This window comes from Marinobacterium iners, assembly GCF_017310015.1.
In the GTDB taxonomy this organism is placed as follows: Bacteria; Pseudomonadota; Gammaproteobacteria; order Pseudomonadales; family Balneatricaceae; genus Marinobacterium; species Marinobacterium iners.
This window is the reverse complement of record NZ_CP022297.1, coordinates 3,385,671-3,501,013: the sequence shown is the minus strand read 5'-3', so window position 1 is coordinate 3,501,013 and position 115,343 is coordinate 3,385,671. Positions and strand designations below refer to the sequence as shown.

Here is a 115,343-nt window from a genome sequence, read left to right as displayed (position 1 = left end):
GAGCGCTGGGGTATCGCTTTGAGCGCCAGGCCAGCCGGCCTGGAAGTGTCGAATGGGCAAGTAGCAGGGCGCGTATTCACAGTCGAGGTTTCAATTTTCCTGATGGGGCTGAGCCATCGCATAACATGCTGCTGAGTTTCTCCGGTGATCGGCTTGCATCCATCCGGGCTCAGGGTGGACAGCAACTGCCGCTGGTGCGGCTGGAGCCGATTCTGATCGGTGGTATTTACCCTCGCTCCAATGAAGATCGTGACCTGATCAAGCTGGAGCAGGCCCCCCCTCATCTTGCGCAAGCCCTGGTCACGGTCGAAGACCGGGCGTTCTATGAACACCACGGCGTTTCGCTCAAGGGAATCGCCCGTGCAATGTGGGTCAATATCCGTGCCGGTCGTTTTGCCCAGGGCGGCAGTACGTTGACCCAGCAGCTGATAAAGAACTTCTACCTAACCTCGGACCGTACCCTGAGTCGCAAGCTGCTGGAGCTGCCGATGGCGGTACTGCTGGAACTGCACTATTCCAAGGAAGAAATTCTTGAAGCCTATCTGAATGAAGTGTATCTGGGGCAGTCCGGTAGTCGCGCGATTCACGGCTTTGGGCTGGCCAGTCAGTACTTCTTTGCTCGACCGATTACCGAGCTGGAGTTGCATCAGGTGGCATTGTTGGTTGGGATGGTGAAAGGCCCATCCTGGTATGATCCGCGTCGCCATCCAGAACGCGCGCTTGAGCGCCGCAACCTGGTGCTGAAAATGCTGTTTGAACAGCGCCACATCAGCCGGGCGGAATATGATGAAGCCCAAGGCCGGACGCTGGGCGTGGTACAGCAACGCAGCCTACACAAGGGGATGTATCCCGCTTATCTTGATCTCGTCAAGCGCAAGTTGAGGGAAGAGTATCGCGATGATGATCTGGCAACGGAAGGGCTGCGCATCTTCACGACCCTTGACCCGCTGGTACAAACCCGTGCCGAGGCGGCGCTGGAACAGAGCCTGAAGCAGCTTGAGCAGCGCTATGGCAATAAGGCTGCCGGACTTGAGGCCAGCATGGTGGTAACGGATCCTCAGACAGGTGAAGTGCTGGCGCTGATTGGTGGGCGTGAAACACGCTACGAAGGCTTCAACCGTGCGCTGGATGCGCTGCGTCCAATCGGCTCTTTGGTAAAGCCTGCGGTATATCTGGCGGCGCTGGAGCAGGGCTATACACTGGCAACGCCGCTGCAAGACGAGCCTTTTGAGCTGAAGCAGCCAGATGGATCTCTGTGGCAGCCGCAGAATTTTGATCGCCGCAGTCACGGGGTGGTGCCGTTGCACCGTTCACTGGCGCTTTCCTATAATCAGTCCACCGCTCGTTTGGGTATGGAGGTTGGGCTGGGGCGCGTGATTGACATGCTGGAGCGTCTTGGTGCCGAGCGCGAACTCAAGTCTTTTCCCTCTCTGCTCCTGGGTGCGCAGGCGCTCTCGCCACTGGAACTGGCCAGTATCTATCAGACTATCGCGGCGAATGGCTTCAAAATGCCTTTGCGAGTGATACGCCGGGTGACCGATGCCGAAGGCAAAGAGTTGTCACGTTATCCGTTTACATTGAAACAGCAGGTCAAGCCGGAAATTGTACATCTGATGCAGTATGCCTTGCAGGAGGTTGCGCGCGAAGGTACGGCACGCAGCGTATACAATACTCTGCCGGCGAATCTGAACGTGGCCGGCAAGACCGGTACCTCGAACGACCAGCGCGACAGTTGGTTTGCTGGTTTTACGGGTGATCGGCTTGCAGTGGTCTGGCTGGGGCGTGATGATAATACGTCACTGCCGTTTACCGGATCGAGTGGAGCCCTGCGGGTCTGGACCGAGCTGATGCGACGCGAACGTCCGGAACCGTTTATCGCAACTCGCCCTGCCGGTGTTGAGTATGTCTGGATCGATGAGGCTACAGGTCTACGCTCGGATGAGCGCTGTGAGGGGTCTCGTCAGCTGCCGTTCCTGAAGGGCACAGCACCAGAACAAAGCGTCGATTGCGGTCAGCATAATCCGATTAACCGCTCACTTGACTGGTTCCGCAACTGGTTTAACTGATCACTGATCAAAGAAGGACAGGATGAAAAAGATCTGTTTGATGGCAGCATTTGCTGCTCTGCTTGCCGGCTGTGCAGGCCCCAATCCCTATCGTGCGCCTGTAGAGGATAGGGGCGCGCGCGCTCCCGCTGCAGAGCCGCCTGGCAGTGTGGTTCCGGTTGAGGAAACCCCGGGGGTGCAGGTGATTCCGGTGGGTGAAGCGCCGGTGATACGTGCCCAGCGTGAAGCACCGCAGCCCATGTCTGGTCAGGCTATCACTGAAACGCTGCCGGTACAGCCACAGAGCCCAGCGGTTGTTGCCTTGCTGGAAAATGCCCGCAGCGATACCGGCAGTGGCGATTTGCGCACGGCCCAGAGTCGATTGGAGCGAGCCCTGCGTATCGCCCCGCGTGACCCTGAGGTCTATATCCAGCTGGCAGATGTGCAGCGTCGACAGGGGCAGTTTTTGCAAGCGGAACAGGTTGCTTTGAAGGGAATCAGCATCGCTTCCGGGCAGGACAGCGCCCTGCGCCGTTTATGGACGCTGGTTGCCGAAATTCGCAATGAAGGAGGTAACAGTGCAGGTGCGGCTGAAGCGCGCCAGCGAGCCGCCGCCTATTGAGGCGACGGCTGTTTAACCTGGCTCAACAGGGCAAAGGCAAACAGAGGCAGGGCCGCTGCCAGTGCTGAGCTGAGCACAAAGGCTGGTAACGGGGGCACCGGCAGAAGCGGACTGCACACGGCAACCGCCAGCAGCAGCCCACTGCCGGCTGAGGCCAGTCGTGCAAAGGTGCCGTGCAGGCGCAGGGCGGCACCCAGCAGCACAAAGCTGATGGCGATGCCGATCGCCAGTGTGTAGGCCTCGCCAAGCCCCATGCGTCGGCACAGTTCAAACAGAGCAAACAGTCCCAGCAGCCACCTTCCCCAGCCCGCTCTGGACCAGTGCCATTGCATCGCCTGCCCTGCCATGACGGTGGCCAGCAGGGGCAGGGCGGCATACAGTGCCAGGTTGTCCAGCATGCGCTGCAGCGTTTCGATATCCTGCCCGCTGTCAGTGAGTGTCAGGCGGCCCAGTGCGGCCAGAGCCACAAACACCAGTGCGAGGCAGCTCACTTTCAACAACAGACTCTGCTCTTCAGACGTGTCTTCCGTCTGGCGGAACATCAGTACCGCACTGAACAGGGCGGCTGCCAGCAGTACAATATCGCCCGCCATGTGTTATCCCGCCAGCTTGGCAAATACGCTGTCAGCCGCTTCCAGAGTCGCATCCAGTTCGGCTTCTGTATGTGCATTGGAAACAAAGCCGGCTTCAAACGCAGAGGGCGCCAGATAGATACCTGCGTCCAGCATGCCGTGGAAGAATTCACCAAAACGTTTCGCGTCGCAGTGCATCACATCAGCAAAGCTGCTGATTGTCTCCTGCTCGGTGAAGAAAAGGCCGAACATGCCGCCAATGGCGCTGGTGGTGAACGCAACACCGTGCCGTTTGGCCATTGCTTCCAGCCCTTGGGTCAGATATTCGGTTTTGGCAGAAAGCTGCTCATGAATGCCCGGCTCACGCAGTGCCTGTAGCATGGTCAGACCTGCCGCCATCGCCAGCGGGTTACCTGACAGAGTGCCGGCCTGATACACCGGACCCAGCGGGGCGATATGCTGCATAATCTCACGCTTACCCCCGAAGGCTCCGACCGGAAGGCCGCCACCGATGATCTTGCCCAGTGTGGTCAGGTCCGGTTTGATGTTGAAATATTCCTGAGCACCGCCCAGCGCCACACGGAATCCGGTCATCACCTCGTCGAAAATCAGTACACTGCCGTGTTCGTCACAGACTTCGCGCAGACACTCCAGAAAGCCCGGTTCGGGCAGAATACAGTTCATGTTGCCGGCAACGGGTTCAACAATAATGCAGGCAACCTGATCGCCGATCTCGGCAAAGGCCTGGCGGACATTGTCAATATCGTTATAAGTCAGCGTAATCGTGTGCTCGGCCAGTGAGGCCGGCACTCCGGGTGAGTTGGGCTCACCCAGCGTCAATGCGCCGGAGCCGGCCTTGACGAGCAGGGAGTCGGAGTGACCATGGTAGCAGCCCTCGAACTTCACGATCTTGTCACGACCGGTGTAACCGCGGGCCAAACGGATGGCGCTCATGGTGGCCTCGGTACCGGAGCTGACCATGCGGACCATCTCCATGGAGGGCACCAGTTCGCAGACCAGATCAGCCATTTCGGTTTCAATGCCGGTGGGGGCACCAAACCCGAGGCCGTTATCCAGTGCAGCGCGCACCGCTTCAATCACGGGAGGGAATGAGTGCCCAAGCAACATGGGGCCCCACGAACCTACATAGTCGATGTAGCGGCGGTCGTCTTCGTCATACAGGAAAGGACCCTCACCTCGCTTGAAGAAAACCGGGGTGCCGCCAACACCCTTGAATGCGCGAACCGGGGAATTGACGCCACCGGGGATGTGAGTCTGAGCGGCCTTGAACAGGGATTCTGAACGGGACATGTGTCGCTTCCTTTAATGGTCTTGTGCCTGAATACGGAACAGCCGGCTGAACTGTTCAGCCCGAGTGCGAATATCCTGCGCGGCGAACAGGGCGTGCACGACTGCGGTCATGTCGGCGCCAGCTGTAATCACTTGTGTCGCATTATCCACGCTGAGGCCGCCTATCGCTACCATGGGTACACTCAGTTGCGCTCGTGCCGTGGAGAGCAGTGACAAAGGAGCCGGGCTGGCGCCTGGTTTGGTGTTGGAGGGGAAAAAAGCGCCGAAGGCAACATAGTTGGCACCTTCGGCCTGGGCCCTGATTGCAAGCTCAAGCCGGTCATGGCAGGTCTGTCCGATGATGGCGGTTTTGCCCAGTCGCTGTCGTGCCTCCGTGAGGCTGCCATCCTTCTGCCCCAGATGGACGCCGTCAGCCTTGCAGGACAGTGCCAGCTCCACATCATCGTTGATCAGGAAGATACAATTATGGCTTTGGCACAATGCACGCAAGGCGCTGGCCTGATCGAGGCGATGCGCTGAATTGTTTGACTTGTCCCGATACTGCAGGACTTTCATGCCGCCAGCGATGGCCGCTTCACAGGCGTTCAGCATGGTCTGGGTATCGGGCATGAGGGTGGCATCGGTAATGCCGTAAAGACCTGATAAAGAGAATGTAGGCATCAGAGGCTCTGCTTGTGGTTGTAGTAGGACTCGATCTGTTCTTTGCTGATCAGCCCCAGTGGGGACTCCTGGTTGCTTACGACAAGCAGGTAATCAAGCTGATGTTGCAGCATCAGATCAAGCGCTTCCTTCAGCGTGGAGCGATAGAGCAGGGGCATTACATCCCGTCGCTGTGCCGGTATTTCCAGCAGGTTTATCGACAGCTCGGGGTCGGTTTTGTCTGCCGCTTCATTTTCAAGCCAGACTTTCAGGTCCGCCGGCGGCAGCAAAAAGCTGTTATCACCCTTTTGCACCAGCAGCCACTGAGGTGCTGCGGTCAGCAGGTCACGTGCAGACGACAGGCTGATGATACTCTCAGTCTCCGCAAAGTTTCGTTGCATCAGGCTGCCAACGGCTGCTCGAGACAGCACCTGAGTCAAGGGTGCCTGGCGTAGATCCATCCCCTGTGCCTGCAAAGAGGCATGAAATATCGAAGGCAGGCCGAAACCGTAACGGGTGGTGAGGTTGGCGGTGACGATTGCCAGCATGCCGGGCAGGATGATCGCGGTGTTGTGGGTCAGCTCCAGCATCGCCAGCAGGGCTGCCAGCGGGGCGTTGAGCAGAGCCGCCATCATCGCACCCATGCCAAGCATGGCGTAAAGTGCAGTGTCGGCCGTCAGCCCCAGGCTGTTGCCTGTCGCACCAAGTAAAGCGCCTGCCGAGGCACCGATAAACAGAGAGGGTGCAATGAGCCCGGCCGGAATGCCCAGTGCGATGATCACTGGAGTCAGAAGCCATTTGGCCAGCAACAACCCCAGCAGCCAGATTGCCGCAGGCTGGGTGTGGAACAGGGCCTCGATTGTATCGTAGCCACTGCCCATGACTTCTGGCCAATGCATAGCTACCAGTCCGGTGAGAGTGCCAGCGAGAAGGAAGCGAGTGGGTATGCTCCACTGGCAGATGCGAAAGGTGTGGCGATACAGAAAATGAAAGCCGACCGCGAGAAGCCCGGTCATCAGCCCCAGTAGCATTACCAGCGGCAGTTCGGACAGCTTGTGGATCTGAAGGGCCGGGGCATTGAATACAATGGCTTCGCCTACAGTCAGGCGCACAACAACATCCCCGACCACGGCTGCTACCATAATGGGCAAAAAACCGACCAGAGTGTACTCAAGCAGAATCACTTCCATGGCAAAAATGACACCTGCCAGCGGTGTGTTGAAAGCGGCTGAGATGCCGGCAGCGGCACCGCAGCCAACCAGCAGGCGCAGCGTGTTGTTGGGCAGATTGAGGCGTTGGCCAAGCCAGCTGCTGGAGGCGGCGCCCATATGGACGGCCGGGCCCTCACGGCCAACCGAATGGCCGCTGGCCAGTGCAATGAGTGCGGCCAGCAGCTGGACCAGCATGTTGCTGCCGGGCATGCGACCCTGATGGTTGTTGAGGCGTTCCAGCAGGTGGACGATACCCACGCTGCGAGCATGGGCGGGGATCGAAAGGTAGAGCAGAATCAGCAACAGGCTGCCGACCACGGGAAACAGCAGGCGACTGATTTCGGGAAGGCTTTCAAAGTTTTCGGTGCCACCGGAAAGCAGCCAGTGCTGCAACAGGTTGTAAGCGCCTCGGAACAGGCTCATGAGTCCGCCGGCCACGAGCCCCGACAATACGCCAAGCACCACCAGCTGGGGCAAGGCATCAACATGAGCCAGCCGGGTGCGGAAGTGTTCCAGTGACAGCAGTCGGTGTGGCATGATGGGTTCTCGGGTGCTCGGTGGTCATCTGCAGAACGGCTGAGTATTATACCCTAACAGTTTTCGCATACTGATGAGAGGTGCATGTGGTCAAGGTAGGTATCGTCGGCGGAACCGGTTATACCGGTGTTGAATTGTTGCGGCTTCTGGCTAATCACCCGCAAGCGCGGGTTGAGGTCATTACATCCCGATCCGAGGAGGGTATTCCGGTTGCCGACATGTATCCCAACCTGCGTGGCCACCATGATATTACCTTTACGGTTCCGGATGTGGATCGGTTGGCGGCCTGTGATGTGGTGTTCTTTGCCACCCCTCACGGGGTTGCCATGAGCATGGCGCCAGAGCTGGTCGAGCGCGGTGTGCGTGTAATCGATTTGGGCGCTGATTTCCGTATCAAGGATATCGAGCTGTGGGAAAAATGGTACAACCTTAAGCACACATGCCCTGATTTGGTGGCCAAGGCTGTGTATGGCCTGCCTGAACTGAACCGTGATCAGATCAAGGGTGCTGAGTTGATTGGTTGTGCTGGCTGCTATCCTACTGCCGTGCAGTTGGGTTATCTGCCACTGCTGGAAAGCAAGCTGGTTGATCACCGTCGCCTGATTGCGGACTGCAAGTCAGGTGCCAGCGGTGCGGGACGTGGTGCCAGCGTGGGTACTCTGCTGTGTGAAGCCAGCGAAAGCGTCAAGGCCTACGGTGTGCCCGGTCATCGCCATCTGCCGGAGATTCGTCAGGGTCTGTCCGGTATCGCTGAACGCCCGGTGGGACTAACCTTCTCGCCACACCTGATGCCGATGATTCGTGGTATTCATGCAACCCTGTACTCTGTGCTGAAGGATCCAGTGGGGCCTGATTTGCAGGCGCTGTTTGAAGAGCGCTATCGCAATGAGCCATTTGTTGATGTGATGCCGGCCGGCAGCCACCCTGAAACACGCAGTGTGAAAGGCTCCAATATGTGCCGCATCAGTGTGCACCAGCCGCAGGGGGAAGATGTCGTTGTTGTGCTGTCGGTTATCGACAATCTGGTCAAAGGGGCATCCGGTCAGGCAGTGCAGATCATGAACCTGATGTTTGATCTGCCGGAGCGTTCAGGCCTCGAACAGGTCGCACTGATGCCGTAATACTTGACTAATTTGGTTGGTTTAGTCAAAATGCGCGGCATTGAAAAGGTTTGGTGTGACTATGAGTGAAACTGCACAGGATGCTCCGCTTGCGTTTACCGAGGCGGCAGCTCGAAAAGTTAGACGTTTGCTTGATGAAGAGCAAAATGACAATCTGAAGCTGCGGGTTTATATCACCGGAGGGGGGTGTGCCGGTTTTTCCTATGGTTTCACCTTCGATGAAAATACGGCTGATGACGATACAGTCGTAGAGCGTGATGGTGTGCTGTTGGTCGTTGACCCGATGAGCTTCCAGTATCTGGCTGGCGCTGAGGTAGATTATAAGGAAGGGCTGCAGGGTTCGCAGTTTGTAATCAACAACCCCAACGCCGCTACAACCTGTGGGTGTGGTTCTTCCTTTTCGATTTGATCTCTCTGTACCGATCAGTCAGTCAAAACGCCAGCCGCTGAGCTGGCGTTTTGCATTTCGGAATTCAGGCCGGACAGATAGTGCCCAGTATGCGAGGGCCTTTGGCACCTGTCACCTCTGGCAGGCTTGAGGTTTGCTGTTGAAGGGTCCGCATGGCAAACCATGCAAAAGCGGTTGCTTCAACCCAATCAGGGTCAAGCCCAAGTGCAGTTGTGCTGTCAACTCGGCAATCTGAGAGTCGGGCGCGAATGCGTTCCACCAAGCGACTGTTATGGCTGCCTCCGCCACACAGATACACTTCAGGTTGGATTAGCAGCTGGCTGCGGATGGCGTCACACAGGGTGATGGCTGTCAGTTCCAACAGTGTCGCCTGTATGTTTTCAGGGGCCTGCTCATGGTTGAATTGAGCAAGCATGATGTTGAGCCAGTTCGGGTTGAAGTCTTCGCGTCCGGTGCTTTTCGGTGGCGCAGCGTGAAAAAAAGGGTGTGCAAGCAAGGCATTCAGCAGTTTGGTGTCGACTGTACCCGTTGCAGCCCAAGCGCCGTCCCTGTCGTAACAGCCGAGTTGGTTGTGCTCGATCCATCCATCCATCAGCACATTGGCCGGCCCAGTGTCGTAGCCCAGCACCGGACTCATCGGGTCAGCCGGCAATAAGGTAATATTGGCCATGCCGCCAAGGTTGGCGATCATCCGGTCGGCAATCGGACTGCGGAATAACGCCTCATGAAAGGCGGGTACCAGTGGGGCGCCTTGACCACCAGCGGCCAAGTCCCGGCGACGGAAATCAGCTACGGTAGTAATACCGGTGCGCTCTGTAATCGTGTTTGGATCGCCAATCTGAAGGCTGAAGCCAGCCCCCGGCCGGTGGCGAACGGTCTGGCCATGGGAGCCTATCGCCTTGATTGCGTCAGTCGATACTCCGGCCTGTTGCAACAAACACAGAGTTGCGTCTGCAAAGATTTCACCGAGCGCTATATCCAGTCGCCCCAGTTGTTCAATCTCATCATTGCCGGGCTGCGTCAGCTGGGTGATCTGCTGGCGCAGCTCACTGGGCAGGGGGTGGCTGTAAGCCGAGCAGAGTTCGAACGACGGTGTGAATCGAACCAGTACCGCGTCTATGCTGTCCAGGCTTGTTCCGGACATCAGTCCGATATAAAACTCCGGGTCTGTCATTGTTCAGGCTCATTCAGGGCAAGGCGGGTGTCGGTTCGCTGATTCAGCTCGGCCATGATGCTGCCTGTCTGGGAGTTGAAAGCATTCATCTCGTTTGCCGGAACCGATTCAGCCTGAGGCAAGGCTACAGTGAGCGGGTTCTTATGAGTGCCATTAATGCGGAATTCATAGTGCAGGTGTGGGCCGGTGGCGAGGCCTGATGCGCCGACATAACCGATGATCTGGCCCTGTTTGACGCGACTGCCGTTGTTGACGCCCTTTTGGTAGCGACTCATGTGCGCATACAGCGTTGTAATATTGCCACCGTGCTGGATGATGATGGTACGGCCATATCCGCCCTTGGTGCCTCGCCAAATGACTTTGCCATCACCGGCAGCCTTGATTGGTGTGCCGGTGGCGGCGGCGTAATCAACCCCTCGGTGGGGGCGTCTCTTGCCCAATACTGGATGGAAGCGTTCCGGTTTGAAGTGCGAGCTGATACGCCGGAAGTCGACGGGGGATCGCAAGAATGCCTTGCGCATGCTGCGACCATCAGGGGTGAAATAGTTGGTCTCGCCTTTGCTGTCCGTATAACGGACGGCTTCGTAGCTCTGCCCCTGGTTAACGAAGCGAGCTGCGAGAATTTTGCCGTCCCCGATTTTTTCACCTTCCAGAAACTCTTCCTCAAACAGCACCTGGAAGCTGTCACCGCGCCGAATGTCGAGCGCAAAGTCGACATCCCAACCAAAGATCGAGGCCAACTCCATTATGACTTTATCAGAAAGACCTGCACGGGCGGCATCAAGGAACAGCGAATTTTCTATCTGGCCCTGAGCGTGCGCAGTGCGCTTTTCTGGTGTGCGCTCTTCCTCCACAACTTCATAGCCTTTTTCTGTTTGCACGAGCAGGGTGCTGCTCAAGCGACTGCGAACATGGCGCAGCTTTGTCAATTGGCCATCTTCGACAAGAAGAGAGATATGTTCGCCGGGGCGCAGTTGCTTGAGAGCATTGCTTCCGCTTACGGCACTGGACACTCGATACACATCACGCGGACCGAGGCCTGCTCGTTTGAACAGAGAGGTCAGGTTGTCCCCGGACTGGATCCGGTATTCGACCCAGTTTTCGGCCGGACTTGCTGCTTCGGCTGGATGGATGCTGGCCTCGGATTCGGTGGGTATGGGGAGTGCCACTGAGGTTGGTGAAGTATTATTTTGTGTATCGGGTTCCACAAGTTGTGATGTGTCGTCAACAGTGAATGAGGCAGGGGGCTCCTGATGTGAAATGGGCCGGTTAATCGCTTCGGCCTCTTCAGTTGGCATCAAAATGAAAATCAGGCTGATCACCGCAATACAAATCATGGCAGCGGCAATGTGTATCGGAGGAAGCTGGCGCAAAGTACGGAGAAAAGAGGTCACGAACACACCCATGTCATTTTGAAAATTCGCTGACGTTGACACCGGAGTATAACGGAAATTCAACATTTTTATATTTGTCGGGTGTCAGTGGAACGTTGGTAATGGATAGAGTTTGTTCACATTCCTGTGAGCGTTTAGAATGCGCCATCGGCTTACACTCAACCCATATAGAGGGATTCAGGCGGTATGAACGCAAACAGTTTGATTGAGGATCTCAAGGCCCGGGGTCTGGTTGCCCAGACGACCAATGAAGAAGAGCTGGTCGAGCATCTGTCTCAGGGGCCGGTGACGCTTTATTGCGGCTTTGACCCCACGGCAGACAGTTTGCACTTGGGCCACCTGGTGCCTCTGTTAATGCTCAAACGTTTTCAGCAGGCAGGTCATCGTCCTATCGCTCTGGTCGGTGGGGCGACTGGCCTCATTGGTGATCCGAGTTTCAAGGATCAAGAGCGCCAGCTGAACTCAGCTGAAATCGTTCAGCAATGGAGTGAATGCCTCAAATCCCAGATCAGCCGGTTCATTGATTTTGACGGTGAAGATGGGGCCATATTGGCCAATAATTACGATTGGACAGCCAGTGTTGATGTACTCAGCTTCCTGCGTGACATCGGCAAGCACTTTACTGTCAATAAAATGATTGCAAAAGAGTCGGTCAAGCAGCGTATAGAGCGTGAAGGCTCAGGTTTGTCATTCACCGAATTCACCTATCAGATTCTGCAGTCCTATGACTATCAGCAGCTGAATCAGAAGTATGACTGTACGCTCCAAATCGGTGGGTCCGACCAATGGGGAAATATTGTTGGCGGTATTGAGCTGACACGCAGAGTGAATGGCGCTGCCACTCATGCGTTGACCTTACCTCTGATTACAAAGTCTGATGGCACCAAGTTTGGCAAGACTGAAAGCGGTGCGGTGTGGCTGGATGCGAAAAAGACATCTCCTTACGCATTCTATCAGTTCTGGCTACAGACGCCTGATGCAGATGTTTACCGTTTCATGAAGTTCTTTACCTTCCTGTCCGTCGCCGAGATCGACACGATAGAGGCAGAAGACCGTGCCCGTGAAGGTCGGCCCGAGGCTCAGCGTGTTTTGGCAGAGCAGATGACCGAGATGGTCCATGGGAAAGAAGCCCTCGAGGCGGCTCGTCGCATCACTGAAGCTTTGTTTTCGGGTGATCTATCTCAATTGAGTGCTGCGGATTATGCCCAGCTGGAGCAGGATGGGCTGCCGGCAACACAGGTGCCAGCTGAGTTGACTGACCTGCCGCTGACAACTCTATTGGTTGAGGCTGGCTTGGCCGCTTCAGGCAAGCAGGTAAAGGATGCGCTGCAACGCAACGCGGTCGTGATCAATGATCAAGAATGCGGTATGGATCAGAATATGGCGGCAGATAAGTTGTTTTCACGCGATGCGGCTCGGTTCGGTAAGTACTTTCTAGTCAAGTTGGGCAAGAAAAAGCATCACCTGTTCTACCTGCACTGACTGCGTGGCTGAATAGCAAGTGTATCTATAAATAACGGACGCCTCGGCGTCCGTTATTTTTTGGGGGGTTAGGCGTTGCTACTGGCTGCTTTCATCTTTCTGAAACTTTTTTACACGCAGGTGTTGACTCCCTCAGTGGTGTCTGTAGAATTCGCCTCCTCGCTTGAGACGCCCCACCGGAAACGGTTCAGGGCAGATCGATTGAGCAAGTGGTAAAATGTTGAATTAAGTGGTTTTTTGGTTCATCATTGCGCTTCTTGAGTGACTGCCGAATCGTTGTTTGAGTGCTCAGCACTGAAACAGAAAACGAAAAAAACGGTTGACACTGAAACGGGTTGCGGTAGAATACGCGCCTCGCTTGAGACAACAGGTTGCACCGAACGGTGCGGTTGGCCAAGCCCGCTCTTTAACAAATTGATCAGGTAATATGTGTGGGCGCTTGTCAGGATTGAGCACACAAAGCTTAATCAAGGCAAGCAACCTAACTGAATATTCATTTAGCGTTGTGTAATACCTTGAGCCGAATGAAAAGCTGCTTGCAGCTTTGAGTTCACAAGATTTTAAACTGAAGAGTTTGATCATGGCTCAGATTGAACGCTGGCGGCAGGCCTAACACATGCAAGTCGAGCGGTAGCACAGAGAAGCTTGCTTCTTGGGTGACGAGCGGCGGACGGGTGAGTAACGCGTGGGAATCTACCTGGTAGTGGGGGACAACAGTCGGAAACGACTGCTAATACCGCATACGCCCTTCGGGGGAAAGTGGGGGATCTTCGGACCTCACGCTATCAGATGAGCCCGCGTCGGATTAGCTTGTTGGTGAGGTAAAGGCTCACCAAGGCGATGATCCGTAGCTGGTCTGAGAGGATGACCAGCCACACTGGGACTGAGACACGGCCCAGACTCCTACGGGAGGCAGCAGTGGGGAATATTGGACAATGGGGGCAACCCTGATCCAGCCATGCCGCGTGTGTGAAGAAGGCCTTCGGGTTGTAAAGCACTTTCAGCTGTGAGGAAAGGCGAGTGGTTAATACCCGCTTGCTGTGACGTTAACAGCAGAAGAAGGACCGGCTAACTCCGTGCCAGCAGCCGCGGTAATACGGAGGGTCCGAGCGTTAATCGGAATTACTGGGCGTAAAGCGCGCGTAGGTGGTTCAGTCAGTCAGATGTGAAAGCCCCGGGCTCAACCTGGGAACTGCACCTGATACTGCTGAGCTAGAGTACGGTAGAGGGTAGTGGAATTTCCGGTGTAGCGGTGAAATGCGTAGAGATCGGAAGGAACACCAGTGGCGAAGGCGACTACCTGGACCGATACTGACACTGAGGTGCGAAAGCGTGGGTAGCAAACAGGATTAGATACCCTGGTAGTCCACGCCGTAAACGATGTCAACTAGCCGTTGGGGGACTTGATCCTTTAGTGGCGAAGCTAACGCGATAAGTTGACCGCCTGGGGAGTACGGCCGCAAGGTTAAAACTCAAATGAATTGACGGGGGCCCGCACAAGCGGTGGAGCATGTGGTTTAATTCGAAGCAACGCGAAGAACCTTACCTACTCTTGACATCCAGAGAACTTTCCAGAGATGGATTGGTGCCTTCGGGAACTCTGAGACAGGTGCTGCATGGCTGTCGTCAGCTCGTGTTGTGAAATGTTGGGTTAAGTCCCGTAACGAGCGCAACCCTTATCCTTATTTGCCAGCGAGTAATGTCGGGAACTCTAAGGAGACTGCCGGTGACAAACCGGAGGAAGGTGGGGATGACGTCAAGTCATCATGGCCCTTACGAGTAGGGCTACACACGTGCTACAATGGCCGGTACAGAGGGCTGCAAACTCGCGAGAGTAAGCTAATCTCACAAAACCGGTCGTAGTCCGGATCGCAGTCTGCAACTCGACTGCGTGAAGTCGGAATCGCTAGTAATCGTGAATCAGAATGTCACGGTGAATACGTTCCCGGGCCTTGTACACACCGCCCGTCACACCATGGGAGTGGGTTGCACCAGAAGTAGCTAGTCTAACCTTCGGGAGGACGGTTACCACGGTGTGATTCATGACTGGGGTGAAGTCGTAACAAGGTAGCCCTAGGGGAACCTGGGGCTGGATCACCTCCTTAAACGATTGTGAAATTCTGGCAAGCGTTCACACATATTACCTGATCATAACGTTAGAGAGAGCGTAGAGTTGTCGATCTGAATCGATAGCTCGCACAGTAGGCTTGTAGCTCAGTTGGTTAGAGCGCACCCCTGATAAGGGTGAGGTCGGTGGTTCAAATCCACTCAGGCCTACCAATTTTCCATTCGGTTATGGCTGTTTGGAATATCTCGTTGGGGCTATAGCTCAGCTGGGAGAGCGCCTGCTTTGCACGCAGGAGGTCTGCGGTTCGATCCCGCATAGCTCCACCATTCCTTGCCTGGAATGGTGATTGAATGAGTTTTAAAACATACGCTCAGGTATCCGTCACTGGACAGTCTGTCCCTTGCATCAATGCCGAGTCTATCTTTTAAAGCATCATGCTTTAAACGCTCTTTAACAAATTGGATCTGAAAGATTGTCTTGTATTGTTTGATACAAGCGCCAATCGGCGATAATCGTTACGAACCATTCATTTGAACAGACGCCTTCGGGTTATATGGTCAAGTGAATAAGCGTGCACGGTGGATGCCTTGGCAGTCAGAGGCGATGAAGGACGTAGTAACCTGCGATAAGCCTCGGGGAGTCGGTAAACAGACTTTGATCCGAGGATTTCCGAATGGGGAAACCCACCCGCTTGCGGGTATCTCTTAGCTGAATACATAGGCTTTGAGAGGCGAACCCGGGGAACTGAAACATCTAAGTACCCGGAGGAAAAGAAATCAACCGAGATTCCCTTAGTAGCGGCGAGCGAACGGGGACCAGCCCTTAAGCTGTGTTGTGGTTAGCAGAACGCTCTGGAAAGTGCGGCCATAGTGGGTGATAGCCCCGTATGCGAAAACCTATATGCAGTGAAATCGAGTAGGACGGGACACGTGTTATCCTGTCTGAATATGGGGGGACCATCCTCCAAGGCTAAATACTCCTGACTGACCGATAGTGAACCAGTACCGTGAGGGAAAGGCGAAAAGAACCCCTGTGAGGGGAGTGAAATAGACCCTGAAACCGTGTACGTACAAGCAGTGGGAGCCGTTTTCGGACGGTGACTGCGTACCTTTTGTATAATGGGTCAGCGACTTACTTTCAGTGGCAAGCTTAACCGTTTAGGGGAGGCGTAGGGAAACCGAGTCTTAATAGGGCGATCAGTCGCTGGGAGTAGACCCGAAACCGGGCGATCTATCCATGGGCAGGTTGAAGGTTGAGTAACATCAACTGGAGGACCGAACCGACTACCGTTGAAAAGTTAGCGGATGACCTGTGGATCGGAGTGAAAGGCTAATCAAGCCCGGAGATAGCTGGTTCTCCTCGAAAGCTATTTAGGTAGCGCCTCATGTCTCACCTTGGGGGGTAGAGCACTGTTTCGGCTAGGGGGTCATCCCGACTTACCAACCCGATGCAAACTCCGAATACCCAAGAGTGCAATCATGGGAGACACACGGCGGGTGCTAACGTCCGTCGTGGAAAGGGAAACAACCCAGACCGCCAGCTAAGGTCCCAAAGTTCTGGTTAAGTGGGAAACGATGTGGGAAGGCTCAGACAGCTAGGAGGTTGGCTTAGAAGCAGCCACCCTTTAAAGAAAGCGTAATAGCTCACTAGTCGAGTCGGCCTGCGCGGAAGATATAACGGGGCTCAAACCAGACACCGAAGCTGCGGATGCCTTAGGGCATGGTAGAGGAGCGTTCTGTAAGCCGTTGAAGCCAAAGGTGTAAACCATGGTGGAGGTATCAGAAGTGCGAATGCTGACATAAGTAACGATAAAGGGGGTGAAAAACCCCCTCGCCGGAAGACCAAGGTTTCCTATCCAATGCTAATCAGGGTAGGGTGAGTCGGCCCCTAAGGCGAGGCAGAAATGCGTAGTCGATGGGAAACAGGTTAATATTCCTGTACCGGCTGTAACTGCGATGAAGGGACGGAGAAGGCTAGGCCAGCGCGGCGATGGTTGTCCGCGTTTAAGGGTGTAGGCTGGGAGAGTAGGCAAATCCGCTCTCCCTTAAGGCTGAGACCTGATGACGAGTCTCCATGTGAGACGAAGTGGTTGATGCCATGCTTCCAGGAAAAGCTTCTAAGCTTCAGGTTACAGACGACCGTACCCCAAACCGACACAGGTGGTCAGGTTGAGAATACCAAGGCGCTTGAGAGAACTCGGGTGAAGGAACTAGGCAAAATGGTGCCGTAACTTCGGGAGAAGGCACGCCGGTGTCGGTGACGAGATTTACTCTCTGAGCTGAGGCCGGTCGAAGATACCAGGTGGCTGCGACTGTTTATTAAAAACACAGCACTCTGCAAACACGAAAGTGGACGTATAGGGTGTGACGCCTGCCCGGTGCCGGAAGGTTAATTGATGGGGTTAGCTCACGCGAAGCTCTTGATCGAAGCCCCGGTAAACGGCGGCCGTAACTATAACGGTCCTAAGGTAGCGAAATTCCTTGTCGGGTAAGTTCCGACCTGCACGAATGGCGTAACGATGGCCACACTGTCTCCACCCGAGACTCAGTGAAATTGAACTCGCTGTGAAGATGCAGCGTCCCCGCGGCTAGACGGAAAGACCCCGTGAACCTTTACTATAGCTTCACAGTGGACTTTGACATTACTTGTGTAGGATAGCTGGGAGGCTTTGAAACCGGGACGCCAGTTCCGGTGGAGCCGACCTTGAAATACCAGCCTGGTACTGTTGAGGTTCTAACTCAGATCCGTTACCCGGATCGAGGACATTGTGTGGTGGGTAGTTTGACTGGGGCGGTCTCCTCCCAAAGCGTAACGGAGGAGCACGAAGGTACCCTCAGGCTGGTCGGAAATCAGCCAATGAGCGCAAGAGTAGAAGGGTGCTTGACTGCGAGACAGACACGTCGAGCAGGTGCGAAAGCAGGTTCTAGTGATCCGGTGGTTCTGTATGGAAGGGCCATCGCTCAACGGATAAAAGGTACTCCGGGGATAACAGGCTGATACCGCCCAAGAGTTCACATCGACGGCGGTGTTTGGCACCTCGATGTCGGCTCATCACATCCTGGGGCTGAAGCCGGTCCCAAGGGTATGGCTGTTCGCCATTTAAAGTGGTACGCGAGCTGGGTTTAGAACGTCGTGAGACAGTTCGGTCCCTATCTGCCGTGGGCGTTTGAGATTTGAGAAGAGTTGCTCCTAGTACGAGAGGACCGGAGTGAACGAACCTCTGGTGTTCCGGTTGTCACGCCAGTGGCATTGCCGGGTAGCTACGTTCGGACGGGATAACCGCTGAAAGCATCTAAGCGGGAAGCCCCCTTCAAGATGAGATCTCACCGGGGCCTTGAGCCCCCTGAAGAGCCGTCCGAGACCAGGACGTTGATAGGCAGGGTGTGTAAGCGTTGTAAGGCGTTGAGCTAACCTGTACTAATGGCTCGTGAGGCTTGACCATATAACGCCCAAGGCGTTTGAAATGAATGGTTCGACTGGAAACAGTCAAAACACGATTATCGGCTCGCAAGAGCACCGATTGAACGCTTGTAGCAACAACACAGACAATCAGAGCAACGTGACATACAGGCACGAGGCTCAATCAGATCCGGTTTGTACCAGTTTCGCCTGGCGACCATAGAGACGTGGAACCACCTGATCCCATACCGAACTCAGCAGTGAAACGCGTCATCGCCGATGGTAGTGTGGGGCTTCCCCATGTGAGAGTAGGTCATCGCCAGGCACTTAATACCAGAAACCCCGGTCTCGTTGAGGCCGGGGTTTTTGCATTGGGGCTAAACACGCGCAGACGGCAGGCAAAAGGTATCCGTCCGGTGAACCCATCTTGAGCTCAACAGGCTGACCATCCGATAGTGTCCACTTATTTTTAAGTGGACACTATCAATGACCCCATCAAGCGCACCCCAAGGCCCACGCAAACGCCGTCATTTTTCACCCGTGTTCAAGGCCGAGATCGTGGCGCAATGCCGCCAGCCGAACGTATCCGTTTCACGGATTGCACTGGATAATGGCCTTAACGCCAACATGGTACGGCGCTGGATGCGAGAAGCCGAACGCGCCAATACACCGCTCCCGATGCCAGCCTTCGTCCCCGTTCAACTCCCTGCACCACATCGGCCAGCTCAGATCGATCACTCTGTTATTCGCATCGAGTGTACAAGACCTTCGGGAACAGTCGTGGTTGAGTGGCCAGTTGATCAAGCCCAGCCGTGCCTTGCCCTGTTGCGCGACCTGTTGTCATGATCCGCATCGATGAGATCTGGTTGGCCACCGAGCCCATGGACATGCGGGCGGGGCCTGATACGGCGCTGGCACGGGTGGTTAAGGTGTTCGGCGAGGCGCGACCGCATGCGGCTTATCTGTTTGCCAACAAGCGCGGTAACCGCATGAAGGTGCTGATCCATGATGGCCTGGGTATCTGGCTCTGTTCGCGCCGACTGCATCAGGGCCGCTTCAGTTGGACCGAGACATGGCGCGGCGACCGTATCGCCTTAACACCCGAGCAACTGCAGGCGCTGGTACAAGGCCTGCCCTGGCAGCGTATGGGTGACGCAGGTGTCATCACCGTCGTCTGAGAGCGGTGCCGAGTCGAACACAGACTCGCCCGATGAGCCATTAGCCGATCCGGGCATCCCCATGACCATTTAATGTGGGCATACTGTCCCGCATGACCACGACACCCGACCTCACCCAGCTCACACCCGAACAGCTCCGTCAGTTGGCCGAGCAGCTGATCAGCCGTGTTGAACAGCAGGAACAGGCGATACAGGAACGTGATCAGGGTATCCAACAGCGTGATCTGAAAATCGGACAGCTGACGCATGAGGTCGCCTTGTTGCGGCGGCACAAATACGGCCAACGCAGTGAACACCTCAACGTGCTGCAGATCAGCCTGCTGGACGAGGTCGTCGATGCAGACATCGCGGCGATCGAGACCGAGCTTGAACGGCTGAAAGCCCCGGCAACCACGCCTTCCGAAAAGCGTCAGCCCAAGCGCTCGCCGTTGCCACCGGAACTGCCGCGTACCGAGATCCATCATGAGCCGGACCACACGGCCTGCCACTGTGGTTGCCAGTTGACCCGCATCGGCGAGGAGGTCAGCGAGAAGCTCGACTATACGCCCGGCGTGTTCACGGTCGAGCGCCACATCCGGGGCAAATGGGTCTGCAACACCTGCGAGACATTGATACAAGCTCCCATGCCACCTCATGTGCTCGACAAGGGGATCCCGACCACGGGGCTGCTGGCTCAGGTGCTGATCGCCAAATATGCCGATCACCTGCCCCTGTACCGGCAGGAACAGATCTTTACCCGTGCGGGCGTTGCGCTGCCACGCTCAACGCTGGCGGAGTGGATCGGTGTCTGCGGTGTGCAGTTGCAACCGCTGGTGGATGCACTGCGGGATACCTTGCTGCAGGAGCCGGTCTTACACGCGGATGAAACGCCTGTCCCCATGCTCACACCGGGCAAGAAGAAAACACACAAGGCCTACATCTGGGCCTATGCCAGTACTGCGTTCTCGCGTCTGCAGGGCGTGATCTATGACTTCACACCGGGACGCGGTGGCCAGCATGCGCGGGATGTTCTCGGGCCCTGGCAGGGCCAGCTGGTCTGCGATGACTACAGCGGCTACAAGGCCAGCTTCGGCACAGGCGTCACCGAGATCGGCTGTATGGCCCATGCTCGTCGCAAGTTCGTTGAGCTGGAGGTGACGGGCAAAAGCCAGATCGCGGCTCAGGCGGTTGAGTACATCGGCCAGCTGTATGGCATCGAGCAGGATGGCCGGGAGATGACAGCGGAGGCACGTTATCAGCTACGACAGACACGGGCCAAACCCATCGCCGAAGCGCTGCATGCATGGATGCAGACTCAGCGTCTAAAAGTACTGGATGGCTCAGCCACGGCCAAAGCGTTGGACTACAGCCTGAAACGCTGGGTCGCGCTGACGCGGTACTTGCAGGATGGTGCCGTCCCCATCGATAACAACCGTGTGGAAAACCTGATCCGTCCCTGGGCTCTGGGTCGCAAGAACTGGTTGTTCGCGGGCTCGTTACGCAGTGGTCGCCGTGCGGCCACCATCATGAGCCTGATCCAGTCAGCGAAGCTTAACGGACATGAACCCTATGCGTATCTGAAAGATGTGCTGGCCCGGCTGCCTACGCAGAAAACCAGTGCGATCCATGAGTTGTTGCCTCACAACTGGAAACCGGTAGATGACGCCTGACAAGGTGTGATCACCGGACGGATACCGAACTCCTGTCGTCTTGGTCACACCTTGTGAACCTCAGGGCGCATAATAGGCGTGTTGTCTTTCCGGGTATATAGGAAAACTCTTATATTGCGTTTTCATGCCATAAGATGATGACCTGCATCAACATAGATGCGGTTGCCTGTGAGGGCTGATGAGTGTTCACTGATCAAAAATGCAGCAAGTTTTCCCACATCGGAAGGTGACCCCAACCGGTGCAGTGGAGATCGTTCAATGGCATCCCCCATCAGTTCATCAAAGGAATCAATACCGCCGGCAGCACGCGTTGGCATGGGTCCTGGGGATAGAGAGTGAACCCTGATCTGCTCTGGTCCCAACTCTGCTGCAAGATAGCGTACGGAGCTTTCAAGGGCGGCCTTGATGGGTCCCATCAGGTTATAGTGATCCACGACACGCTCAGCACCATGATAACTCATGGTGAGCAGTGAACCACCTTGAGGCATCAATTCACGTGCGTGCCGCGCCATTCGTATAAAAGAGTGGCACGAGATATCCATCGCTTTGCAGAAACCTTCTGAAGATGAGTCCACCAGTTTGCCGTGCAGTTCATCCAGGGGTGACCAGGCAATTGAATGGATAACAAAGTCGATCTGTCCCCACTCCTGCTTCAGACGTTCAAAAATCTGCTCAAGCTCGCCTTCAGTGGCAACATCGCAGGGCAGTACCAAAGTGGCACCCAACTGATCTGCCAAAGGGGCGACATATGGACGTGCCTTGTCATTCAGGTAGGTAATGCAAAGCTCCGCACCAAGGCCGCTGAGGACTTCTGCACAGCCGTAGGCGATGCTTTTGTTGTTAGCGATGCCGAATATAACACCACGTTTTCCGGTCAAATCTATCATTTCAGCTTCCATGGGGGTCTGATTGAATCGTGCGATGCCATTATCTCATCAGGTTTCGGTGACTGTATGGTTAAAACGCTGAATGTTTGTATCTGTGAGTAATGTGAGCTTTTATATCCATGTTTTCTGTCTGGTTGAACAGGTATGATCGAACTAAAAATAAAACAAAGCTGAAGAAAGGACCCTCTTATGCTGAACCATCTCAGTATCCGAATGCGTGTTATAGGTGGTTTTTGTCTCTTGCTCCTGCTGGTTGCGTTATTGGTACTGCCAGCTGTCATGCGAGACTTCAATAATCTTATCCATGCAGCAGAAGAGCGGGAGCTGAAAGTTCAGTTTGATAAGGTACTTGAACGGATAGAGTCTGAACGTCGTTTGGCAACAGCTATGGCGACCCTGGTTGCTAGCCAGCCAAGTGTTCAGGCCGCCCTGTCGGACGGGGCGCGTGACCGGTTACTGGCAGAACTTGAGGGTGCCTTTGCTCGACTGCAATCAGATTTTGGCTTGCGCCAATTGCAGTTTCACACACCACCAGCGGTGTCCTGGTTGCGTGTACATCGACCGGAAAAGTATGGAGACGACCTCTCCGGGTTCCGCCAGACTGTTGTGGAAACCAATCAGAAACGAGTAGCGGTCAGTGGCGTTGAGCAGGGAGTGGCTGGCCTTGGCATCCGTGGCATGGTGCCTTTGGAAGTGGCCGGGCATCACTGGGGATCGGTAGAGTTTGGCTTCTCTCTGGGACAATCGTTTTTTGATCAAGTCAAACAGGAAACCGGGCTGGATGTCGCATTAATTCTGAATAATGCGGGTCAACAAACATTGTTCGCGTCCACGTGGGGCGATCAGGCGCTGCTCGATCCCGATGTATTCAAGCTTGCGCTTCGGGGCGAGGGGCAGATGGGGACAGGAGAACTGGAGGGCTCTCCTGTCGCGATCTACTCCAACCAGTTACAGGATTTTTCAGGCCAGTCGATTGGTGTTTTGTCATTGGCAATGGACCGCAGCAGCTACATTGATGCATATGAACAAGCTTTTTATGAGTTGCTGGCCATCATTGGTGCATTTTTGGTGCTGGGAGTTTTGATTGCTCTTTATATCAGTCGCAGTGTGGCAAAACCACTATTGCAAATCACGCATGCGATGAAAAACATATCAAGTGGTGACGGTGACCTGACACAACGATTACCGGTTAATGGCAAGAATGAACTGACAGACATCGCAAGTGAGTTCAATCATTTCATTAGCCGTATTGAAGCGTTGATTCAGGAACTGATGCGTGCAGTCGCGTCAGTTTCCAGCTCCGGCTCACACCTGTTTGATGTCAGTGACCATACGCTGGAACTTGCGAACCGCCAACGTCGCGAAACTACCGAGATCGCTACAGCCATGAACGAGATGACTGCGACGGCCCAAGAGGTAGCGCGCAGTGCAGCCAGCTCTGCAGAGGTGACGCAAAAAGCTGATGAAGAGGCACAGATTGGTCATCGGGTTGTAGAGGATGCCATTGACGCCATTAATGCATTGGCAGCAGATGTTGCTTCCATGCGTGATGTGATACGGGATGTAGAAACCCGCAGTGAAAAAATAAATACCATCCTTGATGTTATCCGTGATATCGCCGACCAGACCAATCTGCTGGCGTTGAATGCCGCAATAGAGGCTGCCCGTGCAGGTGAGCAGGGGCGCGGCTTCTCGGTAGTGGCGGATGAAGTGAGAGCACTTGCACACAGGACTCAAAACTCTACAGCCGAGATCAACGACATGATCAGTGCACTCAAGGAAGGGACCGGGCATACGGTTCGGGTTATTGAGCAGAGTCAGAGCCAGTCTGAACAGACGGTATCCACTGCCGCACGTGCAGGGGAAGCGCTGCAGGCAATTACGCGGGGGATGGATGAGATACGTGACATGACCGCGCAGATCGCCTCTGCTGCCGAGGAGCAGACACAGGTCAGTGAAACCATTAACCAGTCGGTTGAGCGCGTTGGTACCGGTGCTGAAGAAACCTCGGTCGGCGCGTCGGATATCCTTGTGTCAGCTGCCGGCATAGGCTCTGAGCTCTCGCAGTTGATGCGGGTGATTCGAAAGTTCAGAGTGACGCAGGACGATGTAATTGAGCTGGAAGTGGCGAAAGCTGCACATCAGGCCTGGAAGATGAGGCTACGAGCATTTCTTGATGGGCACGCGGATATTCCGCATGAGCAGGCGGTATCATCACACGAATGCGATTTCGGCCGCTGGTACTACACTACCGGCAAGGAACGCTACGGTAACTCATCGGTTTTACAGGCCATCGAGAAACCACATGACCGTCTGCATCAATTGATTGGCGAGATTATCGAGGCCAAGCATCATGGCAAAGAACCTGAGGCTGAACGCAAGTATCAGGAGGTTGCTCAACTGTCTGGTGAAATCGTCAGCGCCATTGATCGGTTAATTCAGGAAGCTCGTTGAACCGAAAAAATGCCGGGCTTATTCAAGGCCCGGCATTTCACGCGCGGGTCGGCCAATGTGGTAACCCTGGGCGTAGTCGATGCCGACGTCTCGCACCATCTGCAACACTTCCTCGGTTTCCACGAATTCGGCCACGGTTTTAAGGTTCAGCTTCTTGGCCAGTTCGGTAATACTGACCACAAAGGCCAGGTCTCGAGGATCATTGCCCATGTTGGCGATGAACTCGCCTTCTATCTTAACGAAATCGATTGGCAGGTACTTCAGGTAATGGAACGATGAAAAGCCGGAGCCAAAATCATCGATGGCCATCATGTAGCCCGAATCCTTCAGGCTGCGGACAAAGTTCTCCAGCAGCCCCATGTTCTTGACAGTGTCGCGCTCGGTTATTTCAAACACAATCCGGGATGGGGTCAGTCGGTATCGCTGAGTCAGCTCGTGAAGCGTTTGCAGGAAGTCGCGCACCAGTATCGAACGGGGTGACAGATTGATGAACAGCAGGCCCTGATAATCGGTTTCCTGAACCTTGGCGAACGCCTTTTCCATTACGATGTAGTCCAGCAGATGTACCTTGCCCATGGACTCTGCAATCTCAATGAATTCGCCGGCTGACATCAGCTTGTCACCCGGCAGCTGCAGACGACTGAGTACTTCTACAGCAGGCGTATCCTCATCCAGTGGTTGAATGGGCTGAAAAACCGGCACCACGCTGCGATTCTCGATGGCATCATTGACCAGCAGCATCTTCTGGTTAAGGTCGTTGAAAATATCCGCTACATCTTCTTTATGTGGCAGGCTGATACGGTTCTTGCCCTGAGTTTTGGCCCGGTACATCAGGTTATCGACGAACATGAACAGGTCTTTGCGGTTATCCGCATGGTCAGGGAAGATGCCTGCCCCGATCGAGCCGGTGACGCGTACCAGACCGCCTTTCTCGGTCTCAAGGCTGAAGGATTGCAGGCAATGTAGCAGGCGTTCACAGACTTCGCTGGTCTGTTCCAGCGTTGTTTCAGGCAGCACCACTACAAATTCATCGCCACCGTAGCGGGCCAGAATATCGCCGGTACGCAACACCTCCTGCATGGCCAGAGCAAGCTGCCGCAGCAATTTGTCTCCCATGGCATGACCATAGCCGTCATTGACCGCCTTGAAGTTGTCCAGATCGATCATCAAAAGGGCGACCTGATAATCGTGACGATGGCAGCGATCCAGTTCGTAGTCCAACAGCTCCCAGAACATGCGCTGGTTATACAGGTTGGTCAGCGGATCACGTGTTGCATAGTATTCAAGGTCACGGGTGTACTTGTAGATCGCTTTAACCGAGCCGACCACATTGAGCAGGGTGGACAAAATGCTCTCCAGTACCAGTACCTTGGTACTGTCCTTGACGATATCGGCATGCACACCGATACCGACAATGCCACCGATCTTGGGTGTTTCGACCAACAGAGACTTGGTCTGTAACTCAATTTCGGTCGTGTTCAGCACCATCTCGGGACCCTCAAGCTGTACCGAGTTGTGGTGAATAATAATCTCGCCGGGTATCGAAAAGTGATCGTTGCCCTGCAGGCGATTGAGCACCGCCTGCTCCATCATCTTCTTGGTTTCCTTGGCGGGGGGGCGCAGCCAGAAAATTTCCAGATCAAACATCTCATCGTCCACCTTGAAGATGGAAAACATGGTGTAGATCGGAATGACCTGGTTGATATCCAGCATCAACAGATTAACGTATTCGCGCCAGTCCCGTACCACTTCCGACGTGATGACAAATTTCTCCAGCAGACGGATTTCGAACTCCAGCAGGTCTTTGTCCACCGCGATGGTGCGTAATTTTTCAGCAAGCGCTTCGACCTGCCCGAATATGTGATTCAGCTCCCTGAAACCAAGATCCTTTTTGTCTTTTGACAGCTGACTGAGATCCTCAAGCGAATCGACTCGTGAAATCCTGTTGCTCAGCTCTTCTACAGACTGATTGATACGCAGTGTCACGGTCCGCACCGCCCAGAAACCAAACAGGAAGGGCAAAGGGGAAAGCAGCAACAGGTAATACAGCAGGTTTCGGTTTGCAACGCTCATCTGACGGCTGAGGTCCTGACGTACCTCGATCAGTCCCAGGTTGTCACCAACGCGGGCATTGGTATGGCAACCCGTACAGTTTTCGCGGGCCTGAAGCGGATACAGATAGCGTTGATGAGTACCGTCATTCTCCTCAATGATCTCACCGCTTTGCATGGCCTCGCGCATCAAAGCATCCAGATCGGGCTGCTCGATGGAGCCGAATCGCTCGGTTACTTTGGTGCCACGGAAAACACTCACTTTAAGGCTGGAAGCGGGGTGCTCGGTGTTGGACAGCTGGCGCATGAATTGCTCCAGCTGCAGCCGGGTCCAGCCCTGGCTCATGACAAGATACATTGAGTTGAAGGTGCTTTCGGCGACCGAGCGGGCAATTTCCTGAGCGCTGTCACGTACACTGGCCTGATAGGCTTGGCGGCAGACCAGCAGCAACACCAGAAATCCGATGGCAGAAAAAAGAAATGTGCGGTTGAGCAGGTAACGCCGGATGGATGGCGAGTGACGTGACATATGAACCACTGCTGTTTTATTTATAGTCGGACGATTGTACGCGCAGAGTGTGAACTGATCTGCAGGCAATTGGTAGAGGGTTGATATCTGTCAAGTATTGGAGACAGGAGAGGACGTCGATCTCAGTCCTGTCGTGCCTTCGAGTGCCGGTGTATCCTAGTCCGTTCGGAACGCTGTATGACAGGGAGCCAGGCAGATGGCACATGACTCAACTACCCCCGTATCCTCGGGACTGGCGATTATCCACAGCAATCGGCTTGAGGCACTGCGCACGTTGCTGGTGCAGTGGATGCAAATTAACCCGCTTGGGGTGCTGGAAAACGAAGTCGTACTGGTGCAAAGCAATGGTATTGCCCAGTGGCTGCAGCTGGCGTTGGCGCGTTCGGCGGATGACCCGGAGCAGCCTGGCTGTGGCATCGCCGCTGCGCTGGATATTCAGCTGCCTTCGGCCTTCCTGTGGCAGGCATACCGGGCTGTCCTCGGTCCCGATGAAGTCCCTAAAGCATCACCCTATGACAAGTCTCGCCTGACCTGGCGGCTGTTGCGACTATTGCCCGACCTGCTCAAGCAGCCTGATTTTGAATCGCTGTCGCATTTTCTGAAAGACGATGAAAGTGCACGCAAGGAATACCAGCTGGCCGAACGGCTGGCGGATCTGTTTGACCAGTATCAGGTCTACCGTGCCGACTGGTTAAAGGCGTGGGCCGATGGTCGGGATATCCTGATTGATGCCCATGGCCAGCCGCAGCCGTTGCCGGATGATCAGCGCTGGCAGGCACTGCTCTGGCGTGCCATTCGTGTGGATCTCGATGACCACCAGAAAATGTTGAGTCGTGCCGATCTGCAGCAGCGCTTCCTTGATGGCTGCAAGTCGCTGCATCAGCGCCCGGCGGGTCTGCCGCGCCGGCTGGTGGTGTTTGGCATCTCGGCACTGCCGCAGCAGTTCATTGAGGCGTTGGCTGCGCTGTCATGCCACACACAGGTTTTACTGTGCGTACATAATCCTTGCCGACACTATTGGGCCGATATTATCGATGGCAAGGAGCTGCTGCGCAGCGAAAAGCGTCGTCAGGCCCGCAAGGATGGGATGCCGGAGGTGTTGAGTGATGCGCAGCTGCATCTGCATGCACAGCCTCTGCTGGCAGCCTGGGGCAAGCAGGGGCGCGACTATATCCGCTTGCTTGATCAGTTTGATGAACCCGGGCGTTACCAGGACTGGTTTGAGCGCATTGATCTGTTTGATGAAGCCGAACGCGATATTGAATCTTTGCCACTGCTGAACCAGATTCAGCAGGATATTCTGGAGCTGGAGCCAACATCTCATGTTCCCCGGATCTGGGTTGAAGGTGATTACTCACTGACTTTTCAGATAGCACACAGTCGTCAGCGTGAGGTCGAAATACTGCACGACCAGCTGTTGCACTGGTTTCAACAGGATCCATCACTGCGGCCCCGCGATATCATCGTGATGGTGCCCGACGTCAACCAGTATGCACCGCATATTCGTGCCGTGTTTGGCCGTCTGCAGCGACAGGACCCGCGTTTCATCCCCTTCACCCTCAATGACCAGCAGAACCGTGGTCAGGCGCCACTGTTGATTGCACTGGAGCTCTTGCTGCAGCTGCCGCAGGAGCGTTTTGGCGTCAGTCAGTTGTTTGACCTGTTGGAGGTGCCGGCGTTGCGTGAACGTTTTGGCATGGCCGAGACAGACCTGCCTCGACTGCAGCACTGGGTTCGTGAATCCGGTATTCGCTGGGGGCTGGACAGTGCCCAACGCGCAGGCTTGGAGCTGCCCGAAGGGCTGGAGCAGAACACCTGGCTGTTCGGCCTGCGTCGCATGTTACTGGGTTATGCGATGGGCGAAGAACAGACATTCGCCGATATTGAGACCTATGGCGAAGTCGGGGGGCTGGAGGCGGCACAAGTGGGGCCATTGGCTGAGCTGATCGCCGCTCTGCTGCAGTGGCGTGAGCACTTGCTAACCCCAAAGTCACATATTGATTGGGGTTTAATCCTTACTGATCTGCTGGAGCGTTTTTTGCTGCCCGTCAGCGATCAGGATCTGATACTGCTGGAGCGGCTCGGACTGAAGCTGCAGCAATGGCAGGAGGCTTGTGCCGAAGCCGGGTTGAATCGTCCGCTGCCGCTGGAAGTGGTGCGCGAAAGCTGGCTTGATGGCATCGATGAACAAAGCCTGTCACAACGCTTCCTGGCTGGGGCCGTCAACATCTCGACCCTGATGCCGATGCGTGCCATCCCCTTTCGTCGGGTTTGCCTGTTGGGAATGAACGATGGCGACTATCCACGCGTACAGCCGCCAATGGATTTCGACCTGATGGTGGGGCGCTACCGCCCTGGTGACCGGTCAAGGCGTGAAGATGACCGCTACCTGTTCCTGGAAGCACTGCTGTCGGCGCGAGATGCGCTCTATATCAGCTGGGTGGGTCGCAGTGTACGTGATAATGCCGAACAACCGCCCTCAGTATTGGTGGCTCAATTGCGTGACCACATACAACAGGGGTGGGCAACGGCGGCAGAGGACGGCAGGGCAGTGTTACATGCTTTGACCACCGAGCATCCGTTGCAACCGTTCAGTTCACGCTACTTTGAGCATAACCCACGCCTGTTCACCTACGCCCGCGAGTGGCGTGACGTGCATGAGGCAGTGGACAGGGTAGAGGCCGGAGAGTTGCCTCCGGTGGAGTTGCCTCAAAGTCTCAGTCTGAAACCACTGCAGCGTTTCCTGCGCAACCCGGTGCAAATCTTCTTCAACCAGCGCCTCAATGTCTGGTTCGATACGCTGGAAGAAGTGCCACAGGAGCATGAGCCCTTCCGTTTTAACCGGCTTGACCAGTATCGGCTGGGTTCTGACCTGATCGATGCCGGGCTTAAAGCCGACACACCGGAGCTGGGCATCCAGGCGCAGCTGGCACGCTGGCAGCGAGCGGGGGAGTTGCCGCTGGGTGCCTACGGCGAACGTTCGCTGCGAGAAATCGTCAGCCCGGCCGCTTCAACGCTGCGTCATCTACAGCCGTTATTCGCCGACTGGCAACTCTTGCCTGATGCGCTGGAGTTGCAGCTGTGTCTGCAAGTGGATGGAGGGCAGGTGATGCTGGAAGACTGGCTCAGTGGGCTTTACCGACACCGTTCGGGGCCGGAACTGGCTCTGATACTGCATTCGCCTCAGGCCATCAGCGACAAGGGAGCACCACGCTGGCACCGGCTGGTCCGGGCATGGCTGGATCACCTTGCCGTCAGTGCAAGCGGGTACTCACTGACCACCTTTCTGGTCGGGCCGGATACCAGTGCCCGGATCAGGCCGATCACGGCCTCACAGGCACAAGCGCAGCTCAATACACTGCTGTCCCATTACCTGCAGGCGCTTGAAAAGCCGGCGCCGCTGGCCTGTCGAACTGGCCTTGCTCTGCTGACGGCTGCTGATGGGAAAGATCCAATTACACAGGCCTACCACGCCTACAACGGCGATAGTCGTTTCCCGGGGGAGGGCATACGGGACCGTTACCTGCAGCGGGCGTGGCCAAACTTTGACCGCCTGCTGGAGGAGGGGCTGGAAGATTGGGCGTATGCACTGTATCAACCCCTGATCGACCAGGCGGAATTGCTGCAGTGGGAGAGCGTATGACTACACCGCACACTCAGCCACAGACACTGAATCCGCTGGCTTTTCCACTGCATGGGCATCGCCTGATCGAGGCCAGTGCCGGTACCGGCAAGACCTTCACTATCGCCGCGCTCTATGTGCGTCTGGTACTGGGCCATGGCAATACTGATACTCGCTTTCAACGTGACCTGTTACCGCCTGAGATTCTGGTGGTGACCTTCACCAATGCAGCCACCCGTGAATTGCGTGACCGAATCCGCACTCGCCTGGCCGAGGCCGCGCGCGTATTTCGTGGTCAGTCCGCGCCTGATCCGTTCCTGCAGCAGCTGCTCGCCGAGCCCGAGTTTGCCATGGAAGAGGCACGAGCGCTGGCCGCCCGCAAACTGGAGCAGGCCGCTGAGTGGATGGATGAAGCCGCGGTATACACCATCCACAGCTGGTGCCAGCGCATGCTCACCCAGCACGCTTTTGATACCGGCAGCCTGTTCCGCCAGCAGCTGGAGCAGGATGACAGCGAATTGCTGGCCGAGATGGCACGTGACTACTGGCGCAGCTGGTGCTACGCACTGTCGCCGATCGTGGCCGAAGCACTGAGTGAACTGGCCGCTGATCCCGATGCTCTGCTGCAGGCGGTCAAACCCCTGCTGCAGCCGGGTGATCAACAGGTACGATATCAGGGCAGCAGTATCAGCGAGGCTCAGTCCCCTGCAGAATATGCCCGGAAGTTGAACGACTGGCTGCCACAGAAGCAGCAGCTGGAGCAGCGGGCACGCACCCTCTGGCTGGCTGAGCACGACGAAATTGAAACGCTGCTAATCAGTGCCGCCCAAAAGAAGATTCTGAATAACACCAGCTACAAGCCGGAAACCCTGCCTGAAAAGCTGGCTGACATGGTGGTCTGGGCTGAAGGGGGCATGCTGTCGAGTGACAGGTTGGCCCACTTTGCGCGTGCAAAGCTGACCGATAAAACAGCCAAAAAGATGCAGGACCAGACGCCGGAGCATCCGGTATTCGACCTGTTACAGGAGCTGGTGGATTACCTGCAGCTGCAGCCTCCGCTGCAACCGGTACAGCTGCATGCGGCGCAATGGATTCAGCAGCGTTTTGATCGATCCCGCGAGCGCGCAGCGGCGCTCGGCTTCAATGACATGCTGGTGCGGCTGGATCACGCACTGCAGGGCGAAGGGGGTGATCGCCTTGCCGCAACCATTCGTCGTCAGTACCCGGTCGCACTGATCGACGAGTTTCAGGATACCGATCCACTGCAGTACCGTATTTTTAGCCGCATCTATCGCGGCACGAACCTGCCGGATGCCGACCCTTCAGAATGCGCACTGTTGATGATAGGTGACCCCAAACAGGCGATCTACGCCTTTCGTGGTGCCGATATTCATACCTATCTGCAGGCACGACGTGATACCAGAGGGTGCCACTATACCCTCGGCCGCAATTTCCGTTCATCAAAAGCCTTGGTGGAGGCGGTCAACCGGCTGTTTGAGCATGCTGAAGCCAGCCAGGCCAGTGGTGCCTTCCGTTTTGCCCGTGAGGGTGATAACCCGTTGCCGTTTATTCCGGTGGATGCCAACGGCCGCAAAACGGTATTTGAGGTTGAAGGCGTACGGCCATCAGCCCTGACGCACTGGCTGTTGGATGAGGACGCGGCTGATGGGATAGCCGTCGGTGATTACCGCAGGCTGATGGCCGAGCACAGTGCCAGCCAGATTCGTCACCTGCTTTCACTGTCGCAACAGCAACGGGCTGGCTTTCGCTCCGAGAATGGCCAGCTGAACCCGATCAGGCCAAGTGATATCGCCATTCTCGTGCGCAACGGCAGCGAGGCCCGGCTGGTTCGTGATGCCCTGCAGCAACGCAACGTTCGCAGTGTGTACCTTTCCGATCAGGCTTCGGTCTATGCCAGTGCCGAAGCTGAGGACCTCTGGCGCTGGCTGCGCGCCTGTGCCGAACCGGAGCAGCCGGGCCTGCTGCAGGGTGCGTTGGCCAGTCGAACGCTGGATCTGGGCTACGTTCACCTGGAACAGATAACCCGTGATGAGCAGCTGTGGGAACAGGCAGTGGAGCGGTTCCGCCATTTGCGTGACATTTGGCAGCGGCAGGGTGTTCTGCCAATGGTACGTCACCTTCTGGACAGTTTTGAGCTTCCTGCCCGTCTGCTACAGGATGCGGGTGGTGAGCGGGTGCTGACTAACTTGCTGCATCTTGCCGAACTTCTGCAGGCGGCCAGTAGCCAGCTGGAAGGTGAGCAGGCCCTGATTCGCTACCTGCAGGAACAGATCATGGACAGCGGCCAGGGGGGTGATGAACACATCATGCGGCTGGAAAGTGATGCCGACCTGGTGCAGGTGGTGACCATTCACAAGTCCAAGGGGCTGGAATATCCGCTGGTGTTTCTGCCCTTCATCTGTGCCTACCGTGAAGTGACTGCCAGTGACGGCAGCTACCGCTATCAGTCGGAGCAGGGCAGTGTACTGGAACTGGACAGCAAGGATGAAAGCGCCAAGCGGGCTGCAGAAGCCGAGCGGCTTCAGGAAGATCTGCGCCTGCTCTATGTGGCACTGACCCGCCCCGTGTTCGCGTGTTGGCTGGGGGTGGCTGCAATCAAATACAACCGTTCGCTCAGTCTGCACAAAAGCGCTTTCGGCCAATTGTTGGGTTGCGAATCGAAAACCGACAGCGCGACGCTCAAGGCCCGGCTGCAACCGCTGGTCAGTGCCGGTGTGATCGAAGTGGAGCCTCCGCCGACAATCGATGCCGAGTTGCTGCCGGACACTGCCACTGTAACAGCACTGGCACCGGCACGCCTCTGCGATAGACCGGTTGCAGCTGAACGCTGGTGGATCGCCAGTTACAGTGCGATCAGCCAGCTGCAGGGGCGGGCCGAGCAGGAGCAGCCCGCCGAGGCTGAGCCGGCTGAAAGTGCCCGTGAAGAAACCGCTCGGGAAAATCTGGATGAGCCGTCAACGCGTGCCGTTGTGGTTGAGTTTGCCTATGATCCGCATCATTTCTGGAAAGGCCCTCAGGCGGGTACCTTTTTGCACGGTGTACTGGAATGGGCAGCGGAAGAGGGCTTTGAGCGAGTGGCACGGGAGGCGCCACTGCGACACCAGTTTCTGGCACCGCGCTGCCAGCGGCGGGAATGGCAACCCTGGTTGCCGGTGCTGGACGATTGGTTGCAGAAGCTGCTGACTATCCCCCTGCCACTGGTTGGGCAAAGTGTACCGCTGGCGCAATTGCAACAGTATCAGGCCGAGATGGAGTTCTGGCTGGAGGTTGCTGAGGTGCCGGTAAGTCGACTGGACCGCCTGATCACGCAGCAGGTGTTACCGGGCCTGCCGCGTCCTGCACTGGCACCGCAGCAGCTGGGCGGCATGCTCAAGGGATTTATCGATCTGGTGTTCGAGCATCAGGGGCGCTACTGGGTGGCCGATTACAAGTCCAACTGGTTGGGGCCGGACAACAGTCACTACAGCGCTGCGGCGATGCAAAAGGCGGTGCTGGATAAGCGCTACGACGTGCAGTATGTGCTTTATCTGCTGGCGTTGCACCGGCTGCTCAAGGCCCGGTTGCCGGGTTATGCCGATGACCCCATCCGGGGCTACGAACAGCATGTAGGCGGTGCTCTTTATCTGTTTCTGCGTGGCATTACAGAACCGGAGCAGCATGGCTGCTGCATTGATCGTCCGTCAGCGCAGTTGATTGAAACACTGGATGCACTGCTGGCCAACAGGGAGAGTGCTCATGTCTGAACAGGTCGATCTTTTCGCAACCGAAGCCTCTTTGCATCCAGCGCTGGCCGACTGGACTGTGCTGGAATCGCTGCTGCAGCGCTGGCAGGAACGGGGCTGGATACGGTCGCTGGATCTGGCACTGGGTCGCTTCCTGCATGACCTTGATCCCAATGCCTCGCCGCTGGTGATGCTGGCGGCTGTGCTGGTCAGCCACCAGTTGGGCCGAGGACATATCTGCGTTGATCTGGATAGTCTGCTCTCGGCGCCGGACAGTGCTCTATCACTACCACCAGACGGAGAATTTGGCGAAGCTCTGCCAGATCGACCGGTTGAATTGTTGCAGGGGCTTGGGCGTGGTCAGTGGCTGCAGGTGCTGGCGGAAACGGTGCTGGTCAGTGCAGGTGATCCGCCCGCACCGCTGGTGCTGGAACCGGGCACTACCCGTCTTTATCTCTACCGCCAGTGGCGTTACGAAGTGGAGGTCGCTGAACGGATAGCCGATCGCCTGCAACCGGTTGAGGTGGATGACGTTCGCCTGCGGCAACGCCTGTCAGAGCTGTTTCATCTGCAAGAGGGGCACCTGGACTGGCAACAGCTGGCCTGTGCGTTGGTGGCGGGCAGTCGCTTCGGCATCATTACCGGTGGCCCCGGTACGGGCAAAACCACCACGGTCGTTCGTTTGCTGGCACTGCTGCAAAGTCTCGCCCGTGATGAAGGTCGCACCTTGCGTATTCGGCTGGCGGCGCCCACAGGAAAGGCTGCGGCGCGGTTGACCGAATCAATCAGCGGCGCAATTGGACACCTGCCTGCAGAGATGCAGCAGGGTGTCCCGCAGGAGGTAACAACTTTGCACCGGCTGTTGGGAGCTCGGCCCAACACACGCCGTTTTATCCACAATGTGGATAACCCGCTGCATGCCGATCTGGTCGTCGTGGATGAGGCTTCCATGATTGACCTGGAAATGATGCACCAGTTGTTGGCTGCGATGCCGGCCAGGGCACGGCTGATTCTGTTGGGCGACAAGGATCAGCTGGCCTCAGTGGAAGCCGGCTCGGTACTGGGGGATTTGTGCGAAGGTGCCGAACGAGGCGGTTACAGCCGTGAAACCCTGCTGCAACTGCAGCGGCGTACCGGGCAGGATGTGGCGCACTGGCAGTCTGAAGCCGGGAGTCCTTCTGAGCAGCCGCTGGCGCAAGCCATTGCGATGCTCAGACACAGCCACCGCTTTGGTACCGACAGTGGGATAGGAGCATTGGCGCGAGCCGTCAACAGTGGCCAGCCACAGGCGGTAAATACCGTGCTGGCGGCGGGTTATGTCGATCTTGGCTGGATTCACCTCAAGGGTGATGCGGACAGGGCACTGGAGCGACTGATACTGGATGGCGGCCCCCAGCCGGCCACGGCTGAAGGAATTCAGCCTCGCGGCTATCGCGAGTATCTTGAGCAGCTGAGTACACACAGACCCGAAAGCTATGATGAGCAGACACAAGACGTTTGGGCCAGACAAGTACTGGACACCTTTGGTGAGTTTCAACTGCTTTGTGCGCTGCGCCGCGGCCCTTGGGGAGTCGAGGGGCTGAATGCACGTATTGCCGCTGTGCTGCAGCGTGCCGGGTTGATATTACGCAGTGAAGGTTGGTATGAAGGCAGGCCTGTACTGGTCACCCGTAACGATTACAGTCTGGGACTGATGAACGGTGATATCGGTATTACCCTTATGCGCCAGGAGACGGATGGATCCACTGGGCTGCGTGTGGTCTTCCCGCTCGCGGACGGCAGTCTCAAATGGGTCCTGCCCAGTCGGCTGCAGGCGATCGAAACCGTGTACGCGATGACTGTGCACAAGTCGCAGGGCTCGGAATTTGCACACACGGCTCTGCTGCTGCCACCCGCGGTCAACCCGGTGCTGACGCGGGAGCTGGTTTACACTGGTATTACACGCGCCAGTCGCTGGTTCACCCTGTTGCTGAGCCACCCGGGCCGACTGGATGATGCCGTACGTGCGCGAGTGCGCCGGGCCAGTGGGTTAGGCAAAAGGCTTATACGCTTGTCTTGAACAGGTGAAATCCTTCTTCTCAGACCAAAGAGAGGTGCCCTTTCATGATTTATGTCATTTTTTGGCATAAACTAATGCCGGTTAAGCCTATTCTAAATTAGACATGAGCAATGGGGAGAGTGCCATGTTCAAATCAGGATTGCGCCTCATGTTGGCCGGTGTTGTGCTGGCCAGCGGTACTGCGCAGGCAGCGGGTGTGGCCGCTGACGGACAGAAAATCGTCATGCAGGGGGATGGCAGTGGTGCGCCCTGTCTGGCGTGTCACGGCATGGACGGTGCCGGTAATGATGCAGGTGGTTTTCCGCGCTTGGCTGGACTGAGTGCCGAATACCTGGCCAAGCAGATGCAGGACTACAACGCGGGTACCCGGGTCAGCCCGATCATGCAGCCGAATGTGGATAACCTCAGCGAGCAACAGATTCTGGACGTTGCCGCCTATTACGCGTCGCAACCAGTGCCTGCCGTGAAAGCGTCCAGCGCCAGTGAAGAGGTACTGGCCCTGGGTGAAAAGCTGGCTCTGCGCGGCGACTGGAGCAAGCATGTGCCTTCCTGCAACAGTTGTCACGGTCCCGGTAATGCGGGTGTTGGTTCTGCATTTCCAGGCATTGCCGGCCAACATCCGACCTATATTCGCCAGCAACTCAAGGCCTGGCAGAGTGGCAGCCGTCACAACGATCCAGTGCAGCTGATGACCGGCGTTGCCGAGCGTTTGACTGATGCTGAGATTGAAGCGGTCGCGACGTATCTGGCGGCTCAGCCTGTCACTGTTGTCGAAGGAGGTCAGTAATGAACCATTTCAATGCGCTGGCAGTGGCGGTGTCTGCTGCCGTACTGACATCGGCCACACATGCGGCGGAGCCGAAAGTTCCGGTTAACCTGCCGGCTCACAAGGAAGGTGCCTATGTACACCAGGCACCCACACTGGAAGATCTATACGCCGATCAAAGCATCCATCCCGAACTGCGGGAAGTGATCCTCAAGGGGCGTGATCTGTTCAACAATACCCAGCAACTGCGTGGCAAATATGTGTTCAACGACAACAGCTGTCGCAACTGCCATATGGGTGAAGGCGGACAGAACTGGTCCGGCCCGGTCTGGCCTGCGGTTACCACACTGCCTGATTTCCGTGGCAAAAACGGCCATGTGAACTCGCTGGAAGAGCGCATCGCCGGCTGTTTTGCCTACTCAATGAATGGTAAGCCGCCGGCCTATGGCAGTGATGAAATGGTAGCCCTCAGCGCCTACCACCAGTGGCTGGCAACCGGCGCGAAGGTGTATGAGCGCAACATCAGTGGGCGCGGCTTCAGCAGTCTGGGCAAGCAGATTCCGGCTGATATCAGCTATGAAGCTGGCCAGAAAGTATACCAGGAAAACTGCGCAATCTGTCATGGTGATGACGGCAATGGCCAGCGAGTCAACGGCAAGGTTGTATTTCCTGCGGTATGGGGTGACAACTCTTACAACTGGGGGGCCGGTATCAGCCGTATCTATACGGCGGCCTCGTTTATCCACATGAACATGCCGTTGGGCAAGCCGGGTTCACTGAGCGAGCAGGATGCCTGGAATGTGGCCTGGTACATTAACAGTCAGGAGCGCCCGCAGGACCCGCGCTTTACCGGTGATGCTGCCGAGACTCGTGAAAAGCACCTGAACTTTCACAAGCATACGCGCTACGGTACCGAGTTCAACGGCAAGGTCTTGGGCCAGCATGACAACACCGGCGACAAGCCGTTCCTCAAGCCGGACAACCTGAAGCCTCGCAGCTTTACGTTCGAGTAAAGGTTTCCAGGAGGGGTCGCTAAGACCTCTCCTGCTCAGTTACCTCATCCAGCATGATACCGCTGCGGCTAAAGCAGCCTTGGCCCCGCGCCAGCTCACGGCTGCGTTCGTCATACACGCTGGCTTCGGCAATCAGCTGCTGGCGCCCGGCACTGATCAAGCGGCCAACCGCATGAAGAGCTCCCACTTTTGCCGGTCGCATGAACAACGTATGAAAGCTGGCCGTTACCAAAAACTGATCCTGTACTCGGCTGGCCGCAGCAAAATAGGCGGCATCATCCAGTAACTTGAACAATACTGAACCGTGCAGGGTTCCTGCCGCGTGGCAGAGGCCAGGGTCCGGCGCCAACTCAATGCGGGCGTGCCCCTTATCCAGTGTAAGCTGGGACGGGTACAGGCGGTTGATGGGGGCCTGTTGATACATTCTGATCAAACGCTCGTAATGTTGATCGCTCGACATGACAACTCCGTAATGAGTCAGAAGAGGCCGTATTTGGCATAATAGGTTGCAAACGGCATCCATCTGTCCTTGAGGTTTAGCATGAACAATACACTGATCTATGGCCTGATTGCAGCCGGACTGGTTGCGATCACCGTATTGGCAGCGATCATTTTTCGCCAGCTGCAGCAGGAAAAATCGCGCAAGACCCAGCAGGCGGCTCAGGAAACCGAATGGCTGAAGCAGTTTGAGGCACGGCAGGAATATCTGAGTGAAAGTATCCGGCTGGTTGCACATGCCATTTTGCATGATGAGAAAATGACAGCAACCGAGGGCTGTATTCGTCTTAAAGTACTGCTGGAGAATTTTCGTCCCCAGCTGCTGCAGGAAGAGACATTTCAAGTGATCACCGAAGTGCATGACAAAACCAGTCACATCCCGATCAAGGATGAATGGAAGGCCCTGCCGACAAAGCTCAAGCTGGAGTATCAGCGTGAGATGGAGCAGCTTGAACAGGGGCACCTGAACGCAATACAGGGAGCGGCCAAGGCATTAAGCCGAGGCCAGTATCTGAGCTGATCAGGGATGGAGTTTCTGCTCACGTTTTTGATCTCACTGTTGCTGGTCGTTGGGCTGGTGGTCGCTCTGACCTATGGGCGGGCACCCACCTGGCGACCTGAGCGACGCGCGGTATTGCAACTCATGCAACGGTTGCAGGATGGCACCGCCCGGCGCGAAGAGTGGGAGCTGTTCATAGGTATTGCCGCGCTGCATGACCCTGAGCTGGAAGAGATCAGGCGCCGTTGCGTGGCGGTGCATGAGGGCGATGCTGATCACTCACCAGCAAGAGACGGGCTTGAACCCTATCTGTATGATCGTGAAGCCCGTGCCCGGTTGGCTTTGATCATGGCAGATCTGGAGCAGTTGATCGCTTCTGAGCCTTATTATCGGCGTTTTTGATCACACATACTGGTGGTGTTCAATCAGCCGGGTCAGGCGGTGGCTGTTGCGCCAGCAGGTCTCCAGATCGTGTGCAACAGCTGCCTGATGCAATTCGGCAACCACTGTTTCCAGCTCTGGCAGTTGGTACAGACCGGCAAGTCCCAACAACTGATGTGAGTGTGTACGTATTTGATCAAACTGACCTGATCGGACAGCGGCGCAAACGGATTGCGCCTGATGCTGGAGCTCGGTATGCAACTCACCGGTATCGACCTGATCCAGCAGTGCAGGCATTGGCGCACAGTCACTCAGGGTGACAACGGCGTCTTCATCCACCGGGCAATGAAGCGACATCAGTCGGAAAAGGGTGCTCAGATCCACAGGCTTTAGCAGAATTTCATTCACGCCCGCCTCTAGCAGAGCCTCATGTTCATGGGTCATGACGTTGGCGGTCAGCGCGATGATCGGCAATGAGGCCGAGTGCCGACGAATCTCATGGCTGGCCCGAATACCATCCATCTGCGGCATGTGTACATCCATCAATACCATATCAATCGGTTGCTTATGGAATATCTGCAACGCTTCTACGCCCGTGCGGGCTTCAATGACTTCAGCGCCAGCTTGGCCGAGTGCCTTGTTCAGCAGTATCCGGTTGAACTCATTGTCTTCCGCCAGCAGCACCCTCAGCTTGCAGGGTAGCTGATAACTGGATGCTGCATGGAGTATTGGCTCAGCGGGGTAAAGTGGCGAAACGACCGTATCGGCGTCTGCCAGAGGCAAGGTCAGGCTTACGTTAACACAGGTACCCTTGCCCTTTTCACTGCTGAGTCTGATGTCCCCCCCCATGAGCAGAGTCAGACGGTGGGCGATGACCAGCCCAAGGCCAGAACCACCAAAGCGGCGACTGATGGTATTGTCGGCCTGAATAAACGCCTTGAACAGATGTTGTTGCTGTTGCTCGGAAATGCCAATGCCGGTGTCCTGTACACTCAACTCGATATGGCAGATTGAATCCTGTCGTTGAGACCTGACTCTGAAGCAGACCTCTCCATGGTCTGTGAACTTGATTGCGTTGCTCAACAGGTTGGTCAGTATCTGACCGATTCGGGTTGGGTCACCCAACAGTGCCGGTGGCAACTCCGGGTCCAGCTCAGATCTTAGCTGCAGTCCTTTCTCCAGCGCCATTGGTGCCTGCATTTGCAACAGGTTATTGAAGTACAGGGTTGGATCGAACGGAATCTGCTCGAGCTGGATGGCGTCGGACTGCAGGCGTGAGAAATCGAGAATATCGTCAATAATGGTCAATAGCAGGCTGGATGTCTGGTTGATGATGCTGCAGTAGTGCCGTTGCTCAGCCGACTGCTCGGTTTGCTCCAGCAAGCGCGAAAAGCCCAGTACAGATGTGAGCGGGGTGCGCAGCTCGTGGCTCATGCGGGCCAGAAACTCGTCCTTGGAGCGGTTGGCTTTATCCGCCTGACGGCGGGCAACGGTAAGCTCTTCATTCTGGCGCTCCAGGTGGCGCAGGGTGGATGTGAGCTGACGTGTGGCCCGGTTGATCTGCTGTTCCTGCTCCTGGCTGGATGCCTGAATTCTGGCGGCCATACGGTTAATGCCCCGTGCCAACAAGCCCAGCTCACCAGCTGTATGTGTCGTGGCGGCACGGGTATCCAGATGGCCCGCTTCCAGGCGCTCGACAACCTGGCTAAGCCCACGAATCGGTTGGGTGATGCGGCGGCCAAAACGGCTTGCCAGAATGGCGGTGAGCATCAGGCCCAGACTGATCAGCAGCAGGCTGTTGCGCAGCATCTCTTGACGTGTCGCGATATTGTTGTGGGCCGATAATACGACCGCTACCCAGCCAATTTGCTCGGGCTCAGGCGCATGGATACTCAGCTCGGGATTATTGTCTGCCAGCAGGGCGCTGCTGAAAATCGGCGACAGGAATATCCACTGGCCCGATGTTGACTGCAGAGCCGGGCTCTCGGCGCTCAGTTCTACAGCAAATTGGCCGCTGCGGTGTAAAAGATTGAACGTATCGTCGTAAAACAGGACATCCAGTACTTCGGCATGACTGTACCGGGTTTTTTGACTCAGAACGCGAAGCTGGTATTGGTTACCGCTGATAACACCGAACTCGGCTGCGGAGGCAAGCAGATCGACCATAATCTTGCCTCGTTCAATCAATTTATCGGTGTTATCCGAAAGGCGGCTGTAGATGAAATAACTGCCGAGAATCGTTGCCAGTACCAGCATTGGAATAATCGACAGCAGGAGCACGCGATGACGAATACTCAGCCGGCTACGTGTGCCCGGCATCAGCCATCTGCCTCTATCCGCGCCAGTTTTTCCTGCAGCCACTCGGCTGAAAGTGGCTCAATACCGAGGGTGCGTACTGCAACCGGATTAACGCTGACATCGAAGTAGCGTGGGAAACTGGCACTGGGCAGGCTGCCGCCGTTCTGCAGCAGGTTAAGCCATTCGGCACTTTGGCGTCCGATCTGTGCTGCAGACGAGTGAACCGACGCTGCGGCACCGGCTTCTGTATAGCTGGCAGAGAAACCGATCACCGGTACCTTGTGGCGTAATGACAGATAGAGAAGCCATTTGGAAATGGCACGGTTGAACACCGAACTGTCAGGAACAACCAGGAACAGATCGCTGCCTTCCACTACTGGCGTCAGACGCTCGACCGGATTGTCTTGTCGAGTCAATTCAACCAGAGACAGCTCGAATGCCTCGGCCTGTGCACCTTGCTCCAGCCCATCACGCATATTGAGGCTGTTGCTGCCTAATGCGGTTCCCAAGATGGCGGCAGCCGGCTTGACCAGGCGGGCCAGCCGGATCTGGCGTGCCAGAGGCTGGTCAATATAAATGGCACTGACCGCTGCATACGAGCCTTTCGGCAGCAGTTTTCGCTTGAGCTGATCAAAGGTTGCCGATGGCAGGAAAGAGCAGATCAGGCTTGAATCGGGATGGTAGCGCTCCAGCATGCGTTCACAAGCTCGGGTACCCACTGCGAGAATAACAGGTGCGCGGCTGTCATCGGTTTTGAACTGATCGAGAGTCAGTACTCGAATCGGGTGTACGGAATGCTCCCGAATGGCCGACAAGACCTGATTATAACTGGGGCTGAAGTCACTGAGCACGATCAGTGACTCCCCGGCTACGGCCGCTCTAAGAGGCACAAGACAGATCACAAGGCTGCACAGCAGCCAATGCCTCAGTCGGGTCGTTGTCCTGCGTAATAATGACATCCCTGAAATTATCTCTGCTTCCCGATTAATGATATCTGAGCGTCAGTCTCAGCCAGGCTCGACGGTCAAACAGGTTGTACTGATAAAACTCTTCGTACGTTGGACCGAAAGCATTCTGAATTGTCAGTGCGGTTTCCAGTTCAGTACCTGCGCTCAGCTGCCAGTTGTATGCGGCACGCAGATCTGTGCGCTGATAGCTTTCGCGAAGACCACCCTCGAACCAGTGCACGCTATCCATATAGTAGTGCATTAAACTCAAGTTTAAATCAGAAGCAGGAGTCCAGTTAAGCATTAATGATGCGGTGTGTTCGGGGGTGATCGCATCACGGAATATCAAAGTCTGTCCCTGTAGATCTTTATTGGTCTCCCAGCGATCAGTCAACGTGTTGGTATAGGTATAGTTCAGCAGTGCCGAGAGCTGACTGCTGAGTTGCCGATGAAGCTGAATTTCAACGCCCTGGTTTTCCCAGCCGAAGTTGTTCTCATTAGTAGACACCCGACCCTGGGTCATTGGGTGAGGGGGGGGAGCAAGCTCGTCAGCCGGCAAGAAATAGGAGCTGATCACATTGCTGAGTTGCTCGTGGAACAGACGCAGGTCGAAATGTCCCTGATGATCATCAAATGCGCGGTAGTAACCCAACTCATACGTCTTGATCCTTTCAGGGCCAAGGTCTGGGTTGGCGGCCTTGTCCAGATCATAGACAACGGGGTCTGGGCCAAACAGGCCGGCAGGAGCATAGATGGTATTGTTTGCGTGCCGTTCCAGCAGAGAAGGCAAGCGCTCACTGATGGAGTAACCCAGCCGGAAACTGCTCTGCTCATCAGGCCGGTGAATCAGTGCATGACGATAGGAAAGGGCATCGCTGTTTTCTGAGCTGTCCTCGTACATAAAACCGGTGCTCAGGCTCCAGCGAGGTGCAAAATCCCAGTCCAGGTTGCTGAACAGGCGCCAGCGCTCTTCGGTTACCTTGCCGCTTTGCAGCAACACATCGCTTTCGGCGGTTTCGTAGCGGTAACCCAAACCGCCAACGAGTTCCAAAGAGCCTATCTGATCCGTTAGCTGCAATTCGGTATCGTAGCTGTGGGCGGTTCCATGCTCAGAGTCTTCGCGTGGGGAATTCAACGCGATAAAACCATTCACGATTGCCGGATTGTCGGTTCCGATAAAATCACCAACACGCTCAAAGCTCATTGCCGGTGCTTCCAGATCCAGGTAGTTGTGATAAGCCGTCAACTGAACGGTCCCGGTATCTGAATACAGGTGCTGGTACTTGATCGACTGGTAGTTGGCATCATGATCGCGTTTGCTAAAGGGTTCGAGTTTGTCAGCCCCTCCTACATACGTATGCCCACGGTCCACACCCGCCTGAATCCAGAGGGTATCGGTAAGGGTGGGTGTGTAGCTGCCGCTGAAGCTCAGATAGTTGCGCTTGAGCGCGTCGCCATAGAGATCAGAACCGTCATTCTCTTCATGTCCGCCCGACAGGCGGTAGTTCCAGCTGCTCAATTGGTCGGCATGGCCAAACTGCAGGTTTCGAGTGTCCATGCTGCCACCGGTGGCGCTGACGTAACCACCGCTCAGCAGGGCCGGTGAGCGGGTGATGATGTTGATCGAGCCCATAAAGGCGTTGGAACCTTGAGTTGGCACGTTGGAGCCCCGCACCACTTCGATCCGTTCGATATCCTGCAGGTTGATGCCCAAAGAGGTCCAGTCCACGGTTGCCAGCAGCGGCAAGTACACGCTGCGGCCATCAACCATTACCTCCAGGCGGCGCGGAAAGTCATCGCTGGCACCGTGGTAGCTGGTAGCAAACTTGTTGGCACTGACATGATAGCTCTGAAAGCCGGGCACCAGACGCAGCAGGTCAGGAATATTACGGGCGCCGGAGGCTGCAATGATCTGGCGATCGATAATGCTGATGGAAGCGGGCGCTTCGGTGAGTTTCTGGGCCAGCCGTGTGGCAGAAGTGATTTCGGGAATATCGGTAAGAAAATCCTGTTCGCTGAGGTACAGGCTCTCGTCAGCCTGAAGAGCGGGACTTGTCAGTCCAAGGGCCAGCAGCGGCGCCAGCCGATACAGGGGTGTACGATTCGTCATTGCAACTCCGGACAGAGTAGTTATTTGATTTTCAGTCCTACATACAACACGACCAAAGCCAGTATGGCTGCTTCAAGAATGAAGCCGTTGTGCTCCAGAATCCAGTCCAGCATGCGCTATTCTACCTCTCAGGCGCCGATAGACCAGCGCATTTGTTGAGCGTGTCGGGCCCTCTCCGGTACTATTTGACCTCTATCACAAACCCGAGCCCGTCATGCACTACCCCGATACCAAGCTGCCACAGGTCGGAACGACCATCTTTACTCGCATGTCCGCCCTTGCGCAAGCGCACCAGGCGATCAACCTGTCGCAGGGTTTTCCCGATTTTGATGGCCCTCAGGCTCTGCTGTCGCGAGTTGATCACTATATCCGCCAAGGCGCCAACCAGTATGCCCCCATGAGTGGTGTGCCAGGCCTGCGCACTGCGATCGCCGCCAAGGTGGAACGTTGCTACGGTCGCATGGTTGATGCGGAAACAGAGGTGACGGTGACCTCCGGGGCAACAGAAGCACTGTTCGCGGCCATTTCGGCGGTGGTGCGCCCGGGGGATGAAGTGCTGGTGTTTGATCCGGCCTATGACAGCTATGATCCGGCCATCACGCTCAATGGTGGCAAAGCGGTGCATATCCCGCTGCAACCCCCCGCTTTTGAGATCGACTGGGAGCAGGTACGACAGGCGATCAGCCCCAATACCCGCATGATTATCCTCAATACGCCGCACAATCCGACCGGGCAGACGCTGGCCGCCGCCGATCTGCAGGAGCTGAGCGACCTGGTGGCCGGCACCGATATTCTGCTGCTGGCCGATGAGGTGTATGAGCATATCGTGTTCGATGGCGCTGAACACCAGAGCATCAACCGCTATCCGGCGCTGGCTGAGCGCAGCTTCGTGGTGTCATCTTTCGGCAAGACCTACCATACCACCGGCTGGAAGATCGGCTACTGCGTCGCTCCGGCACCGTTGACAGCCGAGTTGCGCAAGATCCACCAGTATCTGACCTTCAGCACCAGCACGCCAATGCAGCTGGCGCTGGCGGATTACCTGAATGACGATCCGCAGCATGATCAGGCGTTACCCGCGTTTTATCAGGCCAAGCGTGACCGATTCAACGCCGGTATGGAGAAGAGCCGCTTCCAGTTTACACCGGCAGCGGGCACCTATTTTCAGGTCATGGACTACAGCGCCATCAGTGAACTTCCGGACACCGAGTTTGTCCTCTGGCTGATCGAACAGGCGGGCGTTGCGGCCATTCCGTTATCGGTGTTCTATCAACAACCCCCCGAGATGCGTCTGGTGCGCTTCTGCTTCGCCAAGAGCGAAACTACCCTTGATCAAGCCGCGGAGCGACTATGCAGAATCTGAAAATTTCATTGGTCCAGACTCCACTGGACTGGCAGCAGCCGGAACCGAACCGTACCCGTCTTGCCGAGCTGATGGCGCCGCTGGCTGGGCAGACTGACCTGATCGTACTGCCTGAAATGTTTACCACTGGCTTCACCATGGCCCCGGATGAGGTTGCCGAGTCCATGTCCGGTCCGACTCTGGGATGGATGAAGGAACAGGCGGCGTCACTGGGTGCCGCCGTGTGTGGCAGCGTAGTGATCGAGGATCAGGGGTATCGTAACCGGCTGCTGTTTGTAACGCCCGACGGAGCCGTTGAGCATTACGACAAGCGTCACCTGTTCCGCATGGCGAACGAGCATCAGTATTACGTGGCCGGCGACAGCCGCAAGGTGATCGAGTACAAGGGCTGGCGCATCCTGCCACAGGTTTGCTACGACCTGCGCTTCCCGGTCTGGTGTCGCAACCGCAATGACTATGACCTGGCACTGTTTGTGGCCAACTGGCCCGCGCCACGTCGCAATGCCTGGCGCACGCTGCTGCTGGCACGGGCGATCGAAAACCAGTGCTATGTGGCGGGGGTAAACCGCATCGGTGAGGACGGCAAGGGGCTGGAGTACAGTGGCGACAGTCTGCTGGTGGACTTCAAGGGGCAGGCGCTGCTGGATGCCTCTGTCGGTGAAGCTTTCGTCAAAACCGGCACCCTGAATGCCGACGACCTGCAGCGGTTTCGGGACAACTTTCCGGCCTGGCAGGATGCGGATGAGTTCAGCTTTTTCTCTGACGTTGAGGGCGATTTTGCATGATCGATACCGCGGCACAACAGATAATCGATGCCGGGCAGTGGATTGATGCCCAGGGCTGGTGTCCTGCGACCGGCGGCAACTTTTCCGTCCGGTCAGGGCCAGAGCGTGCCTTGATTACCGCCTCGGGTTGTCACAAGGGGCATCTCATGCCCGAGCAGCTGTTGCAGGTGGATCTTGATGGTCAGCCTCAGGCCAGCTTGCTCAAGCCTTCGGCCGAAACCCTGTTGCATACCCGCCTGTATCAGCTTGATAACCGGATCGGCGCCGTGCTGCACACGCATTCGGTGGCCTCCACGGTGCTGTCTCGTTTGGAGCCGGGCCAGTGGCTGACCATCAGCGGTTACGAAATGCAGAAATCGCTCAGTGGCAACCACACCCATGATGCCAGCATCCGCATCGCCATTCTGGATAATGCTCAGGACATGCAGGCACTGGCCGCCGAGCTGAGCCAGCGCTGGCAGCCTGAAGCGCTGCAGTGGGGCTTTTTGGTTCGCGGACATGGTCTCTACACCTGGGGTCACGACATGAATGAAGCACGCCGCCATCTTGAAGGGCTGGAGTTTCTCTTCGCCTGCGAACTGGAAATGCGCCGTCTGAGCGCAGGAGTCTGAATATCACCATGGCAACCTTTACCGGCATCAACGCCATCCTGACCGATATTGAAGGCACCACCACCGATATCGATTTTGTCCACAAGACGCTGTTTCCCTATGCCCGTGAACGGATGACGGACTTTATCCACAGCCATCCTAATGAACCAGCCGTTGCAGAGGCAGCGGTCGCCCTGAATGTCGCGGCCGATGATCTCGATGCCATCGCCAAGGGGCTGATCGGCTGGATCGATCAGGACAAAAAGGAAACCAGCCTCAAGGCGCTGCAGGGGCTGATCTGGGTGCAGGGCTACGAGAGCGGCGACTTTACCGGCCACCTCTACCCGGACGCTTACGCAGGGCTGAAGCGCTGGCACGACAGCGGCAAACAGCTGCACATTTTTTCCTCCGGCTCGGTGAAGGCGCAGAAGCTGCTGTACGGCTACAGCGATTTCGGCGACCTGACTCCGCTGTTCAGCGGCTACTTTGATACCACCACCGGCGCCAAGCGTGAAGCGATTGCGTATGAACGCATCGGTGCCAGTATCGGCCTGCCTGCAAGTCAGATTCTGTTCCTGTCGGACGTGGTGGCCGAGCTGGACGCGGCCAAGGCTGCAGGCATGCAGACCTGCCTGTTGATGCGCGGCGAGCGACCGGACGGCGCCGAGCGCCACAATGCTGTGGAAAACTTTGACCAGATTACACTTTCTTGAGGAGCCACCGATGAGCGCCATCCATATCCATGCCGACCAGAGCGCCGAACTGCTCGGCAGCAGCACCGACTTCAATGAGATTCAACAGATCCTCAGTGGCATAGGCGTGCGTTTCGAGCGCTGGGAAGCCGACCGCGAGATTGTGCCGGGCATGGCCAGCGAAGAGATCCTGGAGGCCTACCGCAAGGAGATCGAACGGCTTAAAAACGAGGAAGGCTACGTCACCGTGGATGTGATCAGCCTGCAGCCGGATCACCCCGACCGCGAAGCCCTGCGGCAGAAATTCCTCAGCGAACACACGCATTCAGAGGATGAAGTGCGTTTCTTCGTCGATGGCGAAGGCATGTTCTACCTGCATGTGGAAGACAAGGTGTATCAGGTGCACTGCTGCAAGAACGACCTGATCTCGGTACCGGCCAACACCACTCACTGGTTCGATATGGGACCGGCACCGCGTTTCACTGCTCTGCGCCTGTTCAACAACCCGGAAGGCTGGGTGGCGAACTTTACCGGCTCTGATATAGCTGATCGCCACCCACGCTTTGAACCGACAACTACCTGAAAAGCTACCTGCGTTGTCACCGCGGCGTTAAAAAACGGCTCAAATCGGTCATTTACGATCTGTAAACTCCCTCATTTCGCCGTTTTTTGCCTTGCGCTGACGGCCTCGCCAACGCTTTTCAGGCAGTTGCGAATTCACGCTGGTTGTTTGCCGCGATGGCCGCAACGATGCCATCGCGGTCATACACCCCCGTATCCAGCACCCAGCCGGTCACCAGATCGGCGGGGGTGACATCGAATGCGGGATTGAACACCTGTGATTCAAGCGGGCTCCAGCGCACATCGCCAAAACTGCCGCTGACGCCCCTGACCTCTTCGGCGCTGCGTTGCTCAATCGGGATCGCATCGCCGTTGGGGCAGTGCGGGTCAACGGTGGTCCAAGGCGCCACCACATAGAACGGAATCTTGTGGTAGTGCGCGTTGACCGCCAGATTGTAGGTGCCCACCTTGTTGGCAAAATCGCCATTGGCGGCGATGCGATCCGAGCCCACCAGCACCGCATCCACCTGGCCATCGCGCATCAGGATCGCGGCCATGCTGTCGCACTGAATCTGGTGCGGAATGCCGAGCCGGCACATCTCCCAGGCGGTCAGACGGCCACCCTGCAATAGCGGGCGGGTTTCATCCACCCAGACATGACTCAACCGGCCACGGCGAAAGGCTTCGGCAATCACCCCGATGGCGGTGCCGGCACCGGCGGTGGCAAGGCTGCCGGTGTTGCAGTGGGTCAACACCTGAGCGCCTTCCGGCAGCAGGGCAGCGCCATGCTCTGCCATGCGCTGACACAGGGCCACATCTTCCTCAAACAGATTTTCGGCACAGGCGACCAGTGCTTCGGCCCCCTGATCCATCACCGCCAGCATGCGATCCAGGCAGTTCATCAGGTTGACGGCGGTCGGTCGGGCTTCACGCAGCGTGGCGGCCGCTTGGCGCAGCTGATCCTCACTTAAACCCTGTTCCGCCAGGTGCGCCAGCAGCAGTGCTGCGCCGATGCCAATCAACGGTGCGCCGCGAATCTGCAGCTTGCGGATCATCGCCACCATCGCCTCTACCGAATCGCAGTGCAGCCAGAGCTCGCGGTCAGGCAGCTGGTGCTGGTCCAGCAGTTCAAGGCGGTGGTTGCGGTAGCGCAGGGCGGTGGAGATCAGGTCTTTCATCATGAGATCCGGCTGGTGAATAGAGGCGAAGAGCTTAAGCGTTATAACCCGCAGAGAAAAGAGTCTTGCCCAGGCGCTTACAGCCCCGCTGTTTTTTGTCAGAATTGGGTCATTAAACTTCAGCTACGGAAATCCCAATGACGAAGCACAAGTTCTCGGATGATGCGGCCGTTATCGCTTTTGTTCGCCGTCACACACGTCTTTTCAATGATGATGCCAACCTGGTCGTGACCGAAATCGGCGATGGCAACATCAACTTTGTCTATCGCGTGGCCGAGCCCGGAGGGGCCAGCGTTATCGTCAAACAGGCGCTGCCTTACGTGCGCATCATTGGTGAAGGCTGGCCATTGTCGCTGGATCGGATTCGGATCGAGGCGGAATCGCTGGTGCTGGAAGCCGAACACGCCGGTGAGTGGGTGCCTGAGGTGTACCATTACGAACATGATCTGGCGGCCATTATCATGCAGGATCTGGGCGAGCATCAGAACCTGCGGCATGCACTGAATGAGCGGCGCAAACTGCTGTTGCTGGCACAGCACCTGGGCCTGTTCATGGCACGCACGCTGTTCCACACCAGTGACATGCACCTGGATGCCCATCAGAAAAAGGCGCTGGTGAAGCGCTTCATCAACCCGGACCTGTGCAAGATCACGGAAGACCTGTTCTTCCTCGATCCCTACTGCGATCACGAGCGCAACGCCATCAACCCGCCGCTGCGCAAGGCAGCCGAGGCCCTGTGGCAGGATGATCGGTTGAAGGTCGAGGTGGCCGACCTCAAGTATGCGTTCCTCAACCGGGCCGAAGCCCTGCTGCATGCTGATCTGCACTCCGGTTCCATCTTCGTGACCGAGCAGAGCACCAAGGTGATCGACCCGGAGTTTGCTTATTTCGGCCCCATCGGCTTTGATGTTGGTAGCGTGATCGGCAATCTGTTGCTGAATTGGTGCGGTCAGCATGAACAGGCCGGTGATGCACAGGAGCGCCAGGACTGGCGTGACTGGCTGCTGGTTCAGATCGACAAGCTTTGGCATGAATTCAGCCGTGAGTTCAGCCACCTGATGGCGGAGCAGACAATCGATGAAAGCCTGCAAAATCCGCGCTGGCAGGCACGTCGCATGTTGCAGATCTGGTCCGACACTCTGGGCTTTGCCGGTACCGAACTGGTCCGCCGCACCATCGGCCTGGCCCATGTGGCCGACCTGGAAACCATTGAAGACGCGGCGCGGCGCGCCCAATGTGAAGCGATGGCATTGCAGCTGGGGCGTGAGCTGATCCTGCAACGCAACGATATCCACAGCATGACTGAACTGCTTGATCTGGTTAGGCAACTGAATGACTGATACCAAACGCCTGCTGCTCAACTGCGATATGGGCGAAAGCTTCGGCCCTTGGCACATGGGGCTGGATGATCAGGTAATGCCGCTGGTGGAGCTGGCCAACGTGGCCTGCGGTTTCCATGCGTCTGACCCGGTCACCATGACGCGCACCGTGATGCTGGCACGACATGCCGGTACCGCCATCGGTGCCCACCCCAGCTACCCCGATCTGGTCGGCTTTGGTCGGCGTAGTATGCAGTGCCATCCGCAGGAAATCGTTGCGCTGATCCAGTACCAGGTCGGCGCACTGGCCGGTATTGCCCGTGCGCACGGGCTGACGCTGAACCACGTCAAGCCCCACGGGGCGCTGTACAACGACATGATGCGTGATCACGACATTCTGCGCGCTGTACTGGAAGGTGTTGCTTGCTATGACGCTAGCCTGCCACTGATGCTGATGGCCACGGCGGACAATGGTCCGGCTAAGACGATTGCGGCCGAGTTTGGCGTGCCGCTGCTGTTTGAAGCCTTTGCAGACCGTGCCTACGATACCCGTGGCTATCTGGTGCCGCGCTCGGTGGAGGGATCGGTCTACCACGATGTGGACCGCATCGTGGAACAATCAGTGCGATTGGCTCAGGAGGGGATAGTCACAACACTGGACGGGACCGAGGTTCGGCTGGTGGCGAACACGCTTTGTGTACACGGCGACAACGCCGAATCGGTGCAGGCGGTCAAACGGATTCGACAGGCGCTGGATCGGCTGTACGCAAGTTGATCAGGGGCACACCGCCAAGGTGTGCCCGAGGGGATCAAGCCTTGTCGGTTGACCCGTTTTCGGCAGCGGGCTCAGCGGCGGGCTCCGCCTTCAGCGGCAATACCGTATCCAGCAACTGCTTCAGATTATTGCGATAGCTGTCCTGCAGCTCCTTGATGGCATCCGAGAAACGGCCGTCCTGCTCGACCAGCCCGGTCATCAGGTCGCGTCCGGCCTGAGACGGCGATTGCAGGAATCCGAGTGAGGGCACACCCACGGACTCGGCCAGATCCTTCATCAACTGACCCAAACGCAATCCCGGCTTGTCTGCGGGTTGCTCCAGGCTGCCAACCTGTTCATAACTGGCGGCCTGCGAAAGTGAGCGGCTGTAGCTCATGCTGAGGTCCATTGAACTCAACTCGGATGCATCAAAGCGGATACCGGTGCTCTGCTCGAACGCCTTCTGCACATCGCCATTGAAAAACTCATCGGCCACGCCTGAAATATCACGCACCATCTGCTGCAGTGCTTCGATTTCATCCTCATCCAGTTCGCCCTTAACGCTAAACTGGTACTGAGTACTTTCACTGCGGCTCACATCCATCCACGCAACCGAGTTGCCCTGGCTGTCGGCCCCGGCACCATAGGTGGCGTCGTAACTTTGGTTGCGGCTGAAGTTGATGGTTACCTCGTCCCCGTCCTGCGTCTTCACGGTCAGTGACATGTCCTCGGCGTTGCGATACCGCTCGGCTGCACCCAGTACTGCCTGTGCTACGGCATCCCGACTTCCCGGTGCTATCTCTGCCAGGGCATCAAAGGTTTTCTGCTCGGTTTCATCCACCTGAGTCTTGATATCACCCTGCAGCACATTGAGATTGTCCAGAATTTCACGTGCTTCCTTGAAGCCGGTCTCCACACCTTTCAAAGCCGCGTCATACATCTGCTGCAGCCGCTCGTCCGAGGCGCCTCTGTTTTTGGCCGCCGCAAGACCGGCCGCCACGAAATCGCTGATGCGTCCCGCCACTTTGTCAGACGTGAAGTTCTGGGCATCCAGCCCGGACAGCTTCTTGGTCGTCATGCCGGGAATCTTTTCGGCCAGTTTTCCAAGCAACACCTGCGTCGCATCCTGCGATTTGCCGTTGCCTCGCTCGGCAACCGGGACCGACTGTGGACGAGAGGAGTAGATCTGAGTAGGTGGAGACTGGATTTTCATAACAACCTCGAGGGCTTGGTATTCTGATCAAATAATAGACGGGTATCGGCCGGGGTGGGGGGATCTTGAGGCTAAGAGACTGTAGCCTGACCGTTAAAGTGGCTAGTATGAAATGATTGATGATCAAGGAGTCACGGAGAAGATATGACCATCTTGAAAACAAAGGACTTTTTGGAAAGTACAACTGTTCGCCAAGCAGCAGGTGACCGGCAGGAAAAAGACGTGGCGTTTTACCTGCGTAGGGCATTCAAGGATGACCCCAATATTCTGGTACTCAACGATTACCGCTTTACCCACAACGGCGAAGCTGCCCAGATTGATCACCTTATTGTTCACCGTGCAGGTTTGATCGTAATTGAGTCCAAGAGTATTTACGGTGAAGTCAAAGTCAACGCCCAAGGTGAGTGGTCACGCAGTTACAAAGGACAGTGGAGTGGCATGCCGTCGCCCATCCGGCAAGCAGAGTTGCAGATGGAGCTGCTGCGCGATTTTTTGAGTGATAACGTTGAAGCCTTCCTTGGCAAGTTGTTTGGTTTGCAGGCCCAGGTCCGCCACCGGGAATGGGCTGTACTCTGTACTGTGTCCAGCAGTTGTATATTGCACCGCAAGGGGATGCCAGGTGCACTGAGTAAACAAGTGGTGAAAAGTGAGTTTATTGCCGACGAAATACAGAAACTAGGTGGTTACTCTCCTTTCGGTCTATTAAAGGGGAAGGCTTACTTTTCTCTGGAAGAGCTGAACCGCATTGGGGAGTTTCTGTTGCAGCACTACCAGCCCAGGACAGAAGCCAAATCTTCAAATGAGAAAACGATAAAGGAACCTGCCCCAGTACAGGATGAGGTGTCTGCCTCGGCCCAATTATCCGCTTCGCATGAACCAGCGTTGTCCGTTGCAGAAGTAAAGGAAGTCCCTGTTGCCTACAGTACAGAGGCACCGATCGATATGATTGGCCTCGCCTGCAAAAAATGCGGCAGTGAGCAGAATTTGACCGCCATGTATGGTCAGTATGGCTACTACGTTAAATGCGGCCAATGCGGTACCAATACCTCTATGAAAACCGCCTGTCCTGAATGCAACAGCAGCAAAACACGTGTACGTAAACGTGGGGGTGAGTATTGGCTGCAATGTGAGTGTAAAGCATTGAATAAGCTGTATGAGCAGGGATAGTTTTAAGGAGTTCAACCGAAGACTGACGGTTCACTGAGTTACTGGATAGGGACTTTCGGGATGACAGCGAAAAAATATTATGCACATTCATGTGACCTCCCCGAAACCGAATGGCAGCTTTTGGAAGATCATTTGAAAGCTGTGGGGAGTATAGCTGCTTCAAAAGCGGCGTATTTTGGTGCCGAGGAATGGGCTGAAGTTGAAGGGCTGTTGCACGATCTGGGTAAATATTGCCCCGAGTTCCAGCAGCGTCTGCGTGGCAGCAAGCGGCGGGTTGACCACGCGATCTGGGGGGCAAAGGTTGCCTGCGAACGATACAAGGATTTGGGCGTATTACTGGCCTACGCCATTGCGGGGCACCACACAGGCCTTGCGGATGGATTGAGGCTGGATAGGCCACAGTCGATTACCCCCTTGTCCGACCGGTTGGCAGCACCGCCCGATACCGAATTGGATGAAGCGTGGCAATCTGAAATCACTCTGAAGCCCAGGCCTGCGCCGCCATCGCTGAATATGGTGGAAGAGTACACGGGCAAGTTGTTTCAGATGTCGGTGCTGGGGCGGATGCTCTATTCCTGCCTGGTGGATGCGGATTTTCTGGATACCGAAGCCTTCTATAACAGCATTGAAAATAAGCCCCTTCGTGATAGTTCTTTCCCCACAATGACGGAGTTGAAACAGCAACTCGATCTTTATATGTCTCAACTGCGTTTCAACGCGACCAATGGTATCAACGGCATACGCCAGCGTATTCTAAGCCATGTCCGCCGACAGGCTGAGCTGGAACCGGGGCTGTTTTCGCTGAATGTTCCAACTGGTGGGGGTAAGACCTTAGCCTCGCTGGCCTTTGCGTTGGACCATGCTGTTAGGCATGGGAAAAGGCGGGTGATTCTGGTGATCCCCTTTACCAGTATTGTGGAGCAGAATGCGAAGGTATGGCGCGAAGCACTGGGGCCCTTGGGTGCAGTGGCATTGATCGAGCATCACAGTGCCTTCGATCAGGAAAAACAGTCTTTCAGGGACCCCGGCAGCAAGGACAAGCTGCGCCAGGCCGCCGAGAACTGGGAAGCGCCGATTATCGTTACCACGGCGGTGCAGTTTTTTGAAAGCCTTTATGCCAACCGCTCGTCGCGCTGCCGCAAGCTGCACAACGTTGCCAACAGCGTCGTGATACTGGATGAAGCACAAACCCTGCCCGTAAAACTGCTGCAGCCCTGTGTCGCTATGGTGGCGGAACTGGCACGCAACTATCGCACCAGTCTGGTGCTCTGTACCGCGACCCAGCCTGCCCTGCGAAAAGAAGATGACTTCAGTAATGGGCTGGAAAATGTGCGCGAACTGGCCCCGGATCCGCAGCGGCTACATGCCGAGCTGGAGCGGGTGAGCGTAGCGCATGTGGGGGCACTGACCGATGAAGAACTGCTGGATGCCTTGCTGGCGCAGGAACAGGTGCTGTGTATCGTCAATAATCGGCGTCATGCACGCAGCCTGTTTGAGTCGCTGCGACAACAGGGCGAAGCGGCTTTCCATCTGACTACGCTGATGTGTGCCCGACACCGCTCCGCCATGCTGGAGCATATTCGTGAGCGACTACTGGAGGGCCTGCCGGTAAGGCTTGTTTCAACGTCCTTGATTGAGGCTGGAGTCGATGTGAGCTTTCCGGCGGTCTACCGTGCCGATGCAGGGCTGGATTCCATTGCCCAGGCGGCCGGGCGCTGCAACCGGGAGGGGCGGCTCGACAAGTTGGACAGTCGAGTCAATGTCTTTACCGTTGCCGATGACTGGACGATGCCAGCGGAGCTTGAACAATATGCCCAGGCATTTCATCGCGTTTATCGTCAATATGCCGATAACCTGTTGTCACTGGATGCGATTCGCGCTTATTTCAGTGAGGTCTATTGGGTCAAGGAACAGCAGATGGATGCTCCAGGTATCCTCGGCAGTGTGCGCCAGCTGGAAGGTATACCCTATGAACAGATGGCGCATGGGTTCCGCATGATCGAAAGCAATATGCTGCCGGTAATTGTGCCCTATGACTACGAGGCCCGAAGTCAGCTGAATAGCCTGGCATTTGCTGACCGAGTAGGTGGAATTGCGCGCAAGCTACAGCCTTATCTGGTTCAGGTACCGGAGCAAGGGCTCAAGGCGCTGATGTCGGCGGGTGCTGTACAGCCGGTTGCTGAGGAAAAATATGGGTATCAGTTTTTGGAGCTGGTGAATGAGAACCTCTACGACGCCGAGTGCGGATTAAGCTGGGATGAGCCTGGCTTTGTTTGTGCGGAAAAGTTGGTACTGTGATTGTTAGTTTCTATTGAATTTAGTTGATGGTTTTTGACTTTTAGCCAGGTGTGTCTAGACTGATTATTGTCGATGCAATAAAGGCCGCCCAATGCAAACCCCATCGGAACAAAAACCATGGTTTCTTATGGACTTGAGACTAGGGAGCAGAAGGTATTACTGCCACCTGAAACTGTTGTGTGGGCTCGGTTTTGTATCGACAGTTGTCACAATAACAGTCGTATTGGCCGCCCAAGATAAGGTGTTGGACGCTCTTAAAGTGCTGTTAGAGTGTGGATAGAAACTATTGGCTTTAATTGATGAGGCTCAGGACTCCCTTACAAATGGTAGGGGAGTCACCCCAAACAGGAGGTTACATGGCATACGGAATTCGCTTGAAAGTATGGGGCGAACGCGCCTGTTTTACCCGTCCAGAGATGAAGGTGGAGCGTGTCAGCTATGATGTGATTACGCCGTCGGCTGCGCGGGGTATCATCGAAGCCATCCACTGGAAGCCGGCCATTCGGTGGCACATTGATAAAATTCACGTTCTGAACCCCATTGCTTTTGAATCTATTCGTCGTAACGAGGTGGGCAGCAAAGTGTCCGCCGCTAATATCAAGAAAGCGGTGAAAGCGGGTAACACTGCAGGACTGGTCAATTATGTCGATCAGGATCGCCAGCAGCGTGCCGCCACGATACTGCGCAATGTGGCCTATGTGATCGAGGCGCACTTCGACCTGACCAGCCGGGCTGATGCCTCCGACAGCGAAGGCAAACATCTGGATATTTTCAATCGCCGTGCTCGCAAGGGGCAGTTCTTTCACGCCCCCTGTTTGGGTGTGCGTGAATTTCCGGCCAACTTCGAACTGATCGAAGAGGAGGAGCAGTTGCCGACCACCGCTGGCGAGCTGACCGGGGTGCGGGATTTGGGTTGGATGCTGCATGACTTTGATTTCAGTCGAGAGTCCACCCCACACTACTTTCGTGCTCTGATGAACGATGGTGTGATCGAGGTGCCACCGTTCCGCTCGGAAGAGGTGAAAGCATGATTCTGACGGCGTTGAACAACTACTATGGCCGATTGGTAGAGCAAGGGAATCCGGATGTGCCGCCCTATGGCTATAGCCCTGAAAATATCAGCTATAGCCTCGTTATTGACCGCGAAGGGGCTTTGATTGACGTGGTCAGCCTGCTGGATACTACCGGGAAAAAGCCGCGTCCGTCGGTTTGTTTGGTACCTCAGCCCCCTAAGAAGTCATCCAATATCGCTCCGAACTTCCTTTGGGATAAGTCGAGTTATGTACTAGGACTGACTTCCAGTGAGAAGGACAAGGACATTCACCGCGCTCGGCAGACCCATGAAAAATTCAAGGAATATCATCGCCAATGGTTGGAAGGTGAGGATGATGTTGGATTGCAAGCACTGCTTGCTTTTATGGACCGGTGGGACCCTGAGGATGAGGCTTGTGTCAGTCTGATTCCTGTTGAAGCACTGGATACCAATTTGGTTTTCCGACTCGATGAAGAGCTGGGTTTTTTGCATCAGCGTGATGGGGCAAAAGCGATTCGAGATCGACAACTGGCATCGCCGGATCAGCAAACGCAAACCTGTCTGGTAACAGGCGAATCGGCAACTGTTGCAGCACTCCATCCCACCATCAAGGGTGTCAACGGAGCACAGTCATCAGGAGCGTCACTGGTGTCCTTCAACCTGTCAGCCTTTGAGTCCCATGGCAAGAAACAGGGCATGAATGCGCCGGTCTCAGAGCGAGCCGCCTTTGGCTATGGTACGGCACTGAATTACCTGCTGCGGCGCGATCCGAAGAATCGGCAACGTCTGCAGATCGGTGACAGTACCGTTGTGTTCTGGGCGGAGGCAGAGAGTCCGCAGGAGGCCGAGGCAAGTGAAGATTTTCTCGGTGGGTTACTGTCACCACCAACCAATTCGGAAGATCTGGATAACCCCGAAGTTGAACGTCTGCATGCGACACTGAACAAGGTGGCGGCAGGTGAGCCTTTGCAGAATCTGAATCTGCAGCTGAACCCTGATACGCGTATTTACATACTGGGGTTAGCACCCAATGCCGCTCGTTTGTCGGTACGTTTCTGGGAGGTGGATACGCTGGAGCGATTCACCCAACGCATAGGTGAGCACTATCGAGATCTTTTGCTTCAGCCTGCCCCTTGGAAAAAGCCTCCTTCCATTTGGCGGCTGTTACTGGAAACAGTTCCTTACCGTAACGGTAAATCGAAATCTGACGATGTTGCGCCCCATCTGGCCGGGGAACTGGCTCGTGCCATTTTGACCGGGCGACGCTATCCGCGTCATCTTTTAACCCACATGATCATGCGTATGCGTGCTGATGGCTATATGTCGTCACTGCGCGTCGCTTTGTGCAAGGCGGTACTGGTGCGCGATCAGCGCCTCGGTTCAATCAAAGACAAGGAGATTCCCGTGAGTCTGGATATCGACAACAGGGATCCGGGCTACGTGCTCGGACGTTTGTTCGCAACACTTGAGTCTGTTCAGCGTGCAGCGCTGGGCGGTAAAGTGAACGCAACCATAAGAGACCGCTATTACGGGGCAGCGTCGGCGACACCCGCCAGCGTTTTCCCGGTATTGCTGCGTAATGCACAAAGCCATTTCAGCAAGGTGCGCAAGGAAAAGCCCGGTTTGGCAGTCAATCTCGAAAAGCAGACCGGTGCCATCATGGAGCTGTTGCCGGCCGAGTTCCCGAAAACGCTTGGGTTGGAAGAACAGGGCCGTTTTGCGATCGGCTATTACCACCAGCGCAACGAAATCTTCAACAAGCATGCACCGGATATCCAGGAAGGAGACACAGAATGAGCGCCATCAACAACCGTTATGAATTCGTTTTTCTATTTGATGTTACCAACGGCAACCCCAATGGTGACCCCGATGCCGGCAACATGCCTAGGCTCGACCCGGAAACCAACCGTGGCTTGGTGACGGATGTGTGCCTGAAGCGCAAGATCCGTAACTTTGTAGAAATGGCCAAGGAAAAAGAGTCCGGCTTCGCTATCTACATGCAGGAAAAGTCTGTGTTGAACAATCAGCACAAGCAGGCTTACGAGGCGCTAGGCATCGAACCGGTGGCGAAAAAATTGCCTAAAGATCAGAAGCAGGCACTGGAACTGACGAGGTGGATGTGCAGAAACTTCTTCGACGTGCGTACTTTTGGAGCCGTGATGACGACAGAGGTGAATGCCGGTCAGGTACGTGGTCCTGTCCAGCTGGCATTTGCCAGCTCCATTGATCCGGTTGTGCCGCTGGAGGTTTCCATCACTCGGATGGCTGTCACTAACGAAAAAGACCTGGAAAAGGAACGCACCATGGGGCGCAAGCATATAATTCCCTATGGTCTTTACCGCGTGCATGGCTACGTGTCGGCTAAGCTGGCGCAGAAAACCGGTTTCTCCGAAGATGACCTGCAGTTGCTGTGGCAGTCACTGATCAACCTGTTCGAGCATGACCGCTCGGCTGCCCGTGGTGAGATGGCAGCCCGTCAGCTGATTCTTTTCAAACACGAATCAGAACTGGGGAATGCTCCTGCGCACAAACTATTTGAAACCGTTAAGGTTGAGCGTATCAACGGTGCGTCCGGCAGCCCGGCACAGTCCTTTGATGACTATCGCATCGTGTTGGATGCCGAAGCCATTCCGGCCGGTGTGTCGGTCGAGGAGTTGATCTGATTCAATCGAGGATAAGGTCATGGATGACACTCTCAACATATCCGCTATCCAGCACTATGCCTATTGCCCGCGTCAGTTTGCGCTGATCCATGTTGAACAGGCCTGGGATGATAACCGTTTCACTGCCGAGGGGCTGTTGCTGCATCGGCGTGTTGACGGTGGAGAGCCAGAGCAGCGTGGGCATATCCGCTACGAACGTGCCGTCTTACTGAAGTCGGAGCGGCTGGGACTGATTGGCAAAATGGACTTGCTAGAGATTGATACCTCGGCTGGTTACCGCCTCATTCCGGTGGAGTACAAGCGAGGCCGTTCGAAAACCCAGGACTGGGACCGGCTACAGTTATGTGCTCAAGCGCTCTGCCTGGAAGAGATGCGTCATGTCGATATCGAAGAGGGTGCCATCTGGTATTGGGAAACGCGTCGACGCGAAGAGGTTCGGTTCCACAGCTCTCTGCGGGCGCGTACCGAAGCCATTATCGTCAATGCCCGAAACCTCATTCGAAACGGTACGACTCCTCCGCCCACCGAAGATCGTAAACGGTGCAAGGCCTGTTCTCTGTATGAACTGTGCCAGCCTGATGCCTTGCGTCAGGACCACTCCGCTGCGTATATCCGGGACCTTTTCAAACCATGAAAAAACTGTTGAATACGCTCTATATCACGCGTCAGGAAACCTACCTGCACAAGGAGCGGGAAACGATCGTCATCAAGCAGAAGGATGAGAAACTGGGACAGTTTCCTTCGCTGGCGCTGGGCAATATCCTCTGTTTTGGACGTGTCTCGGTATCTCCTTTCCTGATGGGATATCTGTCGGAGAAGGGCATAGGCCTTAGTTTCTTTACCGAATACGGCCGTTTTCTGGCACGGGTTCAGGGGCCTGAATCCGGCAATGTGCTGCTCAGACGCAGCCAGTATCGTTGGGCGGATGACCCGGATAAATCCATGTTGGTGGCTCGGCTGATGATTGCAGCCAAGGTTGCCAATAGTCGGACGGTTATTCAGCGAGATCTGCGTAACCATGGCAACAACCCTGAGCTGAAGCAGGCTGTCGACAAGCTGGCTGCGAGTCTGCGCAGTGTGCAGCAGGTTAAAACAGCAGACAGCCTGATGGGAGTGGAAGGTGATGCGGCCAATTGTTATTTCTCGGTGCTGCAGCAGCGCCTACGCAAGGATCATTTTCAGTTCAATGGTCGTGTGCGACGTCCACCGACTGATTCGGTGAATGCTTTGCTGTCATTTATCTATTCCATGATTACTCAGGATTGTGTGGCAGCGCTTCAGGGCGTTGGGCTTGATCCCTATGTTGGGTTTCTGCATCGGGACCGGCCAGGTCGTCCGGGGCTTGCGCTGGACCTGCTGGAAGAGTTTCGTGCCGGATGGGCCGATAGACTTGTGCTGAGTTTGCTGAACCGCCAGCAATTAAAGTCAAAAGATTTTGTTACCGAAGCCAGCGGAGCCGTGCGTTTAACCGATGATGGTCGAAAAACTGTACTGGTTGCATTTCAGGAGCGGAAGCAGGAAGAGCTGATACACCCCTATCTACAGGAAAAAATTCCCATTGGACTGTTGCCACATTGCCAGGCCATGTTGCTGGCGCGGCATATTCGCGGAGATATTGAATATTACCCACCTTGGACACTGAAATAATGCTGGTGCTGATCACCTATGATGTCAGTGTGGTGACATCTGACGGACAACGCAGGCTGCGCAATATTGCCAAAACCTGCCTAGATTACGGGACCCGGGTGCAGAACTCTGTATTTGAATGCGAAGTGACCCCTGCACAATTGGTCGTTTTAAAGGCAGAATTGACGGATATCTATAATCCTGACGAAGACAGTCTTCGGTTCTATCATTTGGGCAAAAAAGGGCGACAAAAAGTAGAACACTACGGTGCCAAAGTCGTGCCCGACCCTCATTCCTCGCCGCTTATCCTGTAAGAATGGCATTCCGCTACCCTTGGGTTCTCATTAAATACCGGGAAGGTTAGCGGAGCTTCAACTATTTGAAATAAAAAGTATTTTTTGAATACCTTCGCACAGAACCCAATCCATCCCTGATGTGCAGCCTACAATAGCGGAAACCTAGTTATTTTCCTTTGTTCTTTAACAACTTAGACTGCAACTGTCGCACCCCACGCGGGTGCGTGGATCGAAACGTTTCTGTTCGGATGGAATTCTGCAGAGGCTTGGGTCGCACCCCACGCGGGTGCGTGGATCGAAACCTGCGCCCTGGCATGACAGCGCACGCCAGAGGTGTCGCACCCCACGCGGGTGCGTGGATCGAAACAACTGCAGCGACACCGACGCCTACCGCATGATCGGGTCGCACCCCACGCGGGTGCGTGGATCGAAACTGGCTCAAGCAGAGCGAAGAAGCGCGGCAGCAGATGTCGCACCCCACGCGGGTGCGTGGATCGAAACTGATAGTCTGGTTATATCAGTTATCGGGCCAGACGTCGCACCCCACGCGGGTGCGTGGATCGAAACAAGGATATCCGTGACGGCGTGCTGTACGTGAAACAGGTCGCACCCCACGCGGGTGCGTGGATCGAAACTAATGATGGCTTGCAAAAGACATTATCTACTTAGTCGCACCCCACGCGGGTGCGTGGATCGAAACTCATGGATCTTAATGATCTCGTGTGGGAAGTCCCGTCGCACCCCACGCGGGTGCGTGGATCGAAACAATGCGGGCAACATGTCAGCCGTTGCTGAAACCAGTCGCACCCCACGCGGGTGCGTGGATCGAAACCATGAACAAGGGTACCTCTACCTCATCGTCATCCAGTCGCACCCCACGCGGGTGCGTGGATCGAAACAGCTGCAAGTGATCGAGCCGGACCACGTACCACTGTCGCACCCCACGCGGGTGCGTGGATCGAAACATGTTGGTCATCCTTTGCGCTGGAGCTTACTGGTGTCGCACCCCACGCGGGTGCGTGGATCGAAACGGGTGATGACTACGACACGGAGTGGTCGAGCGAGGTCGCACCCCACGCGGGTGCGTGGATCGAAACCACCTGTGTATTTATGGGTTACAGGTGGTAGATTGTCGCACCCCACGCGGGTGCGTGGATCGAAACTGGCGCAACTACGCCGATCCGCACCATCTCAAGCTGTCGCACCCCACGCGGGTGCGTGGATCGAAACAGGCTGACGGCGTCCGATCAGCCACCCGCAAATCCGTCGCACCCCACGCGGGTGCGTGGATCGAAACACCAAAGGCGCGAATGTTGGCAAGCTCAGAGGCGGTCGCACCCCACGCGGGTGCGTGGATCGAAACACGCCGCTGGTGCGGCACCGCTCCGCGAACCACGTCGCACCCCACGCGGGTGCGTGGATCGAAACCAGAAGCAACAGCTGCTTGCCATAGCCGCTGGCGTCGCACCCCACGCGGGTGCGTGGATCGAAACATCTTTGGTTCGCAGCAGCAGGATGTGCTCGGCCGTCGCACCCCACGCGGGTGCGTGGATCGAAACCGGTAAACTCAGACGGCGCGCCGTGATATTCACGCACGTCGCACCCCACGCGGGTGCGTGGATCGAAACAGGCAACGGGAGCCAGCATCATTATTTTAGGTTGTCGCACCCCACGCGGGTGCGTGGATCGAAACCCGCTACGACGACCGGCTGGCACAACGGGGAATCGGTCGCACCCCACGCGGGTGCGTGGATCGAAACGCCCTCGCTATATACAGGGAGGCTGAACACCTCAGGTCGCACCCCACGCGGGTGCGTGGATCGAAACCTGAATGAGATGATCTCAACACCAACAACCGGCAAGTCGCACCCCACGCGGGTGCGTGGATCGAAACAATCTATTTCGGCGCAGACCTGACGGACTCGGAGGTCGCACCCCACGCGGGTGCGTGGATCGAAACCACTTGTCCACCGGCTTGCACAGTGGTAGGCCGTGGTCGCACCCCACGCGGGTGCGTGGATCGAAACAAGAACCCTGTAGCTGCCACTGCCGACGACATCAGTCGCACCCCGCGCGGGTGCGTGGATCGAAACCAGCGTCCACTCCCTGTCCTCGCACGGCAGCCCGTGTCGCACCCCACGCGGGTGCGTGGATCGAAACATGGCGTAGGTGAACGAACCCTGAGACAGGGAGCGGGTCGCACCCCACGCGGGTGCGTGGATCGAAACGTCTGCGTGTGGGACCAGACACAGGAAACCAGCCGGTCGCACCCCACGCGGGTGCGTGGATCGAAACACCACATAGCAACGGTGATCCGGCCCGATGACGAGTCGCACCCCACGCGGGTGCGTGGATCGAAACGGCTATGAAGCGCCGGTACCGGAGATGAAAGAACGTCGCACCCCACGCGGGTGCGTGGATCGAAACTGTTTAAGAAGCTAGAGAAGGCCATCGACCTACGTCGCACCCCACGCGGGTGCGTGGATCGAAACCTAAGCGGCACAAGCACCCGCTCACCGGCCATGTGGTCGCACCCCACGCGGGTGCGTGGATCGAAACGTTATCACGCTCAATCGTCAGCAGCGGGAGCCTTGTCGCACCCCACGCGGGTGCGTGGATCGAAACCAATACATGGAGACCAGTGGGTGCGGAGCGCGTAGTCGCACCCCACGCGGGTGCGTGGATCGAAACTGCCCCATCGCCAGTAGCACCTGGCTACCGCAGCGTGTCGCACCCCACGCGGGTGCGTGGATCGAAACGACCTACAAGGAAAAATCCATCGGCCTGCCCGATGTCGCACCCCACGCGGGTGCGTGGATCGAAACAGAGTCGACTATATCAACTACTACGGCACAGCGGGTCGCACCCCACGCGGGTGCGTGGATCGAAACAGGCCGAGGTGGAGCGGTTGCAACGCGAGCTCGCGTCGCACCCCACGCGGGTGCGTGGATCGAAACCTTGGTTGTTGGTAGTGGGTTAATACTAGGCATTGTCGCACCCCACGCGGGTGCGTGGATCGAAACACAACGTCAAGGCACCGGGTACACTGAACGCAGTAGTCGCACCCCACGCGGGTGCGTGGATCGAAACTTGCACGTCAGCTTGGAAAGCATCAGGCCGGTCTGGTCGCACCCCACGCGGGTGCGTGGATCGAAACGCCATCTCTATGAACAGCTCTCCTTCGTTTTTGGTCGCACCCCACGCGGGTGCGTGGATCGAAACAGACTGACAGAGCCGGTCGCATTGCTCCAGCAGCGTCGCACCCCACGCGGGTGCGTGGATCGAAACATCGCCACGGTCCTCAGCATCCGTATCCTGATCCAGTCGCACCCCACGCGGGTGCGTGGATCGAAACTGCATCCATTCGCCCCGACGCATAACATCGCACAAAGTCGCACCCCACGCGGGTGCGTGGATCGAAACGCCATGCCAGCGCAAACCATGACTGAGGTTAGGGAGTCGCACCCCACGCGGGTGCGCCGTTACGATGGTTAATAAAATTGACCATTCCTTTGAAGTGTTATCCAAATCAGTACTGTTTCTGCTTTTGCAGTTGATAAATCACAACAGCCGGTGTATCCACATACCATTACAAACCCCAACCCAAGATAGCAAGCCAAAAGGGAGGAGCGAGAACAGGTGGGGCTCAGCCCCGTGCTATCCCACCCCGTATTTGAGGCCAACGGCCAGACCGAAACGGGGTTCTCGCGCAAAAGCCTATGAATGCCATGTCAATTCTGAAGCAACTGATGAACCAGGCCTCCGGTGGTCAGGGCGGCTCTACCGGGGGCGGTGATGTTAACCGAATGGTTAGCCAACTGGCCTCGCAGTTCAAGGGCGGTTCTGGCGGCAGTGGTGCCGGTGGGATCGATATGAAGAGCCTGCTCGGTGGCGGTGCGCTGGGGCTGCTGGTGGGTTCCAAGCGTGGTCGCAAGATGGGTGGCAAGGCGCTGAAGTATGGTGCGCTGGCAGGAGTCGGCGTGCTGGCGTGGAAGGCATATCAGAACTATCAGTCCCAGTCTCCAGCATCGGCAGCAGCGAGTCCTTCAGCCGGCAACCAGCCGGAAGGGCAGCCGCTTGAGCAGCTGCAGGGGCCGGATCAGGAACGGCGAGGGCTGGAGATTTTGCAGGCGATGATCATGGCGGCGCGTGCAGACGGTCATGTTGATGCAGCCGAGCGGGCCTTGTTGACCAGCAAGATTGAAAGCCTGGGGCCGGATGACGAGCTGCATGTCTGGATTCAGCAGCAGTTTGATGCGCCGCTGGATGCCGATGCGCTGGCGCGCAGTGCCGATTCACCACAGGCACGGCGTGAAATCTATGCCGTCAGTGTCGCGATCATTGATGAACAGAACCCCATGGAGCGTGCCTGGCTTAACCAGCTGGCAACCGCGCTGCAGCTCGAACCGGCACTGGCAGCCGAGCTGGAGCGTCAGGTGCTGAACACCGTTAACGAGTCATGAAGCAGGTAACAATGTCCAAGCGGTTGATCATTTTTACCGGTGCCGGTGTTTCCGCCGAGTCCGGTGTACCCACCTTTCGCACCGGGCCGGATGGCCTTTGGCACAATCACCGTATCGAGGATGTCTGTCACATCGACACCTTCGAGCAAAATTACGACCTTGTGCATGCATTCTACAATGCCCGCCGCACGGCGCTGCAAGGGTTAGAACCCAACGCTGCGCATCAGGCGATTGCCGAACTGCAGCAATGCTACGGCGATCGGGTGACGTTGATGACCACTAACGTGGACGATTTGCACGAACGTGCCGGCAGCTCGAAGGTGGTACATATCCATGGCAACCTGCTGGAGCTAGTCAATCTGGCCGAAGATGAGGTGCAACCGATCGGCTATGAGGCGTTTGATCACGTTGTTCACCCTCCGAACTTCAAGCCTAATGTGGTGTTCTTCGGTGAGGTGGCGCCGGTCTATCGTGACCTGTTTACCCTGATGAATTCATTGACCCGACATGATCTGGTGCTGGTGGTCGGCAGCAGCGAAACGGTGATCCAGTTCTGCCTTGAGGCCTACAGCGGCAGTAACGGCGCGGCGACGATCCTCTATGTCGATCCTACAGACAGCTGTCCCTATGACCGAATACTTGGCTCGGGTCAGAAACCCTATACCGAGCATTACCGCATGGGTGCCGTGGAAGCGTTCCGCGCCGGCTCACCTGTGCGCAAATGGGTCGAGCGTTGGTTGGGTGGCCCAGAGGAGTAACCCATGCAACTCACCTTTCTTGGCACCTCATCCGGCGCCCCCACCCGACAGCGCAATGTCAGTGCTACCGCCATTCAGCCCGAGCGAGGGCGGCAGTGGGTGCTGGTGGACTGCGGTGAGGCGACCCAGCATCAGCTGCTGCGTACTCGCCTGTCACCGCTGCAGTTGCAGGCGGTTCTGATCACCCATGTGCATGGCGATCACTGTTACGGCTTGCCGGGGCTGCTGGCATCCTGTCAGCTGAATGGGCGTACGGCGCCGCTGACACTGGTGGGGCCGGCGGCGGTCTGGCGTTATCTGCAGGCCGTGATTGAGCATACCGAACTGCGCATCGACTATCCGCTGGAGTTTGTTGAGGTATCCCGTACATTGGAGCTGGAACGGGGTGGCTTCAGCATCACGGCGACTGAACTCAGCCATCGTACCGAGTGCTGGGCCTATCGGCTGCAGGAGGCTCATGTCCCGGTACGGCTGGATACCGAGCGTCTGCAGGCAGAAAGGGTGATGCCATCGCCGTTGTATGGCCGCTTGCAGCAGGGCGAGCACGTGACGTTACCCGATGGTCGTGAGCTGGATGGGCGGGAATACTGCATCGCCTCGTATCCTGCGCGGGCAGTGGTGGTCGCCGGTGACAACGACCAACCTGAACTGTTGGGTGAGGCCTGCGAGGGCGTGCAGCTGCTGGTGCATGAGGCGACCTACACTGAAGAGGTGCTGCAGCAGGTAGGACCTGAGCCGCAGCACAGCTGTGCTGCCCAGGTGGCATGCTTCGCCGAGGCGCGCGCTATCCCGGCGCTGCTGCTGACCCATTTCAGCCCACGTTATCTGCTCAGGCCCAGGCGTCCGCGCGATCTGTCGATCGAGCTGCTGCGTGCAGATGCGGCACATCATTACAGCGGCACGCTTTATCTGGCGCAGGATTTTGAGATCTATGGTATAGCCCGTAATGGTGAGGTATCTCTTTTGAGCGAGCAAGCCAGAGATCAGCGGTCGAATCACACTGTATCGAATAGGGAATAAAGCATGCGCAAACAACACCCGCTTGAACTGCTGATACCGCCACCGCTGGTGTTCCTGACGGCAGCGGGTCTTGGCTGGTTTGGTGCCTGGCTCTGGCCGGGCGGGGTGTTGTTCCAGCTGCCGCTGCTGTGGATTTTGGTTCCGGTGGTTCTGGCAGGTGTTATGGGTACCTTGGCGGTGTTACATTGCTTTCGTGCGCGCACTACGGTGCATCCGCACTGCCCTGAAAAAACCAGCTGTCTGGTGGCCTACGGCGTGTTTAAGCTCAGCCGAAACCCGATGTATCTGGCACTGCTGCTGTTGCTGACCGCATGGATGCTGCAACTCGGGCACCTGCTGTCGCCGCTCTGGCTGGCGGGGTTTGTAGCCTATGTCACCCGCTTTCAGATCCGGCCGGAAGAGCGAGTGCTGCAGGAACTGTTTGGTGATGAGTATGAGGTTTATTGCCGTGGGACGCGGCGCTGGGTGTAGTCGATTACTGGGCTTAATAAGGGCTATATTTGGCCTGAGCAGGAGATGATCATGAAACTTTCAACGCACATTAAGCCCATCAGCTACCTTAAAGCGCATGCAGCGGAGGTTGTTCGTACGCTGGACGATCAAGGAGGGCCGTTGGTGATTACCCAAAATGGTGAAGCCAAGGCGGTCATTCAGGGGATCGACAGCTATGAACAAACCCAAGAGACGATGGCGTTACTCAAGATCCTTGCGCTTGGAACACGGCAGATTGAGCAGGAAGACGTTGAGCCTTTTCAGGATGTGATCAACCGGCTGCGGGCTTAGGTACCGCCCCCTAAACCCGCCAGTGCCGCCTTCACATGCTCAAAGCCGATCCTTTCCTGCTCCAGCCGCAGGGCCGGTGCCAGCCGGTCCAGACACAGATCTTCATACAACGCCTGCTCGTGATCAGTCAGACGTGACAGCCGCTTGCGGGTTGGTTTCGGCTCCTCACCCCACAGCGGTTCGTGAACCAGCAGGGTGGCGCGGTCCATCAGCAATGACTGGGTCTGCGGGAAGTAGCTGCGCAACTGATCCAGCATGGCAAAGCCGTGAGTATCGAGATCGCCCCAGTAATAAATCGCCTTGTCGGCCAGCCACTCAACCTGCTTGAGACTGTCCAGCCCATAGCCCAGCCCGAAGATGACCATTGCACCGGGCATGTTTGGCAGGGCGAGGCCGTTGATCTCGTTTTCGGTGATTACAATCCGTTGCACTGGCAATGTCAGCCTGGCGAAGTCCGTCACCGGGATCTGCAGGTCGTTCATCCCCTGGATATAGAGCGCTGTGTCGAGCAGGCGAAAGCGGATCTGCGCAGGTTTGTTGAGAAATCCGTAGCGCTGCTCGAAACCGCTGACACCCCGGGCACCGCTGTCGATCTGCCCGGCGGGCAGGACCTCATCAAGCAGTTCGCCCAGCACCTTTTTGTGGCTTTCAATGAACTTGGTATCCACGCAGGGCAGTTCCAGCTGGCGGATATACACATTCGGGCGTGGGTGTTGGCGTAGCCAGTGTACAACGTTCAGCAGCCGGGACCAGGCAGGCTGAAGCTCAAGCACGGCCAGAGGCTTACGCGCGCACCAGTCAAGCAGATCCGGGCAGGATGTGGTGATCTGCTCGCACAGCTGTGTATAGTGCCGACCGGCACGGCGCTTGCCGATCAACGCCTGTGCATCTTCGGGGTAGTCAAACTGTATTGCCACCGGCAGTTCATTACGGCCGATGTCGCGGGAGTTGATGTCACGCCAATCCAGCTGGAAGTCGTGTTTTTCTTCATGGGCACACCAGCGCTGTACCCATTTTTGTGCCTCGGCAAAACGGCTGCCCAGCTCACCTGCCGCCGGGTGACGCAGTGGGTAGCGCAGGGGCCAGCCATCGTCGTTGTCCAATGGCGAGCGCAACAGTTTGCCCTTGGCCCAGGCCTTGTTCAGCCGCGCCCTGATCTCCTCCAGTTCAGTCCAGCTCATAAGGTGTGTGCATCACGCTCCGCCTGGTATTCCTCGATACTCAGGTTACGTACCTGAGAGTCGCGCCCTTCGGGGTTGTGGACAAAGCCCACGCTGGCCACATAGGGTTCGATGATATGGATCTTCTGCAACGGGGTGACGATCAGCAGCTGCAGGTTGAGTTTCTGGAACAGCTCCAGACCGTAGCGCGCCGACTCGTCCGAGCCGCGACCGAAGGCTTCGTCGATCACCACGAAGCGGAAGCTGCGCGAGCGTACTGCGCCCCATTCCAACCCGAACTGATAGGCCAGGCTGGCGGCAAGCACGGTGTAGGCCAGCTTTTCCTTCTGGCCACCGGATTTACCGCCGGAATCGGTGTAATGTTCGTGTTCGCTGTTGTCCTCCTGCCAACGCTCTGAGGCGGCAAACTGGAACCAGTTGCGCACGTCGGTCACCTTACGGGTCCAGCGTTTATCCAGCTCAGTGGTGCCTTCACGGCCGCGGAAGCGGTCGATGATCGCCTTGACCTGCAGGAACTTGTTCTCGGCATACTGCTCCTCTTCCGAACCGGTCAGGCTGCCTTCAGTGCAGGCACGCAACTGTTGCTGGAAGTCGCGGATATCCGCATCCTGGTTGGCCTGAGCCTCCAGCAGGATATAGCGCCCCGGGTTGTATTCGATATCGGCCAGTGAGCGGTTGATCCGTTCGATCCGCTCCTGAATGGTCTGGCGTTCGCTTTTCAACTTGGACTGGAAACCGGCTACTTCGCGGATGGTGTTTTCGTTCAGCAGCGCTTTGAAGCGTTCGGCAAAGCGGGGCAGGTCGTCGGCCTGCAGTTGGGTCAGCATCTGGCGGTATTCGTCGACGGCTTCGATGCGCGCATCCACTTCCTGAGTCTCCAGCGGGTAGGCATGGCGGTAGTTTTCCATCGCCTTCACGATGCGCTCACCCAGGTCTTTCAGGCGGCGATCCTCGCTGTCGATTTTGGCTTGCAGCCAACTTCGCAGGTCACGCTCGCGGTTGTCGCAGGCCTCCACGGTTAGCCGGTGTTCGCCCAAAGCCTCGGTTCGCAGCGGATCCAGTTCGGCTCGAATGGCGGCCAGCACCTCGACAACAAAGGGCTCCAGAACCTCACGGCAACTGTCGAGCAAAGCCTGCGCCTGTTGGCAGTTGACCCTGTTGGTGGTCAGCTCGGCCTTCAAGGTGTCGAGAGCCGATTCGGTTTCGCTGATGGCGGTTTCCAGGGTGTTGAGCTGGGCGGTCAGGGTTTTGAGTTGGTCTGAGCTGGCTTCCAGCGCCTTGAGCTCGCTACTCAGCTCCTCAATCAGGCGGGCGAGCTGCTGCCAGTTCAACTCGTCAAAATCGGTAAATTCCTGAATCTTGTCCAGCAGAGTTTTGTTATTGCCAAGCGCACGCAGTTGCTGTTCCAGCTCGGCCAGCCGAGCGGCGATGCCCTGCATGCTGCGCTCAAGCGTAGCCGCCTGCTGCTCCAGTGCGGTGATCTTGGCTTCGTTGCTCCAGCCCAGTACATAGCGGCTGCGATCATCCAGACGGTGGCGGTCGTCCTTCTCGTGACGCTGGCCACCGGCCTTGATCTGCCCGGCCAGGGTGACGGCCTTGTGCTCACGACGAAAGCGATCCAGCGACTCACAGCAGATATGGTCGAAACGCTTGCTCAGTTCCTGTTCCAGCCAAGAGTAAAACTCGCTGTCGGGCTTGATCTCCAGTTTGTCGGCGAGGGAGTCCGGCAGGGGCGCAGCCGGTGCCAGAGTGCGGTCGGTACGGACACGGTAGTACACCAGCCGTCCGCGCAGACGGGTCCGGTCGACCCATTCGGCCACCTGTGGATAAAGATGCTCGGGCACCAGCAGCGACAGGCCGAAATTGTGTAGCAGACGCTCGGCAACCCCTTCCCACTGTTGTTCGGATTCCCGTACCTGGATCAGCTCACCAGCAAAGGGCATCTCGTGCTCGTCCACGCCCAGGGATTCGCATAACAGACGTCGGATCTCAATCTGGCGCGAGTCGATATTGCTGCGCCGTTGCTTCAGAGAGGCTATCTCTTCACTCAGGGCCTGATGGCTCTGTTTGAGCTGCTGCAGTTCGACGGCCTGATCGGTGCGGTCGTTCTGCAACTGGGCTTCCTGCTGATCGATCTCGTTGCGCTGTTGCTGTGCCTGTCGGCGACTGGCGATAAAGCTGTCCAGGTCCGGTGTGGTGGGCAGACCCAGTGGCTCGGCCAGCAGGGCGTAGCGCTCGGCGCGGTTGCGGCGCTTGCTCAGTTCCTGATTGCGCTCGTTAAGTTCGGCCTTGAGCCGCTCCAGTCGATCACCGCCGTTGGCGGCAATGGCGTTCTTCAACTGGTCACGTTCACCGCGCTGCTGTTGCAGCTGCTGAGTCTGCTGAGTGATACGGGCATCGAGGCGCTGCGCGTCCGCATCAAGGTTACTCAAGCGCTTTTCGATCAGCTCGGCCTTGAGCGCAGCGAAATAGGGTTGCAGGCTGTCGCGGCACTCGCGCCAGTGGCGCGCCTGATCGCTGACGCGGTGATAACGGTCGCAGTCCTCGATCAGCGGCGACAGGCGCTCCACCTGATCCCGCGCCTTGAGCACGGCTTCGTGGGCACGGTTGAGGTCTTCAAAATGGCCGATCAGGGCATCGATGCGGGCCTGAACATCAAAGGCTTCCAGCATGTGCTCGCGCACAAAGTCGGTGAGATTGCCGACGGATTTCATCGATACCGTCTGATGAAACAGCTCCATCGCCTGAGCGTTCTCGATGCCGAAACGGCGGCGAAAGGCAGCTTCATAGGCGGGAAAGGCGTCAAACGGCCCTTCGACGGCAGACAGGTTGCGCAGGCGTTTGCGCAGCTGGTTGATGTCGCTGCCAAAGCCCGAGAAATCGGCGGCGATGCTCATCACCTTGTCGGCCACTATATAGAAGCGCTGCGGTTGACTGCCGGTATCACGGCACCAGAACACCTGCGCCAGGGTCACGTCCTGATCATAGCCTTCATTGCGGAAGTGACCGAGGATAACGGAGAAACTGTTGTGATCGCGCAGTGCCACCGGTTTGGCGCTGTGACCGCTGTCGTTGCGTTCGGACTTGTAGTAGCCCAGCACATAGGAGCGCAAGGTACGTTCCTTGCTGTCGGCACCGGCGGCCTTGTTGTAGGCGATTTTTTGCGCGGGGACCAGCAGGGTGGTGACCGCATCCACCAGGGTGGATTTTCCGGAGCCGATATCGCCGGTGAGCAGACTGTTGTGGCCACCGGGCGCAAGCGACCAGACATGCTTGTCAAAGGTGCCCCAGTTGTAGACCTCCAGCCGATGCAGACGGAACCCGGCCAGTTCATCACTGACGGCAAAATCGAGTAGCTGTTCCTGCATCAGTGGGTTTCCTCGGCATCGGGGCTGATGTGTTGCTGATAGGCCTGTAGACGCTGGTCAAAATCTTCCAGCCATTGGGCATCGACAAAGGCCTTGAGGATGCGGCGGACTTCGATCATCTGTTCCTGCCCGCGCAGGCGGCGAGCGAAGCCCAGGTCGATTACCTTGTTCAGGTGGGCATCGATCTGATCCACCAGACGGGTTTCGGTGGAGCCGGGTGGCATGAAGGTACGCATCAGCTCGACGATATCATCGCGTGACAGAATCAGACGGGTATCGCCGCCACCGGCATCAAATTCGGCCAGCTTGCGCCGCAGAAGGGCGATCAGCAGGCTGACCGGATAGGACAGCTGGCGCCGACCGACCAGCCGAGACAATTCGGTATCGCCCTCGTCGGTGCTGCGGGTGCGCAGCCAGGCAAAGCCTTCGGCTTCGTCCAGCATCAGCTCCAAGCCCAGCACGCTGACGTAATCGCGGACCTGTGCCTGCAGGTTCATCAGCTGCTGCCAGGTTTTGGGGTCCTGCTCCTGATACAGCACCCCCTTGAGCAGGTTGATCAGTACCAGAGAGAGGGCGTTGTTCGGTTCGGTGTCGGTCATCACTTTAATTATCTACTCAAGGCCTGATGAAAATGATGCGGGGGAGCTGCGCCTGGCGCCAGTAGCCCTCTTCGTCCTGCCAACGGATTTGGTCCTGATGGCTGTCATCAAACAGGGCATGACGGTCACTGCCGGCAATGGACAGGTAGGCTACCAGCTCGGCCAGACCGTGCTGCAGCGGGTGCTGCTCAATCACATCGGTGAGGCTGACCTGTTGCTGGGTTTGAAGGCACTGGCGGACCTGCGCCTTGAGGCGTTGCTTGTCGATATTGATCTGGTTGTAGAGTGCATCGGTACTGATCTCGCTACTGTCGGCAACCTCGATCTCGGTATCCAGCACCGGCTTGAGCGGCAGGTTGTGCAGCGGACGCTCCATTGGCAACTGGATATCGGCGCTTGGCATCTCGATGCTGAAGAAATCCCCTGTGGGTATCTGCTCGCGCACCGCCATGGCCCGGGCCGAGATACCATCCAGCATCTGCATGATGCGCTTGTTCTCCAGATAGGCCTGATCGTCCAGGTAGCGCCTCAGTTGTTGTGACAGCCGTGCCACGGTGCGCTGGGTGTGCTCGCCGGCATCCAGCCAGTCATAATGGATGCGCTTGAGTCGCTTGTCTTTCTCGAAACTGCTCACCGCCTCCAGCTCAAACACTTTTTCCAGCAGTTCGGTCAGTTCGTCCTGACTGGCCGGCGACATGAGGAAGTCCCAGAAGGCACGGAAGCTGCGCCCCTGGTCTGAATCGGAGATGGCGTCACGTTCGCCAAAAATGCGTGACAGCAGCTCGCCCTTGCGCCCCTCCCAGGTGGCGATCTGCTCACGCACCTGAAGATCCAGCTGGCGGAAATTCTGCTCCACTTCGCGGAAATCGCTCAGCAGCTCACGTGCGGTACTGCTGACCTGCTGGAAGCGGTCGCGTAGGGCGGTGTCATCCAACAGCTTGAAATCACCGGCCTGCACTCGTTCGATCTCGCGGTCGATCTCGTCTCGCTGCGCCTGCAGCTCACGGATGCGGGTATCCGGATCGGCCTCGGTGCCCGATATCATCTGTCGCAGCAGCTCGAATATGGTTAACAGGCGCGATTCGGTGCCGACGAATTCGCGTTGGGTCAGTGATTCCAGCCAGGCGATCGCCTTTTCGGTGGCGGGGGTCAGGTCAAAGTGGGCCTCATCGGACCCCGGTGGGTAGAACTTGCGCAGCCAGCCCTTGTCGTGCTGCGCCCAGTCATCCAGATATTCACGGGCGCTGCGCGGAAACAGCTTGTCGCCTTCGCGCTCACGCAGCTGGAACAGCAGGTCTTCAAGCCGTGATTCCAACTCCGTCTGTGCCATCACACGCACATTGGGTTTGATAAACGCCTGCTGTAAAAAACTGACCACCAGCGGGGCATGATCGGCCACCAGCAGCCGCCAGCCGGGATGGGATCTGCGCAGTTGTGAAAGAGTGGCAAAGTCGAGGCTCACACGGAATCCTGTGCTGCTGAAAACAGAGAGCCGATATTATGGGAAATTTATTCAGCGGGATCCATGGGGGGAGCCCTACCAAATCGTCGCTACGTGTTTATACGCCTGAATCTTGCCATCGGCTGTTACGAGTGGAGCATTCAGGTGACGTGCCAGGGCCACAATCATGCGATCGGCCGGATCCTTGTGAAATGCTCCCGGCAAACGCGTTGACTCTATGCTGACCGCAATATCGACCGGCTCAAAGCGAAGGCCGTCGATCTCTTGCGCCGTCGCCAACCAGTCATCCACACTCATGGTCAGTACCAGACGATCCAGCGAAACCAGCATGGCTATTTCCCACGCCGAGATGGCAGACACCACAACAAGCCCGTCACTGCACTTCAATTCTTGCTCGATGGCTGTTTTGGCAGTTTCTGACAGCCGCTGATCTCCACTGACCCACCAGATCAAAGCGTGGGTATCGAGCACAATCACGACAACAGTTCCCAATTGTCGTCAGCAATCGGTTCTTCGGGGTCATGATATTCGACGATACTGCCGCGCAGTTTTTCCAGTGGCGTGCGTTTGTCCGAACGGAAACGTCTCACTTCTATCGTGGGGTGACCGCGGTCGGTAATGACCAGTACTTCTCCAGAGGATTCGACTTGGCGAAAGAACTCCAGTGCCTTGGCCTTGAACTCGGACTTGGTGGCTTCGTGCTGCATAGGGATGACCGTTACTGATGGGTTTCTTGCTGCAGCATAGAAACAATATATGACTATATCAAGTAGTCATTTATGAAATAGGCATGCAGGTACCCGCCTTACAGCACAGCCTCAATCGCCTTCCTGAGCTTTCTGCTGTCGGGCGAGGTCATGCTGGAAAACGCCGCCGTCACCTTGCCATCACGGTCGATCACGTATTTGTAGAAGTTCCAGCGCGGCGGGGTGTCACTCTGGCGGGCAATCTCGCGAAAGATGGGGTGAGCATTGTCGCCTTTGACGTGAATCGGGCTGAACATGTCGAAGGTCACGCCGAAGTTGACGAAGCAGACCTCGGCGCTTTTTTCCTCGTTTTTGGCTTCCTGATTGAAATCATCCGACGGAAAGCCAACCACCATCAATCCCTGATCCTTGTAGCGCTGATGCAGCGCTTCCAATCCTTCAAACTGACCGGTAAAGCCGCAGAAGCTGGCGGTGTTGATCACCAGCATGGGCTTTCCGGCAAAGCGTTCGCGCAGGTCGACTACTTCGGCTGAATGCAGTCGTTTAAGTTGGTGGTGATAGAGCGCATCGGTGTCTGGCTCTGAAGCCGAAGCGGAATGTCCGAACAGCAGGGCACACAGGGTTGTCAGTAAACGTTTCATTTTGTTCTCCGTTTTCGACTGTTACGCATGCCCCGGCTGTACGGTTCAGAGTGTCAGATCAGTTGTGGGCTTGAGCCAGTGCCTGATCCAGGTCGGCGATCAAGTCATCAACGTGCTCGATGCCGATTGACAGGCGTACCATTTCCGGTGAAACGCCGGCGGATTTCAGTTCCTCGTCATTTAGCTGGCGATGTGTGGTCTCGGCCGGAATGGAGGCCAGCGACTTGCAGTCACCGATGTTCACCAGGCGCAGGAAGATCTGCAGAGCGTCATAGAACTTGCGCGTACCTTCGCGGCCTGAGTTGAGACCAAAGCTGAGAATACCGGATGCCTTGCCGTCCATGTACTTCTGCGCCAGGGCGTAATCCTTGTGGCTGGGCAGGCCAGCATAGTTCACCCAAGTGACGTCTGGATGGTTCTCAAGGTATTCGGCCACCTTCTGTGTGTTCTCACAGATGCGCTCCATGCGCAGGGAAAGGGTTTCCAGACCCTGCAGCAACATAAAGGCGTTCATCGGTGACAGGGCTGCCCCCATATTACGCAGCGGCACCACACGGGCGCGGCCGATAAAGGCGGCCGGGCCGAATGCTTCGGTGTAGACCACGCCATGGTAGGACACATCCGGCTGGTTCAGCAGCGGGAAGCGCTCCTGGTTCTCGGCCCAGGGGAATTTGCCGGAATCGACAATCACGCCGCCGATGGTGGTACCGTGGCCACCGATATATTTGGTGGCGGCGGTCACGATGATGTCGGCACCCTGTTCAATTGGGCGCCACAGTGACGGGCTGGGGACGGTGTTGTCCACCACCAGCGGTACACCGTGACGGTGAGCGATTTCGGCCATCTTTTCGATGTCGGCGATGCCGCCGGAAGGGTTGCCGACCGATTCGCAGTAGATCGCCTTGGTGCGGGCATCGATCTTGCTTTCCAGTCCGGCGAAATCATCCTTGTTGACGAAGCGCACTTCGATACCCTGACGCGGCAGTGTGTGCGCAAACAGGTTGTAGGTGCCGCCGTACAGTTCGCTGGTCGATACGATGTTGTCACCCACTTCGGCCAGTGTCTGCACTGTGTAGGTGATGGCCGCCATGCCGGATGCAACAGCCAGCCCCGCGATTCCGCCTTCCAGTGCCGCGACACGCTTTTCCAGCACATCGTTGGTGGGGTTCATGATGCGGGTGTAGATGTTGCCTGGCACTTTGAGGTCGAACAGGTCGGCACCGTGCTGGGCATCATCGAATGCATAGGAAGTGGTCTGGTAGATGGGTACGGCTGCTGACTTGGTGGTCGGGTCAGTCTCATAACCTGCATGCAGAGCGAGTGTTTCCAGTTTCATTGGGATTGGTTCCTTGTTGTTTTGATCCGGCGGTGGTGTCCGGGGACCGAGGCTGACCCGAGACACCGCCGCTTGCTACAATCGAGTCCACGTGAACAGACGCTCAGTGTAAACCCTAACGCTTCAGGAGACACCCCGATGGCCAAACCCAAAACCGCCTTTGTCTGCAATGATTGCGGCGCCGACTACCGCAAGTGGCAGGGGCAGTGCAACGCCTGCGGGGCCTGGAACACCATCACTGAAGTTCGTCTTGGTTCGGATGCCGGTGGTGCCCGCAGCAATCGGTTTGAGGGGTATGCCGGAGGTGCCGGCAAGCAGAAAAAGGTGGTCAGCCTCAGTGAGGTGGCGCTGGAAGAGATGCCGCGTTTTTCCAGTGGCAGCAGTGAGCTGGACCGGGTGCTCGGCGGTGGGCTGGTACCGGGCTCGGCAGTGTTGATCGGGGGCCACCCGGGTGCGGGCAAGAGTACCCTGCTGCTGCAGACCATGTGCCATCTGGTGGCGCAGATGCCCGCGCTGTACATCACCGGTGAGGAGTCGTTGCAACAGGTGGCGATGCGCGCTGCCCGACTGGGGCTGAAAGCGGACCAGCTGCAGATGCTGTCCGAAACCTCGGTGGAAACCATCTGTGACCTGGCCAATGAATTGCAGCCAAAGGTGATGGTGATCGACTCCATTCAGGTGATGCATGTGACCGATGTGCAGTCAGCACCGGGCTCGGTATCACAGGTGCGCGAAAGCGCTGCGTTTCTGACCCGCTATGCCAAGCAAACCGGCACCGTGCTGTTTCTGGTCGGGCATGTGACCAAGGACGGTTCGCTGGCTGGTCCCAAGGTGCTGGAGCATATGATCGATTGTTCGCTGCAGCTGGAAGGTTCGTCCGACAGCCGTTTCCGTACCCTGCGCAGTCACAAGAACCGTTTCGGTGCCGTCAACGAGCTGGGCGTGTTCGCCATGCTGGAAAATGGCCTCAAAGAGGTGAAGAACCCCAGCTCCATTTTTCTCAGTCGTGGCAGCGAGCCCAGCCCCGGCAGCGTAGTGATGGTGGTGTGGGAGGGTACAAGGCCGCTGCTGGTGGAGTTGCAGGCACTGGTGGACACTTCGCATCTGTCCAACCCGCGTCGCGTGGCGGTAGGGATGGATCAGAATCGTTTGGCGATGCTGTTGGCGGTGCTGAATCGCCACGGTGGCTTGATGACCGGGGATCAGGATGTGTTCGTCAACGTGGTGGGCGGGGTCAAGGTGCTGGAGACCAGTGCTGACCTGGCACTGTTGCTGGCGATTGTGTCCAGTTTCCGTGATCGGCCGCTGTCACAGGAGTTGATGGTGTTCGGTGAAGTGGGGCTGTCCGGCGAGATTCGGCCGGTGCCCAATGGTCAGGAGCGAATTCGTGAGGCGGCCAAGCATGGTTTCAAGCGAGCAATCGTGCCATTGGCGAACGTGCCGCGCGAGCCGCTGGCGGGAATGGAAGTGGTGGGGGTCAAAACCCTGTCGGAAGCGCTGGATGCGATCTGATCAGGCCTGAGCGCTCTCGTCATCCGACAGCAGTTGCTCCAGCTCGCGCTCCAGCAGTGCTTCGTCCCCCAGGTTCAACTCAACCAGCCGGCGCAGGTGGGTGATGCTGTCGATCTCCATCTCGCCGGCGGTGAAACCGTATTGGGGAGGCTGAGAGTGGGTGAGTATGGCCGGAATTTCGATCAGGATGTCATTAGCCAGATACAGATGCAGCTTGACGTGGTCATTCATGCCGACAGGCAGGGGGTGGTTTGATTCAACCAGCGCGCCACGAAGGGAGATGTCGACCAGCTGCACCACGGCCGAACCCTTGTCACTGTGCAGTTCACACTCGGCGTCAAAGGGGATGCGGGTAAAGCGGCGGCGTTCGTTGTTGGTATTCACGCTCGGAATCCTCGCTGATCGAAGTTGCTTCAGGCATGGTATTACACTCTGCCGACATTGTGGAGCCCGGCTGCCCCAGATCAATATGACCTGTGACAGCTTCCGCTAGTCTGGCGTATCCTGTAACAGACAGTAATCGAGGCGAGGTATGTTCGAAGTCATGAATGATCTGCTGAGAGCGGGGCGACACTCGCGCTACTTCAACCACACACGCAGTCACCATCTCTTCACCCGCGTGCGTCTCATTGCCCTGATTCTGATGGTGTTGCAGAGCGGCTGGATTCTGATCGACTGGCTGCTGCTGCCGGAAGCGGTCAGCAGCACCATTGCCTACGGACGTATCGCCGCCAGTGGGTGTTGTCTGTTGTTGGCGCTCTGGTGTTCACATCCTTACCGGCTTGAAGTCTCACTGATTCGACTGTTACTGCTCGTACTGGTACTGACGGTGTTCCAGACTTGGAGCAATGCCGTTCTGGTACAGCAAGGCTTTGCTTCAGAGGTGCTGGCGGGGTATGCCTTTTTCCCCTTCATGATTATCACCATGTTGGCAATTTTCCCGCTGACCATGTTCGAAGTGGCCGGGTTTGCCACGTTTGTGCTGCTGGTGGAGCTGGTCACCCAGTTATGGAGCGGCAAATTTGGACTGGTGCCGGGGCTGAATGATCTCTGGTTGTTGGCCGTGCTGGGGCTGATTGCGGGCTGGGCATCGGTCAATCAGCTCAGCATGCTGTTGATTCTCTACCGTCAGGCGACCCGTGACCCGCTCACCGGGCTGGCCAATCGGCGCCAGGTGATGGATCAGCTTGATGGCGATATCGAAGAGGCGCATGCCAGTCACGTGCCGTTGACCGTGCTGCTGTTCGATCTGGACAAGTTCAAGAGTTTCAACGATAACCATGGCCATGCAGCCGGTGATATCGTACTGAAACAGTTTGCCCGTATTCTGAAAGATCATGCCAAGCGCAAGACGGATCTGGCCGGGCGCTTTGGGGGCGAGGAGTTCCTGTTGACGTTGCCGGATACTGATCAACAACAGGCGATTGAGCTGGCCGAGCAGATCCGCAACGCCTGTCACCAGACTCGGTTGAAAGTCCCGACCGGTGAAGAGGTCAGCTTTACGACCAGTATTGGTATTGCCACCTTGCTGGCGGGGGAGGACCGCTCTGCGGTACTGCAGAGGGCTGATGAGGCGTTGTATAAAGCCAAGGATACGGGGCGGGACCGTTACTGTCTGGCAGGTGATGAGACAACACCCCGGCAGGACGCATAAACACAACAAAAAAGGGCCGCCGACAGAGATCCTGCCGGCGGCCCTTTTTTCTGCTCAGGCCTGAATCAGCTCATGCGGCGGTACTTGATCCGCTCCGGCTGATGGTCCTTGCCGAAGCGGCGTTTGTAGTCCTCGGCGTACTCGCTGTAGTTGCCTTCAAAGAACTCCACGTTGGAGTCACCCTCATAGGCGATGATGTGCGTACAGATACGGTCGAGGAACCAGCGGTCATGCGAAATCACCACGGCGCAGCCCGGGAAGGCCAGCAGGGCTTCTTCCAGTGCACGCAGGGTTTCGATGTCCAGATCGTTGGTCGGTTCGTCCAGCAGCAGTACGTTGCCGCCTTCCTTCAACAGCTTCGCCATGTGCAGACGGTTACGCTCACCGCCGGACAGATCCTTGACGAACTTCTGCTGGTCAGATCCCTTGAAGTTGAAGCGTCCACAGTAGGCACGTGCCGGGGTCTGGTAGTTGCCTACGGTGATGATGTCCTGACCGTCGGAAATTTCCTGGAACACGGTGTTGTTGCCGTTCAGCTCACGGGACTGATTGACACAGGACAGCTGCACGGTGGAGCCGATCTCGATCTCGCCGGAATCCGGCTGTTCTTCCCCGGTCAGCATGCGGAACAGAGTGGACTTACCGGCTCCGTTGGGGCCGATGATACCGACGATGGCACCCGGCGGGATGGCCAGGTTCAGGTTCTCGAACAGCAGCTTGTCGCCGTAGGACTTGGTGACGTTGTGCAGCTCGATCACCTTGTCACCGAGGCGCGGCCCGGGCGGAATGTAGATCTCCTGGGTTTCGTTGCGCTGCTGGAACTCGCGTGAGTTCATCTCCTCGAACGCTTTCAGGCGCGCCTTGGACTTGGTCTGGCGGCCTTTTGCCCCCTGACGCACCCACTCCAGCTCGGCTTTCATCGCCTTGCGGTGAGAGGCCTCGGACTTGGATTCCTGCTCCAAACGGGCTTCTTTCTGCTCCAGCCAGCTGGAGTAGTTGCCTTCCCAAGGGATGCCGTGGCCGCGGTCCAATTCCAGAATCCAGCCGGCGGCGTTGTCGAGGAAGTAACGGTCATGGGTGATTGCTACTACAGTACCGGTGTATTCCTGCAGGAAGCGTTCGATCCAGGCGATCGACTCGGCATCCAGGTGGTTGGTCGGCTCGTCCAGCAGCAGCATGTCCGGATGATCCAGCAGCAGGCGGCACAGGGCCACACGGCGGCGCTCACCGCCGGACAGGTGCTCAACTTTCGCATCCCAGGGGGGCAGGCGCATGGCATCGGCGGCGCGCTCCAGTGCCTGGTCCAGGTTGTGACCGTCCTTTGCGGTGATCAGATTTTCCAGCTCGGCCTGCTTCTTGGCCAGCGCGTCAAAGTCCGCATCCGGATCGGCATAGGCGGCGTATACCTGATCCAGATCGGCCAGTGCGTTCTTCACGTCTGACACGGCCTCTTCGATCACTTCGCGCACGGTCTTGCTGTCGTCCAGCTCCGGCTCCTGCGGCAGGTAGCCCACTTTCATGTTGGGCATGGGGCGCGCTTCGCCGGTGTAGTCCTTGTCGACACCCGCCATGATCCGCAGCAGGGTGGATTTACCGGCACCGTTCAGGCCAAGCACACCGATCTTGGCGCCGGGGAAGAAGGACAGAGAGATATCCTTGAGGATTTCACGCTTGGGCGGTACCACTTTGCCCACTCGGTTCATCGTAAATACGTACTGAGCCATCAATATGCCTGTCGATTGGGGTTAAAAAACAGCCAGATTCTACCTGTGGCCGAAAGCGAATGCCATTTGCTGCAGGGCGAGATGAGCTGAATGAAACTTTTGCGTTATGGACTGACCCCTTTTCATGTGCCTTCCGTATGATTTTTAGACTATAATGCGCATCTTTTTCGAGGCAGCTACAGGTCAGTCCATCACTACCTGCGCCGACTTTGCCGCTACTTTTGCCATTTCAGGGGACAGCAATGTTTAGCAAAGATATGTCTATCGCCAGTTTTGATCCGGATCTGTTCGCTGCGATGCAGTCCGAAGCGACGCGTCAGGAAGAGCACATCGAACTGATCGCTTCCGAGAACTACACCAGCCCGCGTGTGATGGAAGCTCAGGGCTCGGTCCTGACCAACAAGTATGCTGAAGGCTACCCCCACAAGCGTTACTACGGCGGTTGCGAATACGTCGACGTGGTTGAAGAATTGGCGATCGAACGTGCCAAGGAGCTGTTTGGCGCTACCTACGCCAACGTCCAGCCGCACTCCGGCTCCCAGGCCAATGCTGCCGTGTACATGGCGTTGTGCCAGCCGGGCGATACCGTGCTGGGCATGAGTCTGGCCCATGGTGGTCACCTGACCCACGGTGCTGCCGTTTCCTTCTCTGGCCGCATCTACAAGGCGGTTCAGTATGGTCTGAACACCGAAACCGGCGCCATCGATTACGATGAAGTCGAGCGTCTGGCGGTTGAGAACAAGCCGAAGATGATCGTGGCCGGCTTCTCTGCCTACTCACAGATCGTGGACTGGGCACGTTTCCGCGAGATCGCTGACAAAGTTGGCGCTTACCTGTTCGTCGATATGGCCCACATCGCAGGCCTCGTGGCTGCCGGCGTATACCCGACGCCGCTGCCCTTCGCAGATGTCGTTACCACCACCACTCACAAGACCCTGGGCGGCCCGCGTGGCGGCCTGATCCTGTCCGCCAACGCTGACGAAGATCTGCAGAAAAAGCTGAACTTCGCGGTGTTCCCGGAATCCCAGGGCGGCCCGCTGATGCATGTCATCGCTGCTAAAGCCGTGTGCTTCAAGGAAGCGATGGAGCCGGAGTGGAAAGCCTATCAGGCTCAGGTCGTCAAGAATGCTCAGGCCATGGCCAAGGTGTTCCTGGATCGTGGCATCAACATCGTGTCCGGCGGTACTGAAGATCACCTGTTCCTGGTGGATCTGATCAACAAGGATATCACCGGTAAGGATGCAGACGCGGCGCTGGGTCGTGCCAACATTACCGTGAACAAGAACTCCGTTCCGAATGATCCGCGTTCGCCGTTCGTGACTTCTGGCCTGCGTATCGGTACTCCTGCGGTGACCCGTCGTGGCTTCAAGGAAGAGGAAGTGGCGCAGCTGGCGAACTGGATCTGCGATGTCCTCGACGACATCAGTAACGACGATACCATTGCGCGCGTGAAGGACCAGGTACAGGAAATCTGTGCCCGCTTCCCGGTTTACAAGTAAGCCGGTAGAATAGCAGGGGCGGCTGCGGCCGCCCTTTTTGTTTGGGGCCTGTCCCCTCCTTGACCCTTCGGGGAAACGCTCTTTCGCTGAGGCAACCCATGCACTGTCCGTTTTGTGGCACCCATGAAACCAAAGTTGTCGACTCCCGGCTGGTGGCCGAGGGACAGCAGATCCGACGGCGGCGCGAATGCATCAGCTGCCATGAGCGTTTTACCACCTACGAGACCGCCGAGCTGCTGATGCCTCGTGTCATCAAGACCGATGGCTCGCGCCAGCCCTTTGACGAAGAAAAACTGCGCGCCGGTATCCAGCGGGCGCTGGAAAAGCGTCCAGTCAGCATCGAAGAGATCGAAGCCTGCATCACCCGCATCAAACAACGCCTGCGTGCCACGGGTGAACGTGAGTTACCCTCGCGGGAAGTGGGTGAGGCGGTCATGGCTGAGCTGCGCAAGCTGGATCAGGTCGCCTATGTGCGCTTTGCTTCGGTCTATCGCAGCTTCCAGGATATCAACGAATTCCGTGAAGAGATCGAGCGCCTGTCCGGAGCGGAGCATGACTGATCACTTCAGCGGCGACGATCATCGTTACATGGCGCATGCGCTGCAACTGGCCGAGCAGGGGCTGTACACCACCGACCCCAACCCTCGGGTCGGCTGTGTGCTGGTGCGTGATGGTGTTGTGGTCGGTGAAGGCGCTCACCTGAAGGCAGGCGAACCCCATGCCGAAGTTCACGCCCTGCGTATGGCCGGTGAGCAGGCTGTGGGTACTACCGCCTATGTCACACTGGAGCCCTGCAGTCATCATGGCCGTACGCCGCCCTGTGCGGATGCGCTGGTCAAGGCAGGTGTGGCCCGGGTTGTCGCGGCCATGCAGGACCCCAATCCACTGGTGGCCGGGCAGGGGCTGGCGCGTATTGCCGCCGCAGGGATCACCACGGCCTCGGGGCTGCTGGAGGTAGAGGCACGCAGGCTCAACCCCGGCTTTATTAGCCGGATGGAGCGGGGGCGTCCCTTTGTTCGATTGAAACTGGCGGCTAGTCTGGATGGACGTACGGCCATGCGCAGCGGCGAGTCACAATGGATCACAGGCGCAGCCGCTCGTGCTGATGTGCAGCGACTGCGCGCACGCAGCTCCGCCGTTGTCACCGGCGTTGAAACCGTCTTGCATGATAACGCCTCACTGACGGTCCGTGCCGGCGAGCTGGGGCTGTCGCCCGAGCTGGCAGAGCAGGCGGCAATCCGTCAGCCGTTGCGAGTGGTACTGGACAGCCAGCTGCGTCTGCCGGCAGGAGCGAAACTTCTGAGCCTGCCCGGCGAGATTTTGATTGCCACCGCACTGTCGCAGGATCATCCTCGCGCCGCGGCTCTGATACAGTCCGGGGCGCGTATACTGAGCCTGCCAGGCACCGAGGGGCGAGTTGATCTGGGTGCGCTGCTGGTGCTGTTGGCTGAAGAGTACCAGTGCAACGAGCTGTTGCTGGAATGTGGTGCGACCCTCGCCGGTGCAGCGCTGCAGGCGGGTCTGGTGGACGAACTGGTACTGTATATGGCCACTACGCTGCTGGGCAGTTCGGCGCGTCCGTTACTGGAGTTGCCATTGGAGCGCATGGCACAGCAGCAACGGCTTAAACTGACCGACAGTCGTATGCTGGGTGAAGACCTGCGTCTGACCCTGAGCTGCGACGGAGAAATTAACTGATGTTTACCGGAATCATCGAAGCGATCGGTGAAATTGCCGACAAACGCATGATCGGTGGCGACATGCGGCTATATGTGCGCACCGGTGGCCTTGATCTGTCCGATGTGAAACTGGGTGACAGCATCGCTACCAATGGCGTCTGCCTGACCGCCGTGGAACTGCCGGGCGATGGCTTTATTGCCGATGTGTCGCTGGAAACCCTTGCTCATTCCCGCTTTGAGGAGCTGGAGCCAGGTGAGGTGGTCAACCTGGAAAAGGCGTTGCGTCCGGACAGCCGATTGGGCGGGCATATTGTCACCGGTCATGTGGATGCGGTGGGTACCGTGGTCGAGCGGGCGGATGATGCCCGCTCGGTGCAACTGAAAATTCGTATGCCGGTATCCATTCAGCGTTATGTTGCAGCCAAGGGCTCGATCACAGTGGATGGGGTTAGTCTGACCGTCAACAGCCTCGATGGCGACTGCTTCTGGCTCAATATCGTGCCGCACACGGCACAGGAAACGATTATCGACCGCTACAGCGCCGGTCGTCGGGTCCACCTGGAGGTGGATATCATTGCCCGCTATCTTGAACGCCTGATCGGAGCCGCGGCTCCACAGGCCGAGGACGAGACAGCAGGCGGCCTGACACTGGCGATGCTGGCCCAACACGGATTCATGCGTCGCTGATGCGGCGGGAGAGAACTATGCAGCTGAATACAACTGAAGAACTGATCGAAGATATCCGTCAGGGCAGGATGGTTATCCTGATGGATGACGAAGATCGTGAAAATGAAGGAGACCTGGTGATTGCCGCCCAGTGCGTGCGTCCCGAAGACATCAATTTCATGATCACCCATGCCCGCGGTCTTGTCTGCCTGACACTGACCCGTGAGCGCTGCGAGCAGCTCAAGTTGCCGCTGATGGTGCAAAACAATGGCGCCGCTTTCTCGACCAATTTTACCCTGTCGATCGAAGCCGCCAAGGGCGTTACCACCGGTATCTCGGCCGCTGATCGTGCGGTCACCGTACACGCGGCTGTGAAGAGTGATGCTCAGCCGGAGGATATCGTTCAGCCGGGGCATATTTTCCCGTTGATGGCTCAACCCGGTGGCGTGCTCAGCCGGGCCGGTCATACGGAAGCTGGTTGCGACATGGCGCGTTTGGCCGGATTTGCGCCGGCGTCGGTTATTGTTGAGATCATCAATGAAGACGGCAGCATGGCACGCCGTCCTGATCTGGAAAAGTTTGCTGCCAAGCACGGCATCAAGATCGGCACCATTGCGGATTTGATCCACTACCGTACCCGCAATGAGCATACAGTTGAGCGTGTGGGCGAGGGTGTATTGCCGACCGAGTTTGGCGAGTTTCGTTATGTCAGCTATCGTGACGAAATTCAGAACTGCACCCATCTTGCGCTGGTGAAGGGTGATATCGACCCGAACGAACCCACGCTGGTGCGCGTCCATGTCCGTACTGAAGTGTTGCGTGATGTGGTCGGCGTACGCCGCGGCCCGGAAGTGAAATGGACCATGCGCCGTGCGCTGGAGCGTGTGGCCAACGAAGGCAAGGGTGTGGTGCTGTTGATCGATAAGGGCACTCGTGTCGATCTGGGCGAGGCGATCGAAAGTCTGCTCAATGCTGACCGTACCCGTTCCAAGGTGAACGTCAGTGCATCCGGTGCCTACATGACCGTAGGTACCGGCTCACAGGTTCTGCGGGATCTGGGGGTGCATAAAATGCGCCTGCTCAGCTCGCCAATGAAATTCAACGCGATCTCCGGTTTTGATCTGGAAATCGAAGAGTACATCCCCTACGAGGATTGATGGACAAGTCTATGACAGTACAAGTATTTGAAGGCGACTTCGTGAGCGCCGACGGCAAATATGCCATTGTGGTGGGTCGCTTCAACGCGTTTGTGGTTGAAAGCCTGTTGGACGGCGCCATCGATGCGCTGGTGCGCCACGGCGTATCTGAAGAGAATATTCGTGTCATCCGCGTGCCAGGTGCATTCGAGATTCCGCTGGCGGTCAAGCGAGTGGCACAACAGAAGCAGGATGACGCCATTATCGCGTTGGGCGCCGTAATCCGTGGCGGTACACCACATTTTGAATATGTTTCGTCCGAAAGCTCCAAGGGCGTGGCGCAGGTGTCCATGGACTACGATATCCCCGTGGCCAATGGCATCCTGACTGTGAATTCCATTGAACAGGCGATTGAGCGTTCCGGTACCAAGGCCGGTAACAAGGGGGCGGAAGCCGCATTGTCAGCGCTGGAAATGGTCAGCCTGATGCGTCAGCTTGAGGTTTGAGCATGAGCGAGTCCACGCCGCGTAAAAAAGGCAAGCCCAATTTGACCGAAATGCGCCGCAGTGCCCGCAGCTTTGCGCTGCAGGCACTGTACCAGTGGTCTGTGGCAGGTCAGAGTGCTAATGAGATCGAGGCGCAGTTTCGGGTCGATAACGACATGAGCACCACCGATGTACAGCTGTTCTCCGAGCTGCTGCGCGGGGTTACGGCAGGCAGCAAGGATCTGGATGAGGCCTATCGTCCGTTTCTGGACCGACCGCTGACCGATCTGGACCCGGTGGAGCTGAGCGTGCTGCGCATAGGAGCCTACGAGCTGATTCACCGTTTGCAGGTGCCCTATCGTGTGGCGATCAACGAAAGTGTTGATCTGGCCAAAATATTCGGTGCCACAGAAAGCCACAAGTATGTTAACGGCATTCTCGACAAGCTGGCCCAGCGCGTGCGTGCGGCTGAAATTCGTGCTCGGCGTGCTGCCGACTGAACGATGACAGATTCGCGTGGGTGAGTTCGAGCTGATCCGACGCTGCTTTATGCAGGAGCAAACCGGTGCCGGTGTCATCAACGGCATTGGTGATGACTGCGCTGTACTGGAGGTGCCTCCAGGTCAGCAGTTGGTGGTGTCGATCGATACCCTGGTGGAGGGCGTGCACTTTTTGCCCGGTACCTCGCCCGCACAACTGGCCGAGCGACTTGTGGGAGCCGCGGTCAGTGATCTGGCGGCCATGGCCGCAGCCCCCGCCTGGCTTACGCTGGCTGTAACATTGCCGCAGGCGGATGAAACCTGGCTGCTGGCCTTCTCGCGCACACTGTCTCAACGTTGCAGTGAGCTGGGTATTGCCTTGGTGGGAGGGGATACCACCCGTGGCCCGGTCTGCGTCCTCAGTGCACAGGTGCATGGGTTGGTGCCGAATGGCCAGGCGTGGCTTCGCAGTGGTGCAGTTCCCGGAGATCGTATTCTGGTGACTGGCTCCCTTGGGGACAGCCGTGGCGGTCTGGAAACGCTGCTGCAGCCGCTGCCCGTGAGTGCAGAGCCAGAAGCGGTTGAACAGTTGAGGCAGCGCTTTTACCGCCCGGAACCGAGGCTTGAGCTGGCTCAAAGTCTGCGTGAACATGTACATGCGGCGATTGATATCTCGGATGGCCTGCTGGGTGATCTGGGCCATATCCTCGCAGCCTCCGGAGTGGGAGCGCGGCTGCAGGTGGATCAATTACCTGTCTCATTCGCCCTGCAGCAGCTTTATCCACAGCAGGCGCAAGACTGGGCGCTGGCTGGTGGCGAAGACTTTGAGCTGTGTTTGACAGTACCTGTCGCACAGCTGTCGGCCTGTCTGGAAACGGCACAAGCGCTCGGCATTCGCCTGACCGATGTCGGTGAAATAACCGCCGACATCGGGCTTCAGGTTCTGCAAGCGGGGACAGCGGTGCTGGGTGAATTGCCTGGCAGTTGGGATCATTTCAGGAGTGAAGATGAATAAAGCCCCCGCCTCGGTGTGGCGCAATCCGGTCCATTTTCTGGCCTTTGGTCTGGGCAGCGGTGCCTCGCCGAAGGCGCCGGGTACGGCAGGGACTCTGGCGGCGGTACCGCTTTGGTATCTGCTGGCACAGACACCACTGGCGATGTATCTGCTGCTGGTATTGCTCGCCTTTATGATCGGGATCTGGTTGTGTGGGCGTACATCCCGGGATTTGGGTGTTCATGACCACGGCGGCATTGTCTGGGATGAGTTTGTCGGCTATTGGATCACCATGATCGCGGTACCGGTGGACTGGGTCTGGGCGCTGGCGGGTTTTATCCTGTTCCGTCTGTTCGATATTCTCAAACCCTGGCCCATTGGCCCTGTGGACAAGCGGGTACACGGCGGGCTGGGTATCATGCTGGATGATGTGCTTGCGGGCGTTATGGCCGCCGCAGTACTGCACGGGCTGATCTGGCTGTTTTGAGCCGACAGCCTGAATTGAAAAAGAATTTGCAGAGGAAACAACCAAGGTGTCAGTTCAGTATGTAGCCGATTCGCGGCTGCCAACCCCCTGGGGGGTGTTTACCATGGTGGGGTTTGAAGACCCCGCCACCGGGAAAGAGCACGTCGCGCTGGTGTTCGGCGAAGTGGCCGGTGACGAGCCGGTACTGGCCCGTATTCACTCCGAGTGTCTGACCGGCGATGCGCTGTTCAGCCTGCGCTGTGATTGTGGTTTCCAGCTGCAGGAAGCACTGAAGCGCATCGCGGAAGAGGGCAGGGGGGTACTGCTGTATCTGCGTCAGGAAGGCCGGGGAATTGGCTTGCTGAATAAGATCAAGGCGTATCACCTGCAGGATGGTGGTGCCGATACAGTGGAAGCCAACGAGCAGCTGGGTTTTGCCGCCGACATGCGTGACTACAGCATGTGTGAACCGATGCTTGAGCATCTGGACATCAAGGCCGTGAAGTTGATGACCAATAACCCGCGCAAGGTGTCAGCACTGGAGAAATACGGCGTCAACGTGTCTGAGCGTGTACCGCTGCAGGTGGGTAAGAATCGCCACAACGAAAGCTATCTGCAAACCAAGATGGGTAAGCTCGGCCACATGATGACCGAACACCACTTCAAGGATGAATAACTAACCCTGCAAGCGCTGCCGGATCGCGGTTTCGATACCGGCAGTATCCAGGCCGCACTCGGCCAGCTGCTCGCTGCGACTGGCGTGACCTATCCAGCGATCCGGTATCCCCAACAGCAGCAGTTCTGTCTCCAGGGCCGCCTGAGTGCAGAACTCGGCTACCGCTGAGCCTGCCCCACCTTGAATGGCATGATCTTCCAGCGTGACCAGCAGTTCATGCTCATCTGCCAGTTGCTCGACCATGCAACTGTCCAGCGGTTTCACAAAGCGCATGTCCACCAACGTATAGCCATTCGTGTCGGCTACCTGGCGCGCACTGTCCAGCAACGGGCCAAAATTGAGCAGTGCTACCTGTTTTCCTCTGCGCAGTACTCGGCTTTTGCCAATATCCAGTGTAGCTGTATCGTCTGTCTGTGGCAGGGCAGCACTGCCACGGGGGTAGCGAACGGCGGCAGGCCCCGGGTACTGATAGCCCAGTGTCAGCATCGCTTCCAGCTCGGTCTCATCGGCTGGTGTCATCAGCAGCAGACCGGGCAGGCATCGCAACGCCGCGATGTCGAAGCTGCCGGCGTGGGTAGCGCCATCTTCACCCACCAGCCCTGCCCGATCAATCGCCAGCAGCAGATCGAGATCCTGAATCGTCACATCATGTACGATCTGGTCCCAGGCACGCTGCAAAAAGGTGGAATAGATCGCCAGCACCGGTTTCATGCCGCTGCAGGCGAAGCCCGCGGCCAGAGTCGCGGCGTGCTGCTCGGCGATGGCAACGTCAAAATAACGCTCGGGAAAGCGCTCGGAGAATTCGATCAGATCTGAGCCTTCGCGCATCGCTGGTGTAATCCCGATCAGGCGTGAGTCCCGAGCGGCAGTCTCGGCGAGCCAGCGGCCGAATACATTGCAGTACTTGGGCCGTTTGGCAGTGTTGTCGACTGCAGCCAGCGGCTCGATTTTGGTCAGAGCATGGTAGCCAACCGGGTCCGCTTCGGCCGGTGCGAAACCTTTGCCCTTGCGGGTGATGACATGCAGCAACTGTGGGCCGGGGCATTGCAGTGACCGCTCCAGTGCCGGCAGCAGCAGGCTGAAGTCGTGTCCGTCCACGGGGCCGGAATAATTGAACTCAAGTGCCTTGAACAGAGCGGCGGTGACGGGGCCATCCATTTTCTGTTTCAGATTGCGTGCCAGGTAGCTCGCCAGGCCGCCTTCGTTACGTGAGATCGACATGTCGTTGTCGTTGAGGATCACAAGCAGGTCGGCACCGGTGTGGGCGGCATGATTCAACGCTTCGAACGCCATGCCTGCGGTCATGGCACCATCACCGATCACCGCTACGGTACGGCGGTTTTCACCCTGTAGCCGGTAACCCAGCGCCATGCCCAGTGCGGCACTGATCGAGGTACTGGAGTGGCCTGTACCAAAACTGTCATAGGGGCTTTCGGTGCGTTTTGGAAAGGGGGAAAGACCCCCTTTCTGACGCATGCTGGCCATGGAATCGCGCCGACCGGTCAGAATCTTGTGTGGATAACTCTGGTGGCCCACATCCCAGATAAGGCTGTCATCAGGGGTATTGAGCAGGTAATGCAGTGCAATGGTCAGATCGACCACGCCCAGGCCTGCGCCGAAATGTCCTCCGGTTTGGCCCACGGACCAGAGCAAAAAGGCACGTAGTTGCCGGGCCAGTTCAGGCAGGTCGGTACGACTTAACTGGCGCAGATCAGTCGGAGACTGGACGAGGTCCAGCAAGGGGGTATCGGGTCGCTGGTCAGGAATCCGATTGAACATGCTCAATGGTCACGCGCAACAATGTAGTCGGTCAGGGCAATCAGCGCTTCGGCATCAGGGCCAAAGCCTGTGAGTATGGCTACGGCTTCCTGGTGCAGTTGGTTCAGTTTTGAGCGTGCACCTTCCATGCCCAGTAGAGCGGGATAGGTGGGTTTGTTCTGCGCCTGATCAGACCCCTGGGGTTTACCCAGCGTGGCTGTATCACCTTCAATGTCGAGCAGGTCGTCCTGGACCTGAAATGCCAGCCCGACCAGGTCGCCAAAGCGACGCAGTTGGTCCAGACGTTCGCCTTCCGGCTCACCGGCTGAAAGTGCGCCCAGCTCTACGGCACAGGTAATCAGTGCTCCGGTCTTGCAGGCGTGCATTGCCTGCAGCTGCTCCAGTGTCAGAGGCTGGCCTACATGACCAAGGTCAAACGCCTGCCCGGCTACCATGCCCTGCCGACCGCTGGCGCGTGCCAGCACCTGCATCATCTTCAGCTGACGCAGTGCCAGTGTTGGGTCGATGATTTCGCTCAGTTGCTCAAACGCCAGGCACTGCAGGGCATCACCGGCCAGGATGGCTGTCGCTTCATCAAAGACAATATGACAGGTGGGCTTGCCGCGACGCAGGTCGTCGTCATCCATCGCCGGCAGGTCATCATGGATCAGCGAATAGCTGTGGATGCACTCAATGGCAACCGCTGCCCGGTCAGTCAGGGCGTGAGGAGGCTGGTCGGTACTGCAGAGCTGGTGGCTAAGGTAGACCAGTGCCGGTCGCAGGCGTTTGCCACCGTTAAGCAGGCCGTAACGCATTGCTTCGGGCAGGCGGGGCTCAAGTGAGGCCGTTTCCTGAAAAAGTTGCTCAAGCTGCAGCTCAGTGCGAGAGCGGTACTGAGCCAGTACCTGCTGAATGTCCATGCCTACTCTTCCCGGTTGGGGAAGTCGTTGGCGTGAATTTCGCCATCCTGCTCAGTCAGCAGCTGCACTTTCTGCTCGGCCTGTTGCAGAATGGTCTGACATTCACGCGTGAGACGTACCCCTTGCTCGAATGAAGCAAGGGCATCTTCAATGGGCAGGTCTCCCTGCTCAAGACGTACCACGAGGCTTTCAAGCTCTGACAGGGCGTGTTCGAAGTCGGGTTTCTCGGCTTTGCGGGTCATGCGGATTTCATCTGATCGGTTAAGGCGTTCACGTTAACCAACCTGCCGACAGGGGTCAATCAGAGCTATGGAAAAAGCTGATCAAAGCGTGAACGTATGTTTAATTCTGGTATGATCTGCTGCTGGCAAAGTCAGCGTTCTTGCCCTTTATTAGCATCGGTACATATTTTCAGGAGCGATCAGTGGATCTGGCTACCCTCGTTGGTCTCTTAGGGGCTTTTGCTATCATCGTTGCCGCGATGGTACTGGGCGGTGATATCGGTATTTTTGTTAACCCACCATCCATGCTGATTGTTGTCGGCGGAACACTGCTGGTGGTGTTGATGAAATTCACCCTTGGGCAGTTTCTCGGTGCCGGAAAAATCATGGCAAAAGCGTTCATGTTCAAGTCGGTTAACCCTGAGGACATCATTGCCGAAACGGTTGATCTGGCAGATGCTGCACGCAAGGGAGGGCTGCTGTCACTTGAGGATAAAGAGGTTTCCTCCGAGTTCATGCAACGTGGTATTCAGCTTTTGGTGGACGGGCATGACCCTGAGGTAGTCAAACAGCTATTGAAGAAAGAGGCAGGCCTTACATACGAGCGACATGACTTTGGCTCCAAGATATTCCGAGCCATGGGCGATGTGGCACCGGCAATGGGCATGATCGGCACCCTGGTGGGCTTGGTACAGATGCTGTCCAACATGTCCGACCCCAAATCGATTGGTCCGGCCATGGCGGTTGCACTGTTGACGACACTGTACGGTGCGATGATCGCCAACATGTTTGCCATTCCGGTGGCGGACAAGCTGGAGGTACGCAAGGATGAGGAGGCGCTGAATCAGGCCCTGATCATCGACGGCCTGCTGGCGATCCAGGCGGGTCAGAACCCGCGTGTAATCGATCAGATGCTGCGCAACTACCTGCCCGAGCGCAAGCGTGTCGTTGCTGAAAGCTGAGGGAGCCGGCCATGAGTGACGACAGCGAAGACAAGAAATGTAAATGTCCGCCGGCGGGGTCACCCTTGTGGATGGCGACCTTTGCCGACCTGATGTCGCTGCTGATGTGTTTCTTCGTGCTGCTGCTCTCCTTCTCGGAAATGGACGTGCTCAAATTCAAGCAGTTGGCCGGCTCAATGCGTGAAGCGTTTGGCGTTCAGAACCAGATCAAGGTGGAAGATATCCCGAAGGGCACCTCCATCATTGCGCAGGAGTTCAGCCCAGGTCGCCCTGAGCCGACGCCCTTGAATGAAGTGCGTCAGATGACGGTCAACAATGACCTTAACAGTCTGGATGTGCGCTCGCGTGAGGGCGAGGCCCAAATCGAAGATGAATTGAAGGGGCTTGAAGAGCTGCGCCGACAGCAGGAAGAGCAGGCTCAACAGGAGGCGGTCGCCGTTGCTCAGGCGCTGGCGGCTGAAATCGGTGAGGGCAGTATTGAGGTTGAAACTGATGGCACTCGCATCATCATCCGAGTAAAGGAGCGTGGATCATTTGATTCTGGCTCGGCCGAGTTGAAGTTTCAGTATATCCCGGTGATCGCCAAAATTCGTGACCTGCTGCTGGATATCAGTGGCAAGGTAGCCATTGAGGGGCACACCGACAATATCCCCTATTCAGGGCGGCGCTTCGAGTCCAACTGGGATCTTTCAGCTGCACGAGCGCTGGCGGTGGCGCATGAACTTTTTGCTGACCGCCGTATAGATCAGTCCCGCTTCAATATTACCGGCTATGCCGATACCCGTGCGCTGGCACCCAACAGCACGGCGGAGCTTCGCGCTCGCAACCGCCGTGTGGAGATTGTCATTCAGAAGGGTGACGCAGAAGAGGCACTGGATCGACTGCAATCACGCCCTGACGGCGATACAGAAGGAACGCCGATTGACCCGAGCGGCCTGTTCTGAGGGCCGGGTCTGGTATTGAGTCATTCTCTTCTTCACCCGAAGGGCGTTTGCATCTGCCGGCGGGAATTAATAATATTAGTTTATTCTTAACTAATGTGTGAGGAGTCGTGCATGAGCGCCGACAAGCGAGTCAGTGTTAACGCCCAAATGACGGAAGGTTTTGCCGTTCGCGCAGATATCCGTGGCCATCAGGTCGTGATTGACCAGCCGGAGGCTGCCCGTGGACAGAACCAGGGACCTACCCCGCTGGAGTATTTTTTGTTCTCGCTCGGTGGCTGTATCTGCACTATCGGCCGTATCGCGGCGATGCAGCAGAAGATTGAGCTGCGTGGCATGAAAGTCAGTGTTGAGGGTGACTACAACCCTGCCGGTTTGCTGGGCAAGCCCAGTGATGACCGCACTGGCTTCCAGCAGATCCAGGTATCAGCCGAAATCGATGCCGACATGACTGATGAAGAGAAGCAGGTGTTTCTGGATGCGGTCTGTGAACGTTGCCCACTGCATGACAATATCAAACTGGAAACACGGGTGACCCACCACTTGGTTGAGCCCAGCTGCATCGCTTGATGCCGCTGTCAGTCGACGGGCGGCACCTCCAGCAGAAAGGTGACCGGCCCGTCATTCAATAGCTCTACCTTCATATCCGCACCAAAGCGACCGGTTTCGACTGACCCATGCATGGCCCGCGCCCGCTGAACAAAGAGGTCATACAGTCGCTCACCTTCAGCGGGTGTAGCACCGCGGGAAAAGCCGGGCCTGAGCCCCTTGCGCGTGTCGGCAACCAGTGTGAACTGCGATACCACCAGCAGCCCGCTCCCTACATCGGTCAGGCTTCGATTCATTTTGCCATCGACATCCGGAAAAATGCGGTAGTTCAGGACCTTTTGCAGCAGCTTGTCAGCTGTTGTTTCGTTGTCACCCTGTTCCACTCCCAGTAATAGCAGAATGCCACCATCAATGGCACCGGTAATCTCGTTATCCACTTTTACGCAGGCATGGCTGACACGTTGAATCAGTCCCTTCACAATATTGCTCCTCAGGCGCTGCGCTGGACAAATTCGTCGGTAGCGTGGACCAGATTGTCGATAATGCCGGGTTCAAAGGCCGAGTGGCCGGCATCTCGAACGATATGTAGATGCGCATGCGGTGCCGCCTGTTGCAGGGCAAAGGCCTGCTCTAGCGGGCAAACCACATCGTAGCGGCCGTGCACGATGGTGATCGGGATATCCGCAAGCCGGTGGGCGTCATTCAGGATCTGATCCGACTCCAGAAACGCCTTGTGGATAAAGTAGTGCGCCTCGATCCGTGCCATCGCAAGGGCAAAATGGGGATCGGCAAAGTGTTCAACGACATCCGGGTTCGGGTCCAGTGTTGAACAGCGCCCCTCCCACACGGACCAGGCCTTGGCTGCTTGCATCCGTACCAAGTCGTTGTTTCCGGTCAGGCGCTGATGGTAGGCACTGAGCAGGTCGCTTCGCTCTGTAGCGGGAATGGGCTGCAAGTAATCCTGCCAGTAGTCGGGGAAGAGGGCGCTGGCACCCTGCTGGTAGAACCACTGTATATCCTGGTCGCGGCAGAGAAAAATGCCGCGCAGAATCATGCCGGCGACGCGTTCAGGGTGCGTCTCGGCATAGACCAGGCTCAGCGTCGAGCCCCAGCTGCCACCAAACAGCAGCCATTGCTCAATGCTGAGGAATTCCCTGATCCGCTCCATGTCCGCCACCAGTGCCTGAGTGGTATTGGCTTCGAGCTCTGCATGCGGCGTTGAGCGACCACAGCCGCGCTGGTCGAACAGGATGATGCGATAGCGCTCGGGGTTGAAGAAACGTCGGTGAGTTGGTCCGCAGCCCCCGCCGGGTCCACCGTGTACAAACAGAACCGGAATGCCGTTGGGGTTGCCGCATTCCTCCACGTACAGGGTATGTCGGTCGCCCACCTCAATATAGTACTCGTGATTGATGCCGATCTCGGGGTAGAGGGTGCGCATGAGACTCTCCTGTGGGTAACGGATAGGGCCAGTATATCGGCCCACTGCAGTCAGGTGAACCGATCTCGATACTCGGGTTGGGTGCGCTGGTCTGACCGGGCTTAAGAGTTCTCTGAATCCGTGGCGCCTCAGTCGTCAGAGCGAAGCCGCCGCTGCAAACCGAGCAGAAAGTTGCGCAGAATCTGGTCTTTGCACTCCCGGTAGTGTTTGTTGTCGGGTTTGCGGAAAAAAGCACTCAGTTCGTGCTTGCTCAGAGGGAATCCAACGCTCCGCAGGGTATCCAGCACATCATCCGAGGTCATGTTCAGGGCAATTTTCAGCTTCATGAATACCATGTTGTTGCTCAGGCGTTTTTCCGGTTGAGGCTGTTCTCCTTCGCGACGACCACGGCGGGTATTGATCAGGCCGTTAAGGAAAATGGCCAGTTCGGTATCTGTCGCCGCGCGGTACGCGGGGTCATCCTCTTTTCGCAACCAGTTGACGATCTGCTCCTGGGTAACAGGGTGGTCGGCAGCTGCAAAGATCTCGACCATGGCCGAATCCTTGAGATCAAAAGTGTAGCGCAGGCGCCGCATTATATCGTTGTTGTTCACGGGTATTCCTTTGTGGGCACCCCATCATCGATCTGCAGATGGGGCCAGACAAACAAAAAAGGCCGGGGATTGCTCCGCCGGCCTTTCCATATGCTCACGTAGTCAAGCGGTTACTTCTTGTTGCGCTTGCGCTCGTTCTCTTTCAGCAGCTTCTTGCGGATGCGGATAGCTGCTGGAGTCACTTCGACCAGCTCATCATCTTCGATGAAATCAAGAGCCTGTTCCAGTGAGTATTTGATCGGCGGGGTCAGAACGATGTTTTCATCGGTACCGGACGCACGTACGTTGGTCAGCTGCTTGCCCTTGGTGGGGTTGATCACCAGGTCATTATTGCGGCTGTGGATACCCAGCACCATGCCTTCATAAACCTCAACGTTCGGGTCTATGAACAGGCGGCCGCGCTCCTGCAGGTTGAACAGGGCATAGCCCAGTGCCTTGCCGGTGACCATGGACACCAGCACACCGTTGTGACGAGAGATCACGTCACCGGCCTTGACCGGGCCATAATGGTCGAAGACCGATGTCATGATGCCGGTACCGGATGTCATGGTCATGAACTGGCTGCGGAAGCCGATCAGGCCGCGGGACGGCATCATGAAGGTCAGGCGTACACGACCCTTGCCGTCCACTTCCATGTTGGTCATGTCAGCGCGACGTTTGCCCAGTTCTTCGATGATGGAACCCTGGTGCTCTTCTTCCACGTCGATCATCACGACTTCGTAAGGCTCGTGAATTTCGCCGTTCACTTCTTTCTGAATAACTTCGGGGCGTGATACACCCAGTTCGAAGCCTTCGCGGCGCATGGATTCGATCAGTACCGACAGATGCAATTCACCACGACCGGATACACGGAATTTTTCCGGGGTATCACCGGGCTCAACACGCAGGGCCACGTTATGAATCAGTTCACGATCCAGACGCTCCTTGATGTTACGGCTGGTGACGAACTTGCCTTCCTGGCCTGCAAACGGAGAATCGTTGACTTGGAAGGTCATGGATACGGTGGGCTCATCAACAGACAGTGCCGGCAGTGCTTCGACCACTTCCGGGTCGCACAGGGTATCGGAGATGTTCAGCTCATCCAGACCGGTCACACAGATGATGTCACCCGCCTGAGCCGTATCAACTTCGATACGCTCCAGACCGTGGTAACCCATGATCTTGAGAACACGGCCGTTACGCACCTTGGCGTGGCTGTCGATCACCTTCACCTGGGTGTTGGTCTTGACTCGGCCGCGTGATACACGGCCAACACCGATAACGCCTACATAACTGTTGTAGTCCAGTGCAGAAATCTGCATCTGGAACGGGCCGTCGGCATCGACACGCGGTGCGTGCACGTGCTTGACGATCGCTTCAAACAGCGGTGTCATGTCGTCGGCCATTTCTTCGGGGTCATTGCCGGCAATGCCGTTCAGGGCAGAGGCGTAGACGATCGGGAAGTCCAGCTGTTCGTCGGTGGCGCCCAGGTTGTCGAACAGGTCAAAGACCTGGTCCATAACCCAGTCCGGACGCGCGCCCGGGCGGTCGATCTTGTTGATGACCACGATCGGGTGCAGGCCCTGAGCAAAGGCTTTCTGGGTTACGAAGCGGGTCTGCGGCATCGGGCCGTCAACCGCATCCACCAGCAGCAGAACCGAGTCCACCATGGAGAGTACACGTTCAACCTCACCGCCAAAGTCCGCATGTCCCGGGGTATCAACGATGTTGATTCGGTAGTCGTTCCAGCGAATGGCCGTGTTCTTGGCCAGAATGGTGATACCGCGCTCACGCTCCTGGTCATTGGAATCCATGATGCGCTCAGCGCTTTCATCGCGGCGGTTCAGAGTGCCTGACTGCTGCAGCAGCTTGTCGACCAGTGTGGTTTTGCCGTGGTCAACGTGGGCGATAATGGCAATATTTCGGAGGTTTTCAATCACGCGTGTGTACCCTGTGATGGTGTAAAGCGCGACATTATACGGAAGGGAGGTTAAACAAGCGATCACTGAGTGATCATTATTCTGTGACAGCAGTCTATTTTTTTCCATTGACCTCAGACTGATACTGCTCGCTTGCGGTGCAGTACTTCTGAGCCATGTGCAGATAGTGCGATCGGGTATCGCCGCTATAGGTATCCGTCAGTGCACGGTAACGACTGCAGAGGGCTCGAAGTGTGTGGGCGGCCTGCTCGCGGCAGAGTCGATACATATAGCTGCTATCGGGGTAGTTGTAGCAGATTGTTTCCAGTCTGATCTCACCGTTACGTTCCAGCCACTGCGCCGGGAAGCGCTTGCGGTAGCTTTCCTCTGAGGCGGTGGAGGCTGTCGCAGCGGTGCTGATGCTCAATAATGCGGTCATCAGTGTGGCAATCATCAATTCCCTGGCAGCCATGTTCCTCTCCGTTGGTTGAGCATCTCGTCGTCACAGGTTACTGGTAAAAAAAGCTGTCGGGAAGCCTGCCTCAGGCACAGCATTTCTGGTCTGATTGCACTATCATGGATTACCGATTACTGGTACGGCCCCAAAATCGACCATCAGTGCACCTTAATGGGTCATTATTTTCAGGAATGCACGATTTTGGTGCCTTCTGTATTGTCAAAGGATGTGAGAGAAAACAGAAAATCAGTGGGTTAGCATGATTTTCAAGATGGCACAGCCTTTGCTTAGGTAATAGCAAACCGGTTTCCGGATCCGTAATGACAGAAGTATTGTTTTGGCAATACTTAATAACGAGTGGGGATAGCCAAATGTCAGAGAAGACTCTGAATCTGATCAAAGAAAGCGGCGCTAAATGGATCGACATGCGCTTCACCGATTTCAAGGGCAAGGAACAGCACGTGACCATCCCTGTCACAGACATGGGTGATGACTTCTTTGAAGACGGCAAAATGTTTGACGGTTCTTCCATTGCCGGCTGGAAGGGTATTCAGGAATCCGACATGATCCTGCGTCCGGATGACAGTGCTTCCGTTCTGGATCCCTTTACCGAAGATGCAACCGTTATCGTACGCTGTGACATCATCGAGCCGGCTACTGGCCAGGGTTATGAGCGTGATCCGCGTTCTGTTGCCAAGCGCGCTGAAGAGTATCTGAAGTCTACCGGTATTGCCGACTCCGCTATGTTGGGCCCAGAACCCGAATTCTTCGTGTTTGACGGTGTTGAATGGCATGCTGATATCAGCGGCTGCGGTTACAGCATCCAGTCTGAAGAAGCATCGTGGGCATCCAACCACAAGATCGAAGGTGGTAACACCGGTCACCGTCCGCGCGTCAAAGGCGGTTACTTCCCGGTTCCACCGATTGATTCCCTGCACGATCTGCGTGCAGCGATGTGTGATGCCATGGAAGCCATGGGCCTGACCATCGAAGTACACCACCACGAAGTGGCGACTGCCGGTCAGTGTGAAATCGGTGTGCGTGGCAACACCCTGGTCGCCAAGGCAGACGAAGTTCAGATCCTGAAGTACTGTGTACACAACGTTGCACACGCATACGGCAAGACCGCTACCTTCATGCCCAAGCCGCTGGTTGGTGATAACGGTTCCGGCATGCATGTTCACCTGTCCATGTCCAAGGACGGTGCCAACATCTTCGCGGGTGACGGCTACGGTGGTCTGAGCGAAACCGCTCTGTACTACATTGGTGGTATCGTTAAGCACGCCAAAGCGCTGAATGCTATCTGCAACCCGTCTACCAACTCCTACAAGCGTCTGGTCCCGGGCTTCGAAGCACCGGTAATGCTGGCGTACTCCGCTCGCAACCGTTCCGCTTCCCTGCGTATTCCGTACACCACCAGTCCGAAAGGGCGTCGTGTTGAAGCGCGCTTCCCTGATCCGGCTGCCAACCCGTACCTCTGCTTTGCAGCGCTGCTGATGGCCGGCCTTGACGGTATCCAGAACAAGATTCACCCGGGCGATCCGGCTGACAAGGATCTGTACGACCTGCCGCCGGAAGAGGCAAAAGAGATCCCGACTGTTGTCGCCTCTCTGACCGAAGCGCTGGATGCTCTGGAAGAAGACCGTGAGTTCCTGACACGTGGCGGCGTATTCACCGACGACATGCTGGATGCGTACATCAAGCTGAAGCGTGAAGAAGTGGCCAAAGTGAACATGACCACTCACCCGGTCGAGTTCGACCTGTACTACTCCGTGTAATTCGACACTGAGTTGTAAAACTGAAAAGGCTTCCCTCGGGAGGCCTTTTTTGTCTCCGGTATTCAGGCTTGTGCATTTCCGGTGCAAGAGTGCACCGGATTAAATCTTTGCACTATTATGGTGCGTAATGCCATTTTCAATAGCTGACCTACAGGGCCTTGGTTTGGCCTCAAGCCTCATGTGCCGGGCGATTGGGATTTCAGAAAAACTGGCGCTTTTCTTGCATGAGAAGGGTCAGGAAGGAGAGCAGCCGATGTCCCGTTCACAGTCACACAAGCAGATACTGGATAACCTGACCAGTTCGGTATTGGTACTGAACGAGTCCCTTTGCATCCAGTACATGAATCCGGCCGCTGAAATGTTGCTGGAAGCCAGTGCGCGACGGCTCAAGAATCGCCCCATTGAAGAGTGGCTGTCGTCCAGTGAAGCGGAGCTGGATGTCCTGCGCCAGTCATTGTGCAGCGGCCACCCCTACAGCAAGCGGGAAGCTCGGCTGGTGACTCAGACCGGGCAGGAGTTGACAGTTGATTACAGCGTCAACCCGATACCGGATGGAGGGATTCTGCTTGAGATACAGGCCCGTGACCGATTGATGCGAATTGAGCGGGAAGAGGAACTGCTCACCCGTCATGCCAGTGCACGGATATTGGTACGAGGGCTCGCGCATGAGATCAAGAATCCGCTTGGCGGCATCCGTGGGGCTGCCCAGTTGCTGGACCGCGAGCTTGATCGGGAAGAGTTGCATGAATACACCCAGATCATTATTGAAGAAGCGGATCGGCTGCGCCACCTGGTGGATCGCCTGTTGGGGCCGCATAAACTGCCGGTGATTGAACGGGTGAACATTCACGCCATTCTTGAGCATGTCTGCAGTCTGGTAAAGGCCGAAACCGGTAATCGCGTCAAACTGATGCGCGACTATGATCCGAGTATTCCCGAGTTTGATGGTGCTCGGGGCCAATTAATTCAAGCGGTTCTGAATATCATCCGCAATGCGGTACAGGCGATGGAGGAAGCCGGCACAACGGCGCCTCAGGTCATGCTGCGTACACGAGCTCTGCGCCAGATTACATTGGGCACAGAGCGGCATCGGCTGGTGTGCTCACTTGAGATAATCGACAACGGTCCGGGAATACCCGACGAAATTGCCGATACCATTTTTTACCCCATGGTCAGCAGCCGGGCGCAGGGGTCTGGTCTGGGCCTGTCCATCGCCCAGTCGATCATGAATCAGCACAAGGGGCTGATCGAATTTACGTCGGAGCCGGGGCAGACCCGCTTCAACCTGTTTATACCACTGGAGTTGAGTCATGACACAAGCAGCCAAGGTCTGGATCGTTGATGACGACCGCTCGATCCGCTGGGTTCTCGACAAGGCGCTGACATCGGCAGGCTTCGAGACCGAAGCCTTCGATTCGGCGCAGCCACTGCTGGCACGACTGGAAGACGAGCACCCGGATGCCATTCTGAGTGACGTGCGCATGCCGGGCATGGATGGGCTGAAGCTGTTGCAGCATCTGCACGAGGTGATGCCGCAGCTGCCGATCATCATCATGACAGCCCATTCGGATCTCGACAGTGCCGTGGCCTCCTATCAGGGTGGTGCCTTTGAGTATCTGCCCAAACCGTTTGACGTGGATGAGGCGCTTTCACTGGTGCGACGTGCGGTTGCACATGCCCAAGAACAGCGCGAGCAGACGGCACAACCCCAGCCTGAGCAGGCGGCTGAAATTATCGGTGAAGCGCCTGCCATGCAGGAGGTGTTCCGTGCCATTGGGCGGTTGGCACACTCAAACATTACGGTGCTGATCAACGGTGAGTCGGGCACCGGCAAGGAGCTGGTTGCTCATGCCCTGCATAAGCACAGCCCGCGAGCAGAGAAGCCGTTCATTCCACTGAATATGGCGGCGATTCCGCGAGACCTGATTGAGTCCGAACTGTTCGGGCATGAGAAAGGTGCCTTCACCGGAGCCGCCGCGAGCCGTCGCGGCCGTTTTGAGCAGGCGGATGGTGGCACCCTGTTTCTGGACGAAATTGGTGATATGCCGGCGGATACCCAGACTCGACTGCTGCGTGTACTGGCCGATGGCGAGTTCTATCGGGTTGGCGGTCATACACCGGTGCGAGTGGATGTCAGGATCATTGCTGCAACCCACCAGAATCTGGAGAAGCTGGTACGGGACGGGCGTTTCCGTGAGGACCTGTTTCACCGCCTCAATGTTATCCGCATCCATATCCCGCGGCTGGCGGAGCGGCGCGAAGACATTCCGCGCCTGGCACGGCACTTTCTGGCCAGTTCGGCCGAAGAGCTGGCGGTAGAACCCAAGGTACTGAAACCGGAAACGGCCGAGTTCATGTGTGATCTGTCATGGCCTGGCAATGTGCGTCAGCTGGAAAATACCTGTCGCTGGCTGACGGTGATGGCATCCGGGCGTGAGGTGCTGGTCTCTGATCTGCCGCCAGAGCTGCTGGAGCAGCAGCAACATGATCCCAAGGTGGCCGGTACCAGTTGCAGCTGGCAGGAAGGATTGAGGCTCTGGGCCGAACAGCAGTTGGCACGAGGCTCAGAAGGTATCCTGCAGGAGGCTGTGCCGGCCTTTGAGCACGTCATGATTACCGCCGCGTTGGGAGCCACTGCTGGTCGCCGACGTGATGCCGCTCGTCTGCTGGGCTGGGGGCGCAACACCTTGACGCGCAAGATCAAGGAGCTGCAGATGGATACCTCCGGTCTTAATGATGAAGAGGGTGACGATTAACTGCTGGCCGGTATAATGTGGGCCGATCCACCGGAGACTCTGATGCTTGATCTGGCCCTTTACCAACCCGAAATTCCACCGAATACCGGGAACATCATCCGCCTGTGTGCCAACACCGGCTTTCGTCTTCACTTGATCCGGCCACTGGGGTTTGATCTTGACGACAAACGTTTGCGTCGGGCGGGGCTGGATTACCATGAGTGGGCCCGGGTACAGGTACATGATGATCTGCAGTCCTGCCTGGAGGCGCTTAGGCCTCGGCGCGTCTGGGCGCTGACGACCAAGGCAAAACGTGGTTACGCCGATGCCGACTTTGCTCCCGGCGATCTGCTGTTGTTCGGCCCCGAAACCCGGGGTCTCCCCGCCGAAGTCATTCAGCAGCATTCAGGCCTGCGCCTGCCGATGCTGGCTGACAGTCGCAGTCTGAATCTGTCCAACGCCTGCGCTGTCGTGGTGTACGAGGCTTGGCGTCAGTTGGGGTTTGAGGGGGCTCTTGCCTGAGCCCTGCGTCGCTCGATGACAAATTCCGCCAGTGCATCGGCCTGCAGGTCGCTGAGTTGGCTGAAGGTGGGCATGTGTTTGTGCCCCTGGTCATAGTCATGCTTGATCATCAGGACGATCTCGTGTCGCTGCAATGAGCGTTCAGTGAGCGGGACCTGTTCCAGAAAAGGGCCAAGTCCGGCTTTCTGGTGACAGTTTTGGCAGTAGTAGGCATACAGCTTATCCCCCTGCTTCATCCGCTCGGGCGGTGTCTCTCCACAGGCGGTCAGCAGCAGGGGAATGATCGGTAATACAGAGTATCGCAACAGCTTCATGCCGGTTCCTCAACCAAGTCTGCCGTTGAATACTAACAGTCGTTCCTGAATCTGTCAGTTTAGTGTACCGGGTGTGGCAGGCCCAGCTGGCAGCCTGAAAGCTCGAGTGTGAGGCTGGACAGCAGTAGCCAGGGGCAACTGTTGAGCTGGCCCTTGATCGCCAAATCAATATCATGGCTCAGTACCAGCAGGCCTTCCAGCCTTGCCGCTGGCGTCTGTTGACAGGCCTTGCGCATCAACGGCTTGCGCTTGCCCCAAATTTTCTCTCGCTGGCACAGGGTGTCATAGGGTACGCCTGACGCCAGTCCGCGCTGCAGGTTGAGCAGGGTCCGAATTTCTCGGGTAAGCGCCCAGAGTACCAGAGTGGCCTCGATGCCTTCCTGGCGCAGGACCTGCAGGATCTTCTGGCAGCGTGCGGGGTCGCGCATCAGTACGGCATCACTGAGTGCAAAAATGTCGTAACGGGAGCTGTCTGCGACGGCTTCAACCACTTGCTCGGCATCGATGGTTTGGTTGGGGTAAAGCAGGTTGAGCTTGTCCAGTTCCTGTTTGGCTGCCAGCAGATTGCCCTCTATCCGTGCACACAGCAGTTGCAGTGCATCGCCACTGAGTTGGAGTCCTTGAGCGGCAGCACGCTGTGACATCCACTGCGGCAGCTGTTCAGGCTCAACTGGCCAGATCTCTACTACCAGCCCACATTTTTCGACCTGCTTGAACCAGGCACTTTTTTTTGCACCGGCATCGAGTCGGTCGGCCTGAATCAACAGCACATTGTCGGGAGCGGGATTATCAAGATAGCGCTGCAGCAGTGCACTGGCCTGTTTGTCCAGCTTCTGGCTGCCCAGGCGCAGCTCGATGATCTTGCGGTCGGCAAACAGGGACAGGGCGTTGGCGCTTTCCAGCAGGCGCTCCCAGGAGAAGCCTGCATCCACATGCATCACGTCACGCTCGGTAAAGCCTGCCTGACGCAGCCAGGCGCGAATGGCATCGCAGCTTTCAGCATGCTGCAGCGGCTCGTCCCCGGTGATCATAAATACCGGGGCGGGGGAAGTGAGACGCTGCAGCTGAGCGTTCAGCTGTTCCGCACGGGTTTTCATTGCGCGGTGTTGACGCGCAGGTACTGACGTACCACTTGCTGGGCAAGATCCTGCAGCATCTGCTGTCTGATCAGTATTTCCTGTGAGCCGCTGGCGGTAATGTTGTCGCGCTCGTTGCGATAGACACGTTCGTTCATGATTCTGCGTTCGGGCATTACGACCGCATTGTCATGCTGACGATCCAGTACCCGGAAGCGGATTTCCGAGCGCAGTTCATATTCAGCCGCATCGGCATTACCGGTCAGTGTGGCGATACGGCGAGTATGTCGTTCCGACAGTATTTCCAGTTGATAGCGGCCTGACTCCGTAAGGCTAATCCGGTTCACCTCCAGTGCCGAGCGCAGTTCCGGCTCAATCTGACTGGGTGTGGACTCGGTTACCAGATGCACCTGACGCAGTACCTCCGGTACATCATAGAGGCCGCGCAACTTGAAGCCGCAGGCACTCAGTGTCAGGCTCATCAGTACAGCAAACAGGGGCAGGGTCAGGCGCTTGGTCATGGCAGTCTCCGTTCAGCCCACAACAATATTGAGCAGCTTGCCGGGCACAACGATTTTTTTGCGAATCGTTTTGCCTTCAAGGTGCTTCTGTACGTTTTCGCTGGCCAGGGCGGTGTGCAGGATCACGTCTTCGTCCGCATCGGCGGATACGGTAATCTTGGCGCGAACCTTACCGTTGACCTGCACAACCAGTTCAACGCTGGCGCGGGTCAGCGCCGATGCATCCACCTGGGGCCAAGGAGTGTGCAGCAGGTCATCCGTGTGGCCCAGTTCAAGCCAGAGCTGGTGCGTAATATGAGGCACAATGGGGGACAGCAGGCGGATGGCGGCTTCCAGTGCCTCTCGGGTCACGGCACGGCCCTGCTCGCTGACATCCACAAAACGACCGATGGCGTTGGACAACTCCATAACGGCTGCGATCGCCGTGTTGAAGGTTTGGCGTCGTTCCATGTCATCGCTCACCTTGGCGATGGTTTCGTGCACCTTGCGACGCAGGTCGCGCTGCGTTTCGTCAAGTGCTTCAATGTCCAGTGCCGGGCATGCGATACCCTGCTGCAGATGGTCATGCACCTGCTTCCAAAGGCGACGCAGAAAGCGGTGTGCCCCTTCTACTCCCGAGTCGAGCCATTCCAGCGATTGCTCCGGCGGCGCGGCAAACATCATGAACAGACGCACGGTATCGGCACCGTAGCGGTCGATCATGATCTGCGGATCGATGCCGTTGTTCTTGGACTTGGACATCTTCGACATGCCGTCGTGGTTAAGCTCCCGACCTGCGGCGTCGGTGGCACGAATCACGCGGCCCTTTTCGTCTTTCTCGGTGGTAACGTCAGCCGGGGAGACCCACATCTGACCGCCTTTTTCGCTTTCATAGTAGAAGCTGTCGGCCAGTACCATGCCCTGACACAGCAGGCGTTTGAATGGCTCGTCGGAGTCGACCAGACCTTCGTCACGCATCAGTTTGTGGAAGAAGCGCGAGTAGAGCAGGTGCAGAATGGCATGTTCGATACCGCCGATGTACTGATCCACCGGCAGCCAATGATTGGCCTGCTTGGGGTCGAGCATGGCATCAGGATTCATGCTGGCATAACGGGCGTAGTACCAGCTGGACTCCATGAAGGTATCGAAGGTGTCGGTTTCACGTTCAGCAGGACCGCCGCACTTGGGGCAGGTCGTGTCGATGAAGTCGCGCATCTTCTTGATCGGTGAGCCTGTGCCATCGAATTCGACCTCTTCCGGCAAACGCACCGGCAGCTGGTCTTCAGGCACCGGCACGGCGCCGCAGCTGCTGCAGTTGATCACGGGAATCGGTGCGCCCCAGTAACGCTGGCGCGAAACACCCCAGTCGCGCAGGCGGTAGTTGATGGTGGTGCGACCCTTGTTCTTGCGCTCCAGCTCCTTGGCAATCGCTTTAAAGGCAACGTCAAACTCCAGGTCATCAAAATTGCCGGAGTTGACCAGTACGCCCTTGTCGGTAAAGGCTTCTTTCTCGAGGTCTACGCTCACGTCACCATTCAGCGGTGCGACGACCTGCTTGATGGGCAGGCCGTACTTGCGGGCAAACTCCCAGTCGCGCTGGTCGTGGCCTGGTACTGACATCACCGCACCAGAACCATAATCCATCAGTACGAAGTTGGCTGTCCAGACCGGAAGCTTTTCACCGGTCAGCGGGTGTACTGCTTCAATTCCCAGTGCCATGCCTTTCTTTTCCATGGTTGCCATGTCGGCTTCGGCAACCTTGGTGTGGCGACACTCTTCGACGAATGCAGCCAGCTCGGCATTGTTTTCAGCGGCCTGCAACGCCAATGGATGCTGGGCCGCAACTGCTACGTAGGTTACGCCCATCAGGGTGTCTGGGCGGGTGGTGAACACTTCAAGTTCGCCGTAGCCGTCCACCTGGAAGCTGAGTTCGACCCCTTCCGAGCGGCCAATCCAGTTACGTTGCATGGTCTTGACCTGTTCCGGCCAACCATCGAGCTTGTCCAGGTCGTCCAGCAACTGGTCAGCATAGTCGGTGATTTTCAGAAACCACTGTGGGATCTTCTTCCGCTCGACAAGCGCGCCGGAGCGCCAGCCTCGACCATCGATTACCTGTTCATTGGCCAGAACTGTCTGATCAACCGGATCCCAGTTGACCTCAGCTTCCTTCTTGTAGACCAGCCCCTTTTTCATCAGTCGGGTAAAGAACCATTGCTCCCAACGGTAATATTCAGGGTGGCAGGTGGCCAGCTCGCGTGACCAGTCATAGCCAAAGCCCATTTGCTTGAGCTGATGGCGCATGTAGTCGATGTTTTCGTAGGTCCACTTGGCCGGTGGTACGTTGTTTTTCATTGCCGCATTCTCAGCCGGCAGACCAAACGCATCCCAGCCCATTGGCTGCAGTACGTTGCGTCCCTGCATGCGCTGGTAGCGGGAAACCACATCACCGATTGTGTAGTTGCGAACGTGCCCCATGTGCAGGCGGCCGCTGGGGTAGGGGAACATGGAAAGGCAGTAGAAGGGCTCTCCCGGCGCACTTTCGTCCGCCTTGAAGCTGTCCTGTTGTTCCCAATGCTGCTGTACCTTGGGCTCGATATCCTGGGGGGTATATTGTTCGTTCATTATGATCGGCTGCAACTCACTGATAACGGGAATGTGCGCTGTGTGGCCGGTCGTCACCGGGCCAGCGCCGTAAAAGGCTGAATGTGGCATAGCATACAATATTCCCCTCGTCGTCAACAGGGGAGAAGTCGGCAGCGAGCCGTAGCGCAGAGATTGACCTGCAGCGCTGAGCTTTTCCACAATCGGGGATATACTGAATGCAAAAGGGGCGCGAGAATCGGGCCCCGCCCGCTGACACAGGAGTTGCCCATGAGCGAGCATGAACAGAAAACCCCAAAGCATTCGGATCAGGCACCGCGTGCCTATGATCGGGTGCTGGAACGTTTGCGCCAGCGGCTTGATGAGGCCGGTGAGGTAAGTTGGGACTATCTGCAGGATCAGATCGAAGAAGCGGCAGAGCTGGAGTTGGCTGCTGAAGAGATGACCCGGGATGAAGTCGAGCTGATGAAGGCCTATTTGCGGCGTGATCTGAAGCAGCTTGGTTACTATGCGCATGAAACCGGTGATGGCCTTGCGGCTTGGCTGAACTTCGATCTGGGGGTGCTGGAAGAGAAGGTGCGCCAGGCGCTGCTGGATCTGGCCGACAAGACTCGCGTTCAGCATGAGCTGCTGCGTGAACAGCTGGCTCATGATGAAGATCAGTATCTGGCAGGCGAAGTCAGTGCGCCGGGCACTTTGCGCTGCCTGCAGTGCGGTGAGTCTCAGCAGCTCAAGGCAACCGACAAAATTGCCGCCTGTTCACACTGTGGTGCGGTGGTGTTTGAGCGGGTGTCGCTGCCCTGGGCGCCAGTAACCCAGCAGTAGCAGGCCTGCAAGCCCTGCCAGCAAAGGCCAGAGGCCAAAATGCTGCCAGGGCGTATTGCCCTGCATCGGTTGCACCTCGCCGGTGAGAGTGGTCGAGCTGTCAAGCGGAGCCTGTCCACTGACCTTGCCTCTGGGGTCGATCAGTGCTGTATAGCCGTTGTTGGTGCCGCGCAGCAGCCAGCGACCGTTTTCCAGTGCCCGCATGCGGGCGATCTGCAGGTGTTGTTCCGGCGCGATGGAGCGCCCAAACCAGGTGTCGTTGGATACGGTCAGCATCAGGCTGCTGTCACGGGCCAGGCGGTTGACCAGTTGCGGGTAGGCGATCTCATAGCAGATCGCCGGCGCAATGCGCAGGTTATCCAGCTGCAGCGTATCGGTATTGTCTTCAGGCAGGCTGAAGCTGGACATGGGCAGGTTGAAAAAATCGATCACACCACGCAGCTGCTTCTCCAGCGGTACATATTCGCCAAAGGGGACCAGCCGCTGCTTGTGATACAGATCGCTGCCGTTACTGAAAATACCCAGACTGTTGTGAAAGCGCTGGCCGAAAGGGCTGTTCGGGTCGGCTTCGGCATAGGGAAAGCCGCTGATCAGGGTGACGCCATTGTGATCAAGCTGATCCAGAAACGGGCCCAGTATGGGGGCTGCTCGATTGAAGGTGGAAGGAATGGCAGTCTCGGGCCAGATCAGCAGGTCTGCATCAGGGTGCTGGCGACTGAGCTGCATCTGTTGCTGCAGAATCCGTCTCAGCTGGTCCGGCTGCCATTTCTGCAACTGCGGTATGTTGGGTTGCACCAGCACGACTTTCAGTGCGGGAGAGTCGGCTGGCTGGGTCCAGTTTTGAGGCAGCAGCAGGGAACCGACCGCCAGCAGCACGCCCGGCAACAGTGGCAGCCATTTGCGATCTGCCAGAGCGCGGGCACTGGCGGTGGCCAGCAGTACCAGAATCAATGACAGCCACCAGATACCAAACAGGGGTGCCCATCGCTCCAGTGGGGTGTCCAGCACGGCATAGCCCAGATACAGCCACGGGAAGCCCGTCAGCAGCCAGCTGCGCAGCCACTCGAATCCCACCCAGACAACCGTGAATATCAGCCAGCGCTGTCCGGCGTTTCGGGCCAAATGGGCAAACAGCCAACCCTGCAGTGCAAACAGCAGGGCCAGTGCCATCACGAACAGCGCTGTCAGCGCAGTGGCCAGTATGGCTGAAGCGCTGCCGTAGGTGTTGATGCTGACATAGACCCAAGAGACTCCGGCACCCCAGAATCCCAGGCCAAAACAGTAGCCGCTGAACAGGGATTGCCGGGGTGTCTGGTGGCGCTGGATCAGGTAAAGCAGGGCGGGACCCAGCAACACCAGCAGTTTGAGGTCAAAGGGCGCCAGTGCCAGCGTGATGCTGGCACCTGCAAGCAGTGCAGTAAAGACTGTCGTCAGTGATCGAGCCATGCGGTCAGTGCTCACGCTCAGGTGCGGGTAACCTGCAACAGGCGCAGGCGTCGGTTGTCGGCCGACAGCACTTTGAAGTTGAAACCTTCGATGACAATGCTTTCATCCTTGGCCGGCAGGTGTCCGAAGTGTTGAGTGACGATGCCGCCAATGGTGTCAAATTCGTCATCGGAGAAGCCGACGTCAAAATAGGCGTTGAAATCCTCGATGGGTGTCAGTGCCTTGACCAGGTAGCCATTATCGTCGAACGGTTTGATGTTGCCGTCATCTTCCTCGGCGTCATGCTCGTCTTCGATCTCGCCAACAATCTGCTCCAGCACATCCTCGATTGTGATCAGCCCGGCGATGCCGCCATATTCGTCCACCACGATCGCCATATGATTGCGGGTGCCGCGGAACTCGTTGAGCAATACATTGAGGCGCTTGCTTTCAGGGATGAATGTGGCCTTGCGCAGGCACTGGCGGATGTCGAACTGATCAAGCGTCCCTTCAAGCATGTAAGGCAGCAGGTCTTTGGCCAGCAAAATGCCAAGCACCTCGTCGGGATTCTCGCCGCAGACAGGAAAGCGGGAGTGGGCGCTGGAGATGATCACCGGCAAAAACTCGCGTGGTGTCTGGTTGACCTGCACCATGGTCATTTGTGAGCGCGGAATCATCACATCCCGCACCTGCATTTCGGTGACCTGAATGGCGCCTTCGATGATGCCATGAGCATCGTTGTCCAGAATCCCGGATTCGCAGGCCTGCTGCAGAATTTCGCGGACATCCTCTCGGCTGCGGGGCTCGTCAGAAAAGGCCTGGGCCAGTTTTTCCAGCCAGCTTTTTGACGTGCCGCTCGATCGGTCTTCGCTCATACTGGTCCTCTGAATGCATAGGGGTCGGCTATATCCAGCCGGGCCAGCAGGGCGCGTTCCAGCGCCTCCATCTCCTCGGCTTCGTCGTCATTTATATGATCGAATCCGAGCAGATGCAAGGCTCCGTGCACAACCATGTGTGCCCAATGGTCCTGCAGGGCCTTGTGTTGCTCTTCCGCCTCCTGGGCCACCACTTCGGCGCAGATCACCAGATCACCCAGTAGCGTGACCGGAATTCCGGCTGGAACTTCAAACGGAAATGAGAGGACATTGGTCGGTGCATCCTTGCCGCGGTAGTCGCGGTTCAGCTCTCGACTTTCCTCTGGGCTTACCACGCGGATGCACACTTCGCCTTCGGATTTCTGCTGCTTCAGAACCGTTTCCACCCAGCGTGCAAAGTCGGCTTCGGAGGGTAGGTCGGGTGCATCACATGCAATCTGCAGATCAATCTGTGTGCTCAATTGTCCTGCTCCTGTGCGCTCTCATACCGTTCATAGGCTTCAACAATATGCTGTACCAGCGGATGGCGTACCACATCCTTCGAACCGAAATGGGTAAAGCCGATCTCTTTTACGCCATCCAGTACCTCCATCGCATGCAGCAGACCCGAGCGGGTGCCCTTGGGCAGGTCGATCTGGGTCTTGTCGCCGGTGATCACCGCAGTGGAACCGAAGCCGATACGGGTCAGGAACATTTTCATCTGTTCCCGGGTGGTGTTCTGGGCTTCGTCCAGAATCACGAACGAGCCGTTCAGTGTGCGACCACGCATGTAAGCCAGCGGTGCAACCTCGATCACGTTGCGCTCGATCAGCTTGGCAACCTTTTCGAACCCCATCATCTCATACAGCGCGTCATAGAGCGGTCGAAGATAGGGGTCAACCTTCTGGCTCAGGTCGCCGGGCAGGAAACCCAGTTTTTCACCGGCTTCGACCGCTGGGCGCACCAGCAGGATGCGACTGACTTCTTCACGCTCCAGTGCTTCCACGGCACAGGCCACGGCCAGGTAGGTCTTGCCGGTGCCGGCCGGGCCGATGCCGAAGTTTATATCGTGGGTGCGGATGCGCTGCACATAGTCCTGCTGATTGCCGCCGCGTGGACGGATCAATACCTTGCGGGTACGAATGGCGTAGCGTTTTTCCGCTTCAGTTTCGGCCTTGTCGCGCTTGGGCTGATCCAGACCACTGCCCTGCAGTTGCAGGTGGATCTGTTCGGGAGACAGATCGGCGCCACCCAGAATCTGCTGATAAATCTGCTCCAGCAGTGCGGTCAATGCCTTGACCTGAGTCGGCTGACCGACCAGCTGAAAACGGTTGCCACGGTTGCGGATCTCGACGCCGGTGCGTTCCTCAAACAGTTTGAGGTGAGCATCAAACTGGCCGCACAGAGTGAGCAGGGCTGCCGGGTTATTGGGTTCCAGCAGCAGGGTGACGGATTGGGTCGGGGTCAAAAAATGCTCCT

General features: G+C 57.0%; 95 protein-coding genes, 2 tRNA genes, 3 rRNA genes, 1 pseudogene and 1 CRISPR repeat array (1 of these 102 only partly in view). Of the genes and pseudogenes, 61 read left to right on the top strand and 40 right to left on the bottom strand.

Translation table 11 applies throughout. From position 1 onward, the window contains the following. Both mrcB and CFI10_RS16765 read left to right on the top strand, forming a co-directional pair. Positions 1 to 2,066, top strand: partial view of a penicillin-binding protein 1B gene (gene mrcB / locus CFI10_RS16770; RefSeq protein ID WP_206836677.1) — the 3' portion only. The gene continues 268 nt to the left of window position 1, outside the view; the window shows 2,066 of its 2,334 coding nt (coding positions 269-2,334); its start codon lies beyond the left edge, outside the window; the stop codon is at positions 2,064 to 2,066. A 40-nt stretch (positions 2,067 to 2,106) separates the two neighbouring features. After that, positions 2,107 to 2,667 (top strand): tetratricopeptide repeat protein, encoded by a 561-nt coding sequence (locus CFI10_RS16765; protein WP_206836673.1) that lies wholly within the window; start codon positions 2,107 to 2,109, stop codon positions 2,665 to 2,667. Here the strand turns inward: CFI10_RS16765 and CFI10_RS16760 are convergent. Genes CFI10_RS16760 through CFI10_RS16745 form a run of 4 tightly spaced genes read right to left on the bottom strand, consistent with a single transcriptional unit; the run spans position 2,661 to position 6,937 of the window. Then, complete coding sequence (locus CFI10_RS16760; RefSeq protein WP_206836671.1) at positions 2,661 to 3,260, bottom strand: hypothetical protein; 600 nt, start codon at positions 3,258 to 3,260, stop codon at positions 2,661 to 2,663. The genes CFI10_RS16765 and CFI10_RS16760 overlap by 7 nt on opposite strands. A 3-nt stretch (positions 3,261 to 3,263) precedes the next feature. Then, positions 3,264 to 4,550 (bottom strand): glutamate-1-semialdehyde 2,1-aminomutase, encoded by a 1,287-nt coding sequence (gene hemL / locus CFI10_RS16755; RefSeq protein WP_206836668.1) that lies wholly within the window; start codon positions 4,548 to 4,550, stop codon positions 3,264 to 3,266. A gap of 12 nt (positions 4,551 to 4,562) precedes the next feature. Beyond that, positions 4,563 to 5,210 (bottom strand): thiamine phosphate synthase, encoded by a 648-nt coding sequence (gene thiE, locus CFI10_RS16750; protein WP_206836665.1) that lies wholly within the window; start codon positions 5,208 to 5,210, stop codon positions 4,563 to 4,565. After that, positions 5,210 to 6,937, bottom strand: coding sequence for a chloride channel protein (locus CFI10_RS16745; RefSeq protein WP_206836662.1), 1,728 nt, complete (start codon positions 6,935 to 6,937; stop codon positions 5,210 to 5,212). Before CFI10_RS16745 ends, thiE begins: the two co-directional genes overlap by 1 nt. Before the next feature lie 86 nt (positions 6,938 to 7,023). Here CFI10_RS16745 and argC point away from each other — a divergent pair, with 86 nt between their 5' ends. Both argC and erpA read left to right on the top strand, forming a co-directional pair. Then, positions 7,024 to 8,058, top strand: coding sequence for an N-acetyl-gamma-glutamyl-phosphate reductase (argC, locus tag CFI10_RS16740; RefSeq protein ID WP_091827675.1), 1,035 nt, complete (start codon positions 7,024 to 7,026; stop codon positions 8,056 to 8,058). A 61-nt stretch (positions 8,059 to 8,119) separates the two neighbouring features. Further along, positions 8,120 to 8,467, top strand: a complete 348-nt coding sequence (gene erpA, locus CFI10_RS16735; protein ID WP_091827629.1) for an iron-sulfur cluster insertion protein ErpA — start codon at positions 8,120 to 8,122, stop codon at positions 8,465 to 8,467. Between the two features lie 64 nt (positions 8,468 to 8,531). Here the strand turns inward: erpA and CFI10_RS16730 are convergent, their stop codons facing one another. Continuing rightward, on the bottom strand, positions 8,532 to 9,641 hold the full coding sequence (locus CFI10_RS16730) for an anhydro-N-acetylmuramic acid kinase (protein ID WP_206836658.1): 1,110 nt from the start codon (positions 9,639 to 9,641) through the stop codon (positions 8,532 to 8,534). After that, the gene (locus CFI10_RS16725; protein WP_242530033.1) at positions 9,638 to 11,035 is read right to left on the bottom strand and encodes an OapA family protein; all 1,398 of its coding nucleotides are present in this window, start codon (positions 11,033 to 11,035) and stop codon (positions 9,638 to 9,640) included. Before CFI10_RS16725 ends, CFI10_RS16730 begins: the two co-directional genes overlap by 4 nt. Before the next feature lie 186 nt (positions 11,036 to 11,221). Between CFI10_RS16725 and tyrS the strand changes: the two genes are divergently transcribed. The 9 genes from tyrS to tnpC all read left to right on the top strand — a co-directional run bounded on the left by tyrS (position 11,222) and on the right by tnpC (position 20,811). Beyond that, positions 11,222 to 12,517, top strand: a complete 1,296-nt coding sequence (tyrS, locus tag CFI10_RS16720) for a tyrosine--tRNA ligase (RefSeq protein WP_206836656.1) — start codon at positions 11,222 to 11,224, stop codon at positions 12,515 to 12,517. Between the two features lie 562 nt (positions 12,518 to 13,079). Further along, positions 13,080 to 14,622 (top strand): 16S ribosomal RNA (locus tag CFI10_RS16715). Positions 14,623 to 14,720: 98 nt separating this feature from the next. After that, a tRNA-Ile gene (locus CFI10_RS16710) sits at positions 14,721 to 14,797 on the top strand. Positions 14,798 to 14,835: 38 nt separating this feature from the next. Then, positions 14,836 to 14,911, top strand: a tRNA-Ala gene (locus CFI10_RS16705). 229 nt (positions 14,912 to 15,140) lie between these two features. Continuing rightward, positions 15,141 to 18,027, top strand: a 23S ribosomal RNA gene (locus CFI10_RS16700). Positions 18,028 to 18,193: 166 nt separating this feature from the next. Further along, positions 18,194 to 18,309: ribosomal RNA gene (gene rrf / locus CFI10_RS16695) — 5S ribosomal RNA — on the top strand. The 16S, 23S and 5S rRNA genes sit together here with 2 tRNA genes alongside, the layout of an rRNA operon. A 161-nt stretch (positions 18,310 to 18,470) precedes the next feature. Beyond that, complete coding sequence (gene tnpA, locus CFI10_RS16690; protein WP_206835530.1) at positions 18,471 to 18,830, top strand: IS66-like element accessory protein TnpA; 360 nt, start codon at positions 18,471 to 18,473, stop codon at positions 18,828 to 18,830. Further along, positions 18,827 to 19,162 carry an IS66 family insertion sequence element accessory protein TnpB gene (gene tnpB, locus CFI10_RS16685; protein ID WP_206836653.1) on the top strand — a complete coding sequence of 112 codons (336 nt, stop codon included), beginning with the start codon at positions 18,827 to 18,829 and terminating at the stop codon, positions 19,160 to 19,162. The genes tnpA and tnpB overlap by 4 nt, the downstream gene beginning before the upstream one ends. Before the next feature lie 92 nt (positions 19,163 to 19,254). Further along, positions 19,255 to 20,811: an IS66 family transposase gene (gene tnpC / locus CFI10_RS16680; RefSeq protein WP_206841919.1), complete on the top strand. Its 1,557-nt coding sequence runs from the start codon at positions 19,255 to 19,257 to the stop codon at positions 20,809 to 20,811. 122 nt (positions 20,812 to 20,933) lie between these two features. On the opposite strand, the gene fabI is transcribed toward tnpC, so the two are convergent. After that, positions 20,934 to 21,710: an enoyl-ACP reductase FabI gene (fabI, locus tag CFI10_RS16675; RefSeq protein WP_242530032.1), complete on the bottom strand. Its 777-nt coding sequence runs from the start codon at positions 21,708 to 21,710 to the stop codon at positions 20,934 to 20,936. Between the two features lie 177 nt (positions 21,711 to 21,887). Between fabI and CFI10_RS16670 the strand changes: the two genes are divergently transcribed. Next, positions 21,888 to 24,152, top strand: coding sequence for a methyl-accepting chemotaxis protein (locus tag CFI10_RS16670; RefSeq protein ID WP_206836651.1), 2,265 nt, complete (start codon positions 21,888 to 21,890; stop codon positions 24,150 to 24,152). An 18-nt stretch (positions 24,153 to 24,170) separates the two neighbouring features. Here CFI10_RS16670 and CFI10_RS16665 read toward each other — a convergent pair whose 3' ends face one another. After that, positions 24,171 to 26,732: an EAL domain-containing protein gene (locus CFI10_RS16665; RefSeq protein ID WP_206836648.1), complete on the bottom strand. Its 2,562-nt coding sequence runs from the start codon at positions 26,730 to 26,732 to the stop codon at positions 24,171 to 24,173. A gap of 196 nt (positions 26,733 to 26,928) precedes the next feature. Between CFI10_RS16665 and recC the strand changes: the two genes are divergently transcribed. The 5 genes from recC (at position 26,929) to CFI10_RS16640 (ending at position 37,935) form a co-directional block, all read left to right on the top strand. Continuing rightward, entirely contained in the window at positions 26,929 to 30,375 is a 3,447-nt protein-coding gene (gene recC, locus CFI10_RS16660; protein WP_206836645.1) for an exodeoxyribonuclease V subunit gamma, read from the top strand. Beyond that, positions 30,372 to 34,118, top strand: coding sequence for an exodeoxyribonuclease V subunit beta (gene recB, locus CFI10_RS16655; protein WP_206836641.1), 3,747 nt, complete (start codon positions 30,372 to 30,374; stop codon positions 34,116 to 34,118). The genes recC and recB overlap by 4 nt, the downstream gene beginning before the upstream one ends. Further along, entirely contained in the window at positions 34,111 to 36,156 is a 2,046-nt protein-coding gene (gene recD, locus CFI10_RS16650) for an exodeoxyribonuclease V subunit alpha (protein WP_206836638.1), read from the top strand. Before recB ends, recD begins: the two co-directional genes overlap by 8 nt. A 124-nt stretch (positions 36,157 to 36,280) precedes the next feature. Further along, on the top strand, positions 36,281 to 36,943 hold the full coding sequence (locus CFI10_RS16645; protein ID WP_206836635.1) for a c-type cytochrome: 663 nt from the start codon (positions 36,281 to 36,283) through the stop codon (positions 36,941 to 36,943). Next, positions 36,943 to 37,935 (top strand): c-type cytochrome, encoded by a 993-nt coding sequence (locus CFI10_RS16640; protein WP_206836632.1) that lies wholly within the window; start codon positions 36,943 to 36,945, stop codon positions 37,933 to 37,935. The genes CFI10_RS16645 and CFI10_RS16640 overlap by 1 nt, the downstream gene beginning before the upstream one ends. Positions 37,936 to 37,954: 19 nt before the next feature. Here CFI10_RS16640 and CFI10_RS16635 read toward each other — a convergent pair whose 3' ends face one another. Further along, entirely contained in the window at positions 37,955 to 38,395 is a 441-nt protein-coding gene (locus tag CFI10_RS16635; RefSeq protein WP_175527643.1) for a PaaI family thioesterase, read from the bottom strand. Positions 38,396 to 38,476: 81 nt separating this feature from the next. Between CFI10_RS16635 and CFI10_RS16630 the strand changes: the two genes are divergently transcribed. Further along, positions 38,477 to 38,953: a DUF2489 domain-containing protein gene (locus CFI10_RS16630; RefSeq protein ID WP_206836629.1), complete on the top strand. Its 477-nt coding sequence runs from the start codon at positions 38,477 to 38,479 to the stop codon at positions 38,951 to 38,953. A 6-nt stretch (positions 38,954 to 38,959) separates the two neighbouring features. Next, entirely contained in the window at positions 38,960 to 39,334 is a 375-nt protein-coding gene (locus tag CFI10_RS16625) for a hypothetical protein (RefSeq protein ID WP_206836626.1), read from the top strand. On the opposite strand, the gene CFI10_RS16620 is transcribed toward CFI10_RS16625, so the two are convergent. The 3 genes from CFI10_RS16620 to CFI10_RS16610 all read right to left on the bottom strand — a co-directional run bounded on the left by CFI10_RS16620 (position 39,335) and on the right by CFI10_RS16610 (position 44,668). Then, positions 39,335 to 41,632: an ATP-binding protein gene (locus CFI10_RS16620; protein ID WP_206836625.1), complete on the bottom strand. Its 2,298-nt coding sequence runs from the start codon at positions 41,630 to 41,632 to the stop codon at positions 39,335 to 39,337. It abuts the gene before it with no gap. Beyond that, positions 41,632 to 42,462 (bottom strand): hypothetical protein, encoded by an 831-nt coding sequence (locus CFI10_RS16615; RefSeq protein ID WP_206836622.1) that lies wholly within the window; start codon positions 42,460 to 42,462, stop codon positions 41,632 to 41,634. Before CFI10_RS16615 ends, CFI10_RS16620 begins: the two co-directional genes overlap by 1 nt. Before the next feature lie 133 nt (positions 42,463 to 42,595). Continuing rightward, positions 42,596 to 44,668: a TonB-dependent receptor plug domain-containing protein gene (locus CFI10_RS16610; RefSeq protein ID WP_206836621.1), complete on the bottom strand. Its 2,073-nt coding sequence runs from the start codon at positions 44,666 to 44,668 to the stop codon at positions 42,596 to 42,598. Between the two features lie 214 nt (positions 44,669 to 44,882). Here CFI10_RS16610 and CFI10_RS16605 point away from each other — a divergent pair, with 214 nt between their 5' ends. From CFI10_RS16605 to CFI10_RS16585, 5 genes and pseudogenes are all read left to right on the top strand, one after another. Beyond that, the gene (locus tag CFI10_RS16605; RefSeq protein ID WP_206836617.1) at positions 44,883 to 46,031 is read left to right on the top strand and encodes a pyridoxal phosphate-dependent aminotransferase; all 1,149 of its coding nucleotides are present in this window, start codon (positions 44,883 to 44,885) and stop codon (positions 46,029 to 46,031) included. Beyond that, complete coding sequence (locus CFI10_RS16600; RefSeq protein WP_206836613.1) at positions 46,019 to 46,816, top strand: amidohydrolase; 798 nt, start codon at positions 46,019 to 46,021, stop codon at positions 46,814 to 46,816. Before CFI10_RS16605 ends, CFI10_RS16600 begins: the two co-directional genes overlap by 13 nt. Then, positions 46,813 to 47,355, top strand: a pseudogene (locus CFI10_RS16595) (methylthioribulose 1-phosphate dehydratase); the annotation flags it as partial. The gene CFI10_RS16600 and the pseudogene CFI10_RS16595, both read left to right, overlap by 4 nt. An 80-nt stretch (positions 47,356 to 47,435) precedes the next feature. Continuing rightward, on the top strand, positions 47,436 to 48,119 hold the full coding sequence (mtnC, locus tag CFI10_RS16590) for an acireductone synthase (RefSeq protein WP_206836607.1): 684 nt from the start codon (positions 47,436 to 47,438) through the stop codon (positions 48,117 to 48,119). A gap of 10 nt (positions 48,120 to 48,129) precedes the next feature. Then, positions 48,130 to 48,681, top strand: a complete 552-nt coding sequence (locus CFI10_RS16585; RefSeq protein ID WP_206836604.1) for a 1,2-dihydroxy-3-keto-5-methylthiopentene dioxygenase — start codon at positions 48,130 to 48,132, stop codon at positions 48,679 to 48,681. Positions 48,682 to 48,799: 118 nt separating this feature from the next. Here CFI10_RS16585 and mtnA read toward each other — a convergent pair whose 3' ends face one another. Then, positions 48,800 to 49,840, bottom strand: coding sequence for an S-methyl-5-thioribose-1-phosphate isomerase (gene mtnA / locus CFI10_RS16580; RefSeq protein ID WP_341868539.1), 1,041 nt, complete (start codon positions 49,838 to 49,840; stop codon positions 48,800 to 48,802). A 134-nt stretch (positions 49,841 to 49,974) separates the two neighbouring features. Here mtnA and mtnK point away from each other — a divergent pair, with 134 nt between their 5' ends. Both mtnK and CFI10_RS16570 read left to right on the top strand, forming a co-directional pair. Beyond that, the gene (mtnK, locus tag CFI10_RS16575; protein WP_206836601.1) at positions 49,975 to 51,177 is read left to right on the top strand and encodes an S-methyl-5-thioribose kinase; all 1,203 of its coding nucleotides are present in this window, start codon (positions 49,975 to 49,977) and stop codon (positions 51,175 to 51,177) included. Beyond that, on the top strand, positions 51,170 to 51,931 hold the full coding sequence (locus CFI10_RS16570) for a 5-oxoprolinase subunit PxpA (RefSeq protein WP_206836598.1): 762 nt from the start codon (positions 51,170 to 51,172) through the stop codon (positions 51,929 to 51,931). Before mtnK ends, CFI10_RS16570 begins: the two co-directional genes overlap by 8 nt. Positions 51,932 to 51,965: 34 nt before the next feature. Here the strand turns inward: CFI10_RS16570 and CFI10_RS16565 are convergent, their stop codons facing one another. Next, positions 51,966 to 53,123: a DUF5610 domain-containing protein gene (locus CFI10_RS16565; protein WP_206836596.1), complete on the bottom strand. Its 1,158-nt coding sequence runs from the start codon at positions 53,121 to 53,123 to the stop codon at positions 51,966 to 51,968. A gap of 144 nt (positions 53,124 to 53,267) precedes the next feature. Between CFI10_RS16565 and CFI10_RS16560 the strand changes: the two genes are divergently transcribed. From CFI10_RS16560 to CFI10_RS16500, 13 genes are all read left to right on the top strand, one after another. Next, on the top strand, positions 53,268 to 54,290 hold the full coding sequence (locus CFI10_RS16560; RefSeq protein ID WP_206836593.1) for a nuclease-related domain-containing protein: 1,023 nt from the start codon (positions 53,268 to 53,270) through the stop codon (positions 54,288 to 54,290). Between the two features lie 120 nt (positions 54,291 to 54,410). Further along, on the top strand, positions 54,411 to 56,588 hold the full coding sequence (locus tag CFI10_RS16555) for a CRISPR-associated endonuclease Cas3'' (RefSeq protein ID WP_242530031.1): 2,178 nt from the start codon (positions 54,411 to 54,413) through the stop codon (positions 56,586 to 56,588). 356 nt (positions 56,589 to 56,944) lie between these two features. Continuing rightward, entirely contained in the window at positions 56,945 to 57,619 is a 675-nt protein-coding gene (gene cas5c / locus CFI10_RS16550; protein ID WP_206836587.1) for a type I-C CRISPR-associated protein Cas5c, read from the top strand. Then, a complete protein-coding gene (gene cas8c, locus CFI10_RS16545) occupies positions 57,616 to 59,418 on the top strand; it encodes a type I-C CRISPR-associated protein Cas8c/Csd1 (protein ID WP_206836584.1) in 1,803 nt (600 codons plus the stop codon). Before cas5c ends, cas8c begins: the two co-directional genes overlap by 4 nt. Further along, on the top strand, positions 59,415 to 60,284 hold the full coding sequence (gene cas7c / locus CFI10_RS16540) for a type I-C CRISPR-associated protein Cas7/Csd2 (RefSeq protein WP_206836581.1): 870 nt from the start codon (positions 59,415 to 59,417) through the stop codon (positions 60,282 to 60,284). The genes cas8c and cas7c overlap by 4 nt, the downstream gene beginning before the upstream one ends. A gap of 19 nt (positions 60,285 to 60,303) precedes the next feature. Beyond that, the gene (gene cas4, locus CFI10_RS16535; RefSeq protein ID WP_206836578.1) at positions 60,304 to 60,918 is read left to right on the top strand and encodes a CRISPR-associated protein Cas4; all 615 of its coding nucleotides are present in this window, start codon (positions 60,304 to 60,306) and stop codon (positions 60,916 to 60,918) included. Then, positions 60,915 to 61,931: a type I-C CRISPR-associated endonuclease Cas1c gene (gene cas1c, locus CFI10_RS16530; protein ID WP_206836575.1), complete on the top strand. Its 1,017-nt coding sequence runs from the start codon at positions 60,915 to 60,917 to the stop codon at positions 61,929 to 61,931. The genes cas4 and cas1c overlap by 4 nt, the downstream gene beginning before the upstream one ends. Next, the gene (gene cas2, locus CFI10_RS16525; RefSeq protein WP_206836572.1) at positions 61,931 to 62,224 is read left to right on the top strand and encodes a CRISPR-associated endonuclease Cas2; all 294 of its coding nucleotides are present in this window, start codon (positions 61,931 to 61,933) and stop codon (positions 62,222 to 62,224) included. Before cas1c ends, cas2 begins: the two co-directional genes overlap by 1 nt. Before the next feature lie 186 nt (positions 62,225 to 62,410). Continuing rightward, positions 62,411 to 65,629: direct repeats of the CRISPR family, unit length 32 nt; unit sequence GTCGCACCCCACGCGGGTGCGTGGATCGAAAC. Between the two features lie 296 nt (positions 65,630 to 65,925). Further along, complete coding sequence (locus CFI10_RS16520; RefSeq protein ID WP_206836569.1) at positions 65,926 to 66,669, top strand: tellurite resistance TerB family protein; 744 nt, start codon at positions 65,926 to 65,928, stop codon at positions 66,667 to 66,669. Further along, positions 66,666 to 67,427 (top strand): SIR2 family NAD-dependent protein deacylase, encoded by a 762-nt coding sequence (locus CFI10_RS16515; protein ID WP_206836566.1) that lies wholly within the window; start codon positions 66,666 to 66,668, stop codon positions 67,425 to 67,427. The genes CFI10_RS16520 and CFI10_RS16515 overlap by 4 nt, the downstream gene beginning before the upstream one ends. Positions 67,428 to 67,430: 3 nt before the next feature. After that, positions 67,431 to 68,447, top strand: a complete 1,017-nt coding sequence (locus CFI10_RS16510; RefSeq protein WP_206836563.1) for a ribonuclease Z — start codon at positions 67,431 to 67,433, stop codon at positions 68,445 to 68,447. Positions 68,448 to 68,450: 3 nt separating this feature from the next. Next, positions 68,451 to 68,918: a methyltransferase family protein gene (locus tag CFI10_RS16505; RefSeq protein ID WP_206836560.1), complete on the top strand. Its 468-nt coding sequence runs from the start codon at positions 68,451 to 68,453 to the stop codon at positions 68,916 to 68,918. A 51-nt stretch (positions 68,919 to 68,969) separates the two neighbouring features. Continuing rightward, positions 68,970 to 69,230, top strand: coding sequence for a type II toxin-antitoxin system Phd/YefM family antitoxin (locus tag CFI10_RS16500; RefSeq protein WP_206836557.1), 261 nt, complete (start codon positions 68,970 to 68,972; stop codon positions 69,228 to 69,230). On the opposite strand, the gene CFI10_RS16495 is transcribed toward CFI10_RS16500, so the two are convergent. From CFI10_RS16495 to CFI10_RS16460, 8 genes are all read right to left on the bottom strand, one after another. Continuing rightward, on the bottom strand, positions 69,227 to 70,411 hold the full coding sequence (locus CFI10_RS16495; RefSeq protein WP_206836554.1) for a Wadjet anti-phage system protein JetD domain-containing protein: 1,185 nt from the start codon (positions 70,409 to 70,411) through the stop codon (positions 69,227 to 69,229). The two genes, CFI10_RS16500 and CFI10_RS16495, sit on opposite strands and share 4 nt — an antisense overlap. Continuing rightward, positions 70,408 to 73,779: an ATP-binding protein gene (locus CFI10_RS16490; RefSeq protein WP_242530030.1), complete on the bottom strand. Its 3,372-nt coding sequence runs from the start codon at positions 73,777 to 73,779 to the stop codon at positions 70,408 to 70,410. The genes CFI10_RS16495 and CFI10_RS16490 overlap by 4 nt, the downstream gene beginning before the upstream one ends. Further along, positions 73,779 to 74,378: a DUF4194 domain-containing protein gene (locus CFI10_RS16485; protein ID WP_206836551.1), complete on the bottom strand. Its 600-nt coding sequence runs from the start codon at positions 74,376 to 74,378 to the stop codon at positions 73,779 to 73,781. Before CFI10_RS16485 ends, CFI10_RS16490 begins: the two co-directional genes overlap by 1 nt. Before the next feature lie 16 nt (positions 74,379 to 74,394). Then, the gene (locus CFI10_RS16480; RefSeq protein WP_206836547.1) at positions 74,395 to 75,840 is read right to left on the bottom strand and encodes a DUF3375 domain-containing protein; all 1,446 of its coding nucleotides are present in this window, start codon (positions 75,838 to 75,840) and stop codon (positions 74,395 to 74,397) included. Between the two features lie 75 nt (positions 75,841 to 75,915). After that, entirely contained in the window at positions 75,916 to 76,332 is a 417-nt protein-coding gene (locus CFI10_RS16475; protein ID WP_242530029.1) for a type II toxin-antitoxin system VapC family toxin, read from the bottom strand. Further along, the gene (locus tag CFI10_RS16470) at positions 76,314 to 76,547 is read right to left on the bottom strand and encodes a type II toxin-antitoxin system Phd/YefM family antitoxin (protein WP_206836545.1); all 234 of its coding nucleotides are present in this window, start codon (positions 76,545 to 76,547) and stop codon (positions 76,314 to 76,316) included. The genes CFI10_RS16475 and CFI10_RS16470 overlap by 19 nt, the downstream gene beginning before the upstream one ends. A gap of 98 nt (positions 76,548 to 76,645) precedes the next feature. After that, positions 76,646 to 77,188, bottom strand: coding sequence for a glutathione peroxidase (locus CFI10_RS16465; RefSeq protein ID WP_206836542.1), 543 nt, complete (start codon positions 77,186 to 77,188; stop codon positions 76,646 to 76,648). A 58-nt stretch (positions 77,189 to 77,246) separates the two neighbouring features. Beyond that, complete coding sequence (locus CFI10_RS16460; RefSeq protein ID WP_206836538.1) at positions 77,247 to 78,524, bottom strand: O-acetylhomoserine aminocarboxypropyltransferase/cysteine synthase family protein; 1,278 nt, start codon at positions 78,522 to 78,524, stop codon at positions 77,247 to 77,249. 138 nt (positions 78,525 to 78,662) lie between these two features. Between CFI10_RS16460 and radA the strand changes: the two genes are divergently transcribed. Beyond that, positions 78,663 to 80,036: a DNA repair protein RadA gene (radA, locus tag CFI10_RS16455; protein ID WP_206836536.1), complete on the top strand. Its 1,374-nt coding sequence runs from the start codon at positions 78,663 to 78,665 to the stop codon at positions 80,034 to 80,036. On the opposite strand, the gene CFI10_RS16450 is transcribed toward radA, so the two are convergent. Next, positions 80,037 to 80,420: a PilZ domain-containing protein gene (locus CFI10_RS16450; RefSeq protein WP_206836534.1), complete on the bottom strand. Its 384-nt coding sequence runs from the start codon at positions 80,418 to 80,420 to the stop codon at positions 80,037 to 80,039. It lies immediately after the preceding gene. A gap of 160 nt (positions 80,421 to 80,580) precedes the next feature. Here CFI10_RS16450 and CFI10_RS16445 point away from each other — a divergent pair, with 160 nt between their 5' ends. Then, on the top strand, positions 80,581 to 81,690 hold the full coding sequence (locus tag CFI10_RS16445) for a GGDEF domain-containing protein (RefSeq protein WP_242530028.1): 1,110 nt from the start codon (positions 80,581 to 80,583) through the stop codon (positions 81,688 to 81,690). A 65-nt stretch (positions 81,691 to 81,755) separates the two neighbouring features. Here the strand turns inward: CFI10_RS16445 and ettA are convergent, their stop codons facing one another. Next, the gene (ettA, locus tag CFI10_RS16440; protein ID WP_206836528.1) at positions 81,756 to 83,414 is read right to left on the bottom strand and encodes an energy-dependent translational throttle protein EttA; all 1,659 of its coding nucleotides are present in this window, start codon (positions 83,412 to 83,414) and stop codon (positions 81,756 to 81,758) included. A 242-nt stretch (positions 83,415 to 83,656) separates the two neighbouring features. On the opposite strand from ettA, the gene glyA reads away from it, so the two are divergent. From glyA to ribA, 10 genes are all read left to right on the top strand, one after another. Next, complete coding sequence (gene glyA / locus CFI10_RS16435; RefSeq protein WP_206836524.1) at positions 83,657 to 84,913, top strand: serine hydroxymethyltransferase; 1,257 nt, start codon at positions 83,657 to 83,659, stop codon at positions 84,911 to 84,913. Between the two features lie 98 nt (positions 84,914 to 85,011). Next, positions 85,012 to 85,473 (top strand): transcriptional regulator NrdR, encoded by a 462-nt coding sequence (gene nrdR / locus CFI10_RS16430; protein ID WP_091826815.1) that lies wholly within the window; start codon positions 85,012 to 85,014, stop codon positions 85,471 to 85,473. Continuing rightward, positions 85,466 to 86,611 carry a bifunctional diaminohydroxyphosphoribosylaminopyrimidine deaminase/5-amino-6-(5-phosphoribosylamino)uracil reductase RibD gene (gene ribD / locus CFI10_RS16425; protein WP_206836521.1) on the top strand — a complete coding sequence of 382 codons (1,146 nt, stop codon included), beginning with the start codon at positions 85,466 to 85,468 and terminating at the stop codon, positions 86,609 to 86,611. The genes nrdR and ribD overlap by 8 nt, the downstream gene beginning before the upstream one ends. Beyond that, positions 86,611 to 87,279, top strand: a complete 669-nt coding sequence (locus tag CFI10_RS16420) for a riboflavin synthase (RefSeq protein WP_206836517.1) — start codon at positions 86,611 to 86,613, stop codon at positions 87,277 to 87,279. The genes ribD and CFI10_RS16420 overlap by 1 nt, the downstream gene beginning before the upstream one ends. Before the next feature lie 17 nt (positions 87,280 to 87,296). Next, a complete protein-coding gene (gene ribBA, locus CFI10_RS16415) occupies positions 87,297 to 88,415 on the top strand; it encodes a bifunctional 3,4-dihydroxy-2-butanone-4-phosphate synthase/GTP cyclohydrolase II (protein ID WP_206836515.1) in 1,119 nt (372 codons plus the stop codon). An 11-nt stretch (positions 88,416 to 88,426) separates the two neighbouring features. Then, positions 88,427 to 88,900 (top strand): 6,7-dimethyl-8-ribityllumazine synthase, encoded by a 474-nt coding sequence (gene ribH / locus CFI10_RS16410; protein ID WP_091826900.1) that lies wholly within the window; start codon positions 88,427 to 88,429, stop codon positions 88,898 to 88,900. 2 nt (positions 88,901 to 88,902) lie between these two features. Then, positions 88,903 to 89,379: a transcription antitermination factor NusB gene (nusB, locus tag CFI10_RS16405; protein WP_091826819.1), complete on the top strand. Its 477-nt coding sequence runs from the start codon at positions 88,903 to 88,905 to the stop codon at positions 89,377 to 89,379. 16 nt (positions 89,380 to 89,395) lie between these two features. Next, positions 89,396 to 90,373 carry a thiamine-phosphate kinase gene (gene thiL / locus CFI10_RS16400; RefSeq protein ID WP_242530027.1) on the top strand — a complete coding sequence of 326 codons (978 nt, stop codon included), beginning with the start codon at positions 89,396 to 89,398 and terminating at the stop codon, positions 90,371 to 90,373. After that, on the top strand, positions 90,366 to 90,839 hold the full coding sequence (locus tag CFI10_RS16395) for a phosphatidylglycerophosphatase A family protein (protein WP_206836512.1): 474 nt from the start codon (positions 90,366 to 90,368) through the stop codon (positions 90,837 to 90,839). Before thiL ends, CFI10_RS16395 begins: the two co-directional genes overlap by 8 nt. A gap of 46 nt (positions 90,840 to 90,885) precedes the next feature. Further along, positions 90,886 to 91,494 carry a GTP cyclohydrolase II gene (gene ribA / locus CFI10_RS16390; RefSeq protein WP_206836509.1) on the top strand — a complete coding sequence of 203 codons (609 nt, stop codon included), beginning with the start codon at positions 90,886 to 90,888 and terminating at the stop codon, positions 91,492 to 91,494. Here the strand turns inward: ribA and dxs are convergent, their stop codons facing one another. Genes dxs through CFI10_RS16375 form a run of 3 tightly spaced genes read right to left on the bottom strand, consistent with a single transcriptional unit; the run spans position 91,495 to position 94,414 of the window. Then, positions 91,495 to 93,273, bottom strand: a complete 1,779-nt coding sequence (dxs, locus tag CFI10_RS16385) for a 1-deoxy-D-xylulose-5-phosphate synthase (RefSeq protein WP_206836505.1) — start codon at positions 93,271 to 93,273, stop codon at positions 91,495 to 91,497. Positions 93,274 to 93,275: 2 nt separating this feature from the next. Continuing rightward, a complete protein-coding gene (locus CFI10_RS16380; protein ID WP_206836502.1) occupies positions 93,276 to 94,172 on the bottom strand; it encodes a polyprenyl synthetase family protein in 897 nt (298 codons plus the stop codon). A 2-nt stretch (positions 94,173 to 94,174) separates the two neighbouring features. Continuing rightward, positions 94,175 to 94,414 (bottom strand): exodeoxyribonuclease VII small subunit, encoded by a 240-nt coding sequence (locus CFI10_RS16375; RefSeq protein ID WP_091826825.1) that lies wholly within the window; start codon positions 94,412 to 94,414, stop codon positions 94,175 to 94,177. Positions 94,415 to 94,596: 182 nt separating this feature from the next. Here CFI10_RS16375 and pomA point away from each other — a divergent pair, with 182 nt between their 5' ends. The 3 genes from pomA to CFI10_RS16360 all read left to right on the top strand — a co-directional run bounded on the left by pomA (position 94,597) and on the right by CFI10_RS16360 (position 96,866). After that, entirely contained in the window at positions 94,597 to 95,355 is a 759-nt protein-coding gene (gene pomA / locus CFI10_RS16370) for a flagellar motor protein PomA (RefSeq protein WP_206836499.1), read from the top strand. 11 nt (positions 95,356 to 95,366) lie between these two features. Then, positions 95,367 to 96,299 (top strand): flagellar motor protein MotB, encoded by a 933-nt coding sequence (locus CFI10_RS16365; RefSeq protein WP_206836494.1) that lies wholly within the window; start codon positions 95,367 to 95,369, stop codon positions 96,297 to 96,299. Between the two features lie 111 nt (positions 96,300 to 96,410). Beyond that, positions 96,411 to 96,866, top strand: coding sequence for an OsmC family protein (locus CFI10_RS16360; protein ID WP_206836492.1), 456 nt, complete (start codon positions 96,411 to 96,413; stop codon positions 96,864 to 96,866). Positions 96,867 to 96,874: 8 nt separating this feature from the next. On the opposite strand, the gene dtd is transcribed toward CFI10_RS16360, so the two are convergent. From dtd to CFI10_RS16335, 5 genes are all read right to left on the bottom strand, one after another. After that, on the bottom strand, positions 96,875 to 97,324 hold the full coding sequence (gene dtd, locus CFI10_RS16355; protein ID WP_206836488.1) for a D-aminoacyl-tRNA deacylase: 450 nt from the start codon (positions 97,322 to 97,324) through the stop codon (positions 96,875 to 96,877). A gap of 11 nt (positions 97,325 to 97,335) precedes the next feature. Next, positions 97,336 to 98,286 (bottom strand): prolyl aminopeptidase, encoded by a 951-nt coding sequence (gene pip / locus CFI10_RS16350; protein ID WP_206836485.1) that lies wholly within the window; start codon positions 98,284 to 98,286, stop codon positions 97,336 to 97,338. A gap of 128 nt (positions 98,287 to 98,414) precedes the next feature. After that, entirely contained in the window at positions 98,415 to 98,879 is a 465-nt protein-coding gene (locus CFI10_RS16345; RefSeq protein ID WP_206836482.1) for a YehS family protein, read from the bottom strand. 110 nt (positions 98,880 to 98,989) lie between these two features. After that, positions 98,990 to 100,798, bottom strand: coding sequence for a translational GTPase TypA (gene typA, locus CFI10_RS16340; RefSeq protein WP_206836478.1), 1,809 nt, complete (start codon positions 100,796 to 100,798; stop codon positions 98,990 to 98,992). Between the two features lie 94 nt (positions 100,799 to 100,892). Continuing rightward, positions 100,893 to 101,249 (bottom strand): hypothetical protein, encoded by a 357-nt coding sequence (locus tag CFI10_RS16335; protein WP_206836475.1) that lies wholly within the window; start codon positions 101,247 to 101,249, stop codon positions 100,893 to 100,895. Between the two features lie 356 nt (positions 101,250 to 101,605). On the opposite strand from CFI10_RS16335, the gene glnA reads away from it, so the two are divergent. From glnA to trmL, 4 genes are all read left to right on the top strand, one after another. Next, entirely contained in the window at positions 101,606 to 103,012 is a 1,407-nt protein-coding gene (glnA, locus tag CFI10_RS16330; protein WP_206836473.1) for a glutamate--ammonia ligase, read from the top strand. Positions 103,013 to 103,265: 253 nt separating this feature from the next. Beyond that, positions 103,266 to 104,354 carry a nitrogen regulation protein NR(II) gene (glnL, locus tag CFI10_RS16325; protein ID WP_206836470.1) on the top strand — a complete coding sequence of 363 codons (1,089 nt, stop codon included), beginning with the start codon at positions 103,266 to 103,268 and terminating at the stop codon, positions 104,352 to 104,354. Next, positions 104,323 to 105,768: a nitrogen regulation protein NR(I) gene (gene ntrC / locus CFI10_RS16320; RefSeq protein WP_206836467.1), complete on the top strand. Its 1,446-nt coding sequence runs from the start codon at positions 104,323 to 104,325 to the stop codon at positions 105,766 to 105,768. The genes glnL and ntrC overlap by 32 nt, the downstream gene beginning before the upstream one ends. A gap of 42 nt (positions 105,769 to 105,810) precedes the next feature. Then, positions 105,811 to 106,269, top strand: a complete 459-nt coding sequence (trmL, locus tag CFI10_RS16315; RefSeq protein ID WP_206836464.1) for a tRNA (uridine(34)/cytosine(34)/5-carboxymethylaminomethyluridine(34)-2'-O)-methyltransferase TrmL — start codon at positions 105,811 to 105,813, stop codon at positions 106,267 to 106,269. Here trmL and CFI10_RS16310 read toward each other — a convergent pair. Genes CFI10_RS16310 through leuS form a run of 4 tightly spaced genes read right to left on the bottom strand, consistent with a single transcriptional unit; the run spans position 106,239 to position 110,781 of the window. Beyond that, on the bottom strand, positions 106,239 to 106,583 hold the full coding sequence (locus CFI10_RS16310) for a c-type cytochrome (protein ID WP_206836461.1): 345 nt from the start codon (positions 106,581 to 106,583) through the stop codon (positions 106,239 to 106,241). The two genes, trmL and CFI10_RS16310, sit on opposite strands and share 31 nt — an antisense overlap. Before the next feature lie 59 nt (positions 106,584 to 106,642). Then, positions 106,643 to 107,680 (bottom strand): DNA polymerase III subunit delta, encoded by a 1,038-nt coding sequence (holA, locus tag CFI10_RS16305; RefSeq protein WP_206836458.1) that lies wholly within the window; start codon positions 107,678 to 107,680, stop codon positions 106,643 to 106,645. After that, the gene (locus tag CFI10_RS16300; protein ID WP_206836455.1) at positions 107,677 to 108,180 is read right to left on the bottom strand and encodes an LPS-assembly lipoprotein LptE; all 504 of its coding nucleotides are present in this window, start codon (positions 108,178 to 108,180) and stop codon (positions 107,677 to 107,679) included. Before CFI10_RS16300 ends, holA begins: the two co-directional genes overlap by 4 nt. 12 nt (positions 108,181 to 108,192) lie before the next feature. Beyond that, positions 108,193 to 110,781, bottom strand: a complete 2,589-nt coding sequence (gene leuS / locus CFI10_RS16295) for a leucine--tRNA ligase (RefSeq protein WP_206836452.1) — start codon at positions 110,779 to 110,781, stop codon at positions 108,193 to 108,195. Positions 110,782 to 111,030: 249 nt separating this feature from the next. On the opposite strand from leuS, the gene CFI10_RS16290 reads away from it, so the two are divergent. Next, a complete protein-coding gene (locus CFI10_RS16290; RefSeq protein ID WP_091826842.1) occupies positions 111,031 to 111,585 on the top strand; it encodes a zinc ribbon-containing protein in 555 nt (184 codons plus the stop codon). On the opposite strand, the gene lnt is transcribed toward CFI10_RS16290, so the two are convergent. Genes lnt through CFI10_RS16270 form a run of 4 tightly spaced genes read right to left on the bottom strand, consistent with a single transcriptional unit; the run spans position 111,520 to position 115,332 of the window. Further along, positions 111,520 to 113,031, bottom strand: coding sequence for an apolipoprotein N-acyltransferase (gene lnt / locus CFI10_RS16285; RefSeq protein WP_206836449.1), 1,512 nt, complete (start codon positions 113,029 to 113,031; stop codon positions 111,520 to 111,522). The genes CFI10_RS16290 and lnt overlap by 66 nt on opposite strands. A gap of 17 nt (positions 113,032 to 113,048) precedes the next feature. Then, positions 113,049 to 113,885, bottom strand: coding sequence for an HlyC/CorC family transporter (locus tag CFI10_RS16280; protein ID WP_206836445.1), 837 nt, complete (start codon positions 113,883 to 113,885; stop codon positions 113,049 to 113,051). After that, positions 113,882 to 114,346 carry an rRNA maturation RNase YbeY gene (gene ybeY / locus CFI10_RS16275; protein ID WP_091826844.1) on the bottom strand — a complete coding sequence of 155 codons (465 nt, stop codon included), beginning with the start codon at positions 114,344 to 114,346 and terminating at the stop codon, positions 113,882 to 113,884. The genes CFI10_RS16280 and ybeY overlap by 4 nt, the downstream gene beginning before the upstream one ends. Beyond that, a complete protein-coding gene (locus CFI10_RS16270) occupies positions 114,343 to 115,332 on the bottom strand; it encodes a PhoH family protein (protein WP_206836441.1) in 990 nt (329 codons plus the stop codon). The genes ybeY and CFI10_RS16270 overlap by 4 nt, the downstream gene beginning before the upstream one ends. Positions 115,333 to 115,343 lie beyond the last annotated feature (11 nt).

Bases quoted from the DNA above. Each gene is read 5' to 3' on its own strand.
- CFI10_RS16765 (WP_206836673.1), top strand. From the start codon at position 2,107: ATGGCAGCATTTGCTGCTCTGCTTGCCGGCTGTGCAGGCCCCAATCCC.
- CFI10_RS16760 (WP_206836671.1), bottom strand. From the start codon at position 3,260: ATGGCGGGCGATATTGTACTGCTGGCAGCCGCCCTGTTCAGTGCGGTA.
- hemL (WP_206836668.1), bottom strand. From the start codon at position 4,550: ATGTCCCGTTCAGAATCCCTGTTCAAGGCCGCTCAGACTCACATCCCC.
- thiE (WP_206836665.1), bottom strand. From the start codon at position 5,210: ATGCCTACATTCTCTTTATCAGGTCTTTACGGCATTACCGATGCCACC.
- CFI10_RS16745 (WP_206836662.1), bottom strand. From the start codon at position 6,937: ATGCCACACCGACTGCTGTCACTGGAACACTTCCGCACCCGGCTGGCT.
- erpA (WP_091827629.1), top strand. From the start codon at position 8,120: ATGAGTGAAACTGCACAGGATGCTCCGCTTGCGTTTACCGAGGCGGCA.
- CFI10_RS16730 (WP_206836658.1), bottom strand. From the start codon at position 9,641: ATGACAGACCCGGAGTTTTATATCGGACTGATGTCCGGAACAAGCCTG.
- tyrS (WP_206836656.1), top strand. From the start codon at position 11,222: ATGAACGCAAACAGTTTGATTGAGGATCTCAAGGCCCGGGGTCTGGTT.
- tnpA (WP_206835530.1), top strand. From the start codon at position 18,471: ATGACCCCATCAAGCGCACCCCAAGGCCCACGCAAACGCCGTCATTTT.
- tnpB (WP_206836653.1), top strand. From the start codon at position 18,827: ATGATCCGCATCGATGAGATCTGGTTGGCCACCGAGCCCATGGACATG.
- tnpC (WP_206841919.1), top strand. From the start codon at position 19,255: ATGACCACGACACCCGACCTCACCCAGCTCACACCCGAACAGCTCCGT.
- fabI (WP_242530032.1), bottom strand. From the start codon at position 21,710: ATGGAAGCTGAAATGATAGATTTGACCGGAAAACGTGGTGTTATATTC.
- CFI10_RS16670 (WP_206836651.1), top strand. From the start codon at position 21,888: ATGCTGAACCATCTCAGTATCCGAATGCGTGTTATAGGTGGTTTTTGT.
- CFI10_RS16665 (WP_206836648.1), bottom strand. From the start codon at position 26,732: ATGTCACGTCACTCGCCATCCATCCGGCGTTACCTGCTCAACCGCACA.
- recC (WP_206836645.1), top strand. From the start codon at position 26,929: ATGGCACATGACTCAACTACCCCCGTATCCTCGGGACTGGCGATTATC.
- recB (WP_206836641.1), top strand. From the start codon at position 30,372: ATGACTACACCGCACACTCAGCCACAGACACTGAATCCGCTGGCTTTT.
- recD (WP_206836638.1), top strand. From the start codon at position 34,111: ATGTCTGAACAGGTCGATCTTTTCGCAACCGAAGCCTCTTTGCATCCA.
- CFI10_RS16645 (WP_206836635.1), top strand. From the start codon at position 36,281: ATGTTCAAATCAGGATTGCGCCTCATGTTGGCCGGTGTTGTGCTGGCC.
- CFI10_RS16640 (WP_206836632.1), top strand. From the start codon at position 36,943: ATGAACCATTTCAATGCGCTGGCAGTGGCGGTGTCTGCTGCCGTACTG.
- CFI10_RS16635 (WP_175527643.1), bottom strand. From the start codon at position 38,395: ATGTCGAGCGATCAACATTACGAGCGTTTGATCAGAATGTATCAACAG.
- CFI10_RS16630 (WP_206836629.1), top strand. From the start codon at position 38,477: ATGAACAATACACTGATCTATGGCCTGATTGCAGCCGGACTGGTTGCG.
- CFI10_RS16625 (WP_206836626.1), top strand. From the start codon at position 38,960: ATGGAGTTTCTGCTCACGTTTTTGATCTCACTGTTGCTGGTCGTTGGG.
- CFI10_RS16620 (WP_206836625.1), bottom strand. From the start codon at position 41,632: ATGCCGGGCACACGTAGCCGGCTGAGTATTCGTCATCGCGTGCTCCTG.
- CFI10_RS16610 (WP_206836621.1), bottom strand. From the start codon at position 44,668: ATGACGAATCGTACACCCCTGTATCGGCTGGCGCCGCTGCTGGCCCTT.
- CFI10_RS16605 (WP_206836617.1), top strand. From the start codon at position 44,883: ATGCACTACCCCGATACCAAGCTGCCACAGGTCGGAACGACCATCTTT.
- CFI10_RS16600 (WP_206836613.1), top strand. From the start codon at position 46,019: ATGCAGAATCTGAAAATTTCATTGGTCCAGACTCCACTGGACTGGCAG.
- mtnC (WP_206836607.1), top strand. From the start codon at position 47,436: ATGGCAACCTTTACCGGCATCAACGCCATCCTGACCGATATTGAAGGC.
- CFI10_RS16585 (WP_206836604.1), top strand. From the start codon at position 48,130: ATGAGCGCCATCCATATCCATGCCGACCAGAGCGCCGAACTGCTCGGC.
- mtnA (WP_341868539.1), bottom strand. From the start codon at position 49,840: ATGATGAAAGACCTGATCTCCACCGCCCTGCGCTACCGCAACCACCGC.
- mtnK (WP_206836601.1), top strand. From the start codon at position 49,975: ATGACGAAGCACAAGTTCTCGGATGATGCGGCCGTTATCGCTTTTGTT.
- CFI10_RS16570 (WP_206836598.1), top strand. From the start codon at position 51,170: ATGACTGATACCAAACGCCTGCTGCTCAACTGCGATATGGGCGAAAGC.
- CFI10_RS16565 (WP_206836596.1), bottom strand. From the start codon at position 53,123: ATGAAAATCCAGTCTCCACCTACTCAGATCTACTCCTCTCGTCCACAG.
- CFI10_RS16560 (WP_206836593.1), top strand. From the start codon at position 53,268: ATGACCATCTTGAAAACAAAGGACTTTTTGGAAAGTACAACTGTTCGC.
- cas5c (WP_206836587.1), top strand. From the start codon at position 56,945: ATGGCATACGGAATTCGCTTGAAAGTATGGGGCGAACGCGCCTGTTTT.
- cas8c (WP_206836584.1), top strand. From the start codon at position 57,616: ATGATTCTGACGGCGTTGAACAACTACTATGGCCGATTGGTAGAGCAA.
- cas7c (WP_206836581.1), top strand. From the start codon at position 59,415: ATGAGCGCCATCAACAACCGTTATGAATTCGTTTTTCTATTTGATGTT.
- cas4 (WP_206836578.1), top strand. From the start codon at position 60,304: ATGGATGACACTCTCAACATATCCGCTATCCAGCACTATGCCTATTGC.
- cas1c (WP_206836575.1), top strand. From the start codon at position 60,915: ATGAAAAAACTGTTGAATACGCTCTATATCACGCGTCAGGAAACCTAC.
- cas2 (WP_206836572.1), top strand. From the start codon at position 61,931: ATGCTGGTGCTGATCACCTATGATGTCAGTGTGGTGACATCTGACGGA.
- CFI10_RS16520 (WP_206836569.1), top strand. From the start codon at position 65,926: ATGAATGCCATGTCAATTCTGAAGCAACTGATGAACCAGGCCTCCGGT.
- CFI10_RS16515 (WP_206836566.1), top strand. From the start codon at position 66,666: ATGAAGCAGGTAACAATGTCCAAGCGGTTGATCATTTTTACCGGTGCC.
- CFI10_RS16510 (WP_206836563.1), top strand. From the start codon at position 67,431: ATGCAACTCACCTTTCTTGGCACCTCATCCGGCGCCCCCACCCGACAG.
- CFI10_RS16505 (WP_206836560.1), top strand. From the start codon at position 68,451: ATGCGCAAACAACACCCGCTTGAACTGCTGATACCGCCACCGCTGGTG.
- CFI10_RS16500 (WP_206836557.1), top strand. From the start codon at position 68,970: ATGAAACTTTCAACGCACATTAAGCCCATCAGCTACCTTAAAGCGCAT.
- CFI10_RS16495 (WP_206836554.1), bottom strand. From the start codon at position 70,411: ATGAGCTGGACTGAACTGGAGGAGATCAGGGCGCGGCTGAACAAGGCC.
- CFI10_RS16490 (WP_242530030.1), bottom strand. From the start codon at position 73,779: ATGCAGGAACAGCTACTCGATTTTGCCGTCAGTGATGAACTGGCCGGG.
- CFI10_RS16485 (WP_206836551.1), bottom strand. From the start codon at position 74,378: ATGACCGACACCGAACCGAACAACGCCCTCTCTCTGGTACTGATCAAC.
- CFI10_RS16470 (WP_206836545.1), bottom strand. From the start codon at position 76,547: ATGCAGCACGAAGCCACCAAGTCCGAGTTCAAGGCCAAGGCACTGGAG.
- CFI10_RS16465 (WP_206836542.1), bottom strand. From the start codon at position 77,188: ATGAAACGTTTACTGACAACCCTGTGTGCCCTGCTGTTCGGACATTCC.
- CFI10_RS16460 (WP_206836538.1), bottom strand. From the start codon at position 78,524: ATGAAACTGGAAACACTCGCTCTGCATGCAGGTTATGAGACTGACCCG.
- radA (WP_206836536.1), top strand. From the start codon at position 78,663: ATGGCCAAACCCAAAACCGCCTTTGTCTGCAATGATTGCGGCGCCGAC.
- CFI10_RS16445 (WP_242530028.1), top strand. From the start codon at position 80,581: ATGAATGATCTGCTGAGAGCGGGGCGACACTCGCGCTACTTCAACCAC.
- ettA (WP_206836528.1), bottom strand. From the start codon at position 83,414: ATGGCTCAGTACGTATTTACGATGAACCGAGTGGGCAAAGTGGTACCG.
- glyA (WP_206836524.1), top strand. From the start codon at position 83,657: ATGTTTAGCAAAGATATGTCTATCGCCAGTTTTGATCCGGATCTGTTC.
- nrdR (WP_091826815.1), top strand. From the start codon at position 85,012: ATGCACTGTCCGTTTTGTGGCACCCATGAAACCAAAGTTGTCGACTCC.
- ribD (WP_206836521.1), top strand. From the start codon at position 85,466: ATGACTGATCACTTCAGCGGCGACGATCATCGTTACATGGCGCATGCG.
- CFI10_RS16420 (WP_206836517.1), top strand. From the start codon at position 86,611: ATGTTTACCGGAATCATCGAAGCGATCGGTGAAATTGCCGACAAACGC.
- ribBA (WP_206836515.1), top strand. From the start codon at position 87,297: ATGCAGCTGAATACAACTGAAGAACTGATCGAAGATATCCGTCAGGGC.
- ribH (WP_091826900.1), top strand. From the start codon at position 88,427: ATGACAGTACAAGTATTTGAAGGCGACTTCGTGAGCGCCGACGGCAAA.
- nusB (WP_091826819.1), top strand. From the start codon at position 88,903: ATGAGCGAGTCCACGCCGCGTAAAAAAGGCAAGCCCAATTTGACCGAA.
- CFI10_RS16395 (WP_206836512.1), top strand. From the start codon at position 90,366: ATGAATAAAGCCCCCGCCTCGGTGTGGCGCAATCCGGTCCATTTTCTG.
- dxs (WP_206836505.1), bottom strand. From the start codon at position 93,273: ATGTTCAATCGGATTCCTGACCAGCGACCCGATACCCCCTTGCTGGAC.
- CFI10_RS16380 (WP_206836502.1), bottom strand. From the start codon at position 94,172: ATGGACATTCAGCAGGTACTGGCTCAGTACCGCTCTCGCACTGAGCTG.
- CFI10_RS16375 (WP_091826825.1), bottom strand. From the start codon at position 94,414: ATGACCCGCAAAGCCGAGAAACCCGACTTCGAACACGCCCTGTCAGAG.
- CFI10_RS16365 (WP_206836494.1), top strand. From the start codon at position 95,367: ATGAGTGACGACAGCGAAGACAAGAAATGTAAATGTCCGCCGGCGGGG.
- CFI10_RS16360 (WP_206836492.1), top strand. From the start codon at position 96,411: ATGAGCGCCGACAAGCGAGTCAGTGTTAACGCCCAAATGACGGAAGGT.
- pip (WP_206836485.1), bottom strand. From the start codon at position 98,286: ATGCGCACCCTCTACCCCGAGATCGGCATCAATCACGAGTACTATATT.
- CFI10_RS16335 (WP_206836475.1), bottom strand. From the start codon at position 101,249: ATGGCTGCCAGGGAATTGATGATTGCCACACTGATGACCGCATTATTG.
- glnA (WP_206836473.1), top strand. From the start codon at position 101,606: ATGTCAGAGAAGACTCTGAATCTGATCAAAGAAAGCGGCGCTAAATGG.
- glnL (WP_206836470.1), top strand. From the start codon at position 103,266: ATGTCCCGTTCACAGTCACACAAGCAGATACTGGATAACCTGACCAGT.
- ntrC (WP_206836467.1), top strand. From the start codon at position 104,323: ATGACACAAGCAGCCAAGGTCTGGATCGTTGATGACGACCGCTCGATC.
- trmL (WP_206836464.1), top strand. From the start codon at position 105,811: ATGCTTGATCTGGCCCTTTACCAACCCGAAATTCCACCGAATACCGGG.
- CFI10_RS16310 (WP_206836461.1), bottom strand. From the start codon at position 106,583: ATGAAGCTGTTGCGATACTCTGTATTACCGATCATTCCCCTGCTGCTG.
- holA (WP_206836458.1), bottom strand. From the start codon at position 107,680: ATGAAAACCCGTGCGGAACAGCTGAACGCTCAGCTGCAGCGTCTCACT.
- CFI10_RS16300 (WP_206836455.1), bottom strand. From the start codon at position 108,180: ATGACCAAGCGCCTGACCCTGCCCCTGTTTGCTGTACTGATGAGCCTG.
- leuS (WP_206836452.1), bottom strand. From the start codon at position 110,781: ATGAACGAACAATATACCCCCCAGGATATCGAGCCCAAGGTACAGCAG.
- CFI10_RS16290 (WP_091826842.1), top strand. From the start codon at position 111,031: ATGAGCGAGCATGAACAGAAAACCCCAAAGCATTCGGATCAGGCACCG.
- lnt (WP_206836449.1), bottom strand. From the start codon at position 113,031: ATGGCTCGATCACTGACGACAGTCTTTACTGCACTGCTTGCAGGTGCC.
- CFI10_RS16280 (WP_206836445.1), bottom strand. From the start codon at position 113,885: ATGAGCGAAGACCGATCGAGCGGCACGTCAAAAAGCTGGCTGGAAAAA.